Origin of the sequence: Metapseudomonas cellulosilytica (assembly GCF_049334135.1) — a bacterium.
In the GTDB taxonomy this organism is placed as follows: Bacteria; Pseudomonadota; Gammaproteobacteria; order Pseudomonadales; family Pseudomonadaceae; genus Metapseudomonas.
The window spans coordinates 56,761-147,597 of record NZ_JBHZGN010000016.1; the positions used below are offsets into that span (position 1 = coordinate 56,761).

Genomic DNA, 90,837 nt, shown 5'->3' on the forward strand with positions numbered 1-90,837 from the left:
CCAGCCGCTACTGGTGGAACGCCTGCAGCAATTGCTCCAGGGACTTGGGCTGGAGCCTCAGCGCCTGCAACTGGAAATTACCGAAGGCTTCATCATGAGCCAGGCCGAGGAAGCCCTCGGCGTGCTGCACAGCCTCAAGGCCCTGGGCGTGCAACTGGCCATCGACGACTTCGGCACCGGCTACTCGTCCCTGAGCTACCTCAAGCGCCTGCCCCTGGACGTGCTGAAGATCGACAAGTCCTTCGTCCGCGGCCTGCCCGACGATCCCAACGACGCGGCCATCAGTCGCGCCATCATCGCCCTCGGCCGCAGCATGCAGCTCACCGTGATCGCCGAAGGCGTCGAGACCAAGGCCCAGGAAAATTTCCTCGCCGCCGAAGGATGCGAGCAGATTCAAGGCTTTATCGTCAGTCCCGCACTGCCTGCCGAGAACTTCATGCGAAAGTTCCTCAGCCCCCTCCCCGCGCTTGGCGCCCAGCAAAAGGCGCCTGTATAATCCGCCCGCCTTCTGGGGCCTATAGCTCAGTCGGTTAGAGCAGAGGACTCATAATCCTTTGGTCCACGGTTCGAGTCCGTGTGGGCCCACCAACTTGAAAGCCGCGCACTGCGCGGCTTTTGTCTTTTCAGCACGTCCTTATGGCCCCAGCGAGACGACTCAGCGGGCCGCATCCTGCTCAGTCGGCAATCTGCAGCACTTGCTTGGTTCGCGACCGGCCTTCCTGCAAACGCTCATGTGCCGTCGCCACCTCAGCCAGCGGCAGCACCTCCAGCCGTGGCGGATGCACACGTCCGGCCGCCAGCAGGGCAGCGATCCGCCCCAGCGACTCACCGCTGGGCATGCGGCTGTAGGCGACTGCCGTGCGCAGGCCGCGTCGAGCGGCGTCGCCGTGGTCCGGCCCCGCATCGCCCGGCACCAGGGTGAGAATCGCCACCAGGATTCCACCGGCACGCAGCAGGTCGAGCCCGCTGGGCAGGGTGCCAGCGCCGATGCAGTCGAGCACCAGGTCGACGCCTTCGGGCGCCCACTGGCGTAGGGCCGTGTGGATATCCCCGGCGCGATAGTCGATGGCGCACTCGGCCCCCATTCGCCGCACATGTGCCAGGTTGTCCTCGCTGCAGGTGGCGGCGATTTGCGCCCCGGCGCAGCGCGCGAACTGGATGGCGAAACCGCCCACGGCGCTGCCGCCACCGTGGATCAGCACCTTCATCCCGGGGAGCAGGCCGCCTTCATCGAACAACCCGGCCCAGGCCGCCAGGGCCGGAGTCGGGACAGCCGCAGCGGCGGCGAAGTCGAGGTTGTCCGGCATCCTGACCACGGACGCGCGGGAGACGCAGGCGTACTCGGCATAGGAGCCCCATTTGCCGGCGCCAACATCACTCTGGGCGAAAACCCTCGTGCCCAGGGGCAGGTCGTCCACACCTTCGCCCACGGCACTCACGGTGCCGGCCAGGTCGAAACCGAGGACGAAGGGGAAGCGGTATTCGAGGAAGCCACCCAGGTAACCTTCCCGGCATTTCCAGTCGGCCGGGTTGACCCCGGCGCAGACGACCCGTACCAGCACTTCACCCGGCGCCGGCCGAGGGCGTTCCAGCTCGGCCAGTTGCAGAACCTCGGCGCCGCCAAGGCGCTCCATTACCACTGCACGCATGTTCTTTCTCCGTTGGATAGGCGCTGTCGCCTGTGGATTGCAGCGCTCGCTCAGTCCGCCGCCAGGATGCTCGTCGGCAGCGGGCAGTACGCATGGCAGATGGCTTCGACCGTCCACTCGGGGAAAGCCGGATCGAACCAGCGGTCGACCCAGCCCCAGTGGTAGGGATGCAGCAGGTACTCGCCATGCAGGTCGCCCACCTCGGCGAATTCCTGCTGCCAGACGTGGGTCCAGCTGCTGCCGGAGGTGACGCGGCCGAGTTGCCAGTTGCGGATGCCCGCCATGTAGTCGGGCATGGCCAGCAGTTCGCGCTCCAGGCTCTCCACCTGGCTGGCCGGGACATCCGCGCGCACCCGCAACAGCAAGGTGCGCAGGACACCGCCGGACAGGCCCGGTGCGCGCTTGCCTGCGCCTATGGGTGCGTGGCTGAGCCAGTCCACCCGCGCCACGCCGGGCAAGGCTTCCAGGCTGGCCGAATCTGCCCCGCGCAGTTCGACGCTGAAGTCCCCCGCGCCCCAGCAGCCCGGCAGGTTGCGGCCGCCGAAGGCACCGGAATGGGACTGGCACCAGAGCGCCAGGGCCTGCTCGAAGGCGGGCACGTCGGCATCGGCAGTGAGGTAAACCTGAGCGAGTTCAGCCTGCATGATCGAACTCCCTGGGCAGCGGCAGCACGGTCTCTGCGTCAGTCAGGATGTGGCGTCGCCGCTGGCTGCAGAGACGATCCAGCTTCGGCCAGACCGCCGGCGTCGAACCGGGGTTGCCGCGCATCCGGTAATAGGCCGGCACATCGGGTACCTGCCAGAGCAGCCAGAGCGTGGTGGGCACACCGGGCACCACCACCGGTGGCGAGACCCAACGATTGAGCAAGTGCGGAACGGGCTCCGCACGGCCCGGCAGCAATTCCTCGTCGAGCAGAACCAGCACGGATTTCACGTCGCTGGCATCGAGGGTGAGTTCGTCAAGAAGGTGAATCATCGATCGGGCCCTTTGCCTTATTCGATGGCTATCCTGCATGCTCAGGTTCGGCCGGGCCGTTACCCGGCCGATCACCCAACGCCACCAGAACGCTCAGGCTGGCCTGTATGCCGCGATCCCGTCCCCCCGAAATTTCACCCTCCGAGGGCCTCGGCACCCGACTGCTGGATGAGTTGCGCCGAAGCGGTGCCGACAGCGCGGCCATGGCCGACGCGGCTGGCCACCTATCGGCCGGTGCCTTCGCCACGCTGTACCGCTCGGCTATCGAGCGCCTGGAAGCCCAGGTCGCACAAGGCGAAGGCCACGCACCGATGCGCAAGCGCGAAGCGGACCTGCTCTGCCGTTGCCTGCTGAGCTGCCAGACCCTGGCCGATGCCATCCAATGCGCCGCCGACTTCTGCGCGATGCTGCACCCGCGAGCGGGGGCGCTGGGCCTATCCACCGACGCCGGTACCGCGATTTTTCGCATGGACTCGCTACGCCGCCGGCACAGCCCGGCGGCCTGCCTGGTGGATGTCACCGGGCTGCTGTTCTATCAGCGCCTGTTCGCCTGGCTGATCGGCGAGCCCATCCGTCCGCAGCGCAACTTTCTCGGCCATCCGAACCGCGAAGACGCCATTCCCTTCCTCAGCCTGTTCGACTGCCCCGTGGAGGTCGGTCAGCCGACCTACGGCTTCGTCTTCGACGCCGCACTGCTGGCACGTCCGGTGCGGCGCCGGCCTGCGGAGCTCGAGGCCTTCCTGGTGGACTTCCCGTTCCGCCTGGCCGCCGGCGAGCCCGCCTCGCAGGTTCCGCTGGCCCAGCAGGTGCGCAGTTTCATCGATGCCGCCCTGGCGCGGCAGGCGCCGCTGCCGACCCAGCAGGAACTCGGCGCCGCGCTGTCCCTCAGCGTGGCCACGCTGCGCCGGCGACTGCACGCCGAAGGCACCGGCTACCGCACCCTGCGCGAGGCCTGTTTACTGGAAGCGGCGAAGCATTACCTGCGCAATACCGAGTGGCCCATCGAGCGTGTGGCCGGTTATCTGGGGTTCAGCAATGCCGCCGCGATGCGCCGTGCCATGGTTCGGCTCACGGGCCATCCGCCGAGCCATTACCGGAACGCTCATTGAGCGATCCGGTAGCGCACCTTGAGTGAGAAGGCGACGGTTGCCGGGATCCGGCGCTCACACAATCGGTTCATCCAACCCAGAGGAGATGAACCATGCCCCATCCCCGCAAGCCCGAACTCGCCGGCAAGGTCGCACTGGTGACCGGCGCCAGCCGCGGCATCGGCCGCGCCATTGCCCAGCGTCTTGCCGCCGCAGGCGCCACAGTGGTGGTCGCGGCGCGCAGCCTGGAGCACTCGGCGAGCATGAACGGAACGCTGGCCGAAACCGTGGCCCTGATCGAAGCGGCTGGTGGCCGCGCCATCCCGCTCGCCGTTGACCTATGCAACGCGGCCGAGCGCGATGCGCTGCCGGCACGCGCCGCGCAGCTGGCAGGCGGGCTGGACATCCTGGTGAACAATGCCGGAGTGGCGGACTACAGCCGCGTGGAGGACATGCCGCTGGATGTCTACGAACGCACGCTGGACCACTACCTGCGCATTCCCTTTGCACTCAGCAAGGCCGCCATCCCCCTGATGCGCCAACGCGGCGCCGGCTGGATAGTCAACCTCGGCTCGGTCACCGCCCTGCCGCCCCTCAAGCCCTACGACGACTTCGCCCGGCTGGGTGGCATCAGCGTCTATGCCGCGGCCAAGGCGGCCCTGGCGCGCTTCACCCAGGGGCTGGCCGCCGAGCTGGAGGCCGACAACATTGCGGTCAACCTGGTTGCGCCGAGCACCGCGATCCTCACGCCGGGTGCCGCCCGCTACATCCCGGCCGAGTACCCCACCGAGCGGGTGGAGTACCTGGCCGAGACGGCGCTGGCGCTCTGTCATCTGCCCGCCCGGGAGCGTACAGGGCTGCTCACCCACAGCCTGCACTTCCCGCTCTCCGCCGGGCTGACCGTCCACTCCCTGGACGGGCGCGCGACCTTGCCGGCCCCTGTCCTGCCGCCCTATGCGCACCCCGGCATCGAGGCCGTGTCGGGCTGACGATCGGCCAGGTTTTGCTCAGCAGCCGCGCATTGCGCGGCTGTTGCGTTTCCGCGCCGATGGTCACGAGAGCACGATGTAATCGCTGCCGTGCTCGATCCCCGCGTTCGTTCCTTCCACCAGGTGCACATAGCGCCCGGCCAGGCAATCCAGCGGGATGCAGTCGTCCACATCAATAAGGTTGTCGGTGTGGGGCTTGTCCCAGTGCAGGGTGGCGAACTGGCGTTTGCCCTTGGCCTTGGCTTCGGCCTTGTCACGGGCGACCACCAGCAGGTAGTGGTGGGCCTCGCCGAAGATGCCGATTTCGTAACCGCCGAGGTTGATGAAGAAAAGGCGCGGGTCGCCGGCGGCGGGGGCCTGGTCGGAGAAGGTCACCCGGTAGCCCTCGACGCCGTCCACCGCCATCCAGGAATCGATGTGCATACCGGTGGGGCTGCCGAACCAGCCGTCACGCAATTGCGAATACGTGCCTTCAAGGTCATCCGCAACGGCGAACACCACGTCGTGCACTTCGATCTTGGCGCGCGGGTGTCGCCCTCCCAGCATCACTACGAACAACATGCCTATCTCCTTGGTATTACGGCTTGACGCTATATAGATCCGTACATAGCGAGGCCGGAGATTTTAGCACTGGCAATGAGGTGATTCAGCGCCCCTCTTCTTCCGAGAATTCCTACTGCGGCTGGTCATTGCTGGCCTACAGGGCCGCTCTGTAGCGTCTCCCACCGTCATGCCCGCGGGTGTGACCGGGAGTGGAATCTCGAGGCTCGGAAAAAGCACAAGCGCCATAAGCAGGGTCAGCGAATGGAAGTCTTATTCGATGACGCTGGCCGTCTATGGCGGACCGTGCGAGGGGGGCGCAAGCCCACCGGTTTTCCGATGCGCCGGTATTCCACACCTCGTACGGTCCGCCACCCTTAAACACCAAGGATCAGGTGGCGGCTCCCCGATACCAGGAAGGAGTCTGCACATGTCCCACGACTATTACGTTCCCACCGTCTTCCACCGCCATCACCGCGCGCTGCGCGCCCTGCTGATCGACGATCAGGCCTGGGTGGTGGCCCGCGACCTGGGCCCACTGACCAACTGCCACATCGATGACCGCCTGACCCGCAAGCTGGACCCGGACCAATGGCGCCACGAGCGCCTGGAGAACCACCAGGGTGACGTCGAGCAGGAGTTGCTGTTCAGCGAAAGCGCCGTCTGCGAGCTGCTGCGGGTGAATTTCTACCACCCCGAACACCGCGCCTTGCGGCAGTGGTTCACCGGCGAGGTGGTGACCGGCCTGCGTTCGGCGGCCAATCCGCAACTCCCCAGGCAACGCCGGGTGGCGTGGCAGGGGAAGGAGTACAGCCTGATGGAGTGGCAGGGGCGGAGTTGGGTGCGGGTAGCGGATGTGGCGGAGTTGTTCGAGGGGAAGGGCCAAACGCTGCAGCCATAGGCAGAACACTTTGTAGGGGCGAATTCATTCGCCAAGGGCGGCGCAGCTGCCCCCTGACACATCCCGGGGCAGGCCTGCGGCCTGCTTGGCGAATGAATTCGCCCCTACAGGATTGAACTGCCCCGAGGATTAGGCGCGCATCAGGCCCCGACCGCGAAGCCTCGCAGAAACCCCGCATAAGGCTTGGACAGGGGAAAATCCAGGTCGCCGCGCTTGCTGGTGGACAGGCGCAGCTCCCCCAGCATTTCCACCATCTTCAACGCGGCGCTGACGCCGTCGATCACCGGCACGCCCAGTTCTTCCTGCAACCCATTGGCAAGGTGGCTCATGCCCGCGCAGCCGAGGACGATGGCGCCGGACGCGTCGCGTTCCAATGCCTCCAGGCAGGCTGCGCGCATGATGCGATGCAGGCCCTGCGGGTCCTCGTCCAGTGCCAGCACCGGAATCTCCACGGCGTGGATGCCGCGGCAATGCTGGTGGAAGCCGTAGCGCTCCACCAGATGACGGGCGATAACCTTGGTGCGGCCCAGGGTGGTGACGATGCTGAAGCCGGTGGCGACCCAGGTGGCGAGATGCATGGCCGCCTCGGCGATGCCGATCACCGGGTGCCGGGCGATCTCCCGCGCCGCCAGCAGGCCGGGGTCGCCGAAGCAGGCGATCACGTGGCCTTGGGCCCCTTCCCGCTCACCGTCTCGGATCGCCTGGAGCAACCCGGGCACGCTGAGGGCCTCGTCGTAGTGGCCTTCGATGGAGGCCGGCCCGGCGCTATTGGTCACCGCCAGCAACTGGTTGCCGGGGCGCAGCAGGGGCCGCGCCGCTTCAGCCAGGCTGGCGGTCATGGCGGCGCTGGTGTTCGGGTTGATCAGCTGGATTTTCATGGCCGAGGTCAGGTCTCGATCAGGTGCTTCAGCGGGTGGTAACTGGCCTTGAGCTTGCCGGCCGATTCGACGATGGCGGTCTCGATGGCGGCGAGGTGGAAACAGGTCAGCTCGATGGCGGCGTTCTGGTTGCCGGCCTCGATGAACTCGATCAGGCGCAGGTGTTCGTCGTCGCGGCAGGCGTCGTGGCGCTCGTCGTCCAGCGCCGCCGCAAAGAGCGAAGCGCGGGAGATGAGCTTGCGGAACCAGTCCAGCAGCACCGGGTTGTTCAGCGCCTGGGCCAGCTTGATGTGGAATTCGCCGAGCAGGTGGATCAAGCGCTGGTGATCATGGTTGCGCCGGGCTTCTTCCTCCAGCAGCAAGTGCTCGCGCAGGTCCTGCATGGCCGCGCTGTCCCGCCGCCGGCAGAGCTCGGTGACGACGCCGATCTCGATCAGCCGCCGGGTTTCGAACAGAGAGCGGATTTCCTCATCGCTGGGCAGGGACACCCAGGCCCCCTTGTTCGGTTCGGTGGAGACCAGGCCATCGGCCTCAAGCTGCTTCAGCGCGGCGCGCACCGAGGTGCGGCTGACGTTGAACAGCTCCGCCAGCGACGACTCGCCCAGTTTCATGCCGGGCCGCAGCGAGCGGTTGCTGATGGCCTGGTAAACCCCCTGGTAGACGCGATCCACCGTGGTTTCCAGCTTCTTGTCTGCCATTCGTGACTCCCTAAATGCGTTCGCAACCTGATTCCGCCGGAAACGAGTGGGCGGAAAAACCCGGTTGCGTTGTCAGCATAATCCGAGTATTTCTAGATTGCATTCAATTTTTGCATACAAAAACAAGAGGAATGCACCATTATGAAGCAAACGTCCTCCATCGAGGTGCAACGCGTCAGCAAGCGCTACACCGATGACCCCGAAGTGGCGCCGGCACTCGACGACGTCTCGGTGAGCATCCGTCACAACGAGTTCTTCACCCTCCTCGGCCCCTCGGGATGCGGCAAGACCACCCTGCTGCGCTCCATCGCCGGTTTCGAGCAGATCACTTCCGGCTCCATCCAAATCGGCGGCCAACGCGTGGACGAACTGCCGCCCTACCGGCGCCGGGTCAACACCGTGTTCCAGAGCTACGCGCTCTTCCCGCACATGAGCGTGGCCGAGAATATCGCCTTCGGCCTGGAGATGCAGGGCCTGGAGCGCGGCGCCATTCCCGTGCGGGTCAAGGAGATGCTGGCCCTGGTGCAGATGGAACACCTGGCGCGTCGCCGCCCCGCCGAACTCTCCGGCGGCCAGCAGCAACGGGTCGCCCTGGCCCGCGCCCTGGCGCCGAAACCCGACGTGCTGCTGCTGGATGAACCGCTGTCGGCGCTGGACCTCAAGCTGCGCAAGGAAATGCAGGTGGAGCTGAAACGCGTGCAGCAGGAGGCCGGCATCACCTTCATCTTCGTCACCCACGACCAGGAAGAGGCCCTGACCCTTTCCGACCGCATCGCGGTGATGTCCAGCGGCAAGATCCTGCAGATCGGCACCCCCAACCAGATCTACGAACGCCCGCAGCACAAGTTCGTCGCCCACTTCATCGGCGATATCAACTTCCTCCCCGGCCAGCTGCGCCAGTGCACGCAGAACGGCAACCTGTTCCGCCCCGACGGCATCCCGGTGGAAATCCCCTGCTCTGTCGATACCGACGCCCGCGCCGGCAGGGCCCAACTGGCCTTCCGCCCCGAGCGTTCGAAACTGGTGGACCCGTCCGAGCCACATCACCTGCGCGGTGTGGTCGAGGCCGTGCTCTACGTCGGCACCGCCACGCTCTACCAGTGCCGCCTGGCCAATGACGTGAAGGTGATGCTGCGGGAAAGCAACGAGGGCGCCACCAGCGCCCGTGCCGTGGGTTCGAGCGTGGCGGTGCACCTGCCGCCCCACGCCTGCCTGCTGATGGAGGCCTGAGATGAGCGTCAGCGCCACCTCCCCCAGCCTCAACCGGCTGTTGCTGCTGTCGCCGGTGCTGCTCACCCTGCTCTGCCTGATCGCCATTCCGCTCGGCATCATGGGTTACATCAGCCTGCTGCCACGCAACCTCTACGGCGGTGTCGACTGGAGCGCCGACTGGCAATGGCAGAGCTACGTGCAGCTGTTCTTCCAGGAGGATTTCGACGGCAACCTGGAACTCAACTGGGTCTACGCCCAGGCCCTGCTGCGCTCGGTGCTGCAGGCCGGCGGCAACACCCTGCTGTGCTTCCTCTTCGGCTTCCCCGTGGCCCTGTGGATGACCAGCCTCAGCGAGCGCTCGCGCAACATCATGGTGCTGCTGATCACCATCCCCTTCTGGACCAACCTGCTGATCCGCAACTACGCCTGGCTGATCATCCTGCGCGAGCACGGCTGGCTGGCCCAGAGCCTCAATGCCCTGTTCCCCCAGGCCGGCGGCATCACCCTGCTGTACAACGATTTCGCCGTGGTGGTGGGGCTGGTCTACAGCTTCCTGCCGTTCATGATCCTGCCGATCTACTCCACCCTGGAGAAGCTCGACTGGCGCCTGGTGGAAGCCGCCTATGACCTCGGCGCCAACCGCTGGAAGGCGCTGCGCCGGGTGATCCTGCCGCTGTCCATGCCGGGCGTGGTGGCCGGTTCGCTGCTGGTGTTCGTGCCGAGCCTCGGCGCCTTCATCACCCCTGCCATCCTCGGCGGCGGCAAGACACTGATGATCGGCAACCTGATCCAGCAGCAGTTCGGCACCGCGCGCAACTGGCCGCTGGGCAGCTCGCTGTCCTTCCTCCTGCTCGGGCTGATGCTGCTGGCCCTGGTGCTCTACGCCCTCTACGCCAAAAAGGCCGCCAAGGCCGTCCGCCAGGGAGCCCGCTGATGATCGCCAACCACCTGAAGAAGCTGCCGCTGACCCGCGAAACCAGCCTGCTGGTCCTGGCCTACCTGTACCTGCCGATCCTGGTGCTGATCGCCTACAGCTTCAACGCCAACCGCACCGCTACGGTGTGGACCGAGTTCTCCTTCGCCTGGTACGGGCGCATCCTCGCCAACCCCTCGATCCAGGCGGCGGCGCTGAACTCGATCATCGTTGCCGGCATCGCCACCGTCTGCGCCACCGCCATCGCCCTGCTGGCGGCGCTGGCCACCTACAAGCCGTTCTATGGGCAGAAGATGGTGGAAGGCGGGATCAACCTGCCGCTGATCCTCCCGGAGATCGTGACGGCCGTAGCCACCCTGCTGCTGTTCATGTCGCTCGGCATCAAGCTCGGCCTGATGACGGTGATCGTCGCCCACATCGGCTTCTGCATCCCCTTCGCCTACCTGCCGATCCGTGCACGCCTGAACGACCTGGACAAGAGCCTGCTGGAAGCGGCCAACGACCTCTACGCCAACCCCTTCCACACCTTCCGCCGCGTCACCCTGCCGCTGCTGTTCCCGGCGGTGCTGTCCGGCGCGGTGCTGGCGTTCGTGGTCAGCCTGGACGACTTCATCATGACCTTCTTCGTCGCCGGCCCCGGCTCGACCACGCTGCCGGTCTACATCTTCTCGGCCATCAAGGCTGGGGTGACCCCCGAGATCAACGCCATCTCCACCCTGATGCTGGTGATCTCCATCGTCCTGGTGGTGCTCTCCTACTGGCTCGGCCAGCGAGGCAAGCCCACCGCCTGAAGCTTGTTCCACCACTGCCCAACCCTGTTATTCAACCCGGAGAAAAACAATGAAGTTGAAAGCATTGCGTCATGGGGTAGCCGGATTCGCCCTCAGCTGTTTCGCCGCCACCGCCGCCCAGGCGGACGAGCCAAAGGAATTGTTCTTCTACAACTGGACCGACTACTACCCGGTGGAACTGCTGGCCAAGTTCGAGAAGGAGACCGGCATCAAGGTCACCATGGACGGCTACGACAGCAACGAGACCCTGCTGGCCAAGCTGCAGGCCGGCGGCGCCAGCTACGACGTCATCGTGCCGTCGCACTCGATCATGCGCACCCTGATCGAGCAGAACCTGCTGCAGGAAATCGACTCCCCCAGCCTGCCGAACTTCGCCCACGTGAAGCCAGCCTTCCGCAACCCGGACTTCGACCCCGGCCGCAAGTACTCGGCGCCCTACCTCTGGGGCACCACCGGCTTCTCGTACGACAGCGCACGGGTACCGGGCGGCAAGCTGGATGACTCCTGGAAAGAGTTCTTCGAACCGCGCCCCGAGCTGCAGGGCCAGGTCGCCGCGCTGGATACCCCCAGCAGCGTGATCAACGCCGCCAGCCATTACCTGGGCGTGGACGAATGCACCGAAAACCCGCAGGACGCCAAGCGCATCCTCGAACTGCTGCAGAAGCAGAAGCCCTTCCTGAAGATGTACAGCTCCGACAACACCGTGGACCGCATGGCCTCGGGCGAAGTGATCATGATGCAGAACTGGAACGGCTCCACCGCCCGCGCCACCCTGCAGAAGAGCACCATCAAGTACGTCTACCCGCGTGAAGGCGTGGCCATGTTCCAGGACAACTTCGCCGTGCCGAAAAGCGCGCCGCACCCGGGCAACGCCAAGGTGTTCATCGACTGGATGATGAAGCCGGAGAACGCCGCCGCCGTGTCCAACGCCATCGCCTACGCCAACGGCATCGATAGCGACGCCCTGCTGGACAAGAAGTGGAAGGTGATGGACGCCATCAACATGCCCGACGAGTTCGCCGAGCGCCTGCGCCCGGAGAAGGCGTGCAGCAACCAGGCCCGGGAGCTGCAGGACCGCATCTGGTCCAAGCTCAAAGGCTGATGCAAGGCCGCTCGACACTCCCGTAGGGTGGGCTTCAGCCCACCGACGATGCTCCCTGGAGAATCTGATGGTGGGCTGAAGCCCGCCCTACCGGGACCTTCCCAATCGATTCAGAGGTTCCCATGGCTGAAACCAACTGGCTGCGCAATGTCCGCCCCTTCGGCGGCGTGGCCGAAGACTTCCTTATCCAGCACGGCACCTTCGCCGAGCGCCGCCCGGCCAGTGACACTCCGCTGGCCGCCGGCGAGATCGACGGCGCCGGCCAGCTGATGACCTGCGCCCTGGTGGAAAGCCACATCCACCTGGACAAGACCCTCTGGGGCCAACCCTGGCGCCCCAACAGCGCCGGCCCGACGCTGAAGGACTACATCGCCAACGAGCGCCGCGTGCTGCGTGAGGTGACCGCGCCCATCGCCGAACGCGCCGGCGCCCTGCTGGAAAACTGCATCGCCCGTGGTTCGCTGACCATGCGCTGCCATGTGGATATCGACCCCGAATTCGGCCTGCGCCACGTCGAAGCCATGCAGGTCCTGCGCGAGCGCTACCGCGACCTGATCGACCTGGAACTGGTGGTCTTCCCACAGACCGGGCTGGTCAGCCGCCCCGGCACCGCCGAGCTGATGCGCGAGGCGCTCGGCCTGGGCGTGGAAAACGTCGGCGGCCTCGACCCCTGCGGCATCGATAACGACCCCATCGCCCAGCTCGATATCGTCTTCAAGCTCGCCGCCGAGTTCGACCGGGGCGTGGATATCCACCTGCACGACAAGGGCGAGCTGGGTCTCTGGCAGATCGCCCGCATCGCCGACTACACCGAGCGCTTCAATCGCCAGGGCCGGGTGATGATCAGCCACGCCTACTGCCTGGGCATGGCGCCCTGGAGCCAGGTGAAACCGCTGGCCGAACGCCTCGTCGCACTGAACATCTCGCTGATGAGTTCGGCCCCCGCCGACTGCCCCGTGCCGCCTTTCCTCGCCCTGCACGAAGCGGGGGTGAACCTCTGCCTGGGCTCGGACGGCATCCGCGACGCCTGGTCGCCCATGGGCAATGGCGACATGCTGGAACGCTCGATGCTGCTGGCCTTCCGCTTCGACCTGAACAAGGACGAGGAACTGGCCGCCGCCTTCGACGCCGCCAGCCTGAACGGCGCCAGGGCCCTCGGAATCCAGGGCCATGGCCTGACCATCGGCGGTCCGGCGGACTTCCTGCTGATGGACGCACAAAGCCTCGGCGAAGCCGTGGTCGCGCGCCCGCAGCGTCAGGTCTATCGCGCCGGCAAGCTGATCGCCGAGCGGGGCCGACTGCTGGAGAGCCGCCTGTGAGCGCGCCGCGCATCGGCCTCAAGGCCGGCTGTGTGGTCGGCTTCGACGGCCAGCGCCATGTGCTCTGGCGCGACGGCGAAGTCGTGATCGAGGGCTCGCGCGTGCTCTTCGTCGGCCGGGGTTTTCCCGGCCCGGTGGACCAGTGGATCGACTACGGCAACGCCCTGCTCGGCCCCGGCCTCATCGACCTGGACGCCCTCGGTGACCTCGACTCCACCGTGCTCTGCCTGGACAACGGCGACGAACGCGCCATGGGTCGCATGTGGTCGGCGGAGTACCTCGCCCGGGGGCCAAAAGAGAGTTACAGCTTCGAGGAGGAAGTCTTCAAGTACCGCTACGCCTTCACCCAGCTGATCCGCAACGGCATCACCACGGCCATGCCGATCACCTCCATGTATTACCGCGAGTGGGCGGAGACCTACGAGGAATTCGCCGCCGTGGCCGGCGTAGCCGCCGAACTGGGCCTGCGCACCTACCTCGGGCCCTGCTACATGAGCGGCATGCAGTACCTGCGGGCCGACGGCAGCCTTGACGAGTACTGGGACGAAGCGCGCGGCCTGGCCGGGCTGGAGGCCGCCGAGCGCTTCTTCCGCGATTTCGACGGCAGCCACGGCGGCCTGATCCGTGGTGCCCTGCTGCCCGACCGCATCCAGACCTGTACCCCGGCCCTGCTGCAGCGCACCGCCGCCCTGTCCCGCGAACTGGCCGCCCCGGTGCGCCTGCACTGCTGCCAGGGCCTGGGCGAAGTGGCGCTGGTGAAGCAGCTGCGCGGCCAGGCGCCGCTGGCCTGGCTGGAGCACCTCGACCTGCTCGGCCCACGGGCGGTGCTGCCCCACGGCATTTACATCGACGGCGACGACGACCTCGCGCGCCTGGCCGACAGCGGCTCCAGCCTGGTCCACTGCCCGGTGGTCTTCGCCCGCGACGGCGAGGCGCTGGATGCCTTCGGCCGCTACCGCGCCCAGGGCATCAACTTCGCCCTGGGCACCGACACCTGGCCAGCGGACCTGCTGGACAACATGCGCCAGGGCCTGAACATCGCCCGCATCAAGGCAGGCGGCAATAGCGGCACCAGCGCCCTCGACTTCTACAACGCCGCCACCCTCGGCGGCGCCAAGGCCCTCGGCCGCGACGACCTGGGCCGCCTGGCGCCGGGGGCGAAGGCGGACATCACGGTATTCAGCCTCGACGGCCTGCACCTGGGGCCGCTGTTCGACCCGCTGAAGAACCTGATCCTCGCCGGCCGTGGCGACGACTGCGTCGCCAGTTGGATCGACGGCCGCTGCGTGATGCAGGACGGACAGGTGAAAGGCGTGGACTACCCGGCACTGCAGCAACAGGCCCAGCGCCAGTTCCACAGGCTGATGCAGAGCCACGCCGACCGTGCCTTCGGCCACCCCGACTGGCGCGGCCTGTTCCAGCCGGCCATCCCCTTCGCCGATGCCTGGAGTGCAGAACGCCCGCTCTGCGCCCTCGCCAGCCCGACCGAGAAATGACAAGGGAACATGCCATGCTGAGCTTCGACTTCGCCCGACTGGGCCCCCGCGAGAAATACAAGATCCTCATCGGCAGCGTGGTGCCCCGGCCCATCGCCCTGGTCACCACGGTGGACGCCGAGGGCCGCGCCAACGCAGCGCCTTTCAGCTTCTTCAACGCCCTCTCCGCCGACCCGCCGATCCTCGCCCTGGGGGTGGAGAACCACGCCGACCTCAGCCCCAAGGACACCACGCGCAACGCCCTGCTGAACCAGGAATTCACCGTGAACATCGTCAACGACGCCCTGGTGGAAGCCATGAACGTCTGCGCCGTGCCCTTCGAGCCGGGCTTCGACGAACTGCTCGCCGCCGGCCTCACCGCCATCCCCGGCAGCCGCGTGGGCTGCCCGCGCATCGGTGAGGCACCGGTGGCCCTGGAATGCCGGCGGATGATGGGCCTGTCCATCGGCCAGTCGCGGGAGATCATCCTCGGCGAAGTACTGATGGCCCATGTACGCGAAGACCTGATCGACCCGGAGACCCTCTACATCGACCAGCTCGGCCTGGATGCCATCGGCCGCATGGGCGGCCATGGCTATGCGCGCACGCGGGAGTATTTCGATCTGCCGACGCGCTCGTTGCAGGCGTGGAAGGAGCAGCCGGGGGGTGGGGAGAGGGTGTGGCCGGAGCAGGCCTGAAGGGACGCTGGGACTTGGCGCATGTGTAGGGTGGACCACGCTTCACCGGTCCACCATGCGAGGCTCGACGGGACATCGCTGGTGGATGAAAAGAGCGTCATCCACCCTACGGGACAGCTGCGCTGTCCTTGGCGAATGAATTCGCCCCTACAGTCACTTCGCCCGGCCTACATCTCTTCGGCCACCTCGAAGAACGCCCTCACCACCCGCAACTCCGCATAGCTCTCCAGACACGCCAGATAGTGCCGGCTGACCAGCCCTTCGCCCTTCAGCGGCAATGCCACCACCCGTGGATCACGCGGCGCTTCCAGCGAATACACGATGCTCACCCCGAGCCCCGCCGCCACCGCCTCGATCACCGCCTCGCGGCTGTTCAGTTCAAGCGCCGCGCGCAATTCCAGGCCCTGCTCGCCGCAGGCCTTCTCGAAGGTGCGGCGGGTGAGGGACGCAGGCTCTCGCTGCAACAGCACCTCACCGTGCAGCTCCTGCAATCCCACATCCTTGCGCGCCCCAACCCAGGGGTGCGCCGCCGGCACCAGCAAGCACAGCCGCGCCTCGCCAATGGCTTGCAGGCGCAGGCCGGGGCGCTCGGTCATGTCACTGATCAGCGCGAGGTCCACCCGCTCGCCGTTGAGTGCCGTCAGGGTTTCCTGGGTGTTGCCCAGGCGCAGGTTGATGGTCACGCCCGGATGGCGCTCACGCATCCGCGCCAGCAGCGGCATCACCAGGTGCGGGCTGTCGGCGGCGAGGTCGAGACGGCCGGATTCCAGGGCACGGCTGGCGTCCAGCAGGTCCTCGGCCTGTTCCGCCAGGGCGAACAGCTGGTGGCTGATGGCGGCCAGGCGCCGGCCCAGTTCGGTGGGTTCCACCTGGCGCGCGGAACGCCGCAACAAGCGCACCTGGTAGTGCTCCTCCAGCGCCTTGATATGCCCGGTCACCGCCGGCTGGCTGATACACAGGCGCTCAGCGGCGCGGGTGAAACTGCCCTCGCGGACCACCGCATCGAAAGCACGGAGCTGGAAGAGATTCATGGCCACCCCATCAGTGGGACTTATTCAACGGATAACGATAAACGATTTGAATGATGGATAGCCCGGCAGCACCCTATCCACCACGCTTACAGCCCCCAGTGGCGAGGATTTTCACGTGTTGTCGGATAACGATCTCGCCACCCTGGTGGTCCTGCTCTCGGCCCTGATGCACGCCAGCTGGAATGCGGTGATCAAGGCCGGCAGCGATCGTCTCGCCTCCATGGCGCTGGTGGACGGCGTGGCCTTCTGCTTCAGCATCGCCCTGCTGCCCCTGGTGGGCCCGCCGCCCCTGGTGGTGTGGGGGCTGATCGGCCTCTCGGTGCTGGTGAACACCCTCTATCGCCTGTTGCTGATCCGCGCCTACCACCATGGCGATTTCGGCCAGGTCTACCCGGTGGTACGGGGCCTGCCGCCGCTGCTGGTGGCGCTGTGCGCCGGGCTGGTGTTCGGCGAACATCTCTCCGGCGCCATGCTGCTGGGCATCGTGCTGATTTCCGCCGGCATCCTCAGCCTGCTCTCCACCCGCCTCGAATCCCACGCCCTCAAGGCCCTGGGCTGTGCGGCGCTGGCCGGCGCCGGGGTGGCGCTCTACACCCTGATCGATGCCCAGGGGGTGCGCCGCGCCGACAGCGTGCTGCAGTTCGTGGTCTACCTGACGCTGATGCAGAGCATGACCATCCCGCTGATCGCCTGGATGCGCCGTGGCCCGCTGGTGCTGCGCTTCGCCCGCGAAAACTGGCGCATCGGCCTGTTCGGCGGCTTCAACTACTGCGTGGCCTACGGCCTGGTGCTGTTCGCCATGACCCTGGACAACGTGGCCAAGGTCGCCGCCCTGCGCGAAAGCAGCGTGATCATCGCCGCCATCATCGCCAGCCTGGTGTTCAAGGAACCCTTCGGCATCCGCCGCATCTTCGCCGCCTGCGTGGTCACCGCCGGCATCCTGCTGATCAAGATGGTGGATTGAGGCCCGGCACAGTGCAAACCGCGTTCCGTAGGATGTGGTGGAGCGGAGCGATACCCATCAATGCCGGACGCTCCGCTCGATGGGTATCGCAAGCTCCACCCATCCCACGAATCTGCGCCCATCGTAGGTTGGCGCCGAGCCTGCGAGGCCCAACAGGCGGGATCGATGCCCGGATCGTTGGGCTTCGCTTCGCTCAGACCAGCGTGGCCCGCACCCACCTACAGGGCCGTGCCGCTCCTGCCGCTTGGCCAGGCTAGGCGTCCGTCGGGACACACCGCCATAATCGCCGCCTGATGTTTCAGCCGGATGCCCCCGCCATGCCCATTGCCAGCGAAGACATCGACCAGCACGGCCTGGTCATCGGCGTGTCCCCCGAGCGTTTCCGCGAAGTGGCCATGCCGCTGCTGTTCGACCACCTGAACGCCCAGTGCGAAGGCACCATCGCGGTGAATCGCCAGGCGCGGATCGTCTGGATCAACGACAAGTACGCCGAAAAGATCGGCATCAGGGATCCGCGCAGCGTGCTCGGCAAGGAAATCGAGGCCGTGTTGCCGGCCAGCCGCCTGCGCGAAGTGGTGCAGAACGGCCAGCCGAGCATGCTCGACCTGATGGCCTTCGGCGACGAGCATTTCGTGGTCACCCGCATCCCCCTGCGCGATGAAGACGGCACCCTGGTGGGCGCCCTGGGCTTCGTGCTGTTCGACCGCGCGCGCCACCTGCAGCCGGTCATGGCCAAGTACAACCAGCTGCAGACCCAACTGGCCGCCGCCCATCGCGAACTGGCCAAGGCCCGCCGCGCCCGCTACACCATCGCCGGCTTCATCGGCGCCAGCGCCGCCGCCAGCGAGGTGAAGCGCCAGGCCCGCCGCGCCGCGCAGCTGGACGCCACGGTACTGCTGCGCGGCGAGACCGGCACCGGTAAGGAACTGCTGGCCCAGGGCATCCACAACCTGTCGTTGCGGGCCAACGGGCCCTTCGTGGCGGTGAACGTGGCGGCCATCCCGGAATCCCTGGTGGAGGCCGAGCTGTTCGGCACCGCTCCCGGCGCCTTCACCGGCGCCGACAAGCGCGCCCGCGCCGGCAAGTTCGAGCTGGCCGACGGCGGCACCCTGTTCCTCGACGAGATCGGCGACCTGCCGCTGCCCCTGCAGGCCAAGCTGCTCCGTGTGTTGCAGGAGCAGGAAGTGGAGCCGCTCGGTTCCAACCAGGTGAAGGCGCTGAACGTGCGAGTGATCGCCGCCACCCACGTGGACCTGGAAGCCAAGGTGGCCGCCGGGCAGTTCCGCGAAGACCTCTACTACCGCCTCAATGTCCTGGCCTTGCGCCTGCCACCCCTGCGGGAACGGCGCGAGGATCTGCCGGGGCTGATCGAGCACCTGCTGGACGATATCGCCAGCCGCTCCGGCCAGGCGCCCCTGGAACTGGCCACGGACGCCCTGGCGCTGCTCCAGGCCCAGCCCTGGCCGGGCAATGTGCGCGAGCTGCGCAACCTGCTGGAGCGGGCGCAGATGTTGAGCGACACCGGCCCGCTCGCCGCCGACGCCCTGCGGACCCTGCTGGTGGACCCGTTGCCGGCCGCCGCCCCCGCGACCGCGCCTGCTCCAATTTCGGCGCCCTGCACGGGAGAGGTCCGCCCCCTGGCCGACAGCCTGGCCGCCGCCGAACGCCAGGCCATCCTCGCCGCCCTGGCCGCCTGCAACGGCAATCGCACCCAGGCCGCCGAGCGCCTCGGCATCGCCCGGGCCAGCCTGTACAACAAGTTGCAGACCCACGGCCTCTGATCCCGACGGCGCGGGCGGGAGGTTCCCTGTAGGGGCGAATTCATTCGCCAAGGGCAGCGCAGCTGCCCACTGCAAGGTTGATGGGCAGACCTTCGGCCTGCTTGGCGAATGAATTCGCCCCTACAGACTGAGCGCGCCTGGTCGTCCAAATTTTTGGACACCTTCTTCCCCAGCCCGACCAGAAAACTGGACATCGTCCATAAAGTTGGACAAACCCTTTCCATCCATAAAGCCTCGCCATCCCCGTAAAAGCCCGTCTCAGAGCCATTCCACGCCTTCTCCTACTCGTTTGGCACACCTTTCGCTCTACCGCTTCCACACGCCGCCCCGACGCGGCGGCAGACAACAACAAGAAGGAAGTCCCCATGGGCACCCTAGGTATCCTGCTTTCCCTCGCTCTGCTGATGTACCTCGCCTACCGCGGCATCAACGTGCTGCTCCTCGCGCCCTTGCTGGCCCTGCTTGCGGTGCTCTGCGCCGGCGATGCGGCCATGCTGCTGCCGACCTACACCCAGGTCTTCATGAAGGCCCTGGGCGGCTACCTGATCCAGTTCTTCCCGCTGTTCATGCTCGGCGCCATCTTCGGCAAGCTGATGGACGACTCCGGCTCGGCGCGGGCCATCGCCCACGGTATCGTCAGCACCATCGGCAGCTCCCGCGCCGTGCTGGCCATAGTGCTCGCCTGCGGCATCCTCACCTACGGCGGGGTCTCGCTGTTCGTGGTGGCCTTCGCGGTCTATCCCATCGGCGCGGCGCTGTTCCGCGAAGCGGGGATTCCCAAGCGCATCCTGCCGGGCGCCATCGCCCTGGGCTCCTTCACCTTCACCATGACCGCCCTGCCCGGCACCCCGGCCATCACCAACGCCATCCCGATCCCTTTCTTCGGTACCGACACCTTCGCGGCGCCGGGCCTCGGCCTGCTGGCCGGTGTGGTGATCTTCGCCCTCGGTTCCTGGTGGCTCGGCAGCGAGGCACGCAAGCTGATCGCCGCAGGCGAAGGCTACGGCGACCACGCCGACGACCCGCACGGGCAGGCCACCCAGCCGAGCACCGGATTCTGGCTGGCGCTGCTGCCGATCCTGGTGGTCATCGTGCTGAATTTCCTGATGGCCAAGGTCTACCTGCCCGGCGTCGACACCAGCTACCTGGCCAAACCGGAGTTCGGCGGCCTGCAGGACGCCAAGTCGCTGATCGGCATCTGGGCCATCATCATCGCCCTGACCGCAGCGATCCTGCTGCTGGTGGTGCTGCACTGGCGGCGCTGGACCAACCTGAAGAAGAGCGTCAATGACGGCACCTTCGGCGCCATGCTGCCGGTGCTCAACACTGCCTCCGAAGTGGGCTACGGCAGCGTGATCGCCTCGCTGGCCGGCTTCGTGGTGATCCGCGATTCCCTGCTGAACGTGGCGCCGGGCAACCCCCTGGTGTCCGAGGCCCTGACCGTCAGCGCCCTGGCCGGCATCACCGGCTCGGCCTCCGGTGGCATGTCCATCGCCCTCAAGGCCTTGGGCGCGCAGTACCTGGAAATGGCCAACGCCGCCGGCATCAGCCCCGAACTGCTGCACCGGGTCGCCGCCCTCGCCTCCGGCAGCCTCGACACCCTGCCGCACAACGGCGCGGTGATCACCCTGCTGGCGATCTGCAAACTGACCCACCGTGACTCCTATAAATACGTATTCATGACCAGCGCCCTGTTCCCGGTGGTGCCGCTGGTGCTGGTGATCGTGCTGGGGACCGCGTTCGGCAGTTTCTGATGCAGGACCCGGCTACTTCTTGTAGGGGCGAATTCATTCGCCAAGGGTCGCGCAGCGGCCCCCTGCAAGGCCCCAGGGCAGGACGCTGTCCTGCATGGCGAATGAATTCGCCCCTACAGTCTTCACACCCTGTTTGCATCGCTCGAGGACAACCATGAGCAAAGTGATGAGCGCCACCCAAGCCGTGGCGCGGATTCCGGACAACGCCAACCTGGCCACCGGCGGCTTCGTCGGCATCGGTTTCGCCGAGGAGATCGCCATCGCCCTGGAGCAGCGGTTCCAGGCCGAACAAGCTCCGCGCGGCCTGACCCTGGTGTATGCGGCCGGGCAAGGCGACGGCAAGGGCCGGGGGCTCAACCATCTGGCCCACGAGGGCCTGGTGCGGCGGGTGATCGGTGGCCACTGGGGCCTGGTGCCGGGGCTGCAGAAGCTCGCCGTGGAGAACCGCATCGAGGCCTACAACCTGCCCCAAGGGGTGATCTCGCAGCTGTTCCGCGATATCGCCGCGGGCAAGCCAGGGCAGTTGTCCCGAGTGGGGCTGGGGACCTTCGTCGACCCCGAGTTCGGCGGCGGCAAGCTGAATGCGCGGACCACCGAGGAGCTGGTGCGGCGCATGCCCATCGAGGGCGAGGACTACCTGTTCTACAAGGCCTTCCCCATCCATGTCGGGGTGATCCGCGCCACCAGCGCCGACGAGGACGGCAACCTGACCATGGAGCGCGAGGCGCTGACCATCGAGAGCCTGGCCATCGCCATGGCCGCGCGCAATTCCGGTGGCCTGGTGATCGCCCAGGTGGAGCGGGTGGTATCGCGCGGTTCGCTCAATCCGCGCCAGGTGAAGGTGCCCGGCATCCTCGTCGACTGCGTGGTGGTGGCGCAGCCGGAAAACCACCAGCAGACCTTCGCCACGGCCTACAACCCGGCCTTCGCCGCCGAGGTGCGGGTGCCGGTCGATAGCCTGGCGCCGATGCCGCTGGACCTGCGCAAGCTGATCGCCCGCCGCGCCGCCCTGGAGCTGCCACCGGGGGCGGTGGTGAACCTCGGTATCGGCATGCCCGAAGGGGTGGCGGCGGTGGCCGCCGAGGAAGGGGTGATCGACCTGCTGACGCTGACCGCCGAACCCGGCGTGATCGGCGGCGTGCCTGCCTCCGGCCTGGACTTCGGCGCGGCGAGCAACCACAGCGCACTGATCGACCAGCCTTATCAGTTCGACTTCTACGACGGCGGCGGGCTGGATATCGCCTTCCTGGGTCTCGCCCAGGCCGACGCCGAGGGCAATCTCAACGTGTCCCGCTTCGGCAGCCGCCTGGCCGGCGCCGGCGGTTTCATCAACATCAGTCAGAACGCCAAGGCGGTGGTCTTCGTCGGCACCTTCAGCGCGGGCGAGCAGGACATCCGCATCGAGGACGGCGCCCTGCGTATCGTCCAGGATGGTGAAGTACGCAAGTTCGTCCGTGAGGTAGAACACCGCACCTTCTCCGGGCGCCTGGCGGCCGAGTCGGGCAAGCCGGTGCTCTATGTCACCGAGCGCTGCGTGTTCCGCCTGACCACGCAAGGGCTGGAGCTGATCGAGATCGCCCCGGGCGTGGACCTGGAGCGGGACATCCTTGAGCGAATGGATTTCCGCCCCATCGTGCGGGAACCGAAGTTGATGGATGCGCGGCTGTTTCGCGAGGGGCGTATTGGGTTACGCCACCTGATTCAGCCTGTTTGAGTTTCGTGCGTGAAAACGCGGGCTCGTCCTGGGCCCGCGTCTTTTTGTTCGCACCGGATAATCGTAGGGTGGACCACGCTTCACCGGTCCACCATTCGCGGCCCAGCCGAACGCCGAATGGTGGAAATGAAAAGCGATTTCCACCCTACGCAGGCCTTCAGCGCATCCCCAACTTATGCCGCGCCGCATACAGGCAGACCATTTCCATCGCCAGCGTCGCGCCGGCCAGCGCGGTGACTTCGGCGTTGTCATAGGGCGGCGCCACTTCCACCACATCCATCCCCACCAGGTTGATGCCACGCAGGCCACGGAGAATCTCCAGCGCCTGATGGCTGGACAGCCCGCCGCACACCGGGGTGCCCGTGCCAGGAGCGAAGGCTGGGTCCAGGCAGTCGATGTCGAAGGTCAGGTAGACCGGGTTGTCGCCCACCCGCGCGCGGATGCGCTCGGCGATCTGCTCCGGGGTATGGCGGTGCACCTCGCGGGCGTCCAGCACCTGGAAACCCATCACGTCGTCGTTGGTGGTGCGCAGGCCCACCTGCACCGAGCGCGCCGGGTCCACCAGGCCCTCGCGGGCAGCGTGGTAGAACATGGTGCCGTGGTCGATGCGCTTGACCTCTTCGTCCGGCCAGGTGTCGCTGTGGGCGTCGAAGTGGATCAGCGACAGCGGGCCGTGCTTGGCCGCGTGGGCTTTGAGCAGCGGGTAGCTGATGAAGTGATCGCCGCCCAGGGTGAGCATGGCCGCGCCGGATTCGAGGATGCGCGCGGCGTGGGCCTGGATCAGCTCCGGGGTTTGCTGCGGCACGCCGTGGTCGAAGGCGCAGTCACCGTAGTCGATCACCGCCAGGTGGTCGAAGGGGTCGAACTCCCAGGGGTAATGGCGGGCCCAGGCCATCTGCACGGAAGCGGCGCGGATGGCGCGCGGTCCGAAGCGGCTGCCGGGGCGGTTGGTGGTGGCGGTGTCGAAGGGCACGCCGCTCACCACCAGGTCCACGCCGCGCAGGTCGCGGCTGTAGCGCCGGCGCATGAAGCTGGTGATACCGGCATAGGTGGATTCGGCGGCGGTGCCGTAGAGGCTGTCGCGAGTGATGGCCTGGTCGTTGTCGAAGGCGTGTTCCATTTTTCGGGCTCCGTCGATTGTCTCCCCTCTCCCTGCAGGGAGAGGGGTCGGGTGAGGGTTTCAATACTGGGTGCGGAAACTGGTCCAGAGGCGGGTGCGCGCGCGCTGGTCCTTGAGGGACTGGATCTGTTCGCCGAACAGGCGGTCGCGCACCTCCTTGCTCGGGTAGATGTCCGGGTCGCCGGCCACCTCGGGCGCCAGCAGCGGCTTGGCCGCCTGGTTGGCGTTGGCGAAGAACTGCGTGTTGGTGAGTTCGGCGATGGCCTCGGGGCGCAGCATGTAGTCGATGAAGGCGTGGGCGGCCTCGGGATGCGGCGCATCGGCGGGGATGACCATGGTGTCGAACCAGATCAGGGTGCCTTCGCGGGGGATGCGGTAGATCACCTCGAACGGCATTTTTGCCTGGCGGGCCTGGTCAGCGGCGATGGCGGCATCGCCGTTGTAGGTCAGCGCCAGGCAAATCTCGCCCTTGGCCAGGTCGTTGATGTGCTTGCCGGCACCGACGTAGCGGACATTGGGCTGCAACTGGGCGAAGAGTTCCTGCACCGCCTTGAGATCGGCCTTGTCGGTGCTGTAGGGGTCCTTGCCGAGGTAGTGCAAGGCGATGCTGATCACTTCCTGGGGCGAGTCGATCACGGCGATGCCGCAGTCCTTCAGGCGACTGGCGTACTCGGGCTTGAACAGCAGGTCGAGGCTGTTCAGCGGCGCATCGGGAATGCGCTTGGTCACCGCGTCCTTGTTGATCCCCAGGCCCACGGTGCCCCAGGTGTAGGGCACGCCGAAGCGGTTGTCCGGATCGACGGTGGCCAGCTTGGCCAGCAGTTCGGGGTCGAGGTTGGCGAAGTTCTTCAGCCGTTCCCGCTGCACCGGCTGCACGGCTTTCGCCTGGATGGCGCGGGCCAGGCCGCTGCTGGCGGGAAAGACCACGTCATAGCCGCTGCCGCCGGTGAGCAGCTTGGCGTCCAGGGCTTCGGCGCTGTCGAAGATGTCGTATTTCACCTCGATGCCGCTCTGCGCCTTGAAGCCTTGCAGGGCCTTCTCGGGGATGTAGGCGGACCAGCTGTAGAGGTTCAGCGCCTTGTCTTCGGCATGCACGGGCAACGAGCAGGCGAACAGGGCGGCAAGCAGCAAGGGGAAACGCATGATGGGCTCCTGGGGGATTGCAGGTGGAGCCATGCTGCGCCGGGCTTTGCGTTGGATAAATATGAAGTGTTCTACTTTGGCATCTACCGCTATCAATGTTTGGTGCCGCCATGCTCAGCCAGCTTCACGACCTCGACCTGCAACTGCTGCGCATCTTCATCACGGTGGTGGAGAGCGGCGGCTTCAGCGCGGCCCAGGGCGAACTGGGCATCGGTCAGTCCACCATCAGCACGCAGATGGCCAAGCTGGAGACGCGCCTGGGGTTTCGCCTCTGCGAACGCGGCAAGGCGGGCTTCCGCCTGACACCCAAGGGCGAGCAGGTGCTGGCCGCCACGCGCAAGCTGTTCGGCGCCATCGAGACCTTCAAGGGCGAAGCGCGGGGCATGGCCGACCTGCTCCTCGGCGAGCTGCGCATCGGCCTCTCCGAAGCGCTGGACGATCAGGTACTACAGCGGCTGGGGGCGGCCATCGGGCGCTTCCGCCAGCGCAACCAGGCGGTGCAGTTCGAGCTGATCAGCGCCATGCCCGCCGAGTTGGAGCGGCGCCTGTTGCAGGACCAGCTCCATCTCGCCATCGGCTACTTCTCCCGTGGCCAGGCGGCGCTGGACTACCAGCCCTTGTTCAGCGAGCAGCAGCGGCTGTTCTGTGGGGTCGGCCATCCCCTGTTCGAGCGTGCCGAGGTCAGCCTGGAGGACCTCTCCGGCTGCGACCTGGTGCAGCATCCCTATCGCTTCGAGGAAGCCCGGCAACCCTTCGCCAGCGGCCCCAGCAGCGCCCGCACGGAGCAGGTGGAGTGCAGCCTGGCGTTCGTGCTTTCCGGGGCGCATATCGGCTACCTGCCGGAACATATCGCCGCGCCCTGGGTGGCGGCCGGGCAGCTGCGCGCCCTGCTGCCGGAGGCGACGGGTTATCGCGTGCAGTTCCACCTCACGACGCACCGCGGACGGCAGCCGAGCGAGGCGCAGGTGGCGTTTGTGGAGGATCTGATGGCGGCATTCGGGGAAGCGTGAGGCTGTGCGAATTCACTCGCGATTGGATGTGGTGCCGAGTTGCCGATGGCTTCCCTCACCCCCGACCCCTCTCCCGGAGGGAGAGGGGTGACTCGCGCCTGAACAGTTAGCGTGTATCCGGCCAGTACGGAGTGAAGCGTGGCGATGTCCTGCTCTCGGCACGGATGAGCTCCCCTCTCCCTTCAGGGAGAGGGGCTGGGGGAGAGGGAAAACGCGGTCACATGTACCACCGGTACTCCCGCGCGCTCACCTCATTCATGAAGTCCAGGTACTCCTGGCGCTTGTTCTCGCAATAGACCATCACGAACTCGCTGCCCAGGCCTTCGTTCACCACCGGGTGGTGGCGCATGGCGGTCACGGCGGTGAGCATGTCCTTGGGGAAGTCGATGCCGCTGGTGCGGTCTTCGTTCAGCGGGGCGATGGGTTCGCGGGCGGCGTCCAGGCCGTGTTCCATGCCGGTGAGGATGGCCGCCAGCACCAGGTAGGGGTTGGCGTCGGCGCCGGCCAGGCGGTGTTCGATGCGCAGGTTGCGGCCGTCGGATTCGGGGATGCGGATGCATGCATCGCGGTCCTCGAAACCCCAGCTGGCGCGGCTGGCGGCGTTGACCATGGCGCCATAGCGGCGGAAGGCGTTGTGGTTGGCGGCGAAGATCGGCATGCAGTGGGGCAGCAGATCGAGGCAGCCAGCCACGGCGTGGCGCAGCGGGCGCTGCTCGTTGGCGGCCAGCAGGTTGTTGCCGTCACGGTCGTAGAGGCTGACGTGCACGTGCATCCCGCTGCCTGGCGCGTTCAGGTAGGGCTTGCTCATGAAGCTGGCGCGGTGGCCATGCTTCATCGCCACGCCTCGGGTGCTGCGGCAGAACAGGGCGGCCCAGTCGGCGGCTTTCAGGCCGTCGTCGCAGTGGCCGAAGTTGATCTCGAACTGGCCCGGGCCGAGCTCGGCGGTGATGACGTTGGCGGCGACGCCTTGCTCGTTGGCCGCCTCGACCATTTCATGCAACACGCTGGAGAAGCGCGACAGGCGCTCGATGTGCATGTTCGGCTGGTCGTCCTCGTCCTCACAGAGAGGGTCGCGGGGGAACTGCGGCAGGCCGTCCTTGAGCTTGCGGTCGAACAGGTAGAACTCCAGCTCGAAGGCCACCACCGGGTGGATGCCGCGTTTTTCCAGGCGCTGCAGCACCTGCGCCAGCACCTCGCGGGGCTCGAACTCGATGGGCGCTTCGGTACCGTCGGAGGTGATCAACATCTGCCCCAGGGGCTCCTTCTCCCAGCGCACCGGCTTGAGGGTGCCGGGGACCAGGCGACGCGGCGCGTCGGGGTCACCGTCGGCGAAGCAGTAGTCGCCGATGGGGTAGAGCCCACCCTGGGTGCCCAGCAGCACGCAGTTCTGCGGCACTTTGAGCGGGCTGCCAGCGGCCACTTTCTCCACCATCTCCACGGGATAACGCTTGCCGTAGAAGTGCCCGGGGATGTCCAGGCAGATCAGGTCGATGTAGCGGATGTCCGGGTACTGGGCACGGAAGGCGCGCACTTCGCTGAGCAGGTCGGGGTACTGGTTTGTTGTTGTCATCACTGCGGTCCTGCGAGTTGTGGTTTTCAGGTGAAAACCCACAAAACTCGCGTCGGTTTGTCGGAAAGATTGGCGTAGCGGAACTGGGCATGGGGCGGCAGCTGGAAGCTGTCGTTGCGGTAGAGGGTCACCGGCGCGTCATCGTCGCCGTACCACAGCGTCAGCTCGCCTTCGAGGACGAAGCCGCCCTGTTCGGAGCTGTCATCCAGGTGGCCTTCGCCGCTGGTGGCACCGGGCGCGAGGTGGCTCTCCAGCATGGAGAAGCCGCCGGACATGGTGGGCGAAGCCAGCACGTCGGTGATGCCGCCGGCGTAGTACAGGGTGCGGCGCTCGCCGGGGCGGGTCACCCAGGGCGTCTCGCGGGGCTTGCTCAGGCTGTAGAAGTAAGTGGTGGGCACGCCCAGGGCTTCGCTGATGGCGGTGAGGTCGGCCACGGTCGGGCGCGAGATGCCGCGCTCCACCTGGGAGAGAAAACCCACCGAGCGGTCGATGCGCCCGGCGAGGTCGCCCAGGGTCACGTTCTTGTGCTTGCGCAGGTCGCGGATGAGGATCGCGAGGCCTTCGATTTCGTCTTGCTTGTCCATGTCACCTCCGGCTGCCGGTCTCGAAAGGCGCGACCTTAGATCACATCGCGCAGTCGGTAATAGGCCTTGCCTGCTGCCTCCAGCGGCGCGGCCAGCAGCGAGCCGCCGGGGAAGCGTGGATTGCCGATGGCCTGGTAGAGATCCAGCAGGTCGTCATTGCCGAGGATGGCGTCGGCCACCGCCTTGGCGCCGGCCAGGGTCGGCAGTACGCCGTGGCCGGAGAAGCCCTGCAGCCAGTAACGCTGGCCGCTGCGGCCGATGTCCGGCGTGCGCTTCATGCTGACGTCGATATGGCCACCCCAGCCGAACTCGATCTCCACGCCCGCGAGCTGCGGGAATACCCGCTCCAGGTAGGGGCGGGTCGCCGCCGGCACGTCCTTGGGCAGACCGCCCAGGTAGGTGCAGCCGCCGCCGAACAGCAGGCGGTGGTCGGGGGTGAGGCGGAAGTAGTCGGGCACGAACTGGTTGTCGATCACACAGCTGTTCTTCGGCAACAGGGAGTGGGCCAGCTCCGGGTCCAGCGGCGCGGTGGCCACCTGGTAGGAGCCCACCGGCAGCAGGCGGCTGGAAAGCTGGCGGTCGAGGCCATCGACATAGGCGTTGCAGGCCAGCACCAGCGTCTCGCCACGCACTTCACCCTTGGCGGTGCGGGCCACATAGCCGGTCGCGGTCTGGCGGTACTCCAGCACCTGACTCTGCTCGTAGATGCGCCCGCCGGCGGCCTCGATGGCGGCGGCCAGGCCCTGGGCCAGCTTGAGCGGGTTGAGGTGGGCGGCCTCCGGGTCGTAGAGCGCGGCCTGGTAGCGCGGGCTGGCGATCCACTCGGGCAACTCGTCGCGGCCGATCAGGCGCATCCGGTCGTAGCCCCATTTGTGGATGGCGTCTTCCTGGGCTTCCTCCAGCAGCTTCACGCGGCGCTCCTGCACGGCAGTCCACAGGCTGCCGACGCGGTAATCCACATCGAAGCCATGGCGGCCCGGCAGCTCACGCATTTCCTCGGCGGCCCAGCGCATGCTGTCCCAGAGGCGGCGGGTGCGCTCCAGGCCGAGAGCCTTCTCCAGCGGCGGCATATCGCAAGACCAGCCCAGCAGTGCCTGCCCGCCGTTGCGCCCGGAGGCTGCCCAGGCCACGCGGCTGGCTTCCAGCAGGATCACCCGCTTGCCGGCCAGCGCCAGGCGCAGCCCGGTGTGCAACCCGCTGAAGCCGGCGCCGACGATCAGGACATCGGTGTCCTCGCTGCCCACCTGGGTCGGGCGCAGCGGGAGGCCGCCGGGATAGGTCCCGGCGTAATAGGTGCCGACATGCTGGGCGGACTGCTTGAACATGGGAGCCTCGTGAATTTTTGAAATTGAAATTTCATGAAAATTTACACGAATGAATTCACGAAGCCAAGCAGAGTGTTTGAAATAAGCAACATGAAAGACATGATCCCGCATAAACCGCGCCTTTCATGGCGGCATGGTGAATGAAATTACGGACAGGAAGGCAACCCTTCGGGCTGCTTGGCGAATGAATTCGCCCCTACAGGGTTGGCCCCGAGCGAGGGACATTTCGCTGGCACGGACAAGCTCCCCTCTCCCTCTGGGAGAGGGGTTGGGGGTGAGGGAAAATTCAGGCAGCTCGGCGCCTGCCTCATTTCGCGAATGAATTCGCCCCCACAGGATCAGCTCGTGCGTTGCGCCCACGCCTGCTGCTTCAAGCAGCCCGCGACGTAGTCGAGGAAGCAGGTAATGCGCGAAGCCAGGGCTGTGTTGCGGTAGTACACGGCGTGGATCGGCTGGCGCACTTCCAGGGTGTCGGCGGCCAGGACCTGCACCAGTCGGCCAGCGGCGCGGTCGGCCTGGGTCATGAAGTCGGAGAGGCAGACGATGCCGGCGCCGGCCAGGGCCAGTTGACGCAGGGTTTCGCCGCTGGAGGCCTTGATCGACGGCGTGATCTGCAGGCTGTCGCCCTGGGCATGGCGCAGCGGCCAGTGGTTGAGGCTTTCCGGCTGGGTGAAGCCGATCAGGCCGTGGTCACTCAGTTCCTCCACCCGTTTCGGCGTGCCGCGAAGCTTGAGGTAATCCGGGCAGGCCAGCACGCGAATGCGGCTGCTGCCCAAGGGCCGCGCATGCAGGGTGGAATCGCGCAGGGTGCCGATGCGGATGGCGATGTCGGTACGGTGCTCGATCAGGTCGATGATCTGGTCGCTGCTGTGCAGCTCCAGTTCGATCTCCGGGTAGCGCTCGCGAAAGCCTGTCACCAGCGGCACCAGCACATGCAGCATGAAGGGCGAGGCGGCGTTGACCCGCAGACGCCCGGCGGGCTTCTGCCGGCGCAGGGCCATCTGTTCCTCGGCTTCTTCCACCTGGGCGAGGATGCGTCGTGCCTGGGCCAGAAAGGCCTCGCCCTCCTCCGTCAGTTCCAGGCGGCGGGTGGTGCGGCGCAACAGGGTGACGTCGAGCTTGTCCTCCAGCCGGCTGAGGGCGCGGCTGACGCCCGAGGCGGTCTGCGCCAGCTGCTCGGCGGCGGCGGTGATGGAGCCGGTGTCGACCACGGTGGTGAAGGCCTGCAGCTCGTCCAGGGTGGTTTTCATTCATGACTCCAGGGCAATGACTTCCGCCTTGATACCCGCCTTTGCCGCATGAGTCGAGCGCTGAAGCCCCAGCCCGTCCTCCGAGCTGCGGGCCTTAGCCCGACCACCAGCGCGCGAAGCCGCGAATGACGCGGTCGGCGGATGCAACTACCCTCGTTCCTGTTCTGTCAGGGAGAGATTCGACCATGCCCATCCAACGCGCCTTGCCGCGCCTCGCCTGCATCACCCTGCTCGCCCTGATCGGGGCCTGCGCCCAGCAACAGGAGCAGCAGCAACCCGCCGCACCGCCCGCCGGGCAGCCCCAGGCCCCGGCCACCACCGCCCCGCAAGACCAGCAGGCCAGCGAGTTCGAGCGGATTCGCCAGCAAGCCATGCGCGGCGACCCCGATAGCCAGTACCAACTCGGCAGCCTGTACTTCGTCGGCAAGCCGCAGAAGGACCTGAAGCAGGCCGAGTACTGGTGGAAGCAGGCCGCCGACAAGGGCCACTCCCAATCGGCGTTCAGCCTGGCTTTCCTCTACACCGGCCGCGCCGATCCGGCCTTCGCCGATCAGCGCGCCATGCACAAGTACCTCGGCCAGTCCGCCGCCGCCGGCAATGCCATGGCCCAGCACGTCCTCGGCAGCATGTACGCCCAGGGCGCCGAAGGCCTGCAGCGCGACCTCTACCAGGCGCGCGCCCTGCTCCAGAGCGCCTGCGACAAGCAATACGCGCCGAGCTGCGAGGCGTTGAAGCGGTTGCCGGAGAACTGAGCGGATTCCAGGCGCGATCAGGTTCCTGTGGGGGCGAATTCATTCGCCAAGGGCAGCGCAGCTGCCCCTCCTGGCCTTTGTAGGGCAGACCTGCGGCCTGCTTGGCGAATGAATTCGCCCCTACAAATGAATTCGCCCCCACAAGCCCGGAGCCAGCTCCAGAAACGAAAACGCCCGGCACTGGCCGGGCGTTTTCATTGCAGCGGTGATCAGAACCGGTAGTTGGCGCTGAGCTCGAGGGTGCGCGGGGCACCGGGGGTGATCAGGTCCACCGAGCCGTGGGCCGAGGCATAGTAGTCGCGGTCGAAGGCGTTCTTCAGGCGCAACGCCGCATCCCATTGCGGCACGCTATAGAACAGCGCCGCGTCGAAGGTGGTGTAGCTGGGCATCACCACCTTGTTGTCCAGGGCGGTGAAGCGGTCATCCACGTAGTTGGCGCCCGCGCCCACACGCCATTCCGGGGTCAGGGAACGCACGACCCAGAGGTTGGCGCTGTTGCGCGGGGTCAGTGTCGGGGTCTGGCCTTCGTTGGGCACGCCGTTGGTCTTGCTGTTGGACTTGGTGATTTCCGCGTCCAGATAGGCATAGCCGCCGTAGACCTGCCACTTGTCGGTGAGCTGGCCGCTGAAGGTGGCCTCGAAGCCATCGGTGCGCTGCTCGCCGGCCAGTATGGTCAGTGCCGGGTTGGCCGGGTCGGTGGTCTTCATGTTGGTGCGCTCGAGGCGGAACACCGCCGCGGTCACCGAGAGACGGCTGTCCAGCAGGTCCCACTTAGCGCCCACCTCGTAGTTGGTGGTCTCTTCCGGCTCAAGGTGTTCAGCGGCCGGGCTCAGGGCGAAGACTTCCGCCGAGGGCTGGTAACTGCGACTGACGGAAACGTAGTAGGACTGGATCTGGTCCGGCTGATAGACCAGGCCGGCGCGTGGGCTCCAGGTCTTGTCGGTGCGGTCGAGGTCGACGTTCTGCACACGCTTGTCGTCGTACTCCTGGCCGAAGATGTCGTAACGCACGCCGAGCAGGGCTTTCCACTGGGAAGTCAGTTCGATCATGTCCTGCACATAGAAACCGGCGGTTTCCTGGTAGTTGGTGCCTTTGGAGGACAAGCTGTTGGCGTGGTCCGGCACCGGCACCAGGGCATCGCGGAATACCGGCACCTGGGCCACGTTGTTCTGGTTGAACACGCGCTGGTACTTGTCCTGGTAACCCAGCTCCATGCCGTAGAGCAGGTTGTGCTGCATGCCCGCCAGTTGGAGCTGCTGCTTCAGGTCGGTCTGGTTGAACACGCCGTATTCATCGCGCGCCACGTTGCCGCGGTTCAGTTTCACCAGCAGTTCGCCGTTGGGCGCGGTGACGAAGCGGGTCGCGCTGCTGTCGGCCAGGGTGTTGTTGCGGTCCAGATCGTAGTGGTAGTAGCGGGTGGTGTTGGTCAGGGTCAGATCATCATTGATCCGGTAGTCCAGGCCGGCGGTGAAGGAGAACACTTCGCTGCGGGCGTAGTCCTGGTCCGGGTCGCCGGAACCGAAGCGCTTCTCGCGGTCGACATGGACCGGACGATCACCGAGGGCGGGGATGCCGAAATCGATCAGGCGCTTGTCGTAGAGGTAGGTAGCGCCGAGGTTCAGCTCCAGGTCGTCGGACAGGCGGAAGTAGGCCGATGGCGCGATGGCCTTGCGGTCGATGTAGCCGTCGTCACGGAAGGTGTCGCTGTCCTCGAAGGCGCCGGTCACGCGGAATGCCTTGTCGCGCTGCTGCTCATCGGCCCAACCGGCATCGAACTGGGTACGGCGCTCGCCTTCGCTGTCGAAGCTGACGCCGACTTCCTGCTTGGGATCGAAGCCGGGCTTCTTGCTCACGCTGTTGATCAGGCCACCGGAGGAACCACGGCCGTAGAGCACGGCGGCCGGGCCCTTGATTACCTCGACCCGCTCGATGTTGGAAAGGTCGCGGAAGTACAGGGCGTCGTCGCGGACGCCGTCGATGAACATGTCGCCAATGGCGCTGAAGCCACGGATGGTGACCTGGTCGCGCTGGCCGTCGCCGTTGGACAGGCCGACACCGGGCACGTTCTTCAGCACGTCTTCCATGGACTGGGCGCCCTGGTCCTTGATCACGCTCTCGGGCACCACGTTGACCGTCTGCGGGATGTCGCGCAGCGGGGCGTCGATCTTCAGCGCGCTGCGGCTCTCGGTGGCCTTGTAGCTCTGTTGCTCATAGGAACTGGTAACCGACGTTGCCGGAATGGCCAGTGCGTCCTTGGTTTCAGCCTGAACAGCGGGAATTACCAGCAGGCCCAGCATCGGCAGAGATGCCGGAGCAATACGCTTTTTTGCCACCACGAGCTCCTTGTTATCAAATAAGGAACAAATGGTAACAATTGGCATTTGTAAATGAAACGTAAGGAAAGAAGAAATCTTCAATAAGAATGGTTACCGGTAAGCCGGAGAGGGCTGAGCACCGCGCCTGATCGCCCCCGGCGCAACCCCGTGGCAGCGCTTGAAGGCCCGGCTGAAGGCGGCCTCGGACTGGTAACCGAGGCGTTCGGCGAGCACCGCGATGGACAGCTCGCCCTCCTGGAGCCAGCCCAGGGCCAGGTTCATCCGCCAGCGGGTCAGGTACTGCATGGCGGGTTCGCCAACAAGGGCGGTGAAGCGCGCGGCGAAGGCCGAGCGGGACATGGCTGCCGCCTCGGCCAGGGAGACCAGGCTCCAGTCCCGCGCCGGGTCGCGGTGGATCAGGCCGAGGGCGCGGCCGATCTGGCGGTCCTGCAAGGCGCCGAGCCAACCTGTTTGGGCGACCGGGTCGCGCTCGATCCAGGAACGGATGGCCTGGATCACCAGGATGTCCGCCAATCGCGTGACCACCGTTTCGCCACCGGGGCGCAGGTCCCGGGCCTCATCCCGCATGAAGCGCAGGGTGCCCTGCAGCCAGTCGGCATACTCGGCACTGGCCGCCTCTACATGCAGCACCGACGGCAGTAGCCGCACCAGTTGGCGCGCCACCGGATGATCGAAGCGCACCGCACCGCAAACCAGGCTGACCGGCGCGCCGCCGCCGCCATGACGGAGGAGCTCATAGCGTTCACTCAGGCATTCCCGTGGCAGGTCGAACAGCGGCACCGCGACTTCGCCGGGAGCGCTGAGCAACTGGTGCCCATGGCCGTGGGGCACCAGTGCCAGATCGCCGCCACGTAGCAGCAAGGGCTCGTGACCGCCCACCTCCAGCCAGCACTCACCCGCGGTCACCACATGGAACATCAGGCAGTCTTCCATGGCCGGAAGGCCCAGCCCCCATGGCGCGGTGAATTCCGAGGCGCAGTAGAGGGTCCCGCTCATGCGCAGCAGGTGCAGCGCTTCGCCGAGAGGGTCGCGGGAAAGCCAGGGATTGTTCGGGTCCATCTCGTGTACCTCGCGTCGCCAGCACAGGGGGCATCCAATAACTCTGGACGATTGATCATGAATAGTCGACTTCCAATCATTGTTCGTCCAACCCCTCCAAACGACACTGGCCCCAAGCGCTCAGGCATGTGCCAGACAGACAAGCGCTACCAGGAGGACGAAATGATCACGGTAATGGGCGCCACCGGGCATACCGGCAAACGCATCGTCGAAGAACTGCTGAAGGCGGGTGAGCGCGTGCGTGCACTGGGCCGCTCCGCTGAACGTCTGGAGGCACTGGAGAAGGCCGGGGCCGAGGTGAGGGTCGGTGAGCCACATGACGCCGCCTACCTGGCGGAGGCCTTCCGGGGTGCCGACGCGGTCTACACGCTGCTGCCCTACGACCCGTCCGTGGCAAATTACATGGCGCAACAGGCGACGGTGGGCGAGGCCATCGTCCGGGCTGTCCGCGCCAGCGGTGTACGCCGCGTGGTGGCGATCAGCAGCGTGGGCGCCGACCTGGCCTCGGGCAATGGTCCGATCGCCAGCATGCATGAGCAGGAGTTGCGGCTACGGGCGTTGTCCGGCGTCGACCTGCTGATCTTGCGTGCGGGGGCCTTCTTCGAGAATCTGCTGCCGGCGTTCTGGATGATCGAACAGCACGGCTTGGTGGCCGATGGCGTGGGCGCGGAGGTGCCGGTGCCGATGATCGCCTCGAAGGACATCGCCGACGCCGCCATCGCGGCCCTGTTCTCCCGCGACTGGCACGGGACGCAGGTGCGGGAACTGCTGGGCCAGCGGGACCTCAGCTATGGCGAGGCCACGCGCATCCTCGGCGAGCACCTGGGCCGGCCGGACCTGCCCTATGTGCAACTGCCCTACGACGAGATGGCCGGAATGCTGGTGGACGCCGGCTTCTCCGCCAACCTGGCCGGGCTCTATGCGGAGCTGGCCGAAGGCATCAACGACCGCCGCGTGAAGTCGCTGGAAGGGCGGAATCCCGGGAACACCACGGCGACTTCGTTCGAGGCCTTCGTGGCGGAAGTGGTGGGCAACTGAAGGACAACAGGCGGAGGGGCGGATTTCCGGGCCTCGTGCGGTCGGTGCCGCGCCACCGCGACCGGCGCCTGCCTCAGCTGTTGGCGCAGGCGCTGGATTCCTTCAGATAGGTCACGGACTTCTGGTCGCCGTTGGCATCGACGTAGGTCATCTTCGCCTGGATGGTTTCGCAGGTGAGCGGGTTGGGCTCATCGATGGAGATGACACGCGCGACATCCAGCGGCATGCCGTAGCTGTAGGGCACGGCGTCGGCGGATTTGGCGGCGGAGACACTGCCACTGGCCAGGATGGCGAGCAGCAAGGCGGTACTGGTGGTGATTGCGCGATTCATGGCTGAACTCCTGGTCGGCTCTGGAGGGGCCTTGGCAGCGCTTGGCGATGCATTCCCGGCCCATGGGTAAATGAGACTCCAGGCCGGGCTCGCGAAAAAGACGACTTCACTGAAAGAGCCTTTCCGCAGGACGCAACAATCACGACCAACCGATGGCTCCCGAACCGCGCGGCGGCCACCAGGCGAGGGTGCTGCCAAAGGGTCGGTCCCGGGATTAGTCTGTTGCTGATACCCGGGAGGAGGCCAATGTCCGCTGCTGCCCAGAGCCTCAAGCTGTTTCTCGCCGGCGACCTGATGACCGCGCGCGGCATCGACGCGGTATTGCCGCATCCCGGCGACCCGCGCCTGCATGAGCCCTACCTCAAGGACGCCAGCGGCTATGTGCGGCTGGCCGAACGCATCCATGGCCCCCTGCCCCGCCCCGTCGACTACGCCTACATCTGGGGCGACGCCCTGGGGGAAATCCAGCAGCGTCAGCCCCAGGTGCGGCTGGTCAACCTGGAAACCGCGGTGACCCGGCGCGGCCAGCCGGAAGCCAAGGGCATCAACTACCGGATGAATCCGGCGAACTTCCCGGCGATCGGCGCGGCGGAAATCGATTGCTGCGTGCTGGCCAACAACCATGTGCTGGACTGGGGCCGCCCCGGACTTCTGGACACCCTCACGACCCTGGCGCGCGGCGGCGTGCAGGTGACCGGCGCCGGACGCGACCGGCGGGCTGCGGAGATGCCCGCCACGCTCCCTCTGCGCGACGGCTCGCGGCTGCTGGTGTTCGGGCTCTGCACTCCCGACTGCGGCGTACCCGCGAGTTGGGCGGCGACTGGTCGACGCTCGGGCGTCGCCTGGCTGCCGGACCTGTCGCGGCAGACCCTGGACGGCCTGGCCGAGCGAATGCAGAGCTGCAGGCAACCCGGCGACCGGGTGATCGCCTCCATTCACTGGGGCGGCAATTGGGGTTTCGAGGTTTCACCCGAACAGCAACGCTTCGCCCGGGGCCTGATCGACCAGGCCGGAGTCGACCTGGTGCATGGTCACTCCTCGCACCACGTCAAGGGCCTGGAACTGTACCGCGAACATCTGATCCTCTACGGCTGCGGCGACCTGCTGAACGACTACGAAGGCATCCAGGACTATGGCGTGTTCCATGGCGAACTGGGCCTGCTCTACTTCCCCACCCTGGCCGCCGACGGGCGCCTGCTCACCCTGGAACTGGTGCCCACCCATATCCGCCGCTTCCAGCTCGGCCGTGCCGATGCCGATGAGCGCCACTGGCTGTTCGAGACCCTGGAACGGGAATGCGCCCATCGCGGCTGCCATGTGCAGCCTTCCTACGGCCACAGCTTCGCCTTGAGCTGGTAGCTCAGGGCGTCACCTGGTAGCCGCGCTGCTGCAGGCAGCTGGTGTAGGCCGAGGAAGCCGTGCTGCTGGCCTGCTGGTTGGTGCGACGGTCCTGCCGGCGCTCCTGGCGCTGGCGCGAACCGCCTACCACGGCACCGGCCACCGCGGCATCCTTGGCACGTTCCTGCCGGTACTCTTCCTGCAACTCGTCACCGACACGGTCGTAATCGTTGCTGCGCGACTGTGCGACTGCGGCACCCGCTACGGCACCCGTGGCGGCGCCCCGGACGCGGCCGCCGGTCTGCGGCGTGGTGGTGGTCGTAGTACTGCCGGCCTGGGCCTGGCAATTGGCGATGTCCTGCTGGACCTGTTGCTGCGTCTGGCCCTGCAGCGGCACCACGGTTTCGGCGACGGCCGGCAGGCAGATGAGCGAGGCGAGCAGCGTCCAGCGGCAGGATGCGATGGGGCTCATGGCAGCGGACTCCCGGGAGGAAAATGAGTGGGGCTGGCGTGTCGCCGGCCATGTCGAGTTCAGTCTGGACCGGGGCTCAGCGCCGCGACGGCGGTGCCGACCAGTGGGCGCGGGGCGTGCGCTTCAGGTAGCCTTGCGCACCCGCTAACCTCTTAGCACTACCCAGCACCGAGCCCGCCCATGTCCGACCTGCACCCCGCCGCCCTCGATGAAATCGACCGCCAGTTGATCGCGGCCCTGCAGATCAACGCACGGGAGAGCGTGGCCACACTGGCGCGGCGGCTGGGCATCGCGCGGACCACCGTGACCTCGCGCCTGGCGCGCCTGGAGAAGGCCCAGGTGATCACCGGCTACGGCGTGCGCCTGGGCCAGCGCGTGGCCGATGGCGGCCTGCAGGCCTACGTGGGCATCACCGTGAAACCGCGCAGCGGCAGGGAAGTGCTGCGCCGCCTGACCGGCATGGCGGAGGTGCAGGTGCTCTGCGCGGTGAGCGGCGAGTTCGACTACGTGGCCTGGCTGCGCGCCGACTCACCCGAACGCCTCGACGAATTGCTGGACCTGATCGGCAGCGTCGACGGCGTTGAGAAGACCACCACCTCCATCATCCTCAGCTGCAAGATCGATCGCGGGCAGCCGTTGGCGCCGCCCCTGGCCTGAAGCCGCCACGGCGGCCACCGTTCAGAAGCGTTCCAGCCGGAAGGAAGCCAGGGCAGGCAGGCCGTGCAAACTGCTCATCGCCGTTGGCAGCCCCGCCAGTTGGGCGAGATGTTTTCGAGGTATCCAGCGTTGCCTGCGAGTGTCCTGGTGCTTTCTGGATGTGCGAGATGCGCTCCCCTGCGGAACGGGGTTATTCCGCAAGGGAGCCAGGCTGGGTCAGGCGATGTTCAGCTCCGCCGACCAGTTGGCGTACCATTGGCGGAACAGCGCGTACTGCTGCTCGGCGTAGCGCCGCTGGGAATCGCTGAGCACGTCGGTCTCGTTGTAGTGCAGGCTGTATTCCCGATCGCCATTGAGCACCATCAGGTACTTGTAGAAGAGCACCAGGTCGCAGCCCTCGTCGAAGGACGACAGCACGTCCAGCGCCGCGCTCAGCTCCAGGGCGAGGCGGCGCGCGCGGGTATCGCCCTTGGCGGCCTGCCGGCTCAGCGCCACCAGTTGCAGCACTTCGCGCGGCAGCACGTTGCCGATGCCGGTGATGGTGCCGGTGGCGTTGCAGTTGACGTAGCCGTGGAACACCTGGGTATCCACGCCGGCCATGAGGATCACCTCGTCGTCCCGGGAGGTGATGTGCTCGGCGGCGTAGCGCATGTCGGCAGCCCCGCCGAACTCCTTGAAGCCGATCAGGTTGGGGAACAGCCGACGCAGTTCGAAGAACAGGTCCGCGCGGGTGGAGAAGCTGTAGTAGGGGCTGTTGTAGATCACCGCCGGCAGCGCCGGGGCGGCCTGAAGGACGGCGGAGAAGTGCGCCTTCTGCGCCGCGGGCGAGGCGGCGCGGGAAAGCAGTCGCGGAATCACCATGAGGCCGTGGGCGCCCACCTTGGCGGCGTGCGCGGCATGGGAAACCGCCTCGCGGGTGCTGACCGCGCCGGTGCCGACGATGGTGGGTACGCCGGCCTTCACCAGGCGCGCAACACCCTCCTGGCGCTGGGCCTCGGTAAGCAGCGGCCAGTCGCCCATGGAGCCGCAGTACACCACCGCGCTCATGCCGATATCGACCAGTTCGCGACCCTTGGCGACCAGGGCGTCGAAGTCCGGCTTGCGCTCGGTGGTGCAGGGGGTCATCAGGGCGGGAATGCAACCATTGAAGATGCTGTCGTTCATTGTTCTGCTCCTTGGTGCAGGTGAGTGGTTCGGGATGCGGGCGGGCCGCTAGGCCATCAACCGCTCGATGTCGTCCAGCAGGGCCTGTTCTACCCAGACGCCCTCACGCTCGCTGCGCTTGCGTGCGGCGAAGCGGCGCTGCGAAGGAAGGCGTGCACCCTGGTCGGTGATGGCGGCGAACAGCTGCTCGGCGCGCCGCTGGCCCTCTTCCATCGCATTCCCGAGGAAACGCGCGGGGTCGAAGGCCAACAGCAGCTCGCCGTGGCAGGGTGTTGCACCGGCGCCGGCATCGAATGCCAGGGATTCGGCGCTGGTCATGTCACCGATCAGCGCGCCGGCCAGCAGTTCGATCATGGCGGCGAGCGCCGAGCCCTTGTGGCCACCGAAGGTCTGCATGGCCCCTTCCAGTGCTGCACGCGCATTGGTGGTGGGCCTGCCATTGGCATCCAGACCCCAGCCCAGGGGTATGGGCTTGTCCTGGCGGGCGTGCAGTTCGATATCGCCCCGCGCAATCGCACTGGTGGCGAAATCGAAGACGAAGGGCTCACGCCCTTCCCGAGGCCAGGCGAACGCCAGCGGGTTGGTGCCGAACACACCCTTGCTGCCGCCCTCCGGCGCCACCCAGGCGTGGCTGGGCGTCATGGCCAGGCCGACCAGCCCCTCGGCGGCGATGGCCTCGACTTCCGGCCAGAGCGCGGAGAAGTGGAAGCAGTTGCGGATCACCAGGGCGGCGACGCCGAGCTCACGGGCCTGCTCCACCAGCAGCGGCAGCCCCGTCTGGAACGCCAGCAGCGAGTAACCCCGGTGGGCGTCGACGCTGACGATGGAGGGCGCCGGCCGGCTCACCGTAGGCCGGGCCAGCGGATCGACCTTGCCGGAGCGCAGCGATTGCACGCACACCAGCACACGATAGAGGCCGTGGGAGTGGCACTCGTCGCGCTGCCCCTGGGTGATGGTGTCGGCGATGGCCCGGGCGTGATCCGCGCCCATGCCGTTGCGAGTCAGCGCGCGCATCGCCAGTGCATGGACCTGGTCGAGGTCGAGGTTGATGAGTTCGCTCATATCCGTACTCCTTCTCGCTGGATGTCAGGACGAGGCCTGGCTGTGGACCGCCGCCGGATGCAGACCCGTGTCGGTATCGGCGCCCTCCTCGCTTTCATCCTCGCCACTCAGGATGATCAGCTCGGCCGGTACGCCCGTCGCCGCGCCCCAGTAGTAGATCGCCGTCGCACCGGCAGCCACGGCGAGGGTGTCGAACGGGTGGTCGAGTACGCCCAGGCCACCGAAACTGCCGAGCCAGGAGAGCAGGAGGGTGGTGACGTAGAAGCCGATCAGCCAGGCGGACGAGCGCACCTGCTGGGCCAGGCTCAGGTGCTCGGTGGGCACGAAGCGCCGGCACAGCAGGTAGATCACGAACATCAGGATCTGCAGGCTCAGCAGCCAGGACACGGTGTTCCAGCCCGACCAGTAGACGATCAGCGCGGCGATGACGAAGGACAACGGCCCCATCACGCTCATGCCCCGGACCCGGAACGGGCGCGGCATATCGGGGGCGTTGCGACGCAGGGCGGCGACGGTCACCGGTGCCACGGCGTAGCTCAGTACCAGCGCGGCCGACACCACGTTGATCAGGGCCTCCCAGGACGGGAACGGCAGGGTCCAGAACACCGACAGGGCGAAGGTCAGCCAGAGCGCCGGGCGCGGGATGCCGGACTTTTCGTCGATGCGGGTGAAGATCCTGAAGAAGGTGCCGGTCTGCGCCCAGCCGTAGACGACCCGGGGGGTGGCGTTCATGTAGATATTGCCGCAGCCGCTGGGAGAGACCACCGCATCGGCCACCACCAGGTAGGCCAGCCAGCCCACGCCGAGCACCAGGGCGATGTCCCGGTACGGCAGGGCCAATTCCCTGGAGATCCCGGCCCAGCCGTTGGCCAGCATTTCCGTGGGCACGGCGCCGAGGAAGGCCAGTTGCAGCAGCACGTAGATGGCGGTGGAGAGCAGGACCGAGAGGATCAGCGCGATTGGGATGGTGCGTTGCGGATTCTTCACTTCGCTGGCCACCGAGATGATCGGCGTGAGTCCCAGGTAGGCGAAGATGATCCCTCCTGCAGAGACCGCCATCTCGATGCCCGAGAGGCCGAAGGGCGCGAAGCCCTGGACCACGAAGTTCTCCGGCTTGAAGAAGGCGAACAGCACGCCGATGACCAGCAGGGGCACGATGAACTTGAACACGCTGACCAGGTTGTTGGCCCTGGCGAAGGTCTTGACGCTGCGGTAGTTGAGCCAGAAGAACAGACACAGCAGGCCGAACTGCACGAGCCAGCCGAGGATCGTCGGATCACTGGAACCGGCCTCGGTCAGCCCCGGGAACCAGGCCGCCGCGTACTGGCGGGAGGCGACCACTTCGATCGCCACCAGGCTGGAGAAGGCGATCAGGGTGATGAACCCCATCAAGTAACCCAGCAGCGGGCCGTGGGAGAACACCGGATAACGCACCACGCCGCCGGCACGTGGCAGCGCCGCGCCCAGCTCGCAGTAGATGATGCCGAGCAGCAGCACGGCGAACCCGCCGAGGAACCAGGAGATGATCCCCGCCGGGCCGGCGATGGCGGAGACGTGGCTGGCGGCGAACAGCCAGCCGGAGCCGAAGATGGCCCCCAGGCCGATAAAGGTCAGGTCCATCAACGAGAGTTGCTTCTTGAATTTTCCGGACATGGCGTAGCCTTGTTGTGCGTTATTCGATGGGCTGGTGGATGGCCATTCGAGGCCGCGATCGGTGTGGCGATGCGGCCCCTGCTGGGTGCGTATTCCTTCGGTTCTCCGACCTGGGCGATGGCCATAGAGTGGACGAGCGGCGAACCATCGCGCTTGATGCCTTCCCCCGTTCCGGATGACGAAATCAGCACAGTAGGCATGGCTGCCGGCGCATAAGGGCCTTGGCTCCAGCCTGCCATCGACCGGCCACGAGCTCTGGAGCAAGCTTCCGGCGAGGGCATTGCCAGTCAGCCTCAGGGAGGATGGAAATGATGTCGCGTAGCGCGTTTGCCGAACTCTGCACAGGGAGCGAGCGCCGCCCCTTCGCGAGCAGAGCTCGATCCTACGGTTTCTTCCCTCGCCGGCTAGGCTGGAAAAGGGACGGACGGAGCAGTTTCGTCATAACGCTCTACCTGATCGTCATTTCGTATCACCAACAATCCAAATGACGACACTCTGCATCTTAAAGACGAAATCCACGCTCCCTAGAATGGCCCCACCGCTGCCCCGCGCGGCAGCTCCTCTCACCGCCATCAAGGTCCACCATGAACAACAACAATCGCCACCCCGCCGACGGCAAGAAACCCATCACCATCTTCGGTCCGGACTTCCCCTTCGGCTTCGATGACTGGATCCAGCATCCGGCTGGCCTGGGCAGCATTCCCGCCGAGCATCATGGCGCCGAGGTGGCGATCGTCGGCGCCGGCATCGCCGGCCTGGTGGCGGCCTACGAGCTGATGAAGCTGGGCCTCAAGCCCGTGGTGTACGAGGCCTCGAAGATGGGCGGACGCCTGCGCTCGCAAACCTTCGAAGGCACCGACGGCATCATTGCCGAGCTGGGCGGCATGCGCTTCCCGGCGTCCTCCACCGCCTTCTACCACTACGTGGACATGCTCGGCCTGAAGACCCAGCCCTTCCCCAACCCGCTGACCCCGGCCTCGGGCAGCACGGTGATCGACATCGAGGGCAAGACCTACTATGCCGAGAAGATGGAAGACCTGCCCAAGCTGTTCCTGGAAGTAGCCGACGCCTGGGCCGACGCCCTGGAAGATGGCGCCCGGTTCGGCGATATCCAGCAGGCCATCCGCGACCGCGACGTGAAGCGCCTGAAGGAGCTGTGGAACACCCTGGTGCCGCTGTGGGACGACCGCACCTTCTACGACTTCGTGGCCAGCTCCAAGGCCTTCGCCAAGCTGTCCTTCCACCACCGTGAGGTGTTCGGCCAGGTGGGCTTCGGCACCGGCGGCTGGGACTCGGACTTCCCCAACTCGATGCTGGAAATCTTCCGCGTGGTGATGACCGCCTGTGACGATAACCAGCACCTGATCGTCGGCGGCGTGCAGCAGGTGCCCATGGGCATCTGGCGCCACGTCCCCGAGAAATGCGTGCACTGGCCGGCCGGCACCAGCCTGGCCTCCCTGCACAATGGCGCAGCACGCCCCGGCGTGAAGCGCATCGCCCGCGCCGCCGACGGCCGTCTCGCGGTCACCGACAACTGGGGTGACACCCGCCACTACGCGGCGGTGCTCGCCACCTGCCAGAGCTGGCTGCTGACCACCCAGATCGAGTGCGAGGAATCGCTCTTCTCGCACAAGATGTGGATGGCCCTGGACCGCACCCGCTACATGCAGTCGTCCAAGACTTTCGTGATGGTCGACCGCCCGTTCTGGAAGGACAAGAATCCGGAAACCGGCCGCGACACCCTGAGCATGACCCTCACCGACCGCCTCACCCGCGGCACCTACCTGTTCGACAACGGCGACGACAAGCCGGGCGTGATCTGCCTGTCCTACTCCTGGATGAGCGACGCGCTGAAGATGCTGCCGCACCCGGTGGAGAAGCGCGTGAAGCTAGCCCTGGACGCGCTGAAGAAGATCTACCCGGACGTGGACATCGCCGGCCACATCATCGGCGACCCCATCACCATCTCCTGGGAATCCGACCCGCACTTCCTCGGCGCCTTCAAGGGTGCGCTGCCGGGCCACTATCGCTACAACCAGCGGATGTACGCGCACTTCATGCAGGACGAGATGCCTGCCGAGCAGCGCGGTATCTTCATCGCCGGTGACGACGTGTCCTGGACCCCGGCCTGGGTGGAAGGCGCGGTGCAAACCTCGCTCAACGCGGTCTGGGGCATCATGAAGCACTTCGGCGGCAGCACCTCGGTCGAGAACCCCGGCCCGGGCGACCTGTTCGCCGAACTCGGCCCCATCGCCCTGCCGGACTGAACCAGGAGACCTGCATGCGCATCGCCCTCTACCAGTGCCCGCCCCTGCCGCTGGCCCCTGAAGCCAACCTCGATCGCCTGCGCCAGCGGGCGGCCGAAGCAGCCCTGCGCGGTGCGGCCCTGCTGGTCAGTCCGGAGATGTTCCTCAGCGGCTACAACATCGGCCTGGACGCGGTCAGCGCCCTGGCCGAACCCCGCGACGGCCCCTGGGCCGCGCGGGTGGCCGAGATCGCCCGGGAGAACGGCATCGCCATCCTCTACGGCTACCCGGAGCGCAGCGCCGAAGGGGCCATCTTCAACTCGGTGCAACTGGTGGATGCCCGCGGTGAGCGCCTGGGCAACTACCGCAAGACCCACCTCTTCGGCGAACTGGACAACAGCATGTTCAGCGCCGGCGGCGAGGACTATCCGCTGCTGGAACTGAACGGCTGGAAGCTGGGAATGCTGATCTGCTACGACGTCGAGTTCCCCGAGAACGTGCGCCGCCTGGCCCTGGCCGGCGCCGACCTGGTGCTGGTGCCGACGGCCAACATGGAGCCCTACGACTTCGTCTGCGAGGTGCTGGTCCGTGCCCGCGCCTTCGAGAACCAGTGCTACCTGGCCTACGCCAACTACTGCGGCGGCGAGGGCGAGATCCGCTACTGCGGCCTGTCCAGCGTCAGTGCGCCGGATGGCAGCCAGGCGGCGGTGTGTGGCCGCGAGGAGACCCTGGCCTTCGCCGATCTGCGTCGTGACCTGCTGGAGAAATCCCGCGAGAGCATCACCTACCTCAAGGATCGGCATCCGGAGTTGTATCGCCCTCTGGTGTGAGCGACTACCTGTAGGGGCGAATTCATTCGCCAAGCAGGCCGAAGGTCTGCCCTGCAGGGCCTGTCGGGGCAGCTGCGCTGCCCTTGGCGAATGAATTCGCCCCTACAAGCCCCATCCTATGTACTGCCCCTACACCAACCCGCCGCCTGGTGTGCTCAGGTCAGCGCCGCATGGGGCCCGGTGAGGTAATCCAGCAGGCGGAACAGCGTCGGCGCCATGGCGCTGCAATGGGGAAAACCATCGCGGATCGCCGCCGCATCTTCCACCGCGCCGGGCAGTTCCAGGTCCGCTGTACAGTTCGCGAGCATGGCCCCGATGCTCGCAGGCGTACTTTCCAGATGGCATTGCAGGCCGATGGCGCGCTCCTCCCAGACGAAACCCTGGTTGGCACAGGCCGCCGAGCCGTAAAGCGCAATCGCCCCCATGGGCAGGTCGAAGGTCTCGCCGTGCCAATGCATGGCCAACAACCGCTGGGGCAGCATCCGGCCCAGGGGCGAGCGATCCGCCTCGGCGCGTTTTTCCATGGGCCACCAGCCGATCTCCGCCTCGCCCTTGCGCACCTCCGCTCCCAGCGCCTCGGCCAGCAACTGGGCGCCGAGGCAGATGCCCAGCAGCCGCTTGCCGGCGTCCAGGGCCTTGCGGATCAACCTCTTCTCCGCTTTGAGCCAGGGCAGTTCGGCTTCATCGTGGATGCTCATGGGGCCGCCCATGAGGATCAGCAGATCGAAGTCGTCCGGATTCGGCAGGCGGGCATTGGCATGGAGGTTGTACACCCGAACCCGCGCCGCACGCAGGTCGAGCCATTGGAGGATGCGGCCGGGCCCCTCGAACGGGGCGTGCTGCAGGATGGCGACGCGCATGTCAGGCAATCTCCAGGGGTTTGCTCTTGGCCAGGGCGAAGGCGCGGTTCAGGCGCTTGAGCATCTCATCGACATTGGCGCGGCTCACGGTCAGCGCCGGGGTGAAGCGCAGGCAGTCGGCCTGCGGCGCGTTGATCAGCAGCCCTTCGTCGAGGGCATGACAGACCACTTGGGGCGCAGCCTGCCCGATCAGCGGCAGGCCGATCATCAACCCGTGGCCGCGCAGCGGGCCGTGGCCATGGCGACGGGCGACCCGCGCGAGACCTTCGCGCAGGTGCTGGGCGACTTCGCGCACCTGCTCCAGGAAGCCGGGCTCCAGCACGGTGTCCAGCACCGCGAGGCCAGCGGCGGTCATCAGGGCATTGCCGTGGTAGGTGCCGCCCTGCTCGCCCGGTTCGAAGCAACAGGCATTGCCACGGGCCAGCAGCGCAGCGAGCGGCACGCCACCGCCCAGGCCTTTGCCGAGGGTGATGATGTCGGCGCGGATGCCATACAGCTCCTCGGCCAGCAGGGTGCCGCAGCGGCCGATGCCGGTCTGCACCTCGTCGAGGATCAACAGCACGCCGCGCTCGCGGCACAGGCGCTCGGCGCCCTGCAAGTAATCCAGGGTGGCGGGAACCACGCCGGCCTCGCCCTGTACCGTCTCCAGCATCACGGCCACCGTGCCTTCGTCCACTGCCGCGGCCAGGGCGTCGAGGTCGTTGTAGGGCACCTTGGTGAAGCCCGGCAACTTGGGTTCGAACAGGGTTTCGAAAGCCGGCTTGCCGGAGGCGGACATGGTGGCCAGGGTGCGCCCGTGGAAGCTGTTGCAGGCGGTGACGATGCCGTATGCGCCGCCCCGGTGCAGCCGGCCCCACTTGCGCGCCAGCTTGATCGCGCCCTCGTTGGCTTCGGCGCCGCTGTTGAGGAAGTAGACCTGGTCGCTGCCGCTAGCCTGGCACAGGCGCGAGGCCAGCCCGAGCATGCCGCGGTTGTAGTAGGCCGGACCGGGGTTGATCAGGCTTTCCGCCTGGCGCTTGAGGGCATCCACCACCACGCTGGGGCTGTGGCCCAGGCTGTTGACCGCCCATCCCTGGGTGAAGTCCAGGTAGGCGCGGCCGTCGGCATCCCAGAGCCAGGAACCCTGGCCGCGCACGAAGAGTTGCGCCGGACGCTCCACGGTCTTCATCAGGCGCAGGCCGGCAAGGGGGTCACGCATGTTCGGGAACCTCTTCGTGGCGGTACTCGATGCCCAGCAGGCGTAGGCCTTCAGGGGCCTGCTCGAGGATGCGGCGCAGGCTGATGCGGTAATCGCTCATGCGCGCATGCCCTCCAGCGGCAGGCCCTGCAGGCGTGAAGTCCAATCCTCCACCTGGCCGGTGACCAGGCGGCGGGCAACGGTGTCGCGCCAGCGACCGGACAGCGCCCCGCACTGCTGCAGCTGTGTCAGGCCGGCGTGCTCCAGCGGGTAATGGAAGAAGCTCTGGATGGCGTGGGCGACGGTCAGGCCCGGATAACTGCGCTGGATCAACTCAAGGGTGTCCTGGGGGCTGACGAAGCCTGGACGGATCACCCGGTAGAACCAGCCGCAGCGACCGCTCTCCTGCACCTGCTCGGGCAGGCTGGGGATGCCCCAGCGCCGGCTCAGGCGATAGCAGGGCGAGCGCGGCTGGCTGACCTGGATAAAGGCCTGGCCCCAGCGGAAAATATCGCCGATGCACACCTGGTCTTCGGTCAGGCCGTAAGTGGACAGGTTCTCGCCGAAGCTCGGCGCCTTCCAGTCCAGGTGGCGGAAGTGCTTGCGCCAGTAGCGGTAGTGCTCCGCCGGATAGTGATGGAGCGCACGCTCGGGGCCACCATGAAAGCGCGGATCGCCCTGCTCGTCGCTGCCCAGGCCCTGGGGCCAGAGCCAGAGGCGGTGATCGATGGGCTGCTTGTCGATTGCACTGCACAAGCCGCCGCCTATATCTTCGGCTTTACCTATGAAAACCCCATGCACCACCAACCCAGACATTCGCCCTCTCCAGTGCGATAGACAGTCTCTACGCGGCATAGGCTATGGGCTTCAGCGACTCCGGGCCATTTCGATTTTCCAGCTTTTTCGATAAGTAACGCTTATGGATTTCCGTCAGCTTCGCTACTTCGTCGCGCTCTACGAGGAAGGCCATGTGGGCCGCGCCGCCGAACGCCTGAGCCTGTCGCAACCGGCGCTGTCCCAGCAGATCCGCCAACTGGAACAGGGCCTGGACGTGAGACTGTTCCAGCGCAGCGGCAAGCGCCTGCTGCCGACCCTGGCCGCGCACACCCTGTACAGCCATGCCCTGCCCCTGCTGGACGGCCTGGAACGTGCCCGCGAGGCCCTGCGCAACTTCCGTGGCCAGGCGCCACGCAGCCTGGCCATCGGTGTGCTGCAGACGGTCAACGCGGCGCTGGTGCCGATGTTGCTGGAGCGCCTGCGCGAAGCCCAGCCGCAACTGGTGGTGCAGATCTACGAGCTGTCCGGGCTGGATATCGAGCGGCGCCTGCTGACCGGCAACCTGGACATCGGCATCGGCTTCCTGCCGCCGCGCCAGCCGGGCCTGCACAGCCAGCTGCTCTACGAGGACGAGCTGCAACTGGTCATCCCCGCCGAACATCCGCTGAAGGAGTTCAAGAAGGTCTCGCTGGGGCAGGCCGCCGAATTGCCGATGCTGCTACTGGGCGAGGAGTTCCGGGTCCGGCAGATCTGGCAGGAGCAGCTCGCCCTGCTCGGCCGCCGGCCCCATGTCCAGGCGGAGCTGAACCATATGGCGGGCATCCTCGACAGCCTGCCGCATACCATGCTGGCCACGGTTCTGCCGGGCCGCGCGCGGCAGATGCACGCCAACCAGGGGCTAATGTGGAAGCCACTGAGCGAGCCGCGCGTACCTTTGAAGGTCGGCCTGGTATTCCGCGATGCGCAGCGCCAGCAGGCGACCCTGGAGCTCCTGCGCTCGATGCTGGAAGGGGTGGCGGGGCCGATGGAAGCGCTGCTCTAGGCGGGCGCAGAAAAAGAAAAACCTCGCCGAAGCGAGGTTTTGCAGACTTGTCCCGACATCCCTGATCCGACCGCCATCCTGGCGGAAATCCGGCGTATCCCTGTTTTGCAGTGCGCTTCCTGCGCGACGTCCAATGAGGTGAAGATTAGCCATGGCCACTCGGGCCCGGTAGGAGCCAAAACCACCAGCATTTGTAAGCCTTTGCTTACACGATTTGGTGCTTAGCCTGGCAAATCTTATGGCCCAGATACGGAGGACGGCGAGGAACGCGCCCACGGCAGCCAGACGGGCCACATTGCGATCTGTTCGGGAATGAGTTAGCCCCCCTGCACGACCAAAAAACAAAGCCCCGCAATTGCGGGGCTTCGTGTTCTCGGCGTGTCGCTTAGAACTGCGCGGCGTCCAGCAGGTAGAGCGACTCGCTGCCGGCCTTGACCGAGGCGGACAGGGAGTGGATGCGCGGCAGCAGGCGGGCGAAGTAGAAGCGCGCGGTGCCGAGCTTGCTGGCGTAGAAGTCGTCCTGGCCTTCCTTGCCCAGCGCCGACCGAGCCATCAGCGCCCACATGTAGGCGTAGGCGGTGTAGCCGAACACGTGGAGGTACTCCACCGAAGCGGCGCCGATCTCGTTCGGGTTGTTCTTCGCGCGGTCCAGGACCCAGGCGGTCAGTTCGTCGAGGTTGGCGACGGCAGCTTTCAGCGGCCCGGTGAACTCGGCCAGTTCGGCGGAAGCACCGCCCACGAAGGCCTTGATCTCGTCGGCGAAGTGCTTGTAGAACGCGCCGCCGCTGGCCACCACCTTGCGACCCACCAGGTCCAGGGCCTGGATGCCGTTGGTGCCTTCGTAGATCTGGGTGATGCGCACGTCACGCACCAGTTGCTCCTGGCCCCACTCGCGGATGAAGCCGTGGCCGCCGAACACCTGTTGGCCGTGGACGGTGGTCTCCAGGCCGAGGTCGGTGAGGAAAGCCTTGGCCACCGGGGTCAGCAGGGCCACCAGTTCTTCGGCACGCTTGCGCACGACCGGGTCTTCGCTGTACTTGGCGGTGTCCAGTTGCATGGCGACGTAGGTGGAGAATGCACGGCCGCCTTCGTTGGCCGCCTTCATGGTCAGCAGCATGCGGCGCACGTCCGGGTGCACGATGATCGGGTCGGCCGCCTTGTCCTTGGCCACCGGGCCAGTCGGGGCGCGGCTCTGGATACGCTCGCGGGCATATTCCACGGCGCTCTGGTAGGAACGCTCGCCGGAGGCCAGGCCCTGGATGCCGACGCCCAGGCGCTCGTAGTTCATCATGGTGAACATGGCCGCCAGACCCTTGTTCGGAGCGTCGACGATGTAGCCGGTAGCGCCGTCGAAGTTCATCACGCAGGTGGCCGAGCCCTTGATGCCCATCTTGTGTTCGATGGAGCCGCAGGACAGGGCGTTGTTCTCGCCCAGGGAACCGTCGGCGTTGACCATCACCTTGGGCACCAGGAACAGGGAGATACCCTTCGGGCCGGCCGGGGCATCCGGCAGCTTGGCCAGCACCAGGTGGATGATGTTCTCGGTCAGGTCGTGCTCGCCGCCGGTGATGAAGATCTTGGTGCCGGTGATCTTGTAGCTGCCATCGGCCTGGGGTTCGGCCTTGGTGCGGATGATGCCGAGGTCGGTGCCGGCATGGGGTTCGGTCAGGCACATGGAGCCGGCCCAGACACCCGCGTACATGTTCGGCAGGTACTTTTCCTTCAGCTCTTCGCTGGCATGGGCGTTGATCGACAGACAGGCGCCGGCGGTCAGCATGGGGTAGAGGCCGAAGGAGAGGTTGGCGGCGTTGACCATCTCCTCCACCTGGGCGGAGATCACCTTGGGCATGCCCATGCCGCCGAAGACGGGGTCGCCGCCCACGCCGACCCAGCCGCCTTCGGCGTAGGTCTTGTAGGCCTCGGGGAAACCGGCCGGAGTGCTCACGGCACCGTCCTTCCACTGGCAGCCTTCTTCGTCGCCACTGCGGTTCAGCGGAGCGATCACGCCGCCGGTGACCTTGCCGGCCTCTTCCAGAATCGCGGAGGCGGTATCGACATCGACCACCTCGGCCAGGGCCGGCAGTTCCGCCCAGAGCTTGGCAACCTCGAAGACTTCGTTGAGGACGAAGCGCATATCGCGCAGGGGCGCTTTGTAGTCAGCCATGTGCAAACCTCGCAAACACTAACAGGTGGCCAGGGGCGGCCGGTTTCACGGAAGTGGTTCGCAGTGTACATGGGCAACATTACAGAGACATAGCGCCACTTAGTGACCGAAAAGTCACATTCAGTCGCACCAATCAGAAAACGGAAAAAGCCCGCGCCAGGCGGGCCTCGTACCGTCCATCGGCGATCAGAGCGCGAAGTGCTCCGCCGGCAGCTGCATCAGGCAATCGCTGCCCGCCTCCACCGCCGCCCGGTGGGCTTCGGTGCGCGGCAGCAGGCGCTTGATGTAGAAATCGCAAGTGGCCAGCTTGGTCTGGTAGTAGGCACTGTCACCCTCGCCCGCCTGCAGCTTGCCTTCGGCCACCAGGGCCATGCGCAGCCAGAAGAAGGCCAGGGTGATGTAGCCGGAGTACATCAGGTAATCCAGGGCCGCGGCGCCCACCTCGTCCGGGTTCTTCATGGCGGCCATGCCGACCTTCTGGGTCAACTCGCCCCACTGCTGGTTGAGGCGCGCCAGTTCGGCCACCTGGGCCTTGAAGCGCGGGTGCTCGGCCTGGGCCTGGCAGAGTTTGTGGATCAGCCGGGTGAAGCCACGCAGCAGCTTGCCCTGGCTGCCCAGCACCTTGCGCCCGAGCAGATCCAGGGCCTGGATGCCGTTGGTGCCCTCGTAGATGGGCGCGATGCGGCAGTCGCGCACCAATTGCTCCATGCCCCATTCGCGGATGTAGCCGTGACCGCCGAACACCTGCATGCCGAGGTTGGTGGCTTCCAGGCCGGACTCGGTCATGAAGGCCTTGCAGATGGGGGTAAGGAACGCCAGGAGGTTCTCCGCTTCTTCGCGCGCGGCGGCATCCTCGCTGCGGTGGGCGATGTCCAGTTGCTGCGCGGTGAAATAGGCCAGGGCGCGGTTACCCTCGTTGAAGGCCTTCATGGTCAGCAGCATGCGGCGCACGTCGGGGTGCACGATGATCGGGTCAGCGGGCTTGTCCGGTGCCTTGGGCCCGGTGAGGGCGCGCATCTGCAGGCGGTCGTTGGCGTAGCGCACGGCGCCCTGGTAGCTGGCTTCGCCAAGGCAGAGGCCCTGCATGCCGGTGCCGAGGCGGGCGTGGTTCATCATGGTGAACATGCAGTTCAGGCCCTTGTTCGGCTCACCGATGAGGAATCCCTTAGCGCCGTCGAAGTTCATCACGCAGGTGGCCGAAGCCTTGATGCCCATCTTGTGCTCGATGGAGCCGCAGGCCACCGCGTTGCGTTCGCCGATGCCCTCACCTCGCGGAAGGAACTTGGGCACGATGAACAGCGAGATGCCCTTGGTGCCGGCCGGGGCGTCGGGCAGCTTGGCCAGCACCAGGTGGACGATGTTCTCGCTCATGTCGTGCTCGCCGGCGGAGATGAAGATCTTGGTTCCGGAGATCGCGTAGCTGCCGTCGGCCTGGGGCACGGCGCGGGTCTTGATGATGCCGAGGTCGGTGCCGCAATGGGGCTCGGTGAGGCACATGGTGCCGGTCCAGCGCCCCTCGGTGAGGCGGGTCAGGTAGGTCTGCTTCTGCTCTTCGCTGCCATGGGCATGGATGGCCGACATGGCGCCGTGGGTCAGGCCCGGGTACATGGCCCAGGACTGGTTGGCCGAGGCGACCATCTCGCTGATGATCAGGCCGAGGGAATGGGGCAGGCCCTGGCCGCCGTAGGCCGGGTCCGCCGCCAGGCCGTTCCAGCCGCCTTCGACGTACTGGGCGAAGGCTTCCTTGAAGCCCTTGGGCGTGGTCACCACGCCGTCGTGCCACTGGCATTCCTCTTCGTCGCCGGAGCGGTTGATGGGCGAGAGCACCTGTTCGCAGAACTTGGCGCCCTCTTCGAGGATGGCGTCGACCATGTCCGGGGTCGCGTCGCTCGCGCCCAGGGCCGCGTAGCTGGCCGGGTAGTCGAATACTTCGCCGATGAGGAAGCGGATGTCGCGCAGGGGGGCCTTGTACTCGGGCATGGCAGGTTCTCCTTGAAGGAACGGCACTCGATCCTTCGACCCTACTGCGGCTCCATCCTGCCCACAACGACGCTGCCGCTGCTGAATGCAGCGTCATAACCACCCCTGTCTCCCCAACGGAAAAACCCGCCAAATGGCGGGCTCTTCCTACAGCACGAGAACCTTAGTAGCCCAGGGCGAAGTCTTCTTCGGCCAGGTCCATCAGGTTGTTGGCGCCCGACAGCATGGTTTCGGCATGGGTGCGGGTACGCGGCAGGATGCGCTTGAAGTAGAAGCGCGCGGTCTGCAGCTTGGCCTTGTAGAAGGCGGCGTCGCCTTCGCCGGCAGCCAGTTTCTCGGCGGCCAGGCGAGCCATGTCGGCCCAGAAGTAGGCCAGGCAGGCATAACCGGAGTACATCAGGTAATCCACCGAAGCGGCACCGACTTCCTCGCGGTCCTTCATGGCGGCCATGCCGACCTTCATGGTCAGCTCGCCCCACTCCTTGTTCAGCTTGGCCAGCGGCTCGACGAATTCCTTGACGGCTTCGTTGGCTTCGTTGGCCTGGCAGAACTTGTGCACGATCTTGGTGAAGCCCTTGAGCGCTTCGCCCTGGGTCATCAGCACCTTGCGGCCCAGCAGGTCGAGGGCCTGAACGCCGGTGGTGCCTTCATACATCATGGAGATACGGCAGTCGCGCAGGTTCTGCTCCATGCCCCACTCGCTGATGAAGCCGTGGCCGCCGTAGATCTGCATGCCGTGGGAAGCGGACTCGAAGCCCACTTCGGTCATGAAGGCCTTGGCGATGGGAGTCAGGAAGGCCAGCAGGGAATCAGCGGCTTTCTTCTGCTCTTCGTCCTGGCTGTACTTGACGATGTCCACCTGCTTGGCGGTGAAGTAGACCATGGCGCGGTTGCCTTCAGCGAAGGCCTTCATGGTCAGCAGCATCCGGCGCACGTCCGGGTGGACGATGATCGGGTCGGCCGCCTTGTCCGGCGCTTTCGGGCCGGTCAGGGAGCGCATCTGCAGGCGTTCGCGGGCGTACTTGATGCCACCCTGGAAACCGATCTCGGCGTGGGCCAGGCCTTGCAGCGCGGTACCCAGGCGGGCGGTGTTCATGAAGGTGAACATGCAGTTCAGGCCCTTGTTCGCCGGGCCGATCAGGTAACCGGTGGCGCCGTCGAAGTTCATCACGCAGGTGGCGTTGCCGTGGATGCCCATCTTGTGCTCGATGGAGCCGCAGGAAACAGCGTTGCGCTCGCCCACGCCACCTTCGGCGGTGGGCATGAACTTCGGCACGATGAACAGGGAGATGCCCTTGGTGCCAGCCGGAGCGTCGGGCAGGCGGGCCAGGACGATATGGACGATGTTGTCGGCCATGTCGTGCTCACCGGCGGAGATGAAGATCTTGGTGCCGGAGACTTTGTAGGAACCATCAGCCTGGGGCTCGGCCTTGGTGCGCAGCATGCCGAGGTCGGTACCGCAGTGCGGCTCGGTCAGGCACATGGTGCCGGTCCACTCGCCGGATACCAGCTTGGTCAGGTAGGTGTGCTTCTGCTCGTCTGTGCCGTGGGCGGAGAGGGTGTTCATCGCGCCGTGGGACAGGCCGGGGTACATGCCCCAGGACCAGTTGGCTTCGCCGACCATCTCGCTGATGGCCAGGCCCAGGGATTCCGGCAGGCCCTGGCCGCCGTGGTCGAGGTCATGGGCCAGGCTCGGCCAGCCGCCTTCGACGAACTGCTTGTAGGCTTCCTTGAAGCCGGTCGGGGTCTTCACACCGGACTCGCTCCAGGTGCAGCCCTCGGTATCACCCACACGATTCAGCGGAGCGATCACCTGCTCGCAGAACTTGGCGCCCTCTTCGAGGATGGCGTTGACCATGTCCGGGGTGGCGTCCTGGCAGCCAGGCAGGCTCTGATAGTGCGCTTCGTAGCCGAGCAGTTCGTCGCGAACGAAACGAATATCACGCAAGGGGGCCTTGTAATCAGGCATAGCGGTAAACCTCTGCGGTGGGTTCCTAGTTCAGCTGACCGGAGCGCCGGTCGCTTGCGGCATGTGGTGGTGATCGCCGGAGCAATCAAACAGTCGTTTGAAACATACGTTTATGCCAATGCCCTGTCAAGCGCTCCGCCCGACCGGCCGGTCACGTCCCTGACAGGCAGCCGGCGGCCCTGCCTTCAGACAGTAAAGTTCAAGAAACAGCGGGACAGCGCCGGCCCGGATGCAGGTGCGGGGAACAGGGATGAAAGGGGCCGAGGCGGCCCGGAGGGGTCAGGCGCGGATGCCGATCAGGGTGCCGGGCGGGCCATCCTGCCCTGCGCCATCAGCCCCGGCCCAGGGCGATACCCAAGGGGGAAAGATCGAGGTGCTGCGCCACGGACGCGGGCGTCGCTGTAGCCAGGCGCGGCACGCGGCCAAGGCAGGGCGCGGGCAGGCGCTCGACGAGAGTGGCGAGATTCTCTTCCAGGCGCGAGGTCTGCGGATCGACCACATTGGCCACCCAGCCGGCCAGGGGCAGGCCATCGCGCAGGATCGCCTCGGCGGTCAGCAGCGCATGGTTGATACAACCCAGGCGCACCCCCACCACCAGGATCACCGGCAGGCCGAGGGCGATGGGCAGGTCGGACAGGCTGGCCGCCCCGGCGAGGGGCACGCGCCAGCCGCCGGCGCCTTCCACCAGGCTGAAGTCGGCTTCCTTCGCCAGCATCCGGCGCACCGGAGTGGCCAGGGCCTCGACATCCAACTGGACACCCGCTTCCCGCGCCGCCAGGTGGGGGGCGATGGCCGGTGCGAAAGCCAGCGGATTGACCTCGTCATAGGACAGCGGCAGCGAGCACTCCCCCAGCAGCGCCAGGGCATCGCTGTTGCGCAGGCCCTGGGCGGTTTCCTCACAGCCGGATGCCACCGGCTTGGCCGCGGCGGTGGACAGGCCTTTCGCCCGGGCCGCGCACAGCAGGCCGGCGGCGATGGTGGTCTTGCCGATTTCGGTGTCGGTACCGGTGACGAAATAGGCGGCCGCCATATCAGTCTTCCTTCTGCAATACGCCATAGACCACCTGGTAGGTGGCCGGCAGGCCCTGGGGCTGGCGGAAGCGCTCGTAGGCGTCCACCAGTGCAAGGATGCGCGCACGTCCCGTCAGGCCGCCGGGGCGGCCAGGGTTGAGGTTGTGGGCGCCGAGGGCCTTGAGTTCGTGGGTCAAGCTGCGCAGGTCAGGGAAGTGCAGCACCTGGGGCTGGCTGTCCAGGTCCAGCGGCAGCAGGCCGCTGGCGGCACAGAGGTCCTGGTAGTCCTCCAGGCGGCGGAAGCGATTGACGTGGACGAAGCCATCCACCGCGTGCCAACTGTCGCGCAGTTCCTGCAGGGTGCCAACGCACAGGCTGCTGAAGGCAAAGATGCCGCCCGGCTGCAGGACGCGACGGGCCTCGGCGAGAACCGCGGCGAAGTCCGAACACCACTGCACGGCGAGGCTGGAGAAGATCAGTTGCTGGGTAGCGCCGGCCAGCGGCAGGTGTTCGGCATCCCCGGCGACGAAGCGCCTGGCGCCCCCCTGGGGGCGGGCATGGCGCAGCATGCCTTCGGCGATATCCAGGGCCAGGCCTTCGCTCTCCGGGAAGCGCTCCGCGAGGGCGCGGGAGAAGTAGCCGGTGCCGCAACCGAGATCGAGCCAGTGACGCGGCGCGAAGCCGTCCGGCAGGCGGCGCAGCAGTTCGTTGCCGACCGCGCGCTGCAGCGCGGCGACGCTGTCGTAACTCTCGGCCGCGCGGGAAAAGGACGCCGCTACCTGGCGCTTGTCCGGCAGCGGGCCGTCGTCGAAGCGTGGATCAGTCATCCTCGCCCTCGCACATGAAAGCGAGGATGGCCGCCGCCACCTCTTCCGGCTTTTCCAGCGGCAGGCCGTGGCTGGCGTCCGCGAAGACCTGCACCTCCACATCCGGCAGCCAGTTCAACAGGGCATCGGCGGCGGCGGCCGGCACCAGGGCGTCGCGCCCGGCGAACAGGTGCAGCTGCGGCCCGCCATAGCCCTGCAGCGCGGCGCGGGTATCCAGCACGTCCAGCAGGCGCAGGCCGGCCTCCAGCACCCTGGGATCGGTGGGGGCCTGGGTGACCTGCAGCTGGCGCGCCAGGGTACGGGCATCCCGCGCGCCTTGCGCTACCAGCATGGTGAAGCGCTTGAGGGTCTGCGCCGGATCGAGCCGACAGGCTTCATGGAAGGCCGCGAAGATTTCCTGGGACATGGCGCAGGGCCAGTCGTCGCGGTCGCGAAAACTCATGTTGCTGCACAGGCCGACCAGGCCGCGGCAGGCATCACCACGGCGTGCGGCCAACTGTGCGGCCAGCATGCCGCCGAGGGACCAGCCGGCCAGCCAGGTGTCGCGCGGCAGGCGGGCGTCCAGTTCGTCGAGCCAACTGCCGGCCTGCTCCAGGGCGGGCAGCGGCGCCACCTCAACCGCCAGGTGCGGTGCGCGCTCCAGCAGGGCTTCGCGCAGCGGGTCGAGGGCGGCGGGACCAATGGCCCAGCCGGGCAGCAGGATCAGGCGTTCACGCATCGGCGGCTTCCTCCTTCGCCAGGGTTGCCCAGCATTCGGCGAGGGCACTCAGCAAGGATTCAAGCTGCTCTTCGCTGTGGGCGGCGGAGAAAGTGACGCGCAGTCGCGCGCTGCCGGCCGGCACGGTGGGTGGACGAATGGCGCCGACCAGGATGCCGCGCTCGCGCAGCAGGGCGGACAGCTTCAGGGCACGGGCGCTGTCGCCAACCATGATCGGCTGGATCGGCGTCGGGCTGTCCATCAGGGTCAGGCCGATCTCGGCGGCGCCTTCGCGGAAGCGCCGGATCAGCTTGTCCAGGTGCTCGCGGCGCCAGCCCTCGCGCTGCAGCAGTTCCAGGCTCTTCAGCGTGGCGCAGGCCACGGCGGGCGGCTGGCTGGTGGTGTAGATGTAGGGACGGGCGAACTGGATCAGGGTTTCGATCAGCTCCTCGCTGCCGGCGACGAAGGCGCCGGCGGTGCCGAAGGCCTTGCCCAGGGTACCCACGAGTACCGGGACGTCTTCGAGGCCCAGGCCGAAGTGCTCGACAATGCCGCCGCCATTGGCGCCCAGGGGGCCGACGCCGTGGGCGTCGTCCACCATCACCCAGGCGCCCTTCGCACGGGCCGCGGCGCAGATGGCGGGCAACTCGGCCAGGTCGCCGTCCATGCTGAATACGCCGTCGGTGACCACCAGGGTATTGCCTTCGGCCTTCTCCAGCCGGCTGGCCAGGCTGTCGACGTCATTGTGCAGGTAGCGCGAGAAGCGCGCCCCGGAAAGCAGGCCGGCATCCAGCAGGGAGGCGTGGTTGAGACGGTCTTCCAGCACGGTATCGCCCTTGCCCAGCAGCGCGGTGACCGCGCCCAGGTTGGCCATGTAGCCGGTGGAGAACAGCAGCGCTCGGGGTCGCCCGGTGAATTCGGCCAGGGCCAGCTCCAGGTCGTGGTGCGGGCCGCTGTGGCCGATCACCAGGTGCGAGGCACCGCCACCGGCGCCCCACTTCTGCGCACCATCGCGCAGCGCACGGACCACCTCGGGATGGTTGGCCAGGCCCAGGTAGTCATTGGAACAGAAGGCCAGCATGGGCCGGCCGTCCACCACCACCTCGGGCCCCTGGGGGCTCTCCAGCAGCGGACGCTGGCGATAGAGGTTGTCCGCATGGCGGGCGGCGAGGCGGGAGGCGAGATCGAAGGACATCGGAATGGATCACCGGTAGCTGGTGGATAACCGCAGGCGGGTTATCCACCCTACGAAGAGGTCGGATTCTGCGTAGGGTGGATGGCGCTTCTTCCATCCACCAGACGGAGCATCAGGCGGATGCGGCGTCGTAGAACAGCTGCGAGTCGCGCTGCTCAACCAGGGCCTGCTCGATGGCGGCCTGGTGCACTTCGTCGGCGTGTTCTTCGCGCTCTTCCGGCTTGATGCCGAGGCGGGCGAACAGCTGCATGTCCTTCTCCGCCTGCGGGTTGGCGGTGGTCAGCAGCTTCTCGCCGTAGAAGATCGAGTTGGCGCCGGCCATGAAGGCCAGGGCCTGCATCTGCTCGTTCATCTGCTCACGGCCGGCGGACAGGCGCACGTGGGACTTCGGCATCATGATGCGCGCCACGGCCAGGGTGCGGATGAAGTCGAACGGATCGACGTCCTTCTCCTCGGCCAGCGGGGTGCCCTGCACTTTGACCAGCATGTTGATCGGCACCGACTCCGGATGCTCCGGCAGGTTGGCCAGCTGGATCAGCAGGCCGGCGCGGTCATCCACCGACTCGCCCATGCCGAGGATGCCGCCGGAGCAGATCTTCATCCCCGCCTCGCGCACGTAGGCCAGGGTCTGCAGGCGCTCGCTGTAGGTGCGGGTGGTGATGATGTTGCCGTAGAACTCCGGCGAGGTATCCAGGTTGTGGTTGTAGTAGTCCAGGCCGGCTTCGGCCAGCGCCTGGGTCTGCTCCTGGTTCAGCTTGCCCAGCGTCATGCAGGTTTCCAGGCCGAGCTTCTTCACGCCCTTCACCATTTCCAGCACGTAGGGCATGTCCTTGGCGGACGGGTGCTTCCAGGCCGCGCCCATGCAGAAGCGGGTGGAGCCGATGGCCTTGGCTTCGGCAGCGGCCTCGAGGACCTTCTGCACTTCCATCAGCTTTTCCTTGTCCAGGCCGGTGTTGTAGTGGCCGGACTGCGGGCAGTACTTGCAGTCTTCCGGGCAGGCGCCGGTCTTGATCGACAGCAGGGTGGAAACCTGTACCCGGTTCGGGTCGAAGTGCGCGCGGTGAACGGTCTGGGCCTGGAACAGCAGGTCGTTGAACGGCTGCTCGAAGAGGGCCTTCACCTCGGCGAGGGACCAGTCGTGACGGGTAGCGATGGATGCAGTTGCACTCATGGAGGTTTCCTTCGACGCTTGTGTGGCGGCTCTTGTCAGGGATGACCGGACTTTGAGTCCGGGAATTCAGGCTTAGGGCATCATATGTGGAGCTGTGACGCTGTCAACCATGATCGCGACACAGGTTGACATCTGATCATTTATTGATCAGTCCAGCTGAGTTGACCGTAGGGTGCGCCATGCGCACCAGATTCGGCGCCAATGCCTGGTGCGCGCAGCGCACCCTTCGGTCTGCCCGCTTATTGATCGGCAAGTCCTTTGGCCAGGACCGACTCTCCCGTCGGGCGCAACCGTAGCGCGGCTCCATACACGCCCGCCGAAACCAGGAAGGTCAGCGGCGCCGAGAACGACTGCAGCACGCCACCGGCCTGCATCAGCACGAAGCCCAGCAGCACGCCGCAGAACCAGGCGGCCAACCCGCTGGCATTCAGGCTGAGAGAGCCTGTCAGCTGCGCCGCCCCCTTGCCGAGGATGTGCGCCAACGCCACGCCGACCCAGGCCACGACGAAAACGCCCTGCCAGGCCAGCGCCTTGAGCAGCCAGCTGAACACGTCCGCCAGCATCAGGCCGTAAACCACCGCACCCACCACCAGCGCCCAGGCCACGCGCGACTGGCGCAAACGCAGCAGGTCGCCGAAGAACGCCTGCATGTTCACCGTGGCCAGGTAGTAGTTGGCGGTGTTGATGCGGGTCTGGGTCACCCAGACGAACAGCAGCCCCCAGATGCCCATCAGCTGCAGGATCGCCATCACCACGGTGACTTCGCTCAGCTCACCCTGGCGCGGCATGCTGGCCGCCAGGTAGATGCCGGCGACGCCGTTGAGCAGGAAGGTCACCAGGTAGAAGGGCATGCCGAAGTTCCAGCGGCCGTGATAGCGGGCGTCCTCCGGCTTGCCGAAGCGGGCGTAGTCGAAGGTGAACATCATCAGCACCCACACGCCCATGTAGGCGGTGAAGCAGTCCCACCAGCCGGTGGCGGAGGGTTGGGCCGGGCCGAAGTCGAGCCACTGCGGCTGATAGCCGTACTCGCCGATGGACAGCGCCACCGCCGCCAGCAGCCCGAACAGGTAGAACGGCAGCAGCACGCCGTTGAACTTGTCCAGCCAGTTCTGCACGCTGCCGAAGATCAGCGGCACGCTGTACAGCACCACCAGCAGCGCCGCCACGGGGTAGGAAATCGATGGGTAGAGATGGTTGAACGCCACGGCGATCACCGAGCCCTCGAAGACCGCGTAGTAGATGGCGGTGGAGAAGAAGATCAGGGTCGCCAGGGAGGCGCCGAGGCGGCCGAACAGCACGCGGGAAAACAGCGCCACCGAAAGGCCGCTGCGCACCGCGAAGCGGCTGATCACCGCGTTGACCAGGCCGTAGCAGACCACCGACAGCAGCATGCCGACAATGGCGTTGCGCGCGCCGTAGGCCAGCGCCAGCGAGGCACCGACCACGATGTAGAACATGGCGCTGCACACGGCCCACCAGGCCATGGTCAGCGACAGCTTGCCCATGCGGGCGTCGAGGGGTACGGGGTGGGTGGACAGGTCGATATCTTGTTCTTGTTTCGACAGGCTTGCCATCTGGGGTTCTCCGCTATGGAGGCTGAATACCGGCCGCACGGGACCGCGACGGCCCCTTTAGGGGCCGCCGGACTCCGCGATGACCGCGTGGATGGATCAGGCGAGGAAGAAGCGCTGCAAGCGTTCCAGCTGCTGGTTGTACTGGCGCCGCGCGGCCAGCCCTTCCTCCAGGCTGATGGCGACGAAGCGGGCCTTCTGGTTGGGCTGCATCTGCGCCATGCGGTCGAGGTCGGGGCTGATCACCGTGCCGATAGTGGCGTAGCCGCCGCCGGAGACCGCGTCACGATGCAGGATGATCGGCTCCAGGCCTCCCGGGACCTGGATGGAACCGATGGGGTAACAGGCGTCGACTATGTTCGACGGGTCGGAACCAGCGCCGAACGGCTGCTCGCGAGGCACGAACTCCAGCGGCGTGCCGCCCTTGAATCGATAACCGGTACGGTCCGCTTCCGAACCCACGGTCCAAGTGTCGGCGAAGAACTGCTCCACCGCCCGGTCAGTGAGGCGATGCACATAGAGCCCGGGCACCACGCGCAGGGTCACCTCGCCGCCCACCTCGATCTGCAACGAACGCGGCAGGGCCAGGCCCTCGCGCCCCTCGCCAGCGGGCTTGCCGAGCGGCAGCTCGTCCCCGGCGGCCAGGCGCCGTCCCTGGAAGCCGCCGAGGGCTCCCAGCCCGTAGGTGGAGCGGCTGCCGAGCACCTCCGGCACTTCGATGCCGCCATCGATGGCCACGTAGCCACGGGCACCGGCCTTGATGTAGTCGAAGCCCAGCACCTGTCCGGCACGCACGCGGAAGGCCGTGTCCTGGGGCATCTCGGCGCCGTCCAGGCGCGGCGTCATGCGCGCGCCGGTAACGGCCACCAGGGCATCGCGCTGGAACTCCAGTTGCGGACCCAGCAGGGTGCATTCCAGTGCCGCGGCGGTGGGCGCATTGCCCACCAGCAGGTTGGCGGCACGCAGGGCGAACTGGTCGAGGGCGCCAGAGGGCGGGATGCCCAGGTGGTAGTAGCCTTCCCGGCCCGCGTCCTGGATCGAGGTGGCCAGGCCCGGTTTCAGCACCTTAATCATGAAGCACCTCCTGCAGGCGCTGTTTGCAGCCTTGCGGATCCTGGATGAACGCATCCAGGTCGAAGGTGACCGGCCGGATGCGCAGCTGGAAGGTTCCCGCCTCGACCTCGGCGATGGCCTGGTCGTAGGCGGCACGGTCGATGGGCTTGAACTGCACGATGTCCCCGGAGCGGAAGAACACCATGGAATCCTGCAGGTAGCCCAGGCGCTGCTCGGGGTCGTAGATCGGCGCCGGGGTCACGCCGAACATCTGGTAGCCGCCAGCGCCACGCACCGAGTAGATGCAGCCGAAGCAGCCGCCGTGGCCCAGGGTGAGCTTCGGCGTGTCGGTGCGCGGGCGCAGGTACTTGGGCACCTGCAACTGCTGCTCGCGCTCGACCATTTGGTACATGAAGGGCAGGCCGGCGACGAAGCCCACCATGGAGACGAACCAGGGCGAGCCGCTGTGGGCGTCGATGAAGGCCTGTACGTCGGCGTAGCCGTTGATGCGCGCGGCGTACTCCAGGTCGGTGGATGCCGGGTCCTGGTGCCGGTCGCGGAAGCGCATCAGCGTCTCGTGGGTCCAGGGGTCGTTGTAGAGCACCGGGATCTCGATGATGCGGGTCTCCAGGCGGCGCTCGGCCGTGGTGCGGTCCTCCAGCTGGCGGACCTTCTCCAGCAGCGTCTCGGGGGCGATCGCATCCGGGTTGAAACGAACCTGGAAGGAGGCGTTGGACAGGCAGATGTCGAGCACGCCGGGCAGGTCCTCCTGCTCCAGGGCACGGGTGATGGCCATGCCGCGGAAGAAGGCCTCCAGCGACATGGATTCGGAGACTTCGGCGAACAGGTGCTCGTCGCCGCCAAAGCTGTAGCGCACGGATTCAGTGTTCATCTCAGGCCTCCGGGGCGGCTGCCAGCAGGTCGGCCCGTTCGGCGAGCCAGGGTTCCAGGGTGCCGGTGTCGAACTGGCCGTCGCGCACATCGGCATCGGCCAGCAGCAGGCGATGCAGCGGCAGGGTGGTGGCCATGCCGGTCAGGCGCGTCGCCGCCACGGCCGCCTCGGCGCGGGCGAAGGCTTCCGCGCGGTCGCCGCCGTGCACCACCAGCTTGGCCAGCAGCGAGTCGTAGTAGGCCGGCACGCGATAGCCCTCGAACAGGTGGCTCTCGACACGGATGCCCGCCCCGCTCGGCCAGGCCAGGGACTCCACCAGGCCGGGGCTGGGGAAGAAGTTGCGCGCCGGGTCCTCGGCATTGATGCGCATCTCCAGCGCCGCGCCCTGCAGACGGATGTCCTCCTGGCGCAGCGACAGCGGCTCGCCGCCGGCGATGCGCAGCATCCACTGCACCAGGTCGATGCCGGTCACCATCTCGGTCACCGGGTGCTCAACCTGGATACGGGTGTTCATCTCGATAAAGAAGAACTCCCCGCTCACCGCGTCGAACAGGTATTCCAGGGTGCCGGCACCGCGATAGCCGATCTGCTGCGCCAGGCGCACGGCGCTGTCGCACAGGGCCGCGCGCTGGGCATCGCTGAGCACCGGGGATGGCGCTTCCTCGAAGACCTTCTGGCGGCGGCGCTGCAATGAGCACTCGCGCTCGAACAGGTGCACCGCATGGCGGCCATCGCCCAGCACCTGCACTTCGATGTGCCGCGCCTGGCGGATGAAGCGCTCCAGGTACACGGCGCCGGAGCCGAAGGCGGCCTGGGCCTCGCGCTGGGCCAGGGGGAATTCCCGGGCCAGGTCCTCGGCATCATGGGCGATACGGATGCCCCGGCCGCCACCGCCGGCGGAGGCCTTGATCAGCAGCGGGTAGCCGACCTGCTCGGCGCAGGCGAGCGCCGCGTCCAGATTCTCCAGCTCGCCTGGAGAGCCCGGCACCACCGGTACGCCGGCGGCCTGGGCGGTACGCCGCGCCTCGGCCTTGTCGCCCATGCGGCGGATAGTCTCGGCATCGGGACCGACGAAGATCAGTCCGGCGTCCGCCACCGCCTGGGCGAAGGCGGCGTTCTCGGAGAGGAAGCCGTAGCCCGGGTGGATGGCGTTGGCGCCGCTGTCCAGAGCCGCCTGCAGCAGCGCCTCGGCGTTCAGGTAGCTCTTGTCGGCGCGGGCCGGGCCGATCACCCGCACCTCGTCGGCCAGGCGTGCCGGCAGGGAGTCGGCGTCCGCCTCGCTGCACGCCGCCACGGTCGGAATGCCCAGGGCCTGGGCCGCGCGAATGATGCGCACGGCGATCTCGCCCCGGTTGGCCACCAGCAGCTTGTGAATGGAACCGCTCATCATCCGTCCCCTCACGCGTCGGTCTGGATAACGGCCAACAACTGCCCCGGTTCGACCGGGTCGCCATCCTCGGCGTGGAAGGCCAGGACCCGACCGCCCAGGTCGGTGGTCAGCTCGGAAAACTGCTTCATCACTTCCACCAGTCCGATCACCGCGCCGGCGGCGACGACGTCGCCCTCCTTGGCGTAGTCAGGAGCCTCGGGGCTCGGCTTGCGGTAGAAGGTGCCGGGAAGCGGCGAAAGAACCTGATGTTCAGCCATGTCTGTTCCTCTTGTATTCATTGTCTGGGCAGGCTTGGGAAGGGGAGAGATCAGCGCGGCGCCCTGATGGCGATACCCGCGGACTCGAGGAGGGTTCGAGTGTGCTGGACCAGGGCCAGCGCCCCGGGTGTATCGCTGTGGATGCACACGGAATCGAAACGGATCGGGATGTCCTGGCCGTCCACGGTGCGCACAATGCCTTCCTGGCAGGCCCGCAGGACCTTGTCGGCGACCTGCTGCGGGTCCCAGGCGGTGACCCGGCGGATGAACACGATGGAGCCGGAGGCGTCGTACTCGCGGTCGGCGTAGAACTCGCGCACCACCGGCTGGCCCAACTCCTCCGCAACGCGGCAAGTGGCCGAGCCGTCCATGCAGAACAGCAGCAGCTCCGGGTCCAGGCGGCGCAGGGTCTCCACGAACAGGCGGGCGGCCTCCTCGTCGCGGGCCAGGTGCATGTAGAGCGCGCCATGGGGCTTGATGTGCTGCAGCGGCACGCCCCGCAGGCGGGCGAACTCACGCAGGGCGCCAAGCTGGTAGAGCATGTCGTTGACCAGTTCCTGGGCCGGCGCATTGATGTGCCGGCGGCCGAAGCCCACCAGGTCGCGGAAGCCGGGATGGGCGCCGATACCGACGCCGTGCTGCCGGGCCATGTCGATGGTGCGCAACATGATGTTGGGGTCGCCGGCGTGGAAGCCGGTGGCGATGTTGGCGCTGCTGATCAGGGGCATGATCTGGGCGTCGACGCCGTCGCCAATGGTCCATGGACCGAACCCTTCGCCCATGTCGGAATTGAGGTCGACCTCGGTCATCACCTGTTTGCCTCTTGTTGTCGGATGTCGATGGGAAGACGTTAAGAGGGGGCACAGGTATTGGGAAGATTTATTATTCGATAGACTGGTTTCTGAAAAATCGATACCCCTCCAGGCAGGTTCCCCATGGCCTTCACCCTTCGCCAGGTCCGCTATTTCGTCGCCACCGCCGAGGTCGGACAGATCTCCCAGGCCGCCATTCACCTGAACATTTCCCAGTCGGCAGTCACCAGCGCCATCCAGGATCTGGAGGGCCTGCTCGGGGTGAGCCTGTTCATCCGCTCCCCCCAGGGCATGACCCTGACCGACAGCGGCCGGCACTTCCTCAATCACGCCTACTCGATCCTGCGCAGCGTGGAGGACGCCCTGAAGAGTCCGCTGCCGGACACCAGCATCGAGGGCAGCCTGAAGGTCGCCGCCAGCTACACGGTGATGGGCTATTTCCTGCCCTACCACCTGCAACGCCTGGCCCAGTGGTACCCGGGTATCCAGCTCAACCTGTTCGAGCAGGAGCGAGAAGCCATCGAAAGCGGTCTGCTGGACGGTTCGCTGGACATGGCCGTGGTGCTGACCGCCAACCTGCGCCACCCGGATATCGCCGCCGAGACCCTGTTCAGCTCCGAGCGCCGCCTCTGGCTGCCCAACCGCCACCCGTTGAGCGAGCGCGCCTCGGTGGGCCTGGCCGAGGTGGCCCGCGAGCCCTTCATCCTGCTGACGGTGGACGAGGCGGACCAGACCGCCATGCGCTACTGGGAGTCGACCGACTTCCGGCCCAGTGTGATACTGCGCACCAGCTCGGTGGAGGCTGTGCGCAGCATGGTGGCCAACGGTACCGGCGTAGCCATCCTGTCGGACCTGGTGTACCGCCCCTGGTCGCTGGAAGGACGGCGCATCGAGACCCTCTCCCTGACTGACGCGGTGCCGCCGATGAGCGTGGGCCTGGCCTGGCGCCGTGACCTGGAATTCAGCGAGCCGATGAAAGCGTTCCGCGAGTACTTCCGGCACTCCTTCCTGGCCCCGCAGCTGAGCAGCCCGCGCCGCTGAACCCGACCGCCACGCCGAGCTCAAAGCGATCACCCAACTCTCAAGGAGCCCCACGCAGTGCGTACCGAAGGATTTTTCGAGTGGCTCGGCCGGATCATCGGCACCGTCATTCGCTTCGTCGTTGATGTGCTGTCCGGCGTACTCAGCGGCGTCGGCCAGGCCATCAACGACTTTCTCAATGGCCTGGCGCGGGCCATCGGCATGGACGTTTCCTTTTTCAGCCTGATCTTCCTGGTCATCGGCCTGCTCCTGCTCTACGGCGCCGTCCGCGCCTTCATGCGCAAATCCATCATCGGCGGCCTGGTGCTGACCCTGCTGGGGCTGACGGTGATGAGCTGGCTGATCGTCTGAACCGCGTCCCAGGGAGGGGACCATGCACCCACTGCTCGCCCGGCTGCGGCCGTCCTGGCTTCGCCACACACCCGACTGTCTGCTCTGCCACGCCACTGGCGGTGACCTGCCCATCTGCACCGGCTGCGAGGCCGAACTGCCCTGGCTGGGCGGGCATTGCGTCATCTGCGCCCTGCCCTTGCCCACCGAAGGCCTGCCCTGCGGCGAGTGCCTGAAACGACCGCCACCCTTCGAACGGGTGGAGGCCCCCTGGCGCTACGCCTTCCCGGTGGACAGCCTGATCACCCGCTTCAAGCACCAGGGGCGCTGGCCTCTCGGCCGGCTGTTGGGGGAACTGCTTGCGCGCCACCTCGAACACGCTTTCGCCGAAGGCCTGCCGCGCCCTGCCGCCCTGCTGCCGGTCCCCCTCGCGGCGCCACGCCTGCGCCAGCGTGGCTTCAACCAGGCGCAGATGCTGGCCCGCTGGCTGGGCGATGAGCTGCGGCTTCCGCTGCGCAGCGACTGGCTGCTGCGCGTCGAGGACGGTCCGCCGCAGCAGGGCCTGGATGCCGCCGCCCGGCGCCGCAACCTGCGCCGAGCCTTCGCCCTGCACGAGCGGGCCGAGGTGCGCGGCCTGCACCTGGCGCTGGTGGACGATGTGCTGACCACGGGCACCACCGCCCACTTCCTCGCCCGCCTGCTGAAACGCGCCGGCGCGGCGCGGGTGGACGTCTACTGCCTGGCGCGCACGCCGCGCCCCGGCGACGCCTGAAGGCTTGACGCGGCGAAGCGCCGGGCGCAGCCTGCGCGCCAGAGCCCCAGACGAACCCGCGCCCATGAGCCTGACCAGCGCCCTCACCCAGCAACTCACCCGCCGCCCGCAGCGCCTGGCGCTGCTGGAGCAGATCGCCGTGCAAGGCTCCATCACCCGCGCGGCCAAGGCCGCGGGCCTGAGCTACAAGGCCGCCTGGGACGCCATCGACGAGTTGAACAACCTCGCCGAGAAGCCCTTGGTGGAGCGCTCGGTGGGCGGCAAGGGCGGTGGCGGCGCGCGGCTGACCGCCGAGGGCGAGCGCCTGCTGGCGCTCTACAAGCGCCTGGAAAGCCTGCAGGCACGCCTGCTGGAGTCCGCCGAGAGCGAACAGGACCTTGAGCTGCTGGGCCGCCTGATGCTGCGCACCAGCGCGCGCAACCAACTGAGCGGCCGCGTGCTCGGCATCCAGGCGCGGGGCCGCAACGACCTGGTGAGCGTCGAGCTGGCCGGCGGCGCGCGGCTCGACGCGCAGATCACCCACGACAGTACCGACAAGCTGGAACTGGCACCCGGACGCAGCGTCGTGGCCCTGATCAAGGCTGGCTGGCTGCGGCTGCAGCGACCGTCGGAACCGGCAGACGAAACCCAGAACCAGCTGCTGGGCCGGATCGAAGAAATCCTCGACGCCGCCGACGGCCCGAGCGAAGTGCGCATCGCCCTCGCCAGCGGCCAGACGCTTTGCGCCCTGGTCGAACGCGAGCGCCTGGCGCAGCTCGGCCTCGCGACCGGCGAAAGCGTGCGCGTCCAGTTCGCCCCCGGCCAGGTGCTGCTCGGCACCGCGCTCTGAGCCGGGCCGGGCGCGCGCGCCAGGCAAAGGGCGTAGACTGGGCGCCTCACTGCCGGAGCCGCCCATGTCCCACCCCTTCGATGACCTCACCCCCGACCTGGTACTGGACGCAGTGGAAAGCCTCGGCTTTCTCAGCGATGCGCGGATACTCGCCCTCAACAGCTACGAGAACCGCGTGTACCAGGTTGGCATCGAGGGTACCGAGCCGCTGATCGCCAAGTTCTACCGGCCGCAGCGCTGGAGTGATGCGGCCATACGCGAAGAACACGCCTTCAGTGCCGAACTGGCCGAGTGCGAAGTGCCCGTGGTCGCCCCCCTGCTGCAAGGTGGGGACAGCCTGTTCGAGCATGGCGGCTTCCGCTTCGCGCTCTTCCCCCGCCGGGGCGGGCGCGCACCGGAACCGGGCAACATGGACCAGCTCTACCGCCTTGGCCAACTGCTCGGCCGCCTCCATGGGGTGGCTGTCACCCGGTCTTTCGAACACCGCGAAACCCTGGCGGTGGACAATTTCGGCCACCAGTCCCTGGCCACCCTGCTGGAAGGCAACTTCATTCCGCGCAGCCTCCTGCCCGCCTACGAGTCAGTGGCCCGCGACCTGCTCAAGCGCCTGGACCAGCTGTTCGCCGAGGTGCGCTACCAGCCAATCCGCCTGCACGGCGATTGCCACCCCGGCAACCTGCTGTGCCGTGACGAGGTGTTCCATGTGGTCGACCTGGACGACTGCCGCATGGGCCCGGCGGTGCAGGATCTGTGGATGATGCTGGCCGGCCCGCGCCAGGAACGCCTCGGCCAGCTCTCCGAACTGGTGGATGGCTACCAGGAATTCCACGACTTCGACCCGCGCGAACTGCCTCTGATCGAGGGGTTGCGCAGCCTGCGCCTGATGCACCACAGCGCCTGGATCGCCCGCCGCTGGGACGACCCGGCCTTCCCCATGCACTTCTCCTGGTTCGGCAGCGAACGCTACTGGGGCGACCAGATCCTCACCCTGCGCGAGCAGTTGGCGGCGCTGGATGAAGAGCCGTTGCGTCTGTTCTGAGCCCACCCGGCGGCGACCAATCCTGTAAGGGGCGAATTCATTCGCCAAGGGCTGCGCAGCTGCCCCCGGGAAGCCCCGCAGGGCGGACCTGCGGCCCGCTTGGCGATTGAAATCGCCCCTACAGAAAAGCAGCTCCCGATCTACGAATCGCTCACCGTAAAGAACCCCTTACGCCTTCCGCTTGCACAGCCTTGCGGAAAAAACCTGAGCACACAGACAAGCCAGGGCGACGCCAACTAGAATGTCGCACCACTCGTTAGCTGCCTAAGCAAGGACATTCCATGGCCACCGCCGACCCGCGCCGCGGGTACATCCTGGGGCTCACCGCCTACATCATCTGGGGACTCTTTCCGCTCTACTTCAAAGCCATCCAGAGCGTTCCGGCGCTGGAGATCATCGTCCACCGCGCGCTCTGGTCCGCCCTCTTCGGCGCGGCCCTGCTGCTGGTCTGGAAGCACCCCGGATGGCTGCGGGAACTGCGCGAAAACCCGAAGCGCTTCGGCATACTCGCCGCCAGCGGGATACTCATCGCGAGCAACTGGCTGATCTACGTCTGGGCGGTGAACAACGGGCGGATGCTGGAGGCGAGCCTCGGCTACTACATCAATCCGCTGGTGAACGTGCTGCTGGGGATGCTGATCCTCGGCGAGCGCCTGCGCCGCCTGCAGTGGTTCGCCGTACTGCTGGCGGCCATTGGCGTGGCCCAGCAGATCTGGCAGGTGGGTGCGCTGCCCTGGGTATCCCTGGCCCTGGCGCTGACCTTCGGTTTCTACGGGCTGATCCGCAAGCAGGCCCCGGTCAGGGCCCTGCCCGGCCTGGTGGTGGAAACCTGGCTGCTGCTACCGCTGGCCATCGGCTGGCTGCTGCTGACCCCAAGTGCCAGCTCCGCCCAGGCGAGCTTCTGGTCAAGCCCCGAGGCCCTCTGGCTGGTCGCCGCCGGCCCCATCACCCTGGTGCCCCTGGTGAGCTTCAACGCCGCGGCGCGCCACCTGCCCTACACCACCCTGGGCTTCCTCCAGTACATCGCGCCGACCCTGGTGATGCTGCAGGCGATCTTCCTCTTCGGCGAGCACTTCGACCCGAGCAAACTCCTGGCCTTCGCCTTCATCTGGGCGGGCCTGGCCATCTACAGCGTCGACGCCTGGCTCACCCTGCGGCGCAACGCCTGAAGCCCGCCCCCGCGGTGGATCGATGAAGCGAGATCCACCCTACAAAGGCCGGAACCCGGCGGGTGGAAATCCGCGCGGCGGATTTCCACCGTCGGGAACCATGCACTGGCCCCTCACTTCTCCTTGTGCAGGTTCAGCTCCACCATCAGCTCGTCTGCCAGGCTCTCCAGCTTGGCCTGCAGCACGTCCAGTGACAGCGTCAGGGGCACCGCCAGCACCGCCTCGGCGTGGAACAGCGGCTCACTGCTCATGGGCGCCGGCATCACCTCGGTGACCAGGCTTTCCAGGTTGACCCCCAGTTCCGTCAGCAGCCGGGTGATATCACGGACGATCCCCGGCCGGTCGTTGCCCACCAGGTCCAGCAGAATCGGTTTCCAGGTGCAGGCCGGCTCGATGCCGCTCTGCGCCAGCATCACGCGGATGCCATGGGCACTCAGCCCCTGCAGCCCCTCCACCAGTTCGTCATAGCCTTCGGCCGGCACTGCCACCCGCAGTATCCCGGCGAACTGCCCGGCCATGCGCGACATGCGGCTCTCCAGCCAGTTGCCGCCGTGGGCGGCGATGCACTGCGCGACGCGTTCCACCAGCCCGGGCTGGTCCGCCGCAATGACCGTCAATACCAGATGATCCACGCTCGACTCCTTATGTTGGCAAACAGCGCCGGACCTCAGATGAGGCTCAGCCAGTACGTGTAGAACAGGTCGTCCTGCTTGTAACCCAGCCGTTCATAGAGTGCCTGGCCGGCCAGGTTGGTCTTCGCGGTTTCCAACTGGATGCCGCAGGCGCCGCTACGTTCGGCATGGGCGCGGGCGGCGTTCATCAGCGCCTCCCCCACACCCCGGCGCCGGACAGTGGGCACTACATAAAGATCGCTCAACAACCAGGCCGGTGCCAGCGCCAGCGACGAGAGAAAGGGATAGAGCTGGGTGAATCCCAGGGCCGTGCCGGCGTCGTCGCGGGCGATGAAGAGTGTCGAGTCGCCCTGTTCCAGGCGCCGTTCGAGGAACGCGCGGACTTCATCTAGTGGCCGCGGCACCTGGTAGAACTCCAGGTAGCCGCAGAACAGCGCGGCAAGATCATCAAGATCGGCGAAGGTGACGGCATGTACGGGCATGACGGGCTCCGGAGCGAATTGCGGGGAGTATAGGAAAACCCCGGAAAACCACCGCAAAGCCCCATGCGACGGCCTGTCGCAGTTCCGCCGAAAAATAAATCGTGTACATTTTTCAGATTTAACTGGAACAATGCGCCAGTTTTTTGAGAACATTCTGCACGCCGTCGTGACCGTAAACCAGCTTTTAGTCGCATAGCGACGCGACCCCACTGATTTTCACGACGGCTTCATGTAGTATGCCGCGCTTCGGACTACAAGAAGGGAAACCCCCGGTCCGAGCGGATATTGAGCAGAGTGAGGCAAGCAATGACTGAGCGCGTTCAAGTCGGTGGCCTTCAGGTCGCCAGAGTCCTGTTCGACTTCGTGAACAACGAAGCCATCCCTGGAACCGGCATTGCGGCCGAGAAGTTCTGGGCCGGTGTGGAAGCCGTCATCAACGACCTGGCTCCGAAGAACAAAGCCCTCCTCGCCAAACGCGATGAACTGCAGGCCAAGATCGACGCCTGGCATCAGGCGCGTGCCGGCCAGGCTCACGATGCCGTGGCCTACAAGGCGTTCCTCCAGGAGATCGGCTACCTGCTGCCGGAACCGGCCGACTTCCAGGCCACCACCCAGAATGTCGACGAAGAGATCGCCCGCATGGCCGGCCCGCAGCTGGTGGTTCCGGTGATGAACGCGCGCTTTGCCCTGAACGCCGCCAATGCCCGCTGGGGCTCGCTCTACGACGCGCTGTATGGCACCGACGCCATCAGCGAAGAAGGCGGCGCCGAGAAGGGCAAGGGCTACAACAAGGTTCGCGGTGACAAGGTGATCGCCTTCGCCCGCGCCTTCCTCGACGAAGCCGCGCCCCTGGAAGGCGCCTCCCACGTCGACGCCACCGCCTACGCCGTGAAGAACGGCCAACTGGCCGTGACCCTGAAGAACGGCAGCGAGGCCGGCCTGAAGAACGCCGGCCAGTTCATCGCCGTCCAGGGCGATGCCGCCAAGCCTGCCGCCGTGCTGCTGAAGAACAACGGCCTGCACTTCGAAATCCAGATCGATGCGTCCAGCCCCATCGGCCAGACCGACGCCGCCGGCGTGAAAGACGTGCTGATGGAGTCCGCCCTGACCACCATCATGGACTGCGAAGACTCCGTAGCCGCCGTCGACGCCGACGACAAGGTCGTGGTCTACCGCAACTGGCTGGGCCTGATGAAGGGCGACCTGGCTGAATCCGTCAGCAAGGGCGGCCAGACTTTCACCCGCACCATGAATCCGGACCGCGTCTACACCAAGGCCGATGGTTCGGAGCTGACCCTGCATGGCCGCTCCCTGCTGTTCGTGCGCAACGTCGGTCACCTGATGACCAACCCGGCCATCCTCGACGCCGCCGGCAACGAAGTGCCGGAAGGCATTCAGGACGGCCTGTTCACCGGCCTGATCGCCCTGCACAACCTGAAGGGCAACACCAGCCGCAAGAATACCCGCACCGGCTCCATGTACATCGTCAAGCCGAAGATGCACGGCCCGGAAGAAGTGGCCTTCGCCACCGAGATCTTCAGCCGCGTCGAAGACGTCCTCGGCATGCCGCGCAACACCATGAAGGTCGGCATCATGGACGAAGAGCGCCGCACCACCATCAACCTCAAGGCCTGCATCAAGGCCGCCGCCGAGCGCGTGGTGTTCATCAACACCGGCTTCCTCGACCGCACCGGTGACGAGATCCACACCTCCATGGAAGTCGGCGCCGTGGTGCGCAAGGGCGCCATGAAGAATGAGAAGTGGATCGGTGCCTACGAGAACAACAACGTTGACGTCGGCCTGGCCACCGGCCTGCAAGGCAAGGCGCAGATCGGCAAGGGCATGTGGGCCATGCCGGACCTGATGGCCGCCATGCTCGAGCAGAAGATCGGCCACCCCATGGCTGGCGCCAACACCGCCTGGGTACCCTCGCCGACCGCCGCCACCCTGCACGCGCTGCACTACCACAAGGTCGACGTGTTCGCCCGCCAGGCCGAGTTGGCCAAGCGCGCCCCGGCCTCGGTGGACGACATCCTGACCATCCCGATGGCGCCGAACACCAACTGGACCGCCGAAGAGATCCAGAACGAACTGGACAACAACGCCCAGGGCATCCTTGGTTATGTAGTGCGCTGGATCGACCAGGGCGTCGGCTGCTCCAAGGTGCCGGACATCAACGATGTCGGCCTGATGGAAGACCGCGCCACCCTGCGCATCTCCAGCCAACTGCTGGCCAACTGGCTGCGCCATGGCGTAGTCAGCCAGGCACAGATCGTCGAGAGTCTGGAGCGCATGGCCGCAGTGGTCGACCGCCAGAACGCCAACGACCCGCTGTACCGTCCGATGGCGCCGAACTTCGAAGGCAACGTGGCCTTCCAGGCCGCGCTGGAACTGGTGGTGGAAGGCACCAAGCAGCCCAACGGCTACACCGAGCCGGTCCTGCACCGTCGTCGCCGCGAGTTCAAGGCGAAGAACGGTCTGTAAGGCCAGACCTCAAAAAAAAACCGCCCTTCGGGGCGGTTTTTCTTTGTGTGGCTGCCGGCTTCATTTGTAGGGGCGAATTCATTCGCCAAGCAGGTCGCAGACCTGCCATTCGGACCTCCAGGAGGCAGCTTCGCCGCCCTTGGCGAATGAATTCGCCCCTACCGAGAAACCGTCCCGGATCACATTGCCGAAGACATAAAAAAACCGCCTGTCCCTGGCGGTTTCTTATGCGCTCTTCAGCGCGATGACTTTGGCTTTGGCCTTCGTTTTCGCCGGTCTGGGTCGCACCTGGGGTGGCGGGGCCTTGGGTTCGGGCGGGGCGCCCAGCTCGTTGCGCACCAGGTTGACCAGGCGGCTCATGTCCACTGGCTTGAGCAGGAAGTCCACCACCTTCATGTGCATCGCCTCGATGGCGTCCTGCACATCGGCATTGCCGGAAACGATGATGACCGGCAGGGTCGCCCGCGCCGACTGGCGCACCTGGCGCACCAGTTCCAGGCCGCTGCCGCATTGCATGTGGAGTTCGGTGATCATCAGGCCGATGGAGGGCCGTGTCACCAGAAGCGCCAGGGCCTGCTCGCCGCTTTCGGCGGTGATGCACGGGATGCCCTTGGCGACCAGCGCATCGGCCAGGAGATCGCGTCCGGCCTCGTCGTCGTCCACCAGCAGAACGCTGGGCGGCGCATCGGGCACGCGCATGATCTCATCAAGCGCTTGCAGCTCGGCCTCGCTCAGCAGGTCACCGTAACTCATGGGGTTCTTCCTCGATGGGGCCTTCCCTAGCAGGCCCAACTCCCCTCGCTAATAAGCTTTAGCACGGGGCACGGAGGTCGGATGCGCAAAATGCACGCAAGTTCCCATCCAGAATGCAGCATCCGCCGAACGGTAGCGTTTTGCCCCTGCCCGCCGACGGCTTGCCAATGCTTAGACTTACGTCCAATTTGTCCCACCGGCTGCCCAGCGCAGCATGATCCATCCAACAAGAACAGCAGGCAGGTCCATGAACAAGGCAGATGCCTTTGCCCAGGCCGGCAAGCAGGCGGTGATGCAGAACATCCACGGCACCATGGAGTTCCTGCAGAAATATCCGCCTTTCAACCAGATGGAAAGCGCCCACCTCGCCTTCCTCGTCGAGCACTGCCTGCTGCGTTTCTATGCCGCCGGCGAATCCATCATCAAGCCCCAGGACGGGCCGGTGGAGCACTTCTATATCGTCAAGCAGGGCCGGGTCGTGGGCGAACGGCCCCACTCGGCGCGACGCGGCACCGAGACCACCTTCGAGATCGCCAGCGGCGAGTGTTTCCCCCTGGCCGCCCTGCTCGGCGAACGCGCCACCCGTACCGAACACCTGGCCGGCGAAGACACCTTCTGCCTGCTCCTGGGCAAGGCCGCCTTCATCAAGCTGTTCGCCCTCTCCAACCCCTTCCGCGACTTCGCCCTGCGCGGGGTCAGCAGCCTGCTCGACCAGGTCAACCAGCAGGTGCAGCTGCGTGCAGTGGAAACCCTCGGCGCGCAGTATTCCCTCGACTCCCGCCTCGGCGAACTGGCGGTGCGCCAGCCCATCTCCTGCCTGCCGCAACTGCCGCTGCGAGACGCCGTGCGGCTGATGCACGAGCAGCAAGTGGGCAGCATCGTCATCGTCGACGCCCGGCAGCGCCCGCAAGGCATCTTCACCCTGCGCGACCTGCGCCGGGTGATCGCCGACGCCAGCGCCGACCTGGCCCAGCCCATAGCCGAGGTCATGACCCAGGCGCCCTTCCACCTGCCACCCGAGGCCAGCGCCTTCGATGCCGCCCTGGCCATGACCGAGCGCCATATCGCCCATGTCTGCGTGGTGCAGGACGAACGCCTGCTGGGCGTGGTATCGGAGCGCGACCTGTTCTCCCTGCAGCGGGTCGACCTGGTGCACCTGGCGCGCACCATTCGCCACGCCGGGCGGGTCGAAACCCTGGCTGCCCTGCGGGGCGAGATCCAGCGCCTGGTGGACAACATGCTCGCCCACGGCGCCAGCTCCACCCAGATCACCCGCATCATCACCCTGCTCAACGACCACACCGTATGCCGGGTGATCGAGCTCACCCTCGAGGAAATGGGTGATCCGGGCATTCCCTTCACCTGGCTCTGCTTCGGCAGCGAGGGACGCTGCGAGCAGACCCTGCACACCGACCAGGACAACGGCATCCTCTTCGAGGCGACCGGCGCAGCCGAGGCCGCGGCTATCCGCGGGCGCCTGCTGCCGCTCGCCGAACGCATCAACCAGTCCCTGGCGCAATGCGGTTTCGAGTTGTGCAAGGGCGGCATCATGGCCGGCAACCCGCAGCTCTGCCTGTCCCGCACTGAATGGAGCCGGCGCTTCGCCGGCTTCGTACGCGAGGCCACGCCGGAAAACCTGCTGGGTTCGAGCATCTACTTCGACCTGCGCGCCGTCTGGGGCCCCACCGAGGGTTGCGAGGCGCTGCAGCGCGAACTGCTGGTGCTGGTGGCGGACAACAGCATTTTCCAGCGCATGCTGGCCGACAATGCCCTGCGCCAGCGTCCGCCGGTGGGCCGTTTCCGCGATTTCGTGGTGGCCCGCAAGGGTGCCGAGAAGGACACCCTCGACCTCAAGGTCCAGGGCCTGACACCCTTTGTCGACGGTGCCCGTCTCCTCGCACTGGCCCACGGCATCAGCGCCTGCAATACCCTGGAGCGCTTGCGCCAGCTGGTGGAGCGGGACGTGGTGGATGCCCAGGACGGCGCCGCCTACGAGGAGGCCTACCACTTCATCCAACTGACCCGCATGCAGCAGCATCAGCACCAGGCACGGCAAGGGCTGCCCTATTCCAACCGGCTCGACCCGGACAGCCTCAACCACCTGGACCGGCGCATCCTGCGCGAGTCATTCCGCCAGGCCCAGCGCCTGCAATCCAGCCTGGCGCTACGCTACCAGCTATGAACGTATTTCCCTGGTTCACCCGCCGCACCCCACTGGCCGCGGAACTCGCCGCCCGTCGCGACCGCCTGCCCGATCCCCAGCCACTGGATGACCGGCCCCTGCGGGATCAGCGCTTCGTGGTACTGGATCTGGAAACCAGTGGCCTGAACATGAGCCGCGACCTGGTGCTGTCCATCGGCGCGGTGAGCATCCATGACGGCGCCATCGACCTGGGCAGCCAGTTCGAATGCACCCTGCAGCGCGATACCGGCAGACTCAGCGCCAGCGTGCTGATCCACGGCATCGCCCCGAGCGAGCTGGCCGCCGGCGTCGAACCGGCCGAAGCCATGCTGGGATTCATGGAGTTCCTCGGGGACAGCCCGCTGCTGGCGTTCCACGCCACCTTCGACCAGCGCATGCTCGGCCGCGCCCTCAAGCAGGACCTCGACCATCGCCTGCGCCACAATTTCCTCGACATCGCCGAACTGGCGCCCCTGCTCTGCCCCGAGGCGGGGATTCGCAATGGCGGCCTGGACGAATGGGTGGACTACTTCGGTCTGCAGGTCCAGCAGCGCCACAACGCCAGCGCCGATGCCCTGGTCACCGCCGAGATCGCGCTGATCCTGTTCAGCCGGGCTCGCCGCCAGGGGCTGGAAAGCCCGGCGGCGCTGGCATCCGCCCTGACCAAGTGGCAGCGCCGGCAACAGGCTCCCGCCTTCTGACCCTCCCGACAGCCAGTAATTGCGGCCACTGCCCGGTCTTTGCGATCATTCGCGAATCGTTCTCGCTTTGATTTAGCTTATTGGGTTGTACCGGGGGATGCGGTGACTGTTGGGGACTCCACTAACCACCAGATGGTGGAACTGCTCTATCGCGATCACCGCGCCTGGCTGTTCGGCTGGCTGCGCAAGAACCTGAGCTGCCCGCAACGTGCCGAGGACCTCGGCCAGGACACCTTCGTGCGCCTGCTGAACAAGCCGGAACAGCTGCGCTTGCGCGAGCCGAGGGCGCTGCTCGCCACCATCGCCCGTGGCTTGATGATCGACCACTTTCGCCGCAGCGCCCTGGAGCGGGCCTACCTCGACGAGCTGGCCCTGGCCCCCGAAGAAGTCCAGCCCAGCCTGGAAGACCAGGCCCTCGCCCTGGAAACCTTGCGCGAGATCGATCGCCTGCTCGGCAAGCTGTCCGCCAAGGCCCGCGCCGCGTTCCTCTACAACCGCCTGGACGGACTGGCCCACGCCGAGATCGCCGAGCGCCTCGGCGTCTCCGTGCCGCGTGTACGCCAGTACCTCGCCCAGGGCCTGCGCCAGTGCTACATCGCCCTCTACGGGGAGCCGGCATGAACAGCGGCCCGGTTTCCGCGCGGGTCCTGGACGAAGCCATTGGCTGGCAGCTCCGCCTTGGCTCAGGCGAAGCCGGCGATCAGGAGCGCCACGCCTTCGACCGCTGGCACGCCGCGCACCCGGAACATGCCCGCGTCTGGGCCCAGCTCGGCGCCCTCGACGCCCACCTGGCCCCGGCCGCGCCGGCCCCCGCCCGCCGTGCCCTGCTGCGCGCTGACGACCAGGCGCGCCGGCGCCTGCAGCGCGTCGGTCGCGGTTTGGCGGGCATGTTCCTGCTGGCCGGCCTGAGCCTCGGCCTGCTCGCCCAACTGCGTCCGCTCGGTGATTTCCTCGCCGACGAGATGACCGCCAGCGGCGAGCAACGCGAACTGCAACTGGCCGATCGCACCCGCGTCCGCCTGAACAGCCGCAGCGCCCTGGACATCGACTTCAACGCCGAGCAGCGGCGGATCATCCTGCGCAGCGGTGAAATCCTCGTGGAAACCGGTCACGGCGATCCTCGCCCCTTCGTGGTCGCCACGGGGGACGGCGACCTGCGCCCGCTGGGTACCCGCTTCCTGGTGCGTCGCGAGGCCGAGGGCACGCGACTGGTCGTCCTGCGCTCGGCGGTGGCGGCCCATCCGGCTCGGGCCGACGATCAACGCATCATCCGTGAAGGCCAGCAGGTCCTGATGCACGGCCATGCACTGGAAGCAACCAAGGCCGCGCCGCCGGCCGCGGGCGCCTGGAGCCGGGGCATGCTGGTGGTGGATGACGTACGCCTGGCCGACCTGCTGGAGAGCCTCGGCGAGTACCGCCGCGGCTACCTGGGCGTCGATCCGGCCATTGCCGACCTGCGCATCAGCGGCAGCTTCCCGCTGCACGACAGCGACCGCGCCTTGGCCGCCCTGCCGCCGAGCCTTCCGGTGAGGATCGCGCGCTACAACGACTGGTTCGTGCGGGTGGTGCCGAGGGAATAGGTCGCCCTCCCTTTTCATTTGCAGAGCACAGGCCGTTCGGAGGTATTTTCGAACCCTGGGCGACCATTCGGCGTCGATTGTGGAGGAACCTGCGACTCGGAGGTCGCCGCCATGATCCGCACATTCGCCCTTGCCCTCTGTACCGCCCTGCTCTGCGGGACGGCCTGGGCAGCCGACGTCACCTACTACCCCGTGCCGACGGGAACCGGCCCGCGCGACGTGGCGCCGGCCACCGATGGACGCGTCTGGTTCACGGCCCAGCGCCTGGGCTGCGTCGGCCTCCTCGACCCCATGACCGGCCAGAGCCAGCTGATCCCCCTGGGTGTCGGTTCATCGCCACGAACCCTGGTGGTCGACCAGGAAGGAGCGGCCTGGATCACCGACCCGGGCCTCGACGCGCTGGTGCGGGTCGACCCCACCGACCTCTCGGTACGCAGCTTCCCCGTCAATGGCACGGTGACCGGCACCGGCCTGGAAGGCATCGCCCTGGATCGTGACGGCGATCTCTGGTTCACCGGCCAACGCGGCTTTATCGGCCGTTTCAAACCGGCCACCGGCAGTGTGGAAATCTGGCCGGCGCCGGGCGGTCCCGGCCCCGACGGCATCACGGTGACGCCCAGTGGCGAGGTCTGGTACGCCAACCAGCATGCCCGCCATATCGCCCGCATCGACCCGACCACCGGCCACGCCCAGGTGGTCGCGATACCAGACGACAGCGCCGGGCCACGCCTGATCTGGGGCGATTCGCGCGGCACGCTGTGGGTCAGCGAGGCCGGGAATGGTCGACTCAGCCGGTTCGACCCGCTGGGGGAAACCTGGAGCAGTTGGCCGCTCCCCGGCGGCAACGCCGATGCCCATGCCCTCTACGTCGACGATCAGGAGCGGGTCTGGCTGAGCGATTTCCGCGCCAATGCCATCCTGCGCTTCAATCCGTTCAGCCGCCTCTTCGCCAGCTTCCCCAGCGACAGACCCGGCGCCCAGGTGACGCAGCTGTCCGGCCGCACGGGCGAAGTCTGGGGCGCGGAGTCGGCCCAGGACAGGCTGGTGATGATCCGCTACTGAGTCGTGCGGCGCGCGTTTCCCTGTGGGGGCGAATTCATTCGCTGAGGGCAGCGAAGCTGCCCATTGCCCAAGCCTCGCAGGGCAGCCCTTCGGCCTGCTTGGCGAATGAATTCGCCCCTACATGCCCGGCTGCAATCGAATGCGGTATAACTGCGCCAATAGACCGCTGCATCCGTCGAGGGACCCCGCATGAGCGCCAGCCAGACCCTGTTCTTCTCCCCCACCTCACCCTACGTTCGCAAGGTCATGGTGCTGCTCCACGAAACCGGCCAGCTGGACAGCGTCACCCTTCACGGCGTCACCCTGACCCCGCTGAACCCCAGCGCCGAGGTGAACGAACACAACCCCGCCGGCAAGATTCCCGCACTGCTGCTGGCCGACGGCAGCGTGCTGCACGACAGCCGGGTGATCCTCGACTACTTCGATCACCAGCACAGCGGCGAGCCGCTGATCCCCCGCGACGGGCCGACACGCTGGCGGCGCCTGACCCTGGCCTCGCTTGCCGACGCGGTGCTGGATGCGGCGATCCTGGTGCGCTACGAAACCTTCCTGCGCCCCGAGGACAAACGCTGGGACGACTGGGTACTGGGCCAATGCAGCAAGATCGATCGCGCCCTGGAAACCTTCGAGCAGGCCGCCGACGAACTGGGCGACCGCTTCGATGTGGCCGCCATCAGCACCGCCTGTGCCCTGGGCTACCTGGACTTCCGCATGCCCGACCTGAACTGGCGACGTGACTGCCCCAAACTGGCGACCTGGTACTCAACCACCAGCCAGCGGCCGTCGTTGCAGGCCACGGCGCCGACGCACTGATTCCAACCCATCGCGCAGGCGGGGCAGGCTGGCGCTGAACAGCCTGTCCAGCTCCGCCGCCAGCTTCGCCCCGCATTCCTGGTCCTCACGCAACCCCACCCGCCTCAATTGCCGCTCCCCGGCTGGGCGCGGCCGACGCCATACCAGTCCAGCTTGCGGGTGAGCACCATCACACAGGCGAGCAGTCCGAACACCAGCAGCGAGCCCATCAGCAGTGCGTAGTCCTCGGCGCTGAGCAGGCCGTAGAGCATCCCGTAAAGCGCCGCCAGGGCCAGGGTGAAGCCGGCGCCGCGCAACCAGCTGTGCAGCACATGGCTGACGTAGAAGCCCACCAGCGACACACAGGCCGAGGCCGAGATCGCGAAGGCCAGGGCAAACTCCAGGTGCTCGGAAAGCGACAGCAGGAGCAGGTAGAAGAACGCCAGGGCCAGGCCCACCAGGCCGTACTGCACGGGATGAACCGCCAGGCGCTTGAGCACCTCCACCAGGAAGAAGCCGGCGAAGGTCAGGGCGACGAACAGCAGGGCGTATTTGATCGCGCGATCGGTCTTCAGGTACTGGTCCACCGGATCGACGAAGCTCACTCCGAAGTCCCGCGAATTGAAGGCATTGCACTGGCTGCCAGCTACGCATTCGGCGAGCGCCTCCTGCAGGTTGGTGGCGAAGAAGCTGGTCTGCCAGATCGCATTGAACCCCTTGGCGCCGATGCTGCGTTCACTGGGCAGGAATTCACCGATGAAGCTCGGGTGCGGCCAGGAGGAGGTCAGCTCCACCCGCGAATCGCGGCCCACCGGGGTGATGCTCAAGCTGGAGGTGCCCTGCAGCTTGAGCTCGAAGGCGAAGTCCAGGTTCTGCGCAACGTTCGCCTGCAGCGGCGCCAGGACAACGTGCACACCGCCGTCGAGCAGACGGTCGCCACTGCCGGGCTGGAAGTCCAGGGTCTGGCCGTTCAGGCGCAGCGTGAGGGCATTGCCGATGCCGCGGATATCGCTGATGCCCACCGCCAGAAAGGGCTGCTCGAAACGGTAGTCCGCCAGGTCCCGGTCGATGCCATAGTTGGCCGGCACCCGGAGCTGCCCGCTGACCTGGCTGTCGCTCTTGTACAGCCGCGCCTTGTAGATGCCCCGGGCACGCTGCTCGGTCTCCACGGTGCCGGTCAGGTTGAAACGCTCGGGCAGGAAGTAGAGCCGGCCGCTCACCTCACGCTCCTCAAGGCGGCGCTGACCAGTCTGCTCGTAGGTCTTCCATTCGCGAATCGTGCGCTTGTAGGGCACCACCAGGATGGGCCCGGTGATCCGTTGGCTGTAGCTGGAACTGCGGGCGACGTTGGCCAGCACGCCGTCGCGCGCGGCCTGACGCTCGTCGATCAGGCCGTCGATCAGCATCAGCGGAATCATCAACAGCAGCATCAGCAGGGCGATGGTGCCCAGCTTGAAACCCAGGGTACGGGTCATGGCGACTCTCCTTGTGTTGGGATAGCGAGAGTCTGCAGGGCCCGTCGGGTGGGTTTATGGAGGCTTCATGGAGATTGTGTGGGGATTGGGGCGGGGCGCTTTTCCTGTAGGGGCGAATTCATTCGCCAAGCAGGCCGAAGGTCTGCCCAGCGGGCTCCATCGGGGCAGCTGCGCTGCCCTTGGCGAATGAATTCGCCCCTACAATGAATTCGCCCCCACAAGGTAACCATCGCTAAGCGGGCAGCATCACGCCCCGCGAATGTACTGCTCCAGGTGATGGATCAGGCTTTCCTGCTCGGCGGTGATGTCCCGCACCAGGTCGCGGATGGAGAGCAGACCCACCAACTTGCCGTTGTCCAGCACCGGCAAGTGCCGCAGGTTCTTCTCGGTCATCAGCTGCATGCAGTACTGATTGCTGTCGCGCAGGGTCACCACGAAGAGGTTGGAGGTCATCACCTCTTCGATGGTGGTGGCGTAGGCCGAGCGTTCCAGGGCGGCGACCCGGCGCACGAAGTCGCGCTCGGTGACGATGCCCACCAGCTCGCCACCCTTCATCACCACCAGCGCGCCGATGTCCTTCTCGGCCATCAGCAGGGCGGCTTCCAGTACGGTGGTCGTGGGCTCCACGCTGAAGATCCGGGTATGGGACTTGGCTTTGAGAATCTCGGCGACTGTTTTCATCCGGCAGCTCCTTGAAGGGCCTGTGTTTCTTGTAGACGAAGCTCGACGCTGTGCGTCAGTGCCAAATCAAGAATCAAGCCAAAACCTGGTTACAAGGTGGAGACGCCCGTCGAAAGTCGGGGCGCCGTCCTGGTCAATTTATAGCCGAAGGCGGATGCGACCGGCGTCGCCGGGCGGCGGCCGCATATCAATCCGCGACGACTGGAAGTCGCAGACAGGATTCCACGCCGCCCTCGCGGTTCACCACCCGCAGCTCGCCGCCGTGGAGCCCGGCCACTTCCTGCACAAAATTGAGGCCGAGCCCCGTGCTCTTGCGCCCCGTTGCGGGGCGCGGCAGGGAGTAGAAGCGCTCGGTCAGGCGCGGCAGGGCGAATTCGGGGATGGCCTCGCCCTGGTTGTACAGCCGCAGCTCCAGCCAGGCGCCCTGCCGCTCGGCGTCCAGCCGCAGCAGGCCACCGGCCGGGGTGAAATCCAGGGCATTGTCCAGCAGGTTGGCCAGGGCCTGGCCAAGCAGGAAGCGTTCGCCCAAGGCGCACAGTCCTGGTGCGATCCGGTTCTCCACCTTGAGGCCGGCCGCCTCGATACGCGCCGCCTGGGCTTGCAGCAGCGTCTCGGCCAGCTCGCGCAGGGCCACCGGCACCCGCTCTTCCAGCCCCTGGCGCTGCTCCACCCGGGCCAGGTTGAGCAGGCGGTCGACCAATTGCTGCAAGCGCGCCCCCTCGTTGCCGATATTGGCCACGAAGCGCTGCCGCTGCGCCGCCGGCATATCCCCTTCCAGCAGCTCGGCGGCACCACGGATGGCCGCCAGCGGGCTCTTCAGCTCGTGGGTCAGGGTGTGTACGTAGCGCTCGACATAGGCTTTGCCTTCCAGCTGGGTACGCATCCGCTCGACGGCAGTGGCCAGCTGACGCAGTTCGCCGCCGCTCATGCCCGGCAGCTCGGCGCGCTGGCCCTCGCTCACCGCCTGGGCGTAGTCGCGCAGGCGCCGCAGCGAGTGGCTGAGCCACCAGGAGAGCAGCCCGCCCAGCAGCAGTCCAAGGCCGATCAGGCCGGCACCGAGCCAGGCCAGGCGCCGCTGCGAGCGCTCGATGTAGGGCTGCAGCGAGGTATTGGGCTTGGCGACCGAGACGACACCGATGATCCGCTCGCCGTCGCGGATCGGGGCGGCCACGTACATGACCGAGGAATCCGGATCGTTCGGGTCCTCGCGGGTGGAACGGGCGCCGTACTGGCCGCGCAGGGTCAGGTAGACGTCGTTCCAGCGCGAATAGTCCTGGCCCACCGCCACGTCGCTGGAGTCCAGCAGCACCACGCCGCGGGCGTCGGTGACGTAGATACGGTGGTTGACCCGGGTCTTGCGCACGCCCCAGATGTCCGCCCCCGGCTGGCGCTGGCCGTAGGCACGCAGCAATTCGGGAAGCCGACTCCGGTTCAGGGTCCCATCGCGCACCTGGTCACGGAGGATTTCCGCCAGCAGGTTGGCGGTATCCACCAGGGTCTCCTCGGTGGACTGGCGCACGCCGGGGCGGATTTCGTCCATCACCGTACTCAGCACGAACCAGCCGGCCAGCCCGACGAAGAGGAAGTAGGCCAGGAAGATGCGCACGCCCAGGGGCATCAGGCGCGATCCGGCGAGTAGCTGTAGCCCAGGCCGCGATGGGTCTGGATGGCTTCGGCGGCCGGCGCCACCTGGCGCAGCTTGGCGCGCAGGCCCTTGATGTGGCTGTCGATGTTGCGCTCGTAGCCGACCTCGGCGGCCACGCCCAGGGCATCCAGCAATTGCTCGCGGCTGAATACCCGTTCGGGCTGCGCCAGCAGCGCCTGGAGCAGGCGGAACTCGTGGCGGGTGAGGCCCAGGGGCTGGCCGTGATAGTGGATGCGCACTCGTTCGGCGTCCACCTGGAATGGCCCGTTGGCCGCCAGGACGGGAGCCGGTGCGCGAGGTGCCGTGCGCTTGAGGATGGCCCGCACCCGCGCCGCCACCTCGCGCGGGCTGAACGGCTTCACCACATAGTCGTCGGCACCGATTTCCAGGCCGACGACCCGGTCGACCTCGGCATTGCGCGCGGTGAGGAACAGCACCGGCACCTCGGAGAAACGCCGCAGCGCCTTGCACAGCTCGAAGCCGCTGGTGTCCGGCAGGCCGACGTCGAGGATCACCAGGTCCACCGTCTGCTGGCGCAGCAGCTCCAGGGCCGAACCGCCCAGGCTCAGCCAGGTGGTGGCGTTGCCGTCGGCCTCCAGGGCGTAGACCAGGGTGTCGGCGATGGCGGCTTCATCTTCGACGATGAGGATATGGGGCATGGGCGTCCCGGCTCATGGAATTGAGGCCGAAATTGCCGCAAGGCCGCTACCTCGTCAATCAGCACTGCGGCTTGCCGGCGGTGAACTTGCGGCCAGGATAGACGGCGGCCTTGAACTCGCGCAGGGCCTTGGAGCCGATCAGCAGCGGGTAGTTGAAGCTGGATCGGTCGGTGAGGTTGACCTCCACCGTGCGCTTGACCCCGCCCAGGCACATTTCCATGTCCACCACCGGGCGCTTGGAAATCTCCGCCGAGGGCGCCTCGTCCTCATCGCCCAGCTCGTCGGCGCGGTTCTTGATCTTGCTGATCCGCGACAGGCGATGCTCGTACAGCGTGTCGTCGGCATCCTTGGTGGCCAGGCGGAAACGTACCCATTCTTCGCCGTCGCGCTTGAAGCGCTCGATGTCCTTGGCCGAGAGGGAAGCGGTAAGGGCGCCGGTGTCCATCTTGGCCTTGAAGGTCTGGCCGATCTCGGGCAGGCGCACGTATTCGTAGCGGCCGTAGAGGGTGGGTTCCTGGGCGGCAACAGCGGGCAGTGCCAGCAAGGCCAGCAGGGCAATCAGGGGTTTCAACACAGTGTCTCCTGGTTGAGGGGTACGGTTCTGGGACTGACCGGATGGGCAAAAGGTTCGCCATCGGCGAGGCAGCGGCTGCCCGGAAGCATACTCGCCCCCTGGCGGCGAGCAAGGCCCGGCCCCGGGAGGACCGCTCGTCGCGCCGCCGGCGACTGCGTATCATGGCGCACATCGCAAGCGGACGAGGAGCCGAGGAGCCATGCGGGCACTGCTGACCGGAATCGCCACCACGCTGCTGCTCTTGCTGAACACCCTGATCCTGATCGGCCCGATGCTGGCCATCGCCCTGCTCAAGCTCATCCTGCCGGGCCAGCGCCTGCGCGATACCTGCTCACGCGCAGTGATGTGGATCGCCGAAGCCTGGGCAGAGAACTGCAAGCGCATCTTCGCCGCCTTCACCCCCACCCACTGGGATATTCGCGGTGGCGACGGGCTGCGCAATGACAACTCCTACCTGGTCATCAGCAACCACCAGTCCTGGGTGGACATTCCCGCGCTGGTCCAGGCGTTCAATCGCAAGGCGCCCTACTTCAAGTTCTTCCTGAAGAAGGAACTGATCTGGGTGCCTTTCCTCGGCCTGGCCTTCTGGGCCCTGGACTATCCCTTCATGAAGCGCTACAGCAAGGCCTTCCTGGACAAGCACCCGGAAATGAAGGGCAAGGACCTGGAAATCACCAGGGCCGCCTGCGAGAAGTTCAAGCGCATGCCGGTGACTGTGGTGAATTACCTGGAGGGCACCCGTTTCACCCCCGTCAAACATGCCAACCAGGACTCGCCCTACCGGCACCTGCTGAAACCCAAGGCGGGCGGCGTGGCCTTCGTGCTGGCGGCCCTGGGCGAGGAGCTGGACGCCATCCTCGACGTCACCCTGGTCTACCCCGGCAAGGGCGTGCCGGGCTTCTGGGCGCTGCTCTGCGGCCGGGTCCCCCGGGTGGTCATGGATATCCGTACCCGCGAGCTGGACCCGGCCCTGTGGCAGGGCGATTACGAGAACGACGGGGAATTCCGCCAGTACGTGCAGGCCTGGGTCAGCCGGCTCTGGCAGGAGAAGGACGCGCGCATCGGCCAGTTGCGCGCGGAATTGCAGGGTTAGGCGCAAGGCCTACCCCGCAGCGCTTCAGGTCGACAGACCGTTCACCGGCGGCTGGTGCACGGGGGCCTGCTGGATGGGTGCCTGCTGGACCGGGGTCTGCTGGATCGGCGCCTGCTGCAACCCCGGGGTCACCGGCGGCACCGTCCACTTCCACAGGTTGCTCAGGCTCGCAATCAGGTCGTTGGCCATGCCCTGCTGGCCGAGGAAGGAGAGGATCAGCGGGGTGAAACGGCCGATCAGGCCACTGTCCATCCCCAGCGAACCGAAGGCCTGGCTCACATCCGCCATGTTGTTCATCTTCTGCCCGGCGAGCACGCCGGACTGACTGCCCAGGGCGTTGCCCGACTGCTGGCCGAGCAGGCCGCCGATACTGCTGAGCAGGCCCTGGGTATTGGGGTCGGTGAGCATGCCCACTCCCGGCACCGCCTGGTCCAGCTGGGCGAACTGATCCGCGGGAAGGTTGTTGCGCGCCAGGCCGAACAGCGCGGCCGCGCCACCCAGGGCCTGCTCCGGGGTGATCTGCAGTTGTCCACCCAGTTGCTCCAGCAAGGCCGCCGATTCCGCCGGCGCGATGCCCGGCCCCTGCTCCTGATGACTATCGGTCCCGCTTGCGGATGCAGCGGCGACGATGTCGCCCAGGGTAACGGCGAACACCGGACTGGCGGCCAGGCTGAGCAGGACGGCCAGGGTCAGGCTTCGGGGAGTGTGCATAGGTCGACCTCGTGGAAGAATCCGCGCCGGGACACTGCGTTCCGGCCGGTGAGCGGAGGCTCGGCAATATGACTGCGGGGATGGCCTCGGCGTTCCCGGCACTTTGTCGGCAGTTGCCATACCCGGCAGAGAACCTTGTAGGGGCGAATTCATTCGCCAAGCAGGCCGCAGGTCTGCCATGGAGTCCCAGCAGCCTCGAACTACCCTCACCCCCAGCCCCTCTCCCAGAGGGAGAGGGGAGCAGTCCGTGCCAGTTTCAGCATTTCTGTAGGAGCGAATTCATTCGCGAAGACGGGCTGCCGGCCTGCGCTGAACTAGCCTTCAAGAACCATCCTCTCCGGTCTATCGCCATGAGCGAAACCCGCCTTGCCGAACTCGATGCCGCCCTCCCGGGCCTGGCCCGCAAGATCCGCGTGCTGGAGGCCATCGCCTGGCCCGACGGCATCGAAGAGCGATTCCTCGCCGACTGGCGCGCCGGTCGTCCGCAGCTGCCCGAGGTCACCCTGGCCCCTCGGGACCACAGCGCCGATGTCGAAGCCCTGGAGTCCCTCGCCGGCCAGTGCGACACCGGCCACCCGGCCGGCGCCTTCCTCGCCGCCACCGCGCGCAGCTATGCCTGCGCCGGATGCATGCTGGGGGCCATCGGCACGCCGGCGTTCACCGACTATTCCGCGCGTCTCTACCAGCGCCCGGACCACTACTACGAACGGCAGCAGATGACGCCCCTGGATGCGGCGCGCTTCTTTCTCGACACCACCGACGCGCTGCTGGACAGCCGCAGCATCCCCGCCACACAAGCGAACATCCCGGCCGAGGACTTCGCCGTCTGGATGCGCGCCGAGGTGGATGCCTTCTTCGGCCCCGGCCAGGTGAAGGTGGTGCTGGACCCGGACCTGGCCTCCAAGGCCATCGCCGGCGCCACCCGCATCCGCCTGCGCGCCTCGGCACGGTTTTCCGAGCTGGACAAGGCGCAGTTGCTGCAACACGAAGCCTTCGTGCATGTCGGCACCGCCCTCAATGGCCGCGCCCAGCCGCGCCTCGCCAGCCTGGCCCTGGGCGCGCCGCGCACCACCCTGACCCAGGAAGGCATCGCCATGCTCGCCGAGTTGCTCACCGGCAGTATCGATATCCAGCGCCTGCGCCGCATCGCCCTGCGGGTGGTGGCCGTGCAGCAGGCCCTGGATGGCGCCGACTTCATCGAGGTGTTCAAGGGCTTCCTGGACGCCGGGCAATCGGAAGAGGAGTCCTTTCGCTCGACCCAGCGGGTGTTCCGTGGCGCTGATGTGCGCGGCGGCGGTGCCTTCACCAAGGACGCCTGCTACGTGATCGGCATGCTCGGCGTGCACACCCTGTTGCGGGTGGCGGTGCGCGACAACCGCCCGGAACTGCTGCGCCAACTGTTCGCCGGACGCATGAGCGCAGGCGATGTGGTGCGCCTGGCGCCGCTGTTCGAATCCGGCTGGCTGGAACAGCCGCGCTACGTGCCGCCCTGGGCGTCCGACTTGCGCCGCCTGGCGGCTGCCCTGGCGTTCTCCGCCTTCGTCGGGCGGATCAAGCTGGAGGCGGTGAGTCTCGAGCGCTTCGTGGAATTGGAGGAGGAGTGACGTCTGGGGGCGAAATAATCTGTAGGGGCGAATTCATTCGCCAAGCAGACCGCAGGTCTGCCCGTCAGACCTCAGGGGGCAGCTTCGCAGCCCTTGGCGAATGAATTCACCCCTACAAGGAAACCTGCCCCGGAATACATCAAAAAAAAAGGTTCTTCGCGGAGTCTGGGGGAAGAGCGAGTTGACAGTCAGGGAAGTGGGTAAATTGGCAGTCGCCAAACACACCAACCCCCACTCCCTGCTGCCGCCGTGCATCCTATTGATCTTGC

General features: G+C 66.7%; 83 protein-coding genes, 1 tRNA gene and 1 pseudogene (1 of these 85 only partly in view). 39 read left to right on the top strand and 46 right to left on the bottom strand.

From position 1 onward, the window contains the following. Both ACFW0H_RS19770 and ACFW0H_RS19775 read left to right on the top strand, forming a co-directional pair. Nucleotides 1-496: the end of a bifunctional diguanylate cyclase/phosphodiesterase gene (locus ACFW0H_RS19770; RefSeq protein WP_422915560.1), read on the top strand. Its footprint begins 3,242 nt before the window's first position; 496 of the gene's 3,738 nt are visible here — the last part of the coding sequence; its start codon lies beyond the left edge, outside the window; its stop codon occupies nt 494-496. A gap of 15 nt (nt 497-511) precedes the next feature. Beyond that, nucleotides 512-588, top strand: a tRNA-Ile gene (locus ACFW0H_RS19775). Nucleotides 589-674: 86 nt separating this feature from the next. On the opposite strand, the gene ACFW0H_RS19780 is transcribed toward ACFW0H_RS19775, so the two are convergent. From ACFW0H_RS19780 to ACFW0H_RS19790, 3 genes are read right to left on the bottom strand one after another with little or no spacing between them, the layout of a single operon-like run. After that, nucleotides 675-1,649 carry an NADP-dependent oxidoreductase gene (locus ACFW0H_RS19780; RefSeq protein WP_422915561.1) on the bottom strand — a complete coding sequence of 325 codons (975 nt, stop codon included), beginning with the start codon at nt 1,647-1,649 and terminating at the stop codon, nt 675-677. Nucleotides 1,650-1,699: 50 nt separating this feature from the next. Beyond that, the gene (locus ACFW0H_RS19785; RefSeq protein ID WP_422915562.1) at nt 1,700-2,293 is read right to left on the bottom strand and encodes a Dabb family protein; all 594 of its coding nucleotides are present in this window, start codon (nt 2,291-2,293) and stop codon (nt 1,700-1,702) included. Continuing rightward, entirely contained in the window at nt 2,283-2,624 is a 342-nt protein-coding gene (locus ACFW0H_RS19790; RefSeq protein WP_422915563.1) for a hypothetical protein, read from the bottom strand. Before ACFW0H_RS19790 ends, ACFW0H_RS19785 begins: the two co-directional genes overlap by 11 nt. Before the next feature lie 107 nt (nt 2,625-2,731). On the opposite strand from ACFW0H_RS19790, the gene ACFW0H_RS19795 reads away from it, so the two are divergent. Beyond that, nucleotides 2,732-3,733 (top strand): AraC family transcriptional regulator, encoded by a 1,002-nt coding sequence (locus ACFW0H_RS19795; RefSeq protein ID WP_422915564.1) that lies wholly within the window; start codon nt 2,732-2,734, stop codon nt 3,731-3,733. Between the two features lie 92 nt (nt 3,734-3,825). Beyond that, nucleotides 3,826-4,701, top strand: coding sequence for an SDR family NAD(P)-dependent oxidoreductase (locus ACFW0H_RS19800; RefSeq protein ID WP_422915565.1), 876 nt, complete (start codon nt 3,826-3,828; stop codon nt 4,699-4,701). Between the two features lie 63 nt (nt 4,702-4,764). Here ACFW0H_RS19800 and ACFW0H_RS19805 read toward each other — a convergent pair whose 3' ends face one another. Further along, entirely contained in the window at nt 4,765-5,262 is a 498-nt protein-coding gene (locus ACFW0H_RS19805) for a DUF1543 domain-containing protein (RefSeq protein ID WP_422915566.1), read from the bottom strand. A gap of 409 nt (nt 5,263-5,671) precedes the next feature. Here ACFW0H_RS19805 and ACFW0H_RS19810 point away from each other — a divergent pair, with 409 nt between their 5' ends. After that, nucleotides 5,672-6,142, top strand: a complete 471-nt coding sequence (locus ACFW0H_RS19810) for a BRO-N domain-containing protein (protein ID WP_422915567.1) — start codon at nt 5,672-5,674, stop codon at nt 6,140-6,142. 140 nt (nt 6,143-6,282) lie between these two features. On the opposite strand, the gene ACFW0H_RS19815 is transcribed toward ACFW0H_RS19810, so the two are convergent. Further along, the gene (locus ACFW0H_RS19815; RefSeq protein ID WP_422915568.1) at nt 6,283-7,020 is read right to left on the bottom strand and encodes an aspartate/glutamate racemase family protein; all 738 of its coding nucleotides are present in this window, start codon (nt 7,018-7,020) and stop codon (nt 6,283-6,285) included. Between the two features lie 8 nt (nt 7,021-7,028). Next, complete coding sequence (locus ACFW0H_RS19820; RefSeq protein ID WP_422915569.1) at nt 7,029-7,718, bottom strand: GntR family transcriptional regulator; 690 nt, start codon at nt 7,716-7,718, stop codon at nt 7,029-7,031. Nucleotides 7,719-7,859: 141 nt separating this feature from the next. On the opposite strand from ACFW0H_RS19820, the gene ACFW0H_RS19825 reads away from it, so the two are divergent. From ACFW0H_RS19825 to ACFW0H_RS19855, 7 genes are all read left to right on the top strand, one after another. Continuing rightward, the gene (locus ACFW0H_RS19825; RefSeq protein ID WP_422915570.1) at nt 7,860-8,948 is read left to right on the top strand and encodes an ABC transporter ATP-binding protein; all 1,089 of its coding nucleotides are present in this window, start codon (nt 7,860-7,862) and stop codon (nt 8,946-8,948) included. Nucleotide 8,949: 1 nt separating this feature from the next. Then, nucleotides 8,950-9,864, top strand: coding sequence for an ABC transporter permease (locus tag ACFW0H_RS19830; RefSeq protein ID WP_422915571.1), 915 nt, complete (start codon nt 8,950-8,952; stop codon nt 9,862-9,864). Then, nucleotides 9,864-10,655, top strand: coding sequence for an ABC transporter permease (locus ACFW0H_RS19835; protein ID WP_422915572.1), 792 nt, complete (start codon nt 9,864-9,866; stop codon nt 10,653-10,655). The genes ACFW0H_RS19830 and ACFW0H_RS19835 overlap by 1 nt, the downstream gene beginning before the upstream one ends. 49 nt (nt 10,656-10,704) lie before the next feature. Beyond that, nucleotides 10,705-11,757, top strand: a complete 1,053-nt coding sequence (locus ACFW0H_RS19840; RefSeq protein ID WP_422915573.1) for an extracellular solute-binding protein — start codon at nt 10,705-10,707, stop codon at nt 11,755-11,757. Between the two features lie 122 nt (nt 11,758-11,879). After that, on the top strand, nt 11,880-13,076 hold the full coding sequence (locus ACFW0H_RS19845) for an amidohydrolase family protein (RefSeq protein ID WP_422915574.1): 1,197 nt from the start codon (nt 11,880-11,882) through the stop codon (nt 13,074-13,076). Further along, the gene (locus ACFW0H_RS19850; protein WP_422915575.1) at nt 13,073-14,572 is read left to right on the top strand and encodes an amidohydrolase family protein; all 1,500 of its coding nucleotides are present in this window, start codon (nt 13,073-13,075) and stop codon (nt 14,570-14,572) included. Before ACFW0H_RS19845 ends, ACFW0H_RS19850 begins: the two co-directional genes overlap by 4 nt. A 14-nt stretch (nt 14,573-14,586) precedes the next feature. Continuing rightward, entirely contained in the window at nt 14,587-15,249 is a 663-nt protein-coding gene (locus ACFW0H_RS19855) for a flavin reductase family protein (RefSeq protein ID WP_422915576.1), read from the top strand. Between the two features lie 167 nt (nt 15,250-15,416). Here ACFW0H_RS19855 and ACFW0H_RS19860 read toward each other — a convergent pair whose 3' ends face one another. Further along, nucleotides 15,417-16,280, bottom strand: coding sequence for a LysR substrate-binding domain-containing protein (locus ACFW0H_RS19860; protein WP_422915577.1), 864 nt, complete (start codon nt 16,278-16,280; stop codon nt 15,417-15,419). A 115-nt stretch (nt 16,281-16,395) separates the two neighbouring features. On the opposite strand from ACFW0H_RS19860, the gene ACFW0H_RS19865 reads away from it, so the two are divergent. The 4 genes from ACFW0H_RS19865 to ACFW0H_RS19880 all read left to right on the top strand — a co-directional run bounded on the left by ACFW0H_RS19865 (nt 16,396) and on the right by ACFW0H_RS19880 (nt 22,493). Continuing rightward, nucleotides 16,396-17,244, top strand: coding sequence for an EamA family transporter (locus ACFW0H_RS19865; protein WP_422915578.1), 849 nt, complete (start codon nt 16,396-16,398; stop codon nt 17,242-17,244). Nucleotides 17,245-17,561: 317 nt separating this feature from the next. Then, entirely contained in the window at nt 17,562-19,025 is a 1,464-nt protein-coding gene (locus ACFW0H_RS19870) for a sigma-54 interaction domain-containing protein (protein WP_422915579.1), read from the top strand. 365 nt (nt 19,026-19,390) lie between these two features. Beyond that, nucleotides 19,391-20,779, top strand: a complete 1,389-nt coding sequence (locus ACFW0H_RS19875; protein WP_422915580.1) for a GntP family permease — start codon at nt 19,391-19,393, stop codon at nt 20,777-20,779. Nucleotides 20,780-20,933: 154 nt separating this feature from the next. After that, nucleotides 20,934-22,493, top strand: coding sequence for an acyl CoA:acetate/3-ketoacid CoA transferase (locus ACFW0H_RS19880; RefSeq protein ID WP_422915581.1), 1,560 nt, complete (start codon nt 20,934-20,936; stop codon nt 22,491-22,493). A gap of 157 nt (nt 22,494-22,650) precedes the next feature. On the opposite strand, the gene speB is transcribed toward ACFW0H_RS19880, so the two are convergent. Together speB and ACFW0H_RS19890 are read right to left on the bottom strand one after the other, a co-directional pair. Further along, nucleotides 22,651-23,613: an agmatinase gene (gene speB, locus ACFW0H_RS19885; protein WP_422915582.1), complete on the bottom strand. Its 963-nt coding sequence runs from the start codon at nt 23,611-23,613 to the stop codon at nt 22,651-22,653. 60 nt (nt 23,614-23,673) lie between these two features. Beyond that, nucleotides 23,674-24,756 carry a polyamine ABC transporter substrate-binding protein gene (locus ACFW0H_RS19890; protein ID WP_422915583.1) on the bottom strand — a complete coding sequence of 361 codons (1,083 nt, stop codon included), beginning with the start codon at nt 24,754-24,756 and terminating at the stop codon, nt 23,674-23,676. A gap of 110 nt (nt 24,757-24,866) precedes the next feature. Between ACFW0H_RS19890 and ACFW0H_RS19895 the strand changes: the two genes are divergently transcribed. Further along, a complete protein-coding gene (locus tag ACFW0H_RS19895; protein WP_422915584.1) occupies nt 24,867-25,766 on the top strand; it encodes a LysR family transcriptional regulator in 900 nt (299 codons plus the stop codon). A gap of 217 nt (nt 25,767-25,983) precedes the next feature. On the opposite strand, the gene ACFW0H_RS19900 is transcribed toward ACFW0H_RS19895, so the two are convergent. The 4 genes from ACFW0H_RS19900 to ACFW0H_RS19915 form a co-directional block, all read right to left on the bottom strand. Next, nucleotides 25,984-27,336: a glutamine synthetase family protein gene (locus ACFW0H_RS19900; RefSeq protein ID WP_422915585.1), complete on the bottom strand. Its 1,353-nt coding sequence runs from the start codon at nt 27,334-27,336 to the stop codon at nt 25,984-25,986. 26 nt (nt 27,337-27,362) lie between these two features. Continuing rightward, nucleotides 27,363-27,920 (bottom strand): helix-turn-helix domain-containing protein, encoded by a 558-nt coding sequence (locus tag ACFW0H_RS19905; RefSeq protein WP_422915586.1) that lies wholly within the window; start codon nt 27,918-27,920, stop codon nt 27,363-27,365. 35 nt (nt 27,921-27,955) lie between these two features. Continuing rightward, nucleotides 27,956-29,245 carry an NAD(P)/FAD-dependent oxidoreductase gene (locus ACFW0H_RS19910; protein WP_422915587.1) on the bottom strand — a complete coding sequence of 430 codons (1,290 nt, stop codon included), beginning with the start codon at nt 29,243-29,245 and terminating at the stop codon, nt 27,956-27,958. Nucleotides 29,246-29,583: 338 nt separating this feature from the next. After that, nucleotides 29,584-30,495, bottom strand: a complete 912-nt coding sequence (locus tag ACFW0H_RS19915) for a LysR substrate-binding domain-containing protein (RefSeq protein ID WP_422915588.1) — start codon at nt 30,493-30,495, stop codon at nt 29,584-29,586. A 185-nt stretch (nt 30,496-30,680) separates the two neighbouring features. Between ACFW0H_RS19915 and ACFW0H_RS19920 the strand changes: the two genes are divergently transcribed. Further along, a complete protein-coding gene (locus tag ACFW0H_RS19920) occupies nt 30,681-31,247 on the top strand; it encodes a tetratricopeptide repeat protein (RefSeq protein WP_422915589.1) in 567 nt (188 codons plus the stop codon). A 209-nt stretch (nt 31,248-31,456) separates the two neighbouring features. Here ACFW0H_RS19920 and ACFW0H_RS19925 read toward each other — a convergent pair whose 3' ends face one another. Together ACFW0H_RS19925 and ACFW0H_RS19930 are read right to left on the bottom strand one after the other, a co-directional pair. Then, nucleotides 31,457-33,580 carry a TonB-dependent receptor gene (locus tag ACFW0H_RS19925; RefSeq protein ID WP_422915590.1) on the bottom strand — a complete coding sequence of 708 codons (2,124 nt, stop codon included), beginning with the start codon at nt 33,578-33,580 and terminating at the stop codon, nt 31,457-31,459. A gap of 93 nt (nt 33,581-33,673) precedes the next feature. Continuing rightward, nucleotides 33,674-34,642 carry an AraC family transcriptional regulator gene (locus ACFW0H_RS19930; protein WP_422915591.1) on the bottom strand — a complete coding sequence of 323 codons (969 nt, stop codon included), beginning with the start codon at nt 34,640-34,642 and terminating at the stop codon, nt 33,674-33,676. A 126-nt stretch (nt 34,643-34,768) separates the two neighbouring features. On the opposite strand from ACFW0H_RS19930, the gene ACFW0H_RS19935 reads away from it, so the two are divergent. Beyond that, nucleotides 34,769-35,680 carry an NAD(P)H-binding protein gene (locus tag ACFW0H_RS19935; protein WP_422915592.1) on the top strand — a complete coding sequence of 304 codons (912 nt, stop codon included), beginning with the start codon at nt 34,769-34,771 and terminating at the stop codon, nt 35,678-35,680. Nucleotides 35,681-35,753: 73 nt separating this feature from the next. On the opposite strand, the gene ACFW0H_RS19940 is transcribed toward ACFW0H_RS19935, so the two are convergent. Beyond that, complete coding sequence (locus tag ACFW0H_RS19940) at nt 35,754-36,011, bottom strand: DUF2790 domain-containing protein (protein WP_422915593.1); 258 nt, start codon at nt 36,009-36,011, stop codon at nt 35,754-35,756. A 246-nt stretch (nt 36,012-36,257) separates the two neighbouring features. Between ACFW0H_RS19940 and ACFW0H_RS19945 the strand changes: the two genes are divergently transcribed. Next, a complete protein-coding gene (locus ACFW0H_RS19945; protein WP_422915594.1) occupies nt 36,258-37,370 on the top strand; it encodes a CapA family protein in 1,113 nt (370 codons plus the stop codon). A gap of 1 nt (nt 37,371) precedes the next feature. Here the strand turns inward: ACFW0H_RS19945 and ACFW0H_RS19950 are convergent, their stop codons facing one another. Beyond that, nucleotides 37,372-37,821 carry a hypothetical protein gene (locus tag ACFW0H_RS19950; protein ID WP_422915595.1) on the bottom strand — a complete coding sequence of 150 codons (450 nt, stop codon included), beginning with the start codon at nt 37,819-37,821 and terminating at the stop codon, nt 37,372-37,374. Nucleotides 37,822-38,001: 180 nt separating this feature from the next. On the opposite strand from ACFW0H_RS19950, the gene ACFW0H_RS19955 reads away from it, so the two are divergent. Further along, nucleotides 38,002-38,478 carry an Lrp/AsnC family transcriptional regulator gene (locus tag ACFW0H_RS19955; protein ID WP_422915596.1) on the top strand — a complete coding sequence of 159 codons (477 nt, stop codon included), beginning with the start codon at nt 38,002-38,004 and terminating at the stop codon, nt 38,476-38,478. 216 nt (nt 38,479-38,694) lie between these two features. Here the strand turns inward: ACFW0H_RS19955 and ACFW0H_RS19960 are convergent, their stop codons facing one another. From ACFW0H_RS19960 to ACFW0H_RS19970, 3 genes are read right to left on the bottom strand one after another with little or no spacing between them, the layout of a single operon-like run. Then, complete coding sequence (locus tag ACFW0H_RS19960) at nt 38,695-39,642, bottom strand: dihydrodipicolinate synthase family protein (protein ID WP_422915597.1); 948 nt, start codon at nt 39,640-39,642, stop codon at nt 38,695-38,697. A gap of 48 nt (nt 39,643-39,690) precedes the next feature. Beyond that, on the bottom strand, nt 39,691-40,704 hold the full coding sequence (locus ACFW0H_RS19965) for an Ldh family oxidoreductase (RefSeq protein WP_422915598.1): 1,014 nt from the start codon (nt 40,702-40,704) through the stop codon (nt 39,691-39,693). Between the two features lie 24 nt (nt 40,705-40,728). Next, nucleotides 40,729-42,357, bottom strand: coding sequence for an APC family permease (locus ACFW0H_RS19970; RefSeq protein ID WP_422915599.1), 1,629 nt, complete (start codon nt 42,355-42,357; stop codon nt 40,729-40,731). 584 nt (nt 42,358-42,941) lie between these two features. Here ACFW0H_RS19970 and ACFW0H_RS19975 point away from each other — a divergent pair. Next, nucleotides 42,942-44,624: a flavin monoamine oxidase family protein gene (locus ACFW0H_RS19975; protein ID WP_422915600.1), complete on the top strand. Its 1,683-nt coding sequence runs from the start codon at nt 42,942-42,944 to the stop codon at nt 44,622-44,624. A gap of 14 nt (nt 44,625-44,638) precedes the next feature. Continuing rightward, complete coding sequence (locus tag ACFW0H_RS19980; protein ID WP_422915601.1) at nt 44,639-45,433, top strand: carbon-nitrogen hydrolase family protein; 795 nt, start codon at nt 44,639-44,641, stop codon at nt 45,431-45,433. A 155-nt stretch (nt 45,434-45,588) separates the two neighbouring features. On the opposite strand, the gene ACFW0H_RS19985 is transcribed toward ACFW0H_RS19980, so the two are convergent. The 3 genes from ACFW0H_RS19985 to ACFW0H_RS19995 all read right to left on the bottom strand — a co-directional run bounded on the left by ACFW0H_RS19985 (nt 45,589) and on the right by ACFW0H_RS19995 (nt 48,286). After that, entirely contained in the window at nt 45,589-46,293 is a 705-nt protein-coding gene (locus ACFW0H_RS19985; RefSeq protein ID WP_422915602.1) for a type 1 glutamine amidotransferase, read from the bottom strand. 1 nt (nt 46,294) lies between these two features. Continuing rightward, nucleotides 46,295-47,491 (bottom strand): aminotransferase class III-fold pyridoxal phosphate-dependent enzyme, encoded by a 1,197-nt coding sequence (locus tag ACFW0H_RS19990; protein WP_422915603.1) that lies wholly within the window; start codon nt 47,489-47,491, stop codon nt 46,295-46,297. Nucleotides 47,492-47,587: 96 nt separating this feature from the next. Further along, complete coding sequence (locus ACFW0H_RS19995) at nt 47,588-48,286, bottom strand: MOSC domain-containing protein (protein WP_422915604.1); 699 nt, start codon at nt 48,284-48,286, stop codon at nt 47,588-47,590. Between the two features lie 103 nt (nt 48,287-48,389). On the opposite strand from ACFW0H_RS19995, the gene ACFW0H_RS20000 reads away from it, so the two are divergent. After that, nucleotides 48,390-49,289: a LysR family transcriptional regulator gene (locus ACFW0H_RS20000; protein ID WP_422915605.1), complete on the top strand. Its 900-nt coding sequence runs from the start codon at nt 48,390-48,392 to the stop codon at nt 49,287-49,289. Between the two features lie 385 nt (nt 49,290-49,674). On the opposite strand, the gene ACFW0H_RS20005 is transcribed toward ACFW0H_RS20000, so the two are convergent. From ACFW0H_RS20005 to ACFW0H_RS20070, 14 genes are all read right to left on the bottom strand, one after another. After that, on the bottom strand, nt 49,675-51,453 hold the full coding sequence (locus ACFW0H_RS20005; protein WP_422915606.1) for an acyl-CoA dehydrogenase C-terminal domain-containing protein: 1,779 nt from the start codon (nt 51,451-51,453) through the stop codon (nt 49,675-49,677). 186 nt (nt 51,454-51,639) lie between these two features. After that, on the bottom strand, nt 51,640-53,433 hold the full coding sequence (locus ACFW0H_RS20010) for an acyl-CoA dehydrogenase C-terminal domain-containing protein (RefSeq protein WP_422915607.1): 1,794 nt from the start codon (nt 53,431-53,433) through the stop codon (nt 51,640-51,642). A gap of 163 nt (nt 53,434-53,596) precedes the next feature. Continuing rightward, nucleotides 53,597-55,402, bottom strand: coding sequence for a phenylacyl-CoA dehydrogenase (locus ACFW0H_RS20015; protein ID WP_422915608.1), 1,806 nt, complete (start codon nt 55,400-55,402; stop codon nt 53,597-53,599). A gap of 331 nt (nt 55,403-55,733) precedes the next feature. Continuing rightward, complete coding sequence (gene bioD, locus ACFW0H_RS20020; protein ID WP_422915609.1) at nt 55,734-56,432, bottom strand: dethiobiotin synthase; 699 nt, start codon at nt 56,430-56,432, stop codon at nt 55,734-55,736. 1 nt (nt 56,433) lies between these two features. Further along, nucleotides 56,434-57,240: a malonyl-ACP O-methyltransferase BioC gene (gene bioC, locus ACFW0H_RS20025; RefSeq protein WP_422915610.1), complete on the bottom strand. Its 807-nt coding sequence runs from the start codon at nt 57,238-57,240 to the stop codon at nt 56,434-56,436. Beyond that, a complete protein-coding gene (locus ACFW0H_RS20030) occupies nt 57,233-57,958 on the bottom strand; it encodes an alpha/beta fold hydrolase (RefSeq protein ID WP_422915611.1) in 726 nt (241 codons plus the stop codon). The genes bioC and ACFW0H_RS20030 overlap by 8 nt, the downstream gene beginning before the upstream one ends. After that, nucleotides 57,951-59,132: an 8-amino-7-oxononanoate synthase gene (gene bioF, locus ACFW0H_RS20035; RefSeq protein ID WP_422915612.1), complete on the bottom strand. Its 1,182-nt coding sequence runs from the start codon at nt 59,130-59,132 to the stop codon at nt 57,951-57,953. Before bioF ends, ACFW0H_RS20030 begins: the two co-directional genes overlap by 8 nt. 112 nt (nt 59,133-59,244) lie before the next feature. Then, nucleotides 59,245-60,303 (bottom strand): biotin synthase BioB, encoded by a 1,059-nt coding sequence (gene bioB, locus ACFW0H_RS20040; RefSeq protein ID WP_422915613.1) that lies wholly within the window; start codon nt 60,301-60,303, stop codon nt 59,245-59,247. Nucleotides 60,304-60,542: 239 nt separating this feature from the next. Further along, entirely contained in the window at nt 60,543-61,877 is a 1,335-nt protein-coding gene (locus tag ACFW0H_RS20045) for a purine-cytosine permease family protein (protein WP_422915614.1), read from the bottom strand. Nucleotides 61,878-61,973: 96 nt separating this feature from the next. Further along, nucleotides 61,974-62,948 carry a 5-oxoprolinase subunit C family protein gene (locus ACFW0H_RS20050; RefSeq protein WP_422915615.1) on the bottom strand — a complete coding sequence of 325 codons (975 nt, stop codon included), beginning with the start codon at nt 62,946-62,948 and terminating at the stop codon, nt 61,974-61,976. After that, entirely contained in the window at nt 62,941-63,819 is an 879-nt protein-coding gene (locus ACFW0H_RS20055) for a 5-oxoprolinase subunit B family protein (RefSeq protein ID WP_422915616.1), read from the bottom strand. Before ACFW0H_RS20055 ends, ACFW0H_RS20050 begins: the two co-directional genes overlap by 8 nt. A gap of 1 nt (nt 63,820) precedes the next feature. After that, nucleotides 63,821-65,206, bottom strand: coding sequence for an acetyl-CoA carboxylase biotin carboxylase subunit (locus tag ACFW0H_RS20060; RefSeq protein WP_422915617.1), 1,386 nt, complete (start codon nt 65,204-65,206; stop codon nt 63,821-63,823). An 11-nt stretch (nt 65,207-65,217) separates the two neighbouring features. Beyond that, a complete protein-coding gene (locus ACFW0H_RS20065; protein WP_422915618.1) occupies nt 65,218-65,466 on the bottom strand; it encodes an acetyl-CoA carboxylase in 249 nt (82 codons plus the stop codon). Nucleotides 65,467-65,516: 50 nt separating this feature from the next. Beyond that, on the bottom strand, nt 65,517-66,275 hold the full coding sequence (locus ACFW0H_RS20070; RefSeq protein WP_422915619.1) for a 5-oxoprolinase subunit PxpA: 759 nt from the start codon (nt 66,273-66,275) through the stop codon (nt 65,517-65,519). A 126-nt stretch (nt 66,276-66,401) separates the two neighbouring features. Between ACFW0H_RS20070 and ACFW0H_RS20075 the strand changes: the two genes are divergently transcribed. The 6 genes from ACFW0H_RS20075 to rarD all read left to right on the top strand — a co-directional run bounded on the left by ACFW0H_RS20075 (nt 66,402) and on the right by rarD (nt 71,458). After that, nucleotides 66,402-67,319, top strand: a complete 918-nt coding sequence (locus ACFW0H_RS20075; RefSeq protein WP_422915620.1) for a LysR family transcriptional regulator — start codon at nt 66,402-66,404, stop codon at nt 67,317-67,319. A gap of 57 nt (nt 67,320-67,376) precedes the next feature. Next, a complete protein-coding gene (locus ACFW0H_RS20080) occupies nt 67,377-67,670 on the top strand; it encodes a hypothetical protein (protein WP_422915621.1) in 294 nt (97 codons plus the stop codon). 22 nt (nt 67,671-67,692) lie between these two features. Beyond that, nucleotides 67,693-68,421, top strand: coding sequence for a ComF family protein (locus ACFW0H_RS20085; RefSeq protein ID WP_422915622.1), 729 nt, complete (start codon nt 67,693-67,695; stop codon nt 68,419-68,421). 64 nt (nt 68,422-68,485) lie between these two features. Continuing rightward, the gene (locus tag ACFW0H_RS20090) at nt 68,486-69,250 is read left to right on the top strand and encodes a TOBE domain-containing protein (protein ID WP_422915623.1); all 765 of its coding nucleotides are present in this window, start codon (nt 68,486-68,488) and stop codon (nt 69,248-69,250) included. Nucleotides 69,251-69,314: 64 nt separating this feature from the next. Beyond that, a complete protein-coding gene (locus ACFW0H_RS20095) occupies nt 69,315-70,289 on the top strand; it encodes a serine/threonine protein kinase (protein ID WP_422915624.1) in 975 nt (324 codons plus the stop codon). 281 nt (nt 70,290-70,570) lie between these two features. Continuing rightward, a complete protein-coding gene (gene rarD / locus ACFW0H_RS20100) occupies nt 70,571-71,458 on the top strand; it encodes an EamA family transporter RarD (protein ID WP_422915625.1) in 888 nt (295 codons plus the stop codon). 113 nt (nt 71,459-71,571) lie between these two features. On the opposite strand, the gene ACFW0H_RS20105 is transcribed toward rarD, so the two are convergent. Next, entirely contained in the window at nt 71,572-72,090 is a 519-nt protein-coding gene (locus ACFW0H_RS20105; RefSeq protein ID WP_422915626.1) for a glycine cleavage system transcriptional repressor, read from the bottom strand. Between the two features lie 35 nt (nt 72,091-72,125). Further along, nucleotides 72,126-72,572, bottom strand: coding sequence for a GNAT family N-acetyltransferase (locus ACFW0H_RS20110; RefSeq protein WP_422915627.1), 447 nt, complete (start codon nt 72,570-72,572; stop codon nt 72,126-72,128). Between the two features lie 306 nt (nt 72,573-72,878). On the opposite strand from ACFW0H_RS20110, the gene ACFW0H_RS20115 reads away from it, so the two are divergent. Further along, nucleotides 72,879-75,056 (top strand): malate synthase G, encoded by a 2,178-nt coding sequence (locus ACFW0H_RS20115; protein WP_422915628.1) that lies wholly within the window; start codon nt 72,879-72,881, stop codon nt 75,054-75,056. Nucleotides 75,057-75,371: 315 nt separating this feature from the next. Here ACFW0H_RS20115 and ACFW0H_RS20120 read toward each other — a convergent pair. Then, a pseudogene (locus ACFW0H_RS20120) lies at nt 75,372-75,809 on the bottom strand (response regulator); the annotation flags it as partial. A 247-nt stretch (nt 75,810-76,056) separates the two neighbouring features. On the opposite strand from ACFW0H_RS20120, the gene ACFW0H_RS20125 reads away from it, so the two are divergent. From ACFW0H_RS20125 to ACFW0H_RS20150, 6 genes are all read left to right on the top strand, one after another. Beyond that, a complete protein-coding gene (locus ACFW0H_RS20125; RefSeq protein WP_422915629.1) occupies nt 76,057-77,991 on the top strand; it encodes a putative nucleotidyltransferase substrate binding domain-containing protein in 1,935 nt (644 codons plus the stop codon). Continuing rightward, nucleotides 77,988-78,692: a 3'-5' exonuclease gene (locus ACFW0H_RS20130; RefSeq protein WP_422915630.1), complete on the top strand. Its 705-nt coding sequence runs from the start codon at nt 77,988-77,990 to the stop codon at nt 78,690-78,692. The genes ACFW0H_RS20125 and ACFW0H_RS20130 overlap by 4 nt, the downstream gene beginning before the upstream one ends. Before the next feature lie 102 nt (nt 78,693-78,794). After that, entirely contained in the window at nt 78,795-79,313 is a 519-nt protein-coding gene (locus tag ACFW0H_RS20135; RefSeq protein WP_422915631.1) for an RNA polymerase sigma factor, read from the top strand. Then, nucleotides 79,310-80,272, top strand: a complete 963-nt coding sequence (locus tag ACFW0H_RS20140; protein ID WP_422915632.1) for a FecR domain-containing protein — start codon at nt 79,310-79,312, stop codon at nt 80,270-80,272. Before ACFW0H_RS20135 ends, ACFW0H_RS20140 begins: the two co-directional genes overlap by 4 nt. Nucleotides 80,273-80,383: 111 nt before the next feature. Continuing rightward, complete coding sequence (locus ACFW0H_RS20145) at nt 80,384-81,334, top strand: Vgb family protein (protein ID WP_422915633.1); 951 nt, start codon at nt 80,384-80,386, stop codon at nt 81,332-81,334. A 189-nt stretch (nt 81,335-81,523) separates the two neighbouring features. Then, the gene (locus tag ACFW0H_RS20150) at nt 81,524-82,147 is read left to right on the top strand and encodes a glutathione S-transferase family protein (RefSeq protein ID WP_422915634.1); all 624 of its coding nucleotides are present in this window, start codon (nt 81,524-81,526) and stop codon (nt 82,145-82,147) included. Nucleotides 82,148-82,251: 104 nt separating this feature from the next. On the opposite strand, the gene creD is transcribed toward ACFW0H_RS20150, so the two are convergent. From creD to rloA2, 5 genes are all read right to left on the bottom strand, one after another. Continuing rightward, nucleotides 82,252-83,601: a cell envelope integrity protein CreD gene (gene creD, locus ACFW0H_RS20155; protein WP_422915635.1), complete on the bottom strand. Its 1,350-nt coding sequence runs from the start codon at nt 83,599-83,601 to the stop codon at nt 82,252-82,254. A 246-nt stretch (nt 83,602-83,847) separates the two neighbouring features. Further along, nucleotides 83,848-84,282, bottom strand: coding sequence for a CBS domain-containing protein (locus ACFW0H_RS20160; protein WP_422915636.1), 435 nt, complete (start codon nt 84,280-84,282; stop codon nt 83,848-83,850). A gap of 187 nt (nt 84,283-84,469) precedes the next feature. Beyond that, on the bottom strand, nt 84,470-85,900 hold the full coding sequence (gene creC / locus ACFW0H_RS20165; RefSeq protein ID WP_422915637.1) for a two-component system sensor histidine kinase CreC: 1,431 nt from the start codon (nt 85,898-85,900) through the stop codon (nt 84,470-84,472). Further along, nucleotides 85,900-86,586, bottom strand: coding sequence for a two-component system response regulator CreB (creB, locus tag ACFW0H_RS20170; protein WP_422915638.1), 687 nt, complete (start codon nt 86,584-86,586; stop codon nt 85,900-85,902). The genes creC and creB overlap by 1 nt, the downstream gene beginning before the upstream one ends. A 58-nt stretch (nt 86,587-86,644) precedes the next feature. Next, nucleotides 86,645-87,157 (bottom strand): retropepsin-like aspartic peptidase RloA2, encoded by a 513-nt coding sequence (gene rloA2, locus ACFW0H_RS20175; protein WP_422915639.1) that lies wholly within the window; start codon nt 87,155-87,157, stop codon nt 86,645-86,647. A 202-nt stretch (nt 87,158-87,359) separates the two neighbouring features. Between rloA2 and ACFW0H_RS20180 the strand changes: the two genes are divergently transcribed. Then, nucleotides 87,360-88,253 (top strand): acyltransferase, encoded by an 894-nt coding sequence (locus tag ACFW0H_RS20180; protein ID WP_422915640.1) that lies wholly within the window; start codon nt 87,360-87,362, stop codon nt 88,251-88,253. Nucleotides 88,254-88,277: 24 nt separating this feature from the next. On the opposite strand, the gene ACFW0H_RS20185 is transcribed toward ACFW0H_RS20180, so the two are convergent. Continuing rightward, nucleotides 88,278-88,964, bottom strand: coding sequence for a DUF2780 domain-containing protein (locus ACFW0H_RS20185; RefSeq protein WP_422915641.1), 687 nt, complete (start codon nt 88,962-88,964; stop codon nt 88,278-88,280). 350 nt (nt 88,965-89,314) lie between these two features. On the opposite strand from ACFW0H_RS20185, the gene ACFW0H_RS20190 reads away from it, so the two are divergent. Further along, the gene (locus tag ACFW0H_RS20190) at nt 89,315-90,568 is read left to right on the top strand and encodes a flavohemoglobin expression-modulating QEGLA motif protein (RefSeq protein ID WP_422915642.1); all 1,254 of its coding nucleotides are present in this window, start codon (nt 89,315-89,317) and stop codon (nt 90,566-90,568) included. Nucleotides 90,569-90,837 lie beyond the last annotated feature (269 nt).

What these genes read in the sequence shown, in the direction of transcription:
- ACFW0H_RS20065 (WP_422915618.1), bottom strand. Translation starts at nt 65,466, where the DNA reads ATGGCTGAACATCAGGTTCTTTCGCCGCTTCCCGGCACCTTCTACCGC.
- ACFW0H_RS19855 (WP_422915576.1), top strand. Translation starts at nt 14,587, where the DNA reads ATGCTGAGCTTCGACTTCGCCCGACTGGGCCCCCGCGAGAAATACAAG.
- ACFW0H_RS19895 (WP_422915584.1), top strand. Translation starts at nt 24,867, where the DNA reads ATGCTCAGCCAGCTTCACGACCTCGACCTGCAACTGCTGCGCATCTTC.
- ACFW0H_RS19995 (WP_422915604.1), bottom strand. Translation starts at nt 48,286, where the DNA reads ATGTCTGGGTTGGTGGTGCATGGGGTTTTCATAGGTAAAGCCGAAGAT.
- rarD (WP_422915625.1), top strand. Translation starts at nt 70,571, where the DNA reads ATGGCCACCGCCGACCCGCGCCGCGGGTACATCCTGGGGCTCACCGCC.
- ACFW0H_RS19960 (WP_422915597.1), bottom strand. Translation starts at nt 39,642, where the DNA reads ATGAACGACAGCATCTTCAATGGTTGCATTCCCGCCCTGATGACCCCC.
- ACFW0H_RS19790 (WP_422915563.1), bottom strand. Translation starts at nt 2,624, where the DNA reads ATGATTCACCTTCTTGACGAACTCACCCTCGATGCCAGCGACGTGAAA.
- ACFW0H_RS19825 (WP_422915570.1), top strand. Translation starts at nt 7,860, where the DNA reads ATGAAGCAAACGTCCTCCATCGAGGTGCAACGCGTCAGCAAGCGCTAC.
- ACFW0H_RS19900 (WP_422915585.1), bottom strand. Translation starts at nt 27,336, where the DNA reads ATGACAACAACAAACCAGTACCCCGACCTGCTCAGCGAAGTGCGCGCC.
- ACFW0H_RS19870 (WP_422915579.1), top strand. Translation starts at nt 17,562, where the DNA reads ATGCCCATTGCCAGCGAAGACATCGACCAGCACGGCCTGGTCATCGGC.
- ACFW0H_RS19810 (WP_422915567.1), top strand. Translation starts at nt 5,672, where the DNA reads ATGTCCCACGACTATTACGTTCCCACCGTCTTCCACCGCCATCACCGC.
- ACFW0H_RS20000 (WP_422915605.1), top strand. Translation starts at nt 48,390, where the DNA reads ATGGATTTCCGTCAGCTTCGCTACTTCGTCGCGCTCTACGAGGAAGGC.
- ACFW0H_RS19920 (WP_422915589.1), top strand. Translation starts at nt 30,681, where the DNA reads ATGCCCATCCAACGCGCCTTGCCGCGCCTCGCCTGCATCACCCTGCTC.
- ACFW0H_RS20145 (WP_422915633.1), top strand. Translation starts at nt 80,384, where the DNA reads ATGATCCGCACATTCGCCCTTGCCCTCTGTACCGCCCTGCTCTGCGGG.
- ACFW0H_RS19935 (WP_422915592.1), top strand. Translation starts at nt 34,769, where the DNA reads ATGTGCCAGACAGACAAGCGCTACCAGGAGGACGAAATGATCACGGTA.
- ACFW0H_RS20045 (WP_422915614.1), bottom strand. Translation starts at nt 61,877, where the DNA reads ATGGCAAGCCTGTCGAAACAAGAACAAGATATCGACCTGTCCACCCAC.
- ACFW0H_RS20060 (WP_422915617.1), bottom strand. Translation starts at nt 65,206, where the DNA reads ATGAGCGGTTCCATTCACAAGCTGCTGGTGGCCAACCGGGGCGAGATC.
- ACFW0H_RS20095 (WP_422915624.1), top strand. Translation starts at nt 69,315, where the DNA reads ATGTCCCACCCCTTCGATGACCTCACCCCCGACCTGGTACTGGACGCA.
- ACFW0H_RS19800 (WP_422915565.1), top strand. Translation starts at nt 3,826, where the DNA reads ATGCCCCATCCCCGCAAGCCCGAACTCGCCGGCAAGGTCGCACTGGTG.
- ACFW0H_RS19980 (WP_422915601.1), top strand. Translation starts at nt 44,639, where the DNA reads ATGCGCATCGCCCTCTACCAGTGCCCGCCCCTGCCGCTGGCCCCTGAA.
- ACFW0H_RS19910 (WP_422915587.1), bottom strand. Translation starts at nt 29,245, where the DNA reads ATGTTCAAGCAGTCCGCCCAGCATGTCGGCACCTATTACGCCGGGACC.
- ACFW0H_RS20090 (WP_422915623.1), top strand. Translation starts at nt 68,486, where the DNA reads ATGAGCCTGACCAGCGCCCTCACCCAGCAACTCACCCGCCGCCCGCAG.
- ACFW0H_RS20150 (WP_422915634.1), top strand. Translation starts at nt 81,524, where the DNA reads ATGAGCGCCAGCCAGACCCTGTTCTTCTCCCCCACCTCACCCTACGTT.
- ACFW0H_RS19940 (WP_422915593.1), bottom strand. Translation starts at nt 36,011, where the DNA reads ATGAATCGCGCAATCACCACCAGTACCGCCTTGCTGCTCGCCATCCTG.
- creB (WP_422915638.1), bottom strand. Translation starts at nt 86,586, where the DNA reads ATGCCCCATATCCTCATCGTCGAAGATGAAGCCGCCATCGCCGACACC.
- ACFW0H_RS20055 (WP_422915616.1), bottom strand. Translation starts at nt 63,819, where the DNA reads ATGAACACTGAATCCGTGCGCTACAGCTTTGGCGGCGACGAGCACCTG.
- ACFW0H_RS20140 (WP_422915632.1), top strand. Translation starts at nt 79,310, where the DNA reads ATGAACAGCGGCCCGGTTTCCGCGCGGGTCCTGGACGAAGCCATTGGC.
- bioC (WP_422915610.1), bottom strand. Translation starts at nt 57,240, where the DNA reads ATGACTGATCCACGCTTCGACGACGGCCCGCTGCCGGACAAGCGCCAG.
- ACFW0H_RS20110 (WP_422915627.1), bottom strand. Translation starts at nt 72,572, where the DNA reads ATGCCCGTACATGCCGTCACCTTCGCCGATCTTGATGATCTTGCCGCG.
- ACFW0H_RS19840 (WP_422915573.1), top strand. Translation starts at nt 10,705, where the DNA reads ATGAAGTTGAAAGCATTGCGTCATGGGGTAGCCGGATTCGCCCTCAGC.
- ACFW0H_RS19820 (WP_422915569.1), bottom strand. Translation starts at nt 7,718, where the DNA reads ATGGCAGACAAGAAGCTGGAAACCACGGTGGATCGCGTCTACCAGGGG.
- speB (WP_422915582.1), bottom strand. Translation starts at nt 23,613, where the DNA reads ATGGAACACGCCTTCGACAACGACCAGGCCATCACTCGCGACAGCCTC.
- ACFW0H_RS20070 (WP_422915619.1), bottom strand. Translation starts at nt 66,275, where the DNA reads ATGACCGAGGTCGACCTCAATTCCGACATGGGCGAAGGGTTCGGTCCA.
- bioD (WP_422915609.1), bottom strand. Translation starts at nt 56,432, where the DNA reads ATGGCGGCCGCCTATTTCGTCACCGGTACCGACACCGAAATCGGCAAG.
- creC (WP_422915637.1), bottom strand. Translation starts at nt 85,900, where the DNA reads ATGCCCCTGGGCGTGCGCATCTTCCTGGCCTACTTCCTCTTCGTCGGG.
- ACFW0H_RS19860 (WP_422915577.1), bottom strand. Translation starts at nt 16,280, where the DNA reads ATGAATCTCTTCCAGCTCCGTGCTTTCGATGCGGTGGTCCGCGAGGGC.
- ACFW0H_RS20075 (WP_422915620.1), top strand. Translation starts at nt 66,402, where the DNA reads ATGGCCTTCACCCTTCGCCAGGTCCGCTATTTCGTCGCCACCGCCGAG.
- ACFW0H_RS19815 (WP_422915568.1), bottom strand. Translation starts at nt 7,020, where the DNA reads ATGAAAATCCAGCTGATCAACCCGAACACCAGCGCCGCCATGACCGCC.
- ACFW0H_RS20030 (WP_422915611.1), bottom strand. Translation starts at nt 57,958, where the DNA reads ATGCGTGAACGCCTGATCCTGCTGCCCGGCTGGGCCATTGGTCCCGCC.
- ACFW0H_RS20180 (WP_422915640.1), top strand. Translation starts at nt 87,360, where the DNA reads ATGCGGGCACTGCTGACCGGAATCGCCACCACGCTGCTGCTCTTGCTG.
- ACFW0H_RS20005 (WP_422915606.1), bottom strand. Translation starts at nt 51,453, where the DNA reads ATGGCTGACTACAAAGCGCCCCTGCGCGATATGCGCTTCGTCCTCAAC.
- ACFW0H_RS19805 (WP_422915566.1), bottom strand. Translation starts at nt 5,262, where the DNA reads ATGTTGTTCGTAGTGATGCTGGGAGGGCGACACCCGCGCGCCAAGATC.
- ACFW0H_RS19835 (WP_422915572.1), top strand. Translation starts at nt 9,864, where the DNA reads ATGATCGCCAACCACCTGAAGAAGCTGCCGCTGACCCGCGAAACCAGC.
- ACFW0H_RS20015 (WP_422915608.1), bottom strand. Translation starts at nt 55,402, where the DNA reads ATGCCTGATTACAAGGCCCCCTTGCGTGATATTCGTTTCGTTCGCGAC.
- ACFW0H_RS19975 (WP_422915600.1), top strand. Translation starts at nt 42,942, where the DNA reads ATGAACAACAACAATCGCCACCCCGCCGACGGCAAGAAACCCATCACC.
- ACFW0H_RS20010 (WP_422915607.1), bottom strand. Translation starts at nt 53,433, where the DNA reads ATGCCCGAGTACAAGGCCCCCCTGCGCGACATCCGCTTCCTCATCGGC.
- ACFW0H_RS20130 (WP_422915630.1), top strand. Translation starts at nt 77,988, where the DNA reads ATGAACGTATTTCCCTGGTTCACCCGCCGCACCCCACTGGCCGCGGAA.
- ACFW0H_RS20115 (WP_422915628.1), top strand. Translation starts at nt 72,879, where the DNA reads ATGACTGAGCGCGTTCAAGTCGGTGGCCTTCAGGTCGCCAGAGTCCTG.
- ACFW0H_RS19965 (WP_422915598.1), bottom strand. Translation starts at nt 40,704, where the DNA reads ATGAGCGAACTCATCAACCTCGACCTCGACCAGGTCCATGCACTGGCG.
- ACFW0H_RS20185 (WP_422915641.1), bottom strand. Translation starts at nt 88,964, where the DNA reads ATGCACACTCCCCGAAGCCTGACCCTGGCCGTCCTGCTCAGCCTGGCC.
- ACFW0H_RS19890 (WP_422915583.1), bottom strand. Translation starts at nt 24,756, where the DNA reads ATGCGTTTCCCCTTGCTGCTTGCCGCCCTGTTCGCCTGCTCGTTGCCC.
- creD (WP_422915635.1), bottom strand. Translation starts at nt 83,601, where the DNA reads ATGACCCGTACCCTGGGTTTCAAGCTGGGCACCATCGCCCTGCTGATG.
- ACFW0H_RS19955 (WP_422915596.1), top strand. Translation starts at nt 38,002, where the DNA reads ATGTCCGACCTGCACCCCGCCGCCCTCGATGAAATCGACCGCCAGTTG.
- ACFW0H_RS19970 (WP_422915599.1), bottom strand. Translation starts at nt 42,357, where the DNA reads ATGTCCGGAAAATTCAAGAAGCAACTCTCGTTGATGGACCTGACCTTT.
- ACFW0H_RS19875 (WP_422915580.1), top strand. Translation starts at nt 19,391, where the DNA reads ATGGGCACCCTAGGTATCCTGCTTTCCCTCGCTCTGCTGATGTACCTC.
- ACFW0H_RS19905 (WP_422915586.1), bottom strand. Translation starts at nt 27,920, where the DNA reads ATGGACAAGCAAGACGAAATCGAAGGCCTCGCGATCCTCATCCGCGAC.
- ACFW0H_RS20125 (WP_422915629.1), top strand. Translation starts at nt 76,057, where the DNA reads ATGAACAAGGCAGATGCCTTTGCCCAGGCCGGCAAGCAGGCGGTGATG.
- ACFW0H_RS19830 (WP_422915571.1), top strand. Translation starts at nt 8,950, where the DNA reads ATGAGCGTCAGCGCCACCTCCCCCAGCCTCAACCGGCTGTTGCTGCTG.
- bioB (WP_422915613.1), bottom strand. Translation starts at nt 60,303, where the DNA reads ATGAGTGCAACTGCATCCATCGCTACCCGTCACGACTGGTCCCTCGCC.
- ACFW0H_RS19845 (WP_422915574.1), top strand. Translation starts at nt 11,880, where the DNA reads ATGGCTGAAACCAACTGGCTGCGCAATGTCCGCCCCTTCGGCGGCGTG.
- ACFW0H_RS19985 (WP_422915602.1), bottom strand. Translation starts at nt 46,293, where the DNA reads ATGCGCGTCGCCATCCTGCAGCACGCCCCGTTCGAGGGGCCCGGCCGC.
- ACFW0H_RS20160 (WP_422915636.1), bottom strand. Translation starts at nt 84,282, where the DNA reads ATGAAAACAGTCGCCGAGATTCTCAAAGCCAAGTCCCATACCCGGATC.
- ACFW0H_RS20050 (WP_422915615.1), bottom strand. Translation starts at nt 62,948, where the DNA reads ATGATTAAGGTGCTGAAACCGGGCCTGGCCACCTCGATCCAGGACGCG.
- ACFW0H_RS20085 (WP_422915622.1), top strand. Translation starts at nt 67,693, where the DNA reads ATGCACCCACTGCTCGCCCGGCTGCGGCCGTCCTGGCTTCGCCACACA.
- ACFW0H_RS19930 (WP_422915591.1), bottom strand. Translation starts at nt 34,642, where the DNA reads ATGGACCCGAACAATCCCTGGCTTTCCCGCGACCCTCTCGGCGAAGCG.
- ACFW0H_RS19880 (WP_422915581.1), top strand. Translation starts at nt 20,934, where the DNA reads ATGAGCAAAGTGATGAGCGCCACCCAAGCCGTGGCGCGGATTCCGGAC.
- ACFW0H_RS19990 (WP_422915603.1), bottom strand. Translation starts at nt 47,491, where the DNA reads ATGCGTGACCCCCTTGCCGGCCTGCGCCTGATGAAGACCGTGGAGCGT.
- ACFW0H_RS19780 (WP_422915561.1), bottom strand. Translation starts at nt 1,649, where the DNA reads ATGCGTGCAGTGGTAATGGAGCGCCTTGGCGGCGCCGAGGTTCTGCAA.
- ACFW0H_RS20190 (WP_422915642.1), top strand. Translation starts at nt 89,315, where the DNA reads ATGAGCGAAACCCGCCTTGCCGAACTCGATGCCGCCCTCCCGGGCCTG.
- ACFW0H_RS19945 (WP_422915594.1), top strand. Translation starts at nt 36,258, where the DNA reads ATGTCCGCTGCTGCCCAGAGCCTCAAGCTGTTTCTCGCCGGCGACCTG.
- bioF (WP_422915612.1), bottom strand. Translation starts at nt 59,132, where the DNA reads ATGTCCTTCGATCTCGCCTCCCGCCTCGCCGCCCGCCATGCGGACAAC.
- ACFW0H_RS19915 (WP_422915588.1), bottom strand. Translation starts at nt 30,495, where the DNA reads ATGAAAACCACCCTGGACGAGCTGCAGGCCTTCACCACCGTGGTCGAC.
- ACFW0H_RS19785 (WP_422915562.1), bottom strand. Translation starts at nt 2,293, where the DNA reads ATGCAGGCTGAACTCGCTCAGGTTTACCTCACTGCCGATGCCGACGTG.
- ACFW0H_RS19795 (WP_422915564.1), top strand. Translation starts at nt 2,732, where the DNA reads ATGCCGCGATCCCGTCCCCCCGAAATTTCACCCTCCGAGGGCCTCGGC.
- ACFW0H_RS19950 (WP_422915595.1), bottom strand. Translation starts at nt 37,821, where the DNA reads ATGAGCCCCATCGCATCCTGCCGCTGGACGCTGCTCGCCTCGCTCATC.